The 96,286-nt window shown below is 58.7% G+C and carries 91 protein-coding genes and 2 pseudogenes; 48 read left to right on the top strand and 45 right to left on the bottom strand.

Annotated elements, in window-relative coordinates; genetic code table 11:
• Together L861_RS13485 and tal are read right to left on the bottom strand one after the other, a co-directional pair.
• Positions 1 to 1,037, bottom strand: a 1,037-nt coding sequence (locus tag L861_RS13485) for a thiamine pyrophosphate-binding protein (protein ID WP_016417584.1), incomplete at its 3' end; no start/stop codon positions are given.
• Positions 1,038 to 1,053: 16 nt separating this feature from the next.
• Complete coding sequence (gene tal, locus L861_RS13480) at positions 1,054 to 2,016, bottom strand: transaldolase (protein WP_016417583.1); 963 nt, start codon at positions 2,014 to 2,016, stop codon at positions 1,054 to 1,056.
• A 350-nt stretch (positions 2,017 to 2,366) separates the two neighbouring features.
• Between tal and rpiB the strand changes: the two genes are divergently transcribed.
• Positions 2,367 to 2,846: a ribose 5-phosphate isomerase B gene (gene rpiB, locus L861_RS13475; protein ID WP_016417582.1), complete on the top strand. Its 480-nt coding sequence runs from the start codon at positions 2,367 to 2,369 to the stop codon at positions 2,844 to 2,846.
• Between the two features lie 68 nt (positions 2,847 to 2,914).
• Positions 2,915 to 3,892: a sugar-binding transcriptional regulator gene (locus L861_RS13470; RefSeq protein ID WP_016417581.1), complete on the top strand. Its 978-nt coding sequence runs from the start codon at positions 2,915 to 2,917 to the stop codon at positions 3,890 to 3,892.
• Positions 3,893 to 3,946: 54 nt separating this feature from the next.
• Here L861_RS13470 and ugpC read toward each other — a convergent pair whose 3' ends face one another.
• The 4 genes from ugpC to L861_RS13450 all read right to left on the bottom strand — a co-directional run bounded on the left by ugpC (position 3,947) and on the right by L861_RS13450 (position 10,697).
• Positions 3,947 to 5,062 (bottom strand): sn-glycerol-3-phosphate ABC transporter ATP-binding protein UgpC, encoded by a 1,116-nt coding sequence (gene ugpC / locus L861_RS13465; protein ID WP_016417580.1) that lies wholly within the window; start codon positions 5,060 to 5,062, stop codon positions 3,947 to 3,949.
• Positions 5,050 to 6,735, bottom strand: coding sequence for an alpha-glucosidase (locus tag L861_RS13460; protein ID WP_016417579.1), 1,686 nt, complete (start codon positions 6,733 to 6,735; stop codon positions 5,050 to 5,052). Before L861_RS13460 ends, ugpC begins: the two co-directional genes overlap by 13 nt.
• Positions 6,736 to 6,846: 111 nt before the next feature.
• Positions 6,847 to 9,558, bottom strand: coding sequence for an HTH-type transcriptional regulator MalT (malT, locus tag L861_RS13455; protein WP_016417578.1), 2,712 nt, complete (start codon positions 9,556 to 9,558; stop codon positions 6,847 to 6,849).
• A 104-nt stretch (positions 9,559 to 9,662) separates the two neighbouring features.
• A complete protein-coding gene (locus L861_RS13450; protein ID WP_016417577.1) occupies positions 9,663 to 10,697 on the bottom strand; it encodes a LacI family DNA-binding transcriptional regulator in 1,035 nt (344 codons plus the stop codon).
• Between the two features lie 112 nt (positions 10,698 to 10,809).
• Here L861_RS13450 and ltnD point away from each other — a divergent pair, with 112 nt between their 5' ends.
• The 11 genes from ltnD to L861_RS13395 all read left to right on the top strand — a co-directional run bounded on the left by ltnD (position 10,810) and on the right by L861_RS13395 (position 22,252).
• Positions 10,810 to 11,748, top strand: a complete 939-nt coding sequence (gene ltnD / locus L861_RS13445; RefSeq protein ID WP_016417576.1) for an L-threonate dehydrogenase — start codon at positions 10,810 to 10,812, stop codon at positions 11,746 to 11,748.
• Positions 11,745 to 13,052, top strand: a complete 1,308-nt coding sequence (gene otnK, locus L861_RS13440; protein ID WP_016417575.1) for a 3-oxo-tetronate kinase — start codon at positions 11,745 to 11,747, stop codon at positions 13,050 to 13,052. Before ltnD ends, otnK begins: the two co-directional genes overlap by 4 nt.
• Positions 13,049 to 13,696 carry a 3-oxo-tetronate 4-phosphate decarboxylase gene (otnC, locus tag L861_RS13435; RefSeq protein ID WP_016417574.1) on the top strand — a complete coding sequence of 216 codons (648 nt, stop codon included), beginning with the start codon at positions 13,049 to 13,051 and terminating at the stop codon, positions 13,694 to 13,696. Before otnK ends, otnC begins: the two co-directional genes overlap by 4 nt.
• Before the next feature lie 39 nt (positions 13,697 to 13,735).
• A complete protein-coding gene (otnI, locus tag L861_RS13430; protein WP_016417573.1) occupies positions 13,736 to 14,530 on the top strand; it encodes a 2-oxo-tetronate isomerase in 795 nt (264 codons plus the stop codon).
• A gap of 76 nt (positions 14,531 to 14,606) precedes the next feature.
• The gene (gene denD / locus L861_RS13425) at positions 14,607 to 15,578 is read left to right on the top strand and encodes a D-erythronate dehydrogenase (protein ID WP_016417572.1); all 972 of its coding nucleotides are present in this window, start codon (positions 14,607 to 14,609) and stop codon (positions 15,576 to 15,578) included.
• A gap of 97 nt (positions 15,579 to 15,675) precedes the next feature.
• Entirely contained in the window at positions 15,676 to 16,677 is a 1,002-nt protein-coding gene (locus L861_RS13420) for a TRAP transporter substrate-binding protein (protein WP_016417571.1), read from the top strand.
• Between the two features lie 60 nt (positions 16,678 to 16,737).
• Positions 16,738 to 17,355, top strand: coding sequence for a TRAP transporter small permease (locus L861_RS13415; RefSeq protein ID WP_016417570.1), 618 nt, complete (start codon positions 16,738 to 16,740; stop codon positions 17,353 to 17,355).
• Positions 17,352 to 18,626, top strand: a complete 1,275-nt coding sequence (locus tag L861_RS13410; RefSeq protein ID WP_016417569.1) for a TRAP transporter large permease — start codon at positions 17,352 to 17,354, stop codon at positions 18,624 to 18,626. The genes L861_RS13415 and L861_RS13410 overlap by 4 nt, the downstream gene beginning before the upstream one ends.
• 10 nt (positions 18,627 to 18,636) lie before the next feature.
• Entirely contained in the window at positions 18,637 to 20,097 is a 1,461-nt protein-coding gene (locus L861_RS13405; protein WP_016417568.1) for an aldehyde dehydrogenase family protein, read from the top strand.
• A gap of 114 nt (positions 20,098 to 20,211) precedes the next feature.
• Positions 20,212 to 21,288: a tartrate dehydrogenase gene (locus L861_RS13400; protein WP_016417567.1), complete on the top strand. Its 1,077-nt coding sequence runs from the start codon at positions 20,212 to 20,214 to the stop codon at positions 21,286 to 21,288.
• Between the two features lie 82 nt (positions 21,289 to 21,370).
• The gene (locus tag L861_RS13395) at positions 21,371 to 22,252 is read left to right on the top strand and encodes an NAD(P)-dependent oxidoreductase (protein WP_016417566.1); all 882 of its coding nucleotides are present in this window, start codon (positions 21,371 to 21,373) and stop codon (positions 22,250 to 22,252) included.
• Here the strand turns inward: L861_RS13395 and L861_RS13390 are convergent.
• Genes L861_RS13390 through L861_RS13380 form a run of 3 tightly spaced genes read right to left on the bottom strand, consistent with a single transcriptional unit; the run spans position 22,249 to position 25,688 of the window.
• Positions 22,249 to 23,586 (bottom strand): four-carbon acid sugar kinase family protein, encoded by a 1,338-nt coding sequence (locus tag L861_RS13390; RefSeq protein WP_016417565.1) that lies wholly within the window; start codon positions 23,584 to 23,586, stop codon positions 22,249 to 22,251. The genes L861_RS13395 and L861_RS13390 overlap by 4 nt on opposite strands.
• On the bottom strand, positions 23,586 to 24,851 hold the full coding sequence (locus L861_RS13385; protein WP_016417564.1) for a ribulose-bisphosphate carboxylase large subunit family protein: 1,266 nt from the start codon (positions 24,849 to 24,851) through the stop codon (positions 23,586 to 23,588). Before L861_RS13385 ends, L861_RS13390 begins: the two co-directional genes overlap by 1 nt.
• Before the next feature lie 9 nt (positions 24,852 to 24,860).
• Positions 24,861 to 25,688 (bottom strand): phosphogluconate dehydrogenase C-terminal domain-containing protein, encoded by an 828-nt coding sequence (locus L861_RS13380; RefSeq protein ID WP_016417563.1) that lies wholly within the window; start codon positions 25,686 to 25,688, stop codon positions 24,861 to 24,863.
• Between the two features lie 182 nt (positions 25,689 to 25,870).
• Here L861_RS13380 and nanR point away from each other — a divergent pair, with 182 nt between their 5' ends.
• Positions 25,871 to 26,578: a transcriptional regulator NanR gene (nanR, locus tag L861_RS13375; RefSeq protein ID WP_016417562.1), complete on the top strand. Its 708-nt coding sequence runs from the start codon at positions 25,871 to 25,873 to the stop codon at positions 26,576 to 26,578.
• A 91-nt stretch (positions 26,579 to 26,669) separates the two neighbouring features.
• Positions 26,670 to 28,067: an amidase gene (locus L861_RS13370; protein ID WP_016417561.1), complete on the top strand. Its 1,398-nt coding sequence runs from the start codon at positions 26,670 to 26,672 to the stop codon at positions 28,065 to 28,067.
• A gap of 64 nt (positions 28,068 to 28,131) precedes the next feature.
• On the opposite strand, the gene L861_RS13365 is transcribed toward L861_RS13370, so the two are convergent.
• From L861_RS13365 to L861_RS13350, 4 genes are all read right to left on the bottom strand, one after another.
• Positions 28,132 to 28,881, bottom strand: coding sequence for a PEP-CTERM/exosortase system-associated acyltransferase (locus L861_RS13365; RefSeq protein WP_016417560.1), 750 nt, complete (start codon positions 28,879 to 28,881; stop codon positions 28,132 to 28,134).
• A 107-nt stretch (positions 28,882 to 28,988) separates the two neighbouring features.
• A complete protein-coding gene (locus L861_RS13360) occupies positions 28,989 to 31,811 on the bottom strand; it encodes a bifunctional diguanylate cyclase/phosphodiesterase (protein WP_021029195.1) in 2,823 nt (940 codons plus the stop codon).
• A 32-nt stretch (positions 31,812 to 31,843) separates the two neighbouring features.
• Positions 31,844 to 33,055, bottom strand: coding sequence for a putative porin (locus tag L861_RS13355; protein WP_169513692.1), 1,212 nt, complete (start codon positions 33,053 to 33,055; stop codon positions 31,844 to 31,846).
• A complete protein-coding gene (locus tag L861_RS13350; RefSeq protein ID WP_021029194.1) occupies positions 33,024 to 33,473 on the bottom strand; it encodes a type 2 periplasmic-binding domain-containing protein in 450 nt (149 codons plus the stop codon). The genes L861_RS13355 and L861_RS13350 overlap by 32 nt, the downstream gene beginning before the upstream one ends.
• Positions 33,474 to 33,925: 452 nt before the next feature.
• On the opposite strand from L861_RS13350, the pseudogene L861_RS25060 reads away from it, so the two are divergent.
• Positions 33,926 to 34,978 (top strand): annotated as a pseudogene (locus L861_RS25060) (DUF3541 domain-containing protein); the annotation flags it as partial.
• A 72-nt stretch (positions 34,979 to 35,050) separates the two neighbouring features.
• On the opposite strand, the gene nhaD reads toward L861_RS25060, so the two are convergent.
• The gene (gene nhaD, locus L861_RS13340) at positions 35,051 to 36,508 is read right to left on the bottom strand and encodes a sodium:proton antiporter NhaD (protein WP_021029193.1); all 1,458 of its coding nucleotides are present in this window, start codon (positions 36,506 to 36,508) and stop codon (positions 35,051 to 35,053) included.
• Positions 36,509 to 36,772: 264 nt separating this feature from the next.
• Here nhaD and L861_RS13335 point away from each other — a divergent pair, with 264 nt between their 5' ends.
• Entirely contained in the window at positions 36,773 to 37,486 is a 714-nt protein-coding gene (locus L861_RS13335) for a DUF3581 domain-containing protein (RefSeq protein WP_016417553.1), read from the top strand.
• Between the two features lie 153 nt (positions 37,487 to 37,639).
• On the top strand, positions 37,640 to 39,358 hold the full coding sequence (locus L861_RS13330; protein WP_016417552.1) for a formate--tetrahydrofolate ligase: 1,719 nt from the start codon (positions 37,640 to 37,642) through the stop codon (positions 39,356 to 39,358).
• Positions 39,359 to 39,406: 48 nt separating this feature from the next.
• Here L861_RS13330 and L861_RS13325 read toward each other — a convergent pair whose 3' ends face one another.
• Positions 39,407 to 40,420 carry an acyltransferase family protein gene (locus tag L861_RS13325; RefSeq protein ID WP_016417551.1) on the bottom strand — a complete coding sequence of 338 codons (1,014 nt, stop codon included), beginning with the start codon at positions 40,418 to 40,420 and terminating at the stop codon, positions 39,407 to 39,409.
• Between the two features lie 127 nt (positions 40,421 to 40,547).
• Here L861_RS13325 and L861_RS13320 point away from each other — a divergent pair, with 127 nt between their 5' ends.
• Positions 40,548 to 41,432 carry an alpha/beta hydrolase gene (locus L861_RS13320; protein ID WP_016417550.1) on the top strand — a complete coding sequence of 295 codons (885 nt, stop codon included), beginning with the start codon at positions 40,548 to 40,550 and terminating at the stop codon, positions 41,430 to 41,432.
• Between the two features lie 22 nt (positions 41,433 to 41,454).
• Here the strand turns inward: L861_RS13320 and L861_RS13315 are convergent, their stop codons facing one another.
• Genes L861_RS13315 through L861_RS13305 form a run of 3 tightly spaced genes read right to left on the bottom strand, consistent with a single transcriptional unit; the run spans position 41,455 to position 43,567 of the window.
• On the bottom strand, positions 41,455 to 42,708 hold the full coding sequence (locus tag L861_RS13315) for an RNA polymerase sigma factor (protein WP_016417549.1): 1,254 nt from the start codon (positions 42,706 to 42,708) through the stop codon (positions 41,455 to 41,457).
• A 16-nt stretch (positions 42,709 to 42,724) separates the two neighbouring features.
• Entirely contained in the window at positions 42,725 to 43,105 is a 381-nt protein-coding gene (locus tag L861_RS13310) for a YciI family protein (protein ID WP_016417548.1), read from the bottom strand.
• A 15-nt stretch (positions 43,106 to 43,120) separates the two neighbouring features.
• Positions 43,121 to 43,567 carry a YybH family protein gene (locus tag L861_RS13305; RefSeq protein WP_016417547.1) on the bottom strand — a complete coding sequence of 149 codons (447 nt, stop codon included), beginning with the start codon at positions 43,565 to 43,567 and terminating at the stop codon, positions 43,121 to 43,123.
• Between the two features lie 149 nt (positions 43,568 to 43,716).
• Between L861_RS13305 and dkgB the strand changes: the two genes are divergently transcribed.
• The 5 genes from dkgB (at position 43,717) to L861_RS13285 (ending at position 47,644) form a co-directional block, all read left to right on the top strand.
• Complete coding sequence (gene dkgB, locus L861_RS13300) at positions 43,717 to 44,532, top strand: 2,5-didehydrogluconate reductase DkgB (protein WP_016417546.1); 816 nt, start codon at positions 43,717 to 43,719, stop codon at positions 44,530 to 44,532.
• Positions 44,533 to 44,553: 21 nt separating this feature from the next.
• Complete coding sequence (locus L861_RS13295; protein WP_016417545.1) at positions 44,554 to 45,048, top strand: 2-thiouracil desulfurase family protein; 495 nt, start codon at positions 44,554 to 44,556, stop codon at positions 45,046 to 45,048.
• Between the two features lie 83 nt (positions 45,049 to 45,131).
• Entirely contained in the window at positions 45,132 to 45,287 is a 156-nt protein-coding gene (locus L861_RS24715) for a hypothetical protein (protein WP_016417544.1), read from the top strand.
• A gap of 105 nt (positions 45,288 to 45,392) precedes the next feature.
• Positions 45,393 to 46,625 carry a DUF3422 domain-containing protein gene (locus tag L861_RS13290; RefSeq protein WP_016417543.1) on the top strand — a complete coding sequence of 411 codons (1,233 nt, stop codon included), beginning with the start codon at positions 45,393 to 45,395 and terminating at the stop codon, positions 46,623 to 46,625.
• Positions 46,626 to 46,675: 50 nt separating this feature from the next.
• The gene (locus L861_RS13285; RefSeq protein WP_016417542.1) at positions 46,676 to 47,644 is read left to right on the top strand and encodes a magnesium transporter CorA family protein; all 969 of its coding nucleotides are present in this window, start codon (positions 46,676 to 46,678) and stop codon (positions 47,642 to 47,644) included.
• A 68-nt stretch (positions 47,645 to 47,712) separates the two neighbouring features.
• Here L861_RS13285 and L861_RS13280 read toward each other — a convergent pair whose 3' ends face one another.
• Both L861_RS13280 and L861_RS13275 read right to left on the bottom strand, forming a co-directional pair.
• Complete coding sequence (locus L861_RS13280; RefSeq protein ID WP_016417541.1) at positions 47,713 to 48,405, bottom strand: hypothetical protein; 693 nt, start codon at positions 48,403 to 48,405, stop codon at positions 47,713 to 47,715.
• 91 nt (positions 48,406 to 48,496) lie between these two features.
• Positions 48,497 to 50,086, bottom strand: a complete 1,590-nt coding sequence (locus L861_RS13275; protein ID WP_016417540.1) for an alpha/beta fold hydrolase — start codon at positions 50,084 to 50,086, stop codon at positions 48,497 to 48,499.
• Positions 50,087 to 50,322: 236 nt separating this feature from the next.
• On the opposite strand from L861_RS13275, the gene L861_RS13270 reads away from it, so the two are divergent.
• Both L861_RS13270 and L861_RS13265 read left to right on the top strand, forming a co-directional pair.
• Positions 50,323 to 50,901 (top strand): O-methyltransferase, encoded by a 579-nt coding sequence (locus tag L861_RS13270; protein ID WP_016417538.1) that lies wholly within the window; start codon positions 50,323 to 50,325, stop codon positions 50,899 to 50,901.
• Between the two features lie 73 nt (positions 50,902 to 50,974).
• Positions 50,975 to 51,331, top strand: a complete 357-nt coding sequence (locus L861_RS13265) for a DUF427 domain-containing protein (protein WP_016417537.1) — start codon at positions 50,975 to 50,977, stop codon at positions 51,329 to 51,331.
• Positions 51,332 to 51,353: 22 nt separating this feature from the next.
• Here L861_RS13265 and L861_RS13260 read toward each other — a convergent pair whose 3' ends face one another.
• Positions 51,354 to 52,787, bottom strand: a complete 1,434-nt coding sequence (locus L861_RS13260; protein ID WP_021029192.1) for a DHA2 family efflux MFS transporter permease subunit — start codon at positions 52,785 to 52,787, stop codon at positions 51,354 to 51,356.
• 283 nt (positions 52,788 to 53,070) lie between these two features.
• On the opposite strand from L861_RS13260, the gene L861_RS13255 reads away from it, so the two are divergent.
• Together L861_RS13255 and L861_RS13250 are read left to right on the top strand one after the other, a co-directional pair.
• Positions 53,071 to 53,475 carry a VOC family protein gene (locus tag L861_RS13255; RefSeq protein ID WP_016417535.1) on the top strand — a complete coding sequence of 135 codons (405 nt, stop codon included), beginning with the start codon at positions 53,071 to 53,073 and terminating at the stop codon, positions 53,473 to 53,475.
• A 24-nt stretch (positions 53,476 to 53,499) separates the two neighbouring features.
• Complete coding sequence (locus L861_RS13250; RefSeq protein WP_016417534.1) at positions 53,500 to 53,898, top strand: GFA family protein; 399 nt, start codon at positions 53,500 to 53,502, stop codon at positions 53,896 to 53,898.
• A gap of 33 nt (positions 53,899 to 53,931) precedes the next feature.
• On the opposite strand, the gene L861_RS13245 is transcribed toward L861_RS13250, so the two are convergent.
• Positions 53,932 to 54,627 (bottom strand): ArsR/SmtB family transcription factor, encoded by a 696-nt coding sequence (locus L861_RS13245; RefSeq protein ID WP_016417533.1) that lies wholly within the window; start codon positions 54,625 to 54,627, stop codon positions 53,932 to 53,934.
• Positions 54,628 to 54,744: 117 nt separating this feature from the next.
• Between L861_RS13245 and L861_RS13240 the strand changes: the two genes are divergently transcribed.
• The gene (locus L861_RS13240; protein WP_016417532.1) at positions 54,745 to 55,092 is read left to right on the top strand and encodes an antibiotic biosynthesis monooxygenase family protein; all 348 of its coding nucleotides are present in this window, start codon (positions 54,745 to 54,747) and stop codon (positions 55,090 to 55,092) included.
• A gap of 114 nt (positions 55,093 to 55,206) precedes the next feature.
• Here the strand turns inward: L861_RS13240 and L861_RS13235 are convergent, their stop codons facing one another.
• The 3 genes from L861_RS13235 to L861_RS13225 all read right to left on the bottom strand — a co-directional run bounded on the left by L861_RS13235 (position 55,207) and on the right by L861_RS13225 (position 56,305).
• The gene (locus L861_RS13235) at positions 55,207 to 55,509 is read right to left on the bottom strand and encodes an antibiotic biosynthesis monooxygenase family protein (protein ID WP_016417531.1); all 303 of its coding nucleotides are present in this window, start codon (positions 55,507 to 55,509) and stop codon (positions 55,207 to 55,209) included.
• A gap of 59 nt (positions 55,510 to 55,568) precedes the next feature.
• Positions 55,569 to 55,949, bottom strand: a complete 381-nt coding sequence (locus L861_RS13230; RefSeq protein ID WP_016417530.1) for a DUF952 domain-containing protein — start codon at positions 55,947 to 55,949, stop codon at positions 55,569 to 55,571.
• A 140-nt stretch (positions 55,950 to 56,089) separates the two neighbouring features.
• Positions 56,090 to 56,305, bottom strand: coding sequence for a hypothetical protein (locus L861_RS13225; RefSeq protein ID WP_016417529.1), 216 nt, complete (start codon positions 56,303 to 56,305; stop codon positions 56,090 to 56,092).
• Positions 56,306 to 56,563: 258 nt separating this feature from the next.
• Here L861_RS13225 and L861_RS13220 point away from each other — a divergent pair, with 258 nt between their 5' ends.
• Positions 56,564 to 57,046 (top strand): hypothetical protein, encoded by a 483-nt coding sequence (locus L861_RS13220; protein WP_016417528.1) that lies wholly within the window; start codon positions 56,564 to 56,566, stop codon positions 57,044 to 57,046.
• A 109-nt stretch (positions 57,047 to 57,155) separates the two neighbouring features.
• On the opposite strand, the gene L861_RS13215 is transcribed toward L861_RS13220, so the two are convergent.
• Positions 57,156 to 58,307 (bottom strand): alkene reductase, encoded by a 1,152-nt coding sequence (locus L861_RS13215; protein WP_016417527.1) that lies wholly within the window; start codon positions 58,305 to 58,307, stop codon positions 57,156 to 57,158.
• A gap of 170 nt (positions 58,308 to 58,477) precedes the next feature.
• Positions 58,478 to 59,266, bottom strand: coding sequence for an IclR family transcriptional regulator (locus L861_RS13210; protein ID WP_027947627.1), 789 nt, complete (start codon positions 59,264 to 59,266; stop codon positions 58,478 to 58,480).
• Positions 59,267 to 59,514: 248 nt separating this feature from the next.
• Here L861_RS13210 and L861_RS13205 point away from each other — a divergent pair, with 248 nt between their 5' ends.
• The 7 genes from L861_RS13205 (at position 59,515) to L861_RS13175 (ending at position 68,108) form a co-directional block, all read left to right on the top strand.
• Positions 59,515 to 60,900, top strand: coding sequence for an FAD-dependent oxidoreductase (locus tag L861_RS13205; protein WP_016417525.1), 1,386 nt, complete (start codon positions 59,515 to 59,517; stop codon positions 60,898 to 60,900).
• 199 nt (positions 60,901 to 61,099) lie between these two features.
• Positions 61,100 to 63,007, top strand: coding sequence for a TRAP transporter permease (locus L861_RS13200; RefSeq protein ID WP_016417524.1), 1,908 nt, complete (start codon positions 61,100 to 61,102; stop codon positions 63,005 to 63,007).
• A 35-nt stretch (positions 63,008 to 63,042) separates the two neighbouring features.
• Complete coding sequence (locus tag L861_RS13195) at positions 63,043 to 64,062, top strand: TAXI family TRAP transporter solute-binding subunit (RefSeq protein ID WP_081645858.1); 1,020 nt, start codon at positions 63,043 to 63,045, stop codon at positions 64,060 to 64,062.
• A 206-nt stretch (positions 64,063 to 64,268) separates the two neighbouring features.
• Entirely contained in the window at positions 64,269 to 65,534 is a 1,266-nt protein-coding gene (locus tag L861_RS13190; protein WP_016417522.1) for an MFS transporter, read from the top strand.
• 42 nt (positions 65,535 to 65,576) lie between these two features.
• The gene (locus tag L861_RS13185; protein ID WP_021029190.1) at positions 65,577 to 66,041 is read left to right on the top strand and encodes an erythromycin esterase family protein; all 465 of its coding nucleotides are present in this window, start codon (positions 65,577 to 65,579) and stop codon (positions 66,039 to 66,041) included.
• 44 nt (positions 66,042 to 66,085) lie between these two features.
• Positions 66,086 to 67,174 (top strand): AmmeMemoRadiSam system radical SAM enzyme, encoded by a 1,089-nt coding sequence (gene amrS, locus L861_RS13180; protein ID WP_016417521.1) that lies wholly within the window; start codon positions 66,086 to 66,088, stop codon positions 67,172 to 67,174.
• Between the two features lie 133 nt (positions 67,175 to 67,307).
• Positions 67,308 to 68,108 carry a hypothetical protein gene (locus L861_RS13175; RefSeq protein WP_016417520.1) on the top strand — a complete coding sequence of 267 codons (801 nt, stop codon included), beginning with the start codon at positions 67,308 to 67,310 and terminating at the stop codon, positions 68,106 to 68,108.
• A gap of 31 nt (positions 68,109 to 68,139) precedes the next feature.
• Here L861_RS13175 and L861_RS13170 read toward each other — a convergent pair whose 3' ends face one another.
• From L861_RS13170 to lhpI, 4 genes are all read right to left on the bottom strand, one after another.
• Complete coding sequence (locus tag L861_RS13170; RefSeq protein WP_016417519.1) at positions 68,140 to 69,873, bottom strand: M14 family metallopeptidase; 1,734 nt, start codon at positions 69,871 to 69,873, stop codon at positions 68,140 to 68,142.
• A gap of 81 nt (positions 69,874 to 69,954) precedes the next feature.
• Positions 69,955 to 71,262, bottom strand: a complete 1,308-nt coding sequence (locus L861_RS13165; protein ID WP_016417518.1) for an NAD(P)/FAD-dependent oxidoreductase — start codon at positions 71,260 to 71,262, stop codon at positions 69,955 to 69,957.
• Positions 71,259 to 72,725 carry a Na+/H+ antiporter NhaC gene (gene nhaC, locus L861_RS13160; RefSeq protein WP_016417517.1) on the bottom strand — a complete coding sequence of 489 codons (1,467 nt, stop codon included), beginning with the start codon at positions 72,723 to 72,725 and terminating at the stop codon, positions 71,259 to 71,261. The genes L861_RS13165 and nhaC overlap by 4 nt, the downstream gene beginning before the upstream one ends.
• 77 nt (positions 72,726 to 72,802) lie before the next feature.
• Positions 72,803 to 73,759 (bottom strand): bifunctional Delta(1)-pyrroline-2-carboxylate/Delta(1)-piperideine-2-carboxylate reductase, encoded by a 957-nt coding sequence (lhpI, locus tag L861_RS13155; protein WP_016417516.1) that lies wholly within the window; start codon positions 73,757 to 73,759, stop codon positions 72,803 to 72,805.
• Between the two features lie 124 nt (positions 73,760 to 73,883).
• Between lhpI and L861_RS13150 the strand changes: the two genes are divergently transcribed.
• Complete coding sequence (locus tag L861_RS13150; protein WP_016417515.1) at positions 73,884 to 74,681, top strand: helix-turn-helix transcriptional regulator; 798 nt, start codon at positions 73,884 to 73,886, stop codon at positions 74,679 to 74,681.
• Between the two features lie 56 nt (positions 74,682 to 74,737).
• Here the strand turns inward: L861_RS13150 and arfB are convergent, their stop codons facing one another.
• Together arfB and L861_RS13140 are read right to left on the bottom strand one after the other, a co-directional pair.
• Complete coding sequence (gene arfB / locus L861_RS13145) at positions 74,738 to 75,151, bottom strand: alternative ribosome rescue aminoacyl-tRNA hydrolase ArfB (protein WP_016417514.1); 414 nt, start codon at positions 75,149 to 75,151, stop codon at positions 74,738 to 74,740.
• A gap of 71 nt (positions 75,152 to 75,222) precedes the next feature.
• Positions 75,223 to 75,978 (bottom strand): DUF1499 domain-containing protein, encoded by a 756-nt coding sequence (locus L861_RS13140; RefSeq protein ID WP_016417513.1) that lies wholly within the window; start codon positions 75,976 to 75,978, stop codon positions 75,223 to 75,225.
• A gap of 99 nt (positions 75,979 to 76,077) precedes the next feature.
• Here L861_RS13140 and L861_RS13135 point away from each other — a divergent pair, with 99 nt between their 5' ends.
• The gene (locus tag L861_RS13135) at positions 76,078 to 76,359 is read left to right on the top strand and encodes a DUF503 domain-containing protein (protein WP_021029189.1); all 282 of its coding nucleotides are present in this window, start codon (positions 76,078 to 76,080) and stop codon (positions 76,357 to 76,359) included.
• A gap of 53 nt (positions 76,360 to 76,412) precedes the next feature.
• Here L861_RS13135 and L861_RS13130 read toward each other — a convergent pair whose 3' ends face one another.
• The 5 genes from L861_RS13130 to L861_RS13110 form a co-directional block, all read right to left on the bottom strand.
• Complete coding sequence (locus L861_RS13130; protein ID WP_016417511.1) at positions 76,413 to 77,720, bottom strand: TRAP transporter large permease; 1,308 nt, start codon at positions 77,718 to 77,720, stop codon at positions 76,413 to 76,415.
• Positions 77,720 to 78,262, bottom strand: a complete 543-nt coding sequence (locus L861_RS13125; RefSeq protein ID WP_016417510.1) for a TRAP transporter small permease subunit — start codon at positions 78,260 to 78,262, stop codon at positions 77,720 to 77,722. The genes L861_RS13130 and L861_RS13125 overlap by 1 nt, the downstream gene beginning before the upstream one ends.
• Before the next feature lie 71 nt (positions 78,263 to 78,333).
• Positions 78,334 to 79,314, bottom strand: a complete 981-nt coding sequence (locus L861_RS13120) for a TRAP transporter substrate-binding protein (RefSeq protein ID WP_016417509.1) — start codon at positions 79,312 to 79,314, stop codon at positions 78,334 to 78,336.
• Positions 79,315 to 79,402: 88 nt separating this feature from the next.
• On the bottom strand, positions 79,403 to 80,935 hold the full coding sequence (locus tag L861_RS13115) for a class I adenylate-forming enzyme family protein (protein WP_016417508.1): 1,533 nt from the start codon (positions 80,933 to 80,935) through the stop codon (positions 79,403 to 79,405).
• Positions 80,936 to 80,998: 63 nt separating this feature from the next.
• The gene (locus L861_RS13110; protein WP_016417507.1) at positions 80,999 to 81,760 is read right to left on the bottom strand and encodes an enoyl-CoA hydratase/isomerase family protein; all 762 of its coding nucleotides are present in this window, start codon (positions 81,758 to 81,760) and stop codon (positions 80,999 to 81,001) included.
• A gap of 159 nt (positions 81,761 to 81,919) precedes the next feature.
• On the opposite strand from L861_RS13110, the gene L861_RS13105 reads away from it, so the two are divergent.
• Together L861_RS13105 and L861_RS13100 are read left to right on the top strand one after the other, a co-directional pair.
• Entirely contained in the window at positions 81,920 to 82,690 is a 771-nt protein-coding gene (locus L861_RS13105; protein WP_016417506.1) for an IclR family transcriptional regulator, read from the top strand.
• A 50-nt stretch (positions 82,691 to 82,740) separates the two neighbouring features.
• Positions 82,741 to 83,094, top strand: a complete 354-nt coding sequence (locus tag L861_RS13100) for a hypothetical protein (protein ID WP_016417505.1) — start codon at positions 82,741 to 82,743, stop codon at positions 83,092 to 83,094.
• A gap of 73 nt (positions 83,095 to 83,167) precedes the next feature.
• Here the strand turns inward: L861_RS13100 and L861_RS25055 are convergent, their stop codons facing one another.
• Both L861_RS25055 and L861_RS13095 read right to left on the bottom strand, forming a co-directional pair.
• Positions 83,168 to 83,449, bottom strand: coding sequence for a DUF2798 domain-containing protein (locus tag L861_RS25055; RefSeq protein ID WP_081645854.1), 282 nt, complete (start codon positions 83,447 to 83,449; stop codon positions 83,168 to 83,170).
• A 96-nt stretch (positions 83,450 to 83,545) separates the two neighbouring features.
• The gene (locus L861_RS13095) at positions 83,546 to 84,424 is read right to left on the bottom strand and encodes an NmrA/HSCARG family protein (protein ID WP_016417503.1); all 879 of its coding nucleotides are present in this window, start codon (positions 84,422 to 84,424) and stop codon (positions 83,546 to 83,548) included.
• 115 nt (positions 84,425 to 84,539) lie between these two features.
• Between L861_RS13095 and L861_RS13090 the strand changes: the two genes are divergently transcribed.
• Together L861_RS13090 and L861_RS13085 are read left to right on the top strand one after the other, a co-directional pair.
• Positions 84,540 to 85,436, top strand: a complete 897-nt coding sequence (locus tag L861_RS13090) for a LysR family transcriptional regulator (RefSeq protein ID WP_016417502.1) — start codon at positions 84,540 to 84,542, stop codon at positions 85,434 to 85,436.
• Positions 85,437 to 85,774: 338 nt separating this feature from the next.
• The gene (locus L861_RS13085; protein WP_016417501.1) at positions 85,775 to 86,860 is read left to right on the top strand and encodes a LysR family transcriptional regulator; all 1,086 of its coding nucleotides are present in this window, start codon (positions 85,775 to 85,777) and stop codon (positions 86,858 to 86,860) included.
• 12 nt (positions 86,861 to 86,872) lie between these two features.
• On the opposite strand, the gene L861_RS13080 is transcribed toward L861_RS13085, so the two are convergent.
• Positions 86,873 to 88,144 carry an allantoate amidohydrolase gene (locus L861_RS13080; protein WP_016417500.1) on the bottom strand — a complete coding sequence of 424 codons (1,272 nt, stop codon included), beginning with the start codon at positions 88,142 to 88,144 and terminating at the stop codon, positions 86,873 to 86,875.
• Positions 88,145 to 88,171: 27 nt separating this feature from the next.
• Positions 88,172 to 89,560: a YfcC family protein gene (locus L861_RS13075; protein ID WP_016417499.1), complete on the bottom strand. Its 1,389-nt coding sequence runs from the start codon at positions 89,558 to 89,560 to the stop codon at positions 88,172 to 88,174.
• Positions 89,561 to 89,809: 249 nt separating this feature from the next.
• On the opposite strand from L861_RS13075, the gene L861_RS13070 reads away from it, so the two are divergent.
• Entirely contained in the window at positions 89,810 to 91,057 is a 1,248-nt protein-coding gene (locus L861_RS13070) for a DUF1835 domain-containing protein (RefSeq protein ID WP_016417498.1), read from the top strand.
• Between the two features lie 15 nt (positions 91,058 to 91,072).
• Here the strand turns inward: L861_RS13070 and L861_RS25050 are convergent, their stop codons facing one another.
• Together L861_RS25050 and L861_RS13060 are read right to left on the bottom strand one after the other, a co-directional pair.
• A complete protein-coding gene (locus tag L861_RS25050) occupies positions 91,073 to 91,870 on the bottom strand; it encodes a type II toxin-antitoxin system HipA family toxin (RefSeq protein WP_016417497.1) in 798 nt (265 codons plus the stop codon).
• A 15-nt stretch (positions 91,871 to 91,885) separates the two neighbouring features.
• Positions 91,886 to 92,224: a helix-turn-helix domain-containing protein gene (locus tag L861_RS13060; RefSeq protein WP_016417496.1), complete on the bottom strand. Its 339-nt coding sequence runs from the start codon at positions 92,222 to 92,224 to the stop codon at positions 91,886 to 91,888.
• 288 nt (positions 92,225 to 92,512) lie between these two features.
• Between L861_RS13060 and L861_RS13055 the strand changes: the two genes are divergently transcribed.
• A complete protein-coding gene (locus tag L861_RS13055) occupies positions 92,513 to 93,106 on the top strand; it encodes a TetR/AcrR family transcriptional regulator (protein ID WP_016417494.1) in 594 nt (197 codons plus the stop codon).
• The gene (locus L861_RS13050; RefSeq protein WP_016417493.1) at positions 93,106 to 93,393 is read left to right on the top strand and encodes a YciI family protein; all 288 of its coding nucleotides are present in this window, start codon (positions 93,106 to 93,108) and stop codon (positions 93,391 to 93,393) included. The genes L861_RS13055 and L861_RS13050 overlap by 1 nt, the downstream gene beginning before the upstream one ends.
• A gap of 259 nt (positions 93,394 to 93,652) precedes the next feature.
• Here the strand turns inward: L861_RS13050 and L861_RS13040 are convergent, their stop codons facing one another.
• A complete protein-coding gene (locus L861_RS13040; RefSeq protein ID WP_016417491.1) occupies positions 93,653 to 95,089 on the bottom strand; it encodes an efflux transporter outer membrane subunit in 1,437 nt (478 codons plus the stop codon).
• An 89-nt stretch (positions 95,090 to 95,178) separates the two neighbouring features.
• On the opposite strand from L861_RS13040, the gene L861_RS13035 reads away from it, so the two are divergent.
• Complete coding sequence (locus L861_RS13035) at positions 95,179 to 95,796, top strand: TetR/AcrR family transcriptional regulator (protein ID WP_016417490.1); 618 nt, start codon at positions 95,179 to 95,181, stop codon at positions 95,794 to 95,796.
• A gap of 77 nt (positions 95,797 to 95,873) precedes the next feature.
• Positions 95,874 to 96,286, top strand: a pseudogene (locus L861_RS24915) (hypothetical protein); the annotation flags it as partial.

The raw sequence follows: 96,286 nt of genomic DNA, 5'->3' as shown, positions 1-96,286 counted from the left end.
TCTTGCTCGATCAGCGCCTCGCTGGTGAGATCCACCGGCAACTCGCCCTTCAAGCGGCGCTGCAGCTCCTTGGCCTCGGCCGGATAGGCCTCGGCATAACGCGCCAGGCGCGCCTCCCAGTCGGCCTCCCGCTTCGCGCCCAGTTCGCGCGCGTCCCAGCCCTGGTAGATGGCCTCCGGCACATGGAAGGGCGCATGCGGCCAGTCGAGCTGCCCGCGCGCCGCGGCCACCTCGTCCTCGCCCAAGGCCGCGCCGTGGCACTCCTCCTTGCCCTGCTTGTTGGGCGCGCCGAAGCCGATGATGGTGCGGCACACGATCAGGCTCGGCTTGTCGTCGTGTTGACGCGCCAGCTCGATGGCCGCCTTGACCTCGTCGGGCTGGTGACCGTCGACATTGGGCACCACGTGCCAGCCATAGGCCTCGAAACGCTTGGCGGTATCGTCGGTGAACCAACCCTCGACCTCGCCATCGATGGAGATGCCGTTGTCGTCATAGAACACCACCAGCTTACCCAGCCCCTGCATGCCGGCCAGCGAGCTCACCTCATGCGAGATGCCCTCCATCAGGCAGCCGTCGCCGACGAAGCAATAGGTGTAATGATCGATGATCTCGTGACCGGGGCGGTTGAACTGCGCCGCCAGGGCACGCTCGGCGATGGCCATGCCCACCGCGTTGGCCAGGCCCTGACCCAGCGGGCCGGTGGTGGTCTCGACCCCCGGGGTATAGCCCAGCTCCGGATGGCCGGGAGTGCGCGAATGCAACTGGCGGAAGTGCTGCAGGTCCTCGAGGCCCAGCTCGTAGCCGGTCAGGTGCAGCAGCGAATAGAGCAGCATCGAACCGTGACCGTTGGAGAGCACGAAACGGTCGCGGTTGGCCCAATGGGGATTGGACGGGTTGTGGGACAGGTAATCGTTCCACAGTACCTCGGCGATGTCGGCCATGCCCATGGGGGCACCGGGATGGCCGGAATTGGCCTTCTGCACGGCATCCATGGACAGGGCGCGAATGGCGTTGGCCAGTTCGAAACGGGACGGCATAGCGAATTTCCTGTGGTCAGTGGTCGTCAGCGAGACGGTTGGCGATCAGGTCCTCGAGACGTGCCTGGTCCTCGGCAAAACGGCGGATGCCTTCGGCCAACTTGTCGTTGGCCATGGCATCCTGGTTGTGGCCCCAGCGGAACTCGGGCTCGGTCAGCGGCGCAGGGGGTGGACTGCCGGCGCTGACCATTGCCACCTGGCGTTTCACTTCGCCCTCGCTGGCGGCCAACTCCTCGAGCAGGGCCGGCGAGATGGTCAGCCGTGGGCAGCCGGCCAGCGCCAGCACCTGGCCGGTAGTCCGGAAGCTGGCACCCATCACCACGGTGTCGTAGCCGCCCTGCCTGACGCGTTGGCAGACGCCGCGTACGAACTGTACGCCAGGGTCGGTTTCGGGCGTGAAGTCCTGGCCGGTCGCCTGCTTGTACCAGTCGGTGACCCGGCCGACGAACGGCGAGACCAGAAATACCCCGGCATCGAAGCAGGCCTGGGCTTGTGCCTCGCTGAACAGCAACGTCAGGTTGCACTGAATACCCTCCTTCTCCAGCACCTCGGCGGCGCGAATGCCTTCCCAAGTAGCGGCCAGCTTGATCAGCACCCGCTCCTTTGAGACGCCGCGGTGTTGGTAACGTTCGATCAGTTCCTGGGCCTTGCGGATGCTGGCCTGGGTGTCGAAGGACAATCTGGCGGCGACTTCGGTGGATACCCGACCCGGCACCACACGGGCGATTTCTGTGCCCATGGCCACGGCAAGCTCATCGACGGCCTGCTCGACCTGCAACTGGCGCTCACTTCCCTCCGCCTTGATGGAGGCGAGTACCTCGTCGATCAGGGCTTGATAGCCAGGCAATTCGAAGGCCTTGAGGATCAATGAGGGGTTGGTGGTGGCGTCCTGCGGTTGGTAGCGGCGGATGGCGTTCAGGTTGCCGGTATCGGCAACCACCAGAGAGAGTTGCTTGAGGGCGTCGAGCTGGGTGGGCATGACGTAACTCCTGTCGATATGACGTTCTCTGCCTGTGTTTATTTGATTTCTGTTTGTTCAAATGATCGAGATATTTTCATGAGATGTCAAATTTGAATGGGTAGTGAAGTCGTTGCGCTAATGCTAAGGAATAGAGGTGGGATTATGAATAATGTAGATAATTTGTTGATATGTAGTTGATTTTTTCGATCTGGGAATATCGTGTATGCAGCAGTGACTGACATAAAAGGGAGGTGTTCTTATGATCAGAGGCTTTACAAATGAAATGTCGGTGTTATTTTGATCATAGGATCTGGTCTGAGCGGCTCTTGGCCAGGTCAATGCTCCCTTTACACAGAGAGGTGTCAGTCATGTCCAATCATGCCAAGCCGCTGCGAGTGGCCATCGGTGGAGACGAGGCCGCCTTCCAGCTCAAGGAGGTGTTGATCGAGTACGTGCACTCGCTGGGGCACGAGGTAGAGGATTTCGGTACCTACAATGCGGAGCCGATCCTCTATCCCGATGTGGCGGTGACGGTGGCGCAATCGATTGCCGATGGCCGCTTCGATCGAGGGATTCTGGTCTGCGGAACCGGTATCGGGGTGGCGATCGCCGCCAACAAGGTGCCGGGGATTCGTGCTGCTCAGGCGCACGACACCTATTCCGCCGGCAAGGCCAGGACCAGCAACAATGCGCAAATCGTCACCTTGGGTGCTCGAGTGGTGGGGCTGGAGCTGGCCAAGAGCATCGTGGCGACTTTCCTGGAGAACGACTTTCCGGGCGGAGCATCGGTCGCCAAGGTGGCGCGCATTCAGGAATACGAGCGTGGGTTGACCCATTCACGCGTCTGATCACCACGCGTGGGGTTGTGCTATCGTGTCCCGCTTGTCGAGAATTCGAGTCTTGTGGGACCCATGCCATGAATGAGCGTGTCGATAACGCCGATATCGATCTGATGACTGAAATCTCCACCCTCTACTATGTGGAGGGTGAAACCCAGGAAGTCATCGCCAACCGCCTGGGGATCTCTCGTGTTCGAGTCGGGCGCCTGCTCAAGAGAGCCCAGGCGGAAGGCATCGTCGATGTGCGGGTACGCCAGCATCCAGCGGTCAGTGCCGAGATCGAGCGCGAGTTGAAGCAGCGATTCGGCATCAAGCGCGCTCTGATCGCGCTCGATCAAGGCGACGCCGACGCTCAGCGTTCGGCAGTGGCCAGCCTGGTGGCGGATCATCTGGCGCGCAGCCTGGTGGAGGGCAGTATCGTCACCGTGGGTATGGGACGAAATGTCGGTGCGGTGGCGGACAATGTATTCACGCAGGGCGAACGAAAGTGCTCCTTCGTTTGCGCCATCGGAGGCTCCCAGCGGGCCGGTGAATACATGAACCCCGACCATATCTGCCGCCGCTTGGCGATGAAGTTCGGCGGCGATAGCGAGACACTCTACGCTCCCGCATTGGTGCAGAACACGGCGCTGCGCGACGAACTCTACGAGAACCGTACGGTCAGGCAGACCCTGGACCGTGCCCGTCGCGCTGATTTTGCGCTGGTCGGCGTCGGCGACCTGAGCGAAGACAGCAACATGGTGCGCATGGGCTGGTTCTCACCCCAGGAGATCGCCGAAGCGCGTCTTTCCGGCACGGTAGGGGACATCATGGGTTGTCACTTCATCGACATCCATGGTCGGCCTTCGGCCACCCCCATGCAGGGGCGCGTGATCGGGCTCAGCCTTACCGACCTGTCGCGCATACCCGATGTCATCGCCATCGCCAGCGAGAATACCAAGGCGGCAGGGATCCTCGGTGCCCTGCGCACCGGAGTAGTGGATACTCTGGCCACCAGCGTTACCAATGCGCATACCATCATCCACCTCGATGAGGCAACGGTGGTGGAGCGTTGAGGCTCAGATCGCCCGGCTGAGATCTCCCTGGATTTGCCTTCGAGTGACAGTGGATCAGTGGGCGATACCGGGGATCTCCAACTGCCGGGGACAAGTCCGGCCATCGGGACCGAACAAATGGCAACGCTCGCCGGATAGCCCCAGCGGGACGACTTGATGCTCCTCGAGGGGGGCCAGGCCATCCATACGCTGGGTGACGGTGCCCTCGACACCATCCACTTGCAGGTGGGCCAGGGTCTCGTAGCCGAGTTTTTCCGCCACCGTCAGCCGTGCCTGCAGCGTCGCTTCGGCTTGCTCGGGAGCAACGAAGTCCTCGGCGCGTACACCTAGCGTGGCCTGGTCGCCAGGCGACAAGCTGCGACCGTCCACTGCCACGGCCAGGGTGTCGCCATTGGTCAGTCGCACTGCAGTGCGCTGCGAGCCGGGGTCGATGACCATCACCGGAAGGGTGTTGATACGTGGCGAGCCGATGAATTCGGCGACTTCCAAGCTCTCGGGGAAATGATAGAGCGTCAGCGGTGCGCCAACCTGGGCGATGCTTCCGCCACTGAGCAGCACGATACGGTCGGCAAGTGTCATCGCCTCGACCTGATCGTGAGTCACGTAGACCATTGTTGCGCCCAGACGCTGGTGCAGTTCGGCGATCTGCACCCGCATCTCGACCCGCAGTGACGCGTCGAGGTTGGAGAGCGGCTCGTCGAACAGGAATACCACCGGCTCCTTGACCATGGTACGGCCGATCGCCACTCGCTGGCGCTGGCCACCGGAGAGGTCCTTGGGCCTGCGTTCGAGCAACTCGCTGAGCTGCAGGATGCCGGCGGCATGGGTGACGCGATGGCGGATCTCGTCCTTGTCGGTGCGCGCGAGCTTGAGGCCGAACGCCATGTTCTCGGCCACCGTCATGTGCGGGTAGAGCGCATAGGACTGGAACACCATGCCGATGTCGCGTTCCTGTGGCGGAATCTCGTTGATGCGCTCGCCGTCCAGGCGCATCTCGCCGTGGGTGATGTCCTCGAGCCCGGCGATCATGCGCAGCAGGGTCGATTTGCCACAGCCCGAGGGGCCGACGAAAACCACGAATTCGCCATCCTCGATGGTTAGGTCGATGTCCCGTGAAATCTCGACGCCGTCATAATCCTTGCCAATACCTCTCAATGTCAGACGTCCCATTGGGTGTCCTCCTCGTCGGACTGCGGGCAGCAAGCGATGGCGATGCCGTAGGGTGGCAACTGGAGCTTGCCGTCACTCCAAGTACCGTTGATCAGTGCCGGGGCTTCCTCGATGGCCATTGCCTGTATGGGAGCCGGCAGTTCCCGGGCCTCATGCGAGAAGTTCAGTGCTACCAGCAGGCGCTGGGCGGGAACGTTGGATGGATGACAGCGTTCGAAACACAGCACCTCGTCACGTACCGGGTGGTAGTGCACCGAGCCCTTGACCAGTGCCGGTTGCTGGCGACGGAAGGCCAGGAAGGCACGGTAAGCATTGAGCAGCGAATCCGCAGCGCGATCCTGTTGATCCACCGCCAGGTTCAGATGCGTATCGGGAACCGGCAGCCAGGGTTTCGTCTTGGTGAAACCAGCGTGGCGGGCGTCGGCTTTCCACGGCTGTGGCGTGCGGCAACCATCGCGCCCCTTGTAAGCCGGCCAGAAGGTGATGCCGGCGGGATCGACCAATTGCTCGAAGTTGAGTTCCGCTTCAGGCAGGCCCAGTTCCTCGCCCTGATAGAGGCAAATACTGCCGCGTTGAGTGAGCAGGAAAGCCATGTACAGCCTCAGTGCCGCCGGGTCGTCCTCGGCCTGCCAGCGGGTGGCCAGACGAGTCACATCATGATTACCCAGCGCCCAGCACGGCCAGCCGTCGTCGATGCGCGCCTCCATCTCGGTTAGGGTATCGTGCAGGTATTGCGGGTCGGCATGCTCGGTCAGCAGGTTGAAGGAGTAGCACATGTGCAGGCGATTACCGCCTTGGGTGTACTCGGCCATCACTCCCAGCGAGTCGTCGTCGCCAACTTCACCGACACTGGTGGTGCCGGGGTATTCGTCGAGCAGGGCGCGAAGCCGCTCGAGGAAGGCCAGATTCTCCGGCTGGGTCTTGTCGTAGAGGTGCTGCTGAAAGCCGTAGGGATTGTCCGGTCGCACGCCGATGAAGCCCTCGGCGATCTCCTCGCGGGGCGGATTGTCCTTTAGCTCACCGTGGGTGCAGAAGTTGACCGCATCGAGGCGAAAGCCGTCGACGCCACGCTCGAGCCAGAAGCGCACCTCATCGAGAATCGCCTCGACCACGTCGGGATTGCGGAAGTTGAGGTCGGGCTGCTCCGCCAGGAAATTGTGCAGATAGTACTGGCAGCGTCGGGTGTCCCACTGCCAGGCCGAGCCGCCGAAGATCGCCTGCCAGTTGGTGGGCGGTGAGCCATCCGCTTTGGGATCGGCCCACACATACCAGTCGGCCTTGGGGTTGTCGCGGCTCGAGCGGCTCTCCTGGAACCAGGGATGCTGGTCGGACGTATGCGACAACACTTGGTCGATGGTGACCCTGAGACCCCGGGCATGGGCGGCCTCCACCAAGCGGTCGAAATCCTCCAGGGTGCCGAACATCGGATCGACACCGCGATAATCGCTGACATCGTAACCGAAGTCCTTCATCGGCGAAGTAAAGAAGGGCGAGAGCCAGATGGCATCGACATTCAGCGAAGCGATGTAGTCGAGCTTGTCGATCACCCCCTGCAGGTCGCCGATGCCATCATTGTTGGCATCCATGAAGCTGCGCGGGTAGATCTGATAGATCACCGCTCCGCGCCACCAGTCCTGGCCGTGTTTGCCAATCAAGGTCGAATTGCGAGTCATGTGCCTTGTCCTTACTCGAGCAACGTTTGTCGTCATGGTCGCGCGACACCGCGCAGGAAAAATCCTCCCAGGGGGAGGAGAGGCGGCGTAGGCGGGGGGAGGAGAGACTGCTTACTCACCCTGGATGCGCGAGAGGAGATCCCGCGCCAGGGCGATGGCTTCCTCGCGGCGGCGGATGTTCTGTTTCTGGTAGAGGCTTCTGATATGCGTCTTGATGGTGGTGGGGGCCACCGATAGTTGTTCGGCGATCTGTTCGTTGGAAAGTCCGGCATGGATCAGGCCAAGGATCTGCCATTCGCGGCGGGTCAGCGGCGAGGTGCGGATCAACTCGGGGACATCGGGGCGGGTGACGATATCGGCGATCACCGAGTCGTCGAGCATCAGTCGCACGGCTCGCCCAAAGTCGCGCTGGCGGCCGGCCAGTTCGAGCAACCGCTCGGCGCGGGCTCGGGACAGGTCATCCATCTCGTCGGCTTCCAGCATCGTTTGGAGCATCTCTCCCAATGGCTTGCCCAGGCGCAGGAAACTGCCGATCAGCGCGGTGCGTGAGGCCAGTTCCAGTGCCCGACGCATAGGGTCGAGCGCCGCCTCCCGGTTGCCGGCCTGCCACTCCAGGGCTGCCAGGCAGAGCTGATTGCGGTTGGCGTCGGTAACGAGTCCGAAGCGTGCGGTTTGCCGCTCCAGAACCATGAGCAATTGCCGAGCTTCATCCAAATGGCCGAGCAAAGTCAGGGCGCGAGCATGATTGCGCACGTTGCACTGCGCGAAGTGGTTGCTGGCGGACTCGGGCTCGGCAGTGGGGGCTTCCTGCAACCAGCGCGCCACGGCGTCGCGATCGTCGTTGGCTTGCCACCAGGCGAGCAGGGTGGCGTGGGCATTGGCCAGCCAGTCGATATGGTAGTCGCCGTCGGCGAGAATCTTACGCAAGCGGCGGATATGGTCGGCACATTGCGCCTGGTCGCCGCGCGTCTGGGCGACCTTGGCCAGGCTGATATGGCACTGCAGCGTCCAGCGCTCGCCCTGGTTGTCGAGCACGGCGATGCCATTGAGCGCAGCCTGCTCGGACTCATCCAGGCGATGCCATTCCCACAACAGCTGGCTGCGGATGCGATACAGGAATTCGGTCACCGGCAGATGATCCAAACCGCAGCGTTCGACGTGCGCGAAAGCACGCTCCTGGATATCGAAGGCAGCCTGCAACCGGCCTTGCGCGACTAGCACCTCGGATTGTTGGCAGAAAGTCTGCAACAGCAACTGCTCGTCGCCGATACGGCTTGCCTCGCGCTCGACCTCGTGCACCTGGGCTAGCGACTCCTCGAGCCGGCCCTGGACGAAGCGCGCCTCGGCGAGAATGGCTGCTGCTGACACGGGAGTAGGGGCCAGGTAGCGGGCCGGCAGGGTCAGAGCCCGTTCGGCAAGAGGAGCGGCACGCTCGGCATCGCCTTGATTGATCGCCAGTTGCGCACGCAGCGTCGCGAATTCGGCGGCGAGTTCCTGCCACGCTGGCTCCTCTTGCTGGGCTTCGATCCAGTCGATCGCGCGTGCGGTGCGGGCAAACTGGTACTGGGCATGAGTCACCCAGCCGTGGATCAGGGTCAGGCGTGGTGCGGCGCCTATACGCGGTTCGCCGAGGGCCTCCATGGCACGGGCTAGCAAGGCGAAATGACCGTTGGCCAATAGCTTGGGGCCATGCTCCTCGATCAATGCGACAAGGGCTCCGGGGTCGTCGGCGTCGATGGCTTGGGCCAGTGCCAGGGCCGGGTCGCCGAGTGCCAGCCAGGCCTGACTGGCGCGGCGATGGAGCTGGCGTTGGGAATCCAGGCTCAACTCATGGCGGCGATGACGCAGATACTGGGCGAACAGGGTGTGGAAGCGACACCATTGGTCATGTGGGTCGAGCCGCTGAATGAAAAGACCACCGTGCTGCAATGTCTCAAGGCGTTGGGAAACACGTTCACTTTCCAATAGTCGGGCCACGAGCTGTGGCGAGAAGCGCTCGAGCACGCCAAGCTGCAACAGCAGGAGGCGATCGGTGTCATCGAGCGCTTCGCGCAGCAGGTCGTCGAACCAGGCCACGAAATCCGGGTGGTTGCCGCCCAGACGTTCAACCAGAGCATCGAAGCCGGCACGGGTGGTGGTGCGTTCGACCAGCCAGGTCAGCGCCATCGCCCAGCCTTCGGTTCGCCGCAGGGCGCGTTCCAGGCTGACCCGTGTGGGCGGGAAGCTGAGCTGCTCGGCGCACAGCGTTTGGGCCTCCTCCAGATCGAACGCCAATGCCTCCAGGCCGATCTCCTCCAGCTCGCCGCGTAGGCGCATGGCCGGCAGGCCCAGTGCAGGGCATGTGCGCGAAATCAGCGTCAGGGTCAGCCAGCTGGGCTGATGACGCAACCAGTGGCTCAGGCCTTCGCGGAGTGCTGGATGGCTGATGTGTTCGAACTCGTCGATCACCAGGCGACACGGGGTTGCCTGCGTCGGTAAACCACTCAACCAGTATTCGATGACGGTGTTGAAGGGGCTGGTATCGTCTGTCGACGGAAGGTCGACGTCGAGATGCTCGCGACACAGAGTCTCGAGCGCCGCTTGGAAATATCGACTGAAACGCTCGGGCTCATCGTCGCAAGCGTCCAGGCGTAGCCAGACTGCCGGCTGCTCCAAGGCTGGTAGGCGCTCGGCCAGTAGCGTGGTCTTGCCATAACCGGGCGGCGCCTGCACCACCTGCAATCGCACCCGCTCGTCGAGCACGAAACATTCGTTGAGCCGTTCACGGGCCACGGTGCCCGGTGGCAGGGATGGCGGTGTCAGCTTTTCCTGGATCAGTCGCATACGTTTCTATAGGAGTTTCTGAAACGTTTCAGTTCGCAACTAGTATGCCGGTTCAAAAGAGGCAGCGGGGGTCATTGCGACCAAGGTGGTAGACGCTATGCCACTCAAGCGCTTTCACCGATCGTCAGTTCGAAACCGACATCGATCTGCTCGGCGTCGAGGGGGCGCCCTTCGATACGCGCGATGACCTGTTCGGCTGCGATGCGACCAATGGCCTCACGGGGCGAGGAAATGGTAGTCAGGCGTGGGGTGATGGCCTGGCCGATCGGCAAACCGGTGAAGCCGCACACGGCAATGTCGCCGGGAATACGAATGCCGAGACGGGTAGCATGCAGAATGGCGCCGGTGGCCAGGACGTCGTCGGCAAAGTGGATGGCCTGAGTATCGGGGTGGCGTTCGAGCACGCGTTCCAGAGCGTGGCCGCCAAGCTCGAAATCGCTGGCAGGAGCCCACTCCAGCAACGGCGCTTCGATGCCGGCCTTCGCGAGCCGGTCGCGGTGTCCCTCGTAACGCAGTCGGGCACGGTAGTTGCCGTCCATCTGTGTGCCGGCAAAGACGACGCGCCGATACCCCTGTCCGAGCAGATAGTCCGCCATGCAGTGTCCGGCATCGTAATGCGACAGCCCCACGTTGAGGTCGATCGCGTTCCCCAGCTCCATGATTTCCACCACCGGCTTTTGCCAGCGTTTCAACAAGCTGTTGCAGCCTTCCTCGTGACGTAGCCCGGTGGTCACCAATGCCGATGACGACCAACCGAGGAAGGTGTTAACCAATTCGGTTTCGCGCTGCATGCTGTAGTCGGTATTACCCAGCAGGATCTGATAGCCGTACTTCTCGAAGGTGGATTGCAGCCCTTGGATCACCTCGATGAACACCACGTTGGACAACGAGGGCACGATTACCGCAATGAAGCGAGAACTGGCCGAGGCCAGGCTGCCCGCTACCATGTTGCGCACGTAACCGACCCGTTCGATGGCTGCCTCGACCTTGTGACGGGTCGTGGCGCGGACGCTATCCGGCGAGTTGAGCACACGCGAGACGGTGATCGACGAGACGCCGGCTTCCTTGGCCACGTCGCCAAGGGTGGGGTTATTGGAGCCTTTGCGTCGGCGCCGCTCCGTAGAATTCTTGTTAGACATTGGTCGGACTCCTTTCGACAACCCTTGCATGACACCAGAGTATAACCTAAAAAAATGGTAGCGCTAACATTGGTAGCGGAAATCACAGGCGGTCATGGGAGGACATGGCAGGATGCAGCAGCAAGCACGAGGTAACGCAATCGGTGTGATCGGTCTCGGTGCCATGGGCATGGGTATCGCGACTTCCATGCTCGAGGTCGGCCTTCCGGTGATCGGCTGCGATGTGTCGGAACGGGCACGGGAGGCTTTCGTCGCCCATGGTGGCAGGAGCGTGGCGACGCCGGACGAACTCGCTGCCGAATGTGACGTCGTGGTGCTGGTGGTGATCAATGCTGAGCAAGTCGAGATGGTACTGTTCGGTGAGCGAGGGCTGGCGGGTGAGTTGGCGCCAGGCAGTTTGATCATGCAGTGCGCCACGGTCGCTCCGAGCTATGCCGTGGCACTTGGCGAGCGCTTGAACGCCATGAATCTCGAGATGCTGGATGCACCGATCAGTGGTGGCGCTACCAAGGCCAGGACCGGGGAGTTGTCGGTAATGTCATCCGGCAGCGATGCGGCCTACGCCAAAGGCCAGGCCGCATTGGATGCCATGGCGGCCAAGGTCTACCGTCTCGGTGATTCGCCAGGCGCCGGTTCCAGTGTCAAGTTGGTCAACCAGCATCTTGCTGGTGTGCATATCGCCGCTGCTGCTGAGGCCATGGCCTTGGGTATGCGCATGGGGATCGACCCCGACACGCTGTACGAAGTAATCACCCACTCGGCGGGTAATTCCTGGATGTTCGAGAACCGGGTACCGCACATCCTCAAGGCTGATTACACCCCGCTGTCCGCAGTCGACATCTTCGTCAAGGATCTGAATATCGTCCATCAGACCGGGCGCGAGCTGAGCCTGGCAATGCCGGTCGCTGCCAGTGCCTTGCAGCAGTTCACCGCCGCTAGCGGGGCCGGCTTCGGTCGCGAGGACGATGCCGCGGTGATCAAGGTCTACCAACGGTTGTCGGCTTTCGAGCTTCCGGCAGCCAACGATATTCAGGGGGAGAGCAGCCAATGAGTATCGTACTGGGTGCCATCGCCGACGATTTCACTGGGGCTACCGATTTGGCCAATAACCTGGTGCGTGCCGGAATGCGCACATCACAGGTGATCGGCATCCCCCGTGAGATTCATGCTCTCGATGACGTGGATGCGGTGGTGGTGGCCTTGAAGTCCCGCTCCTGCCCGGTCGCTGATGCTGTCAACGACTCCCTCGAGGCACTGCATTGGCTGAAGGCACAGGGGGCTCGCCAGATCTTCTTCAAGTATTGCTCGACCTTCGACTCCACCGATGAGGGCAATATCGGGCCCGTCGCCGATGCCTTGCTGGAGGCATTGGGAACACACCAGACGGTGATGGTGCCAGCCTTTCCAGCCAACGGTCGCACCGTTTACATGGGCCATTTGTTCGTCGGCGACCGGCTGCTCAACGACAGTGGCATGCAACACCACCCCTTGAACCCGATGACGGATGCCGACCTGGTGAGGGTGCTGTCACGTCAGACATCGCACCGGGTTTCCCTGCTGCCTCGTCCGGTTCTGGACAAGGGGGCCGAGACAGCGAAAACGCATCTTGATGATCAGTTGGCGCAAGGCGTACGTCACGTGATCTGTGACACCCTCGATGAGGCTGATCTCCAGGTACTGGCATCCGCAGTGGCGGAGTTGCCGCTGGTGACCGGAGGTTCCGGCCTCGGCCAGGCACTGCCCGCCGAATATCGCCGCCTCGGCTGGCTGGAAAAAGTCGATAACGCTGGGCGCTTGGCGCCGGCTCACGGCCCCGCACTGGTGCTTTCCGGAAGCTGTTCCCGAGCCACGCTGGGCCAGGTCGAACATTTCCTGGCATCGCATGACGGCTTCGCCTTGGACCCGCTGGCGCTTGCCGAAGGCAATGAGCAAGCCGAGCAAGCGCTGGCCTTTGCCCGCGAGCGCCTGCTCGGTCCCGCTGGTGGAGAGGCGCCGGTACTGATCTACGCCTCGGCGGCACCCGACAGGGTTCGGCTGGCGCAGCAGCGTCTTGGCGTGGCCGCGGCCGGCGAGTTGGTCGAGCGTGCATTGGCCGGGTTGGCGAAGGTGCTGGTGGCAGAGGGTGTCGGCCGGCTGGTAGTGGCGGGTGGCGAGACTTCCGGGGCCGTGGTCTCTGCTCTTGGCATCAGCGAATTGCGCATTGGTGAGCAGATCGACCCTGGCGTGCCTTGGACCCAGACCCATATCGAGGGGCATGAATTGCCACTATCACTAGCACTGAAGTCTGGCAATTTCGGTGGTGTCGATTTCTTCTCTCGAGCGTTCGATGCCCTGCGTGAGGAACGTCTTTCATGAGCATGCATGACGACAACCGCCTGCGCGAACGAATTGCCATGTTCGGCAAGTCGCTGTTCGATCGCGGGCTGACCATGGGCTCGAGCGGCAACATTAGCGTGCGGCTCGATGACGGTGGCTGGCTGATGACCCCGACCAATGCCTGTTTGGGGCGCCTTGACCCGCCGCGTATCTCGCGGCTCGACGGTGAAGGGCGGCTGCTCGACGGCGACAAGCCGACCAAGGAGAGCTTCCTGCACATGGCGATGTATGGCGAGCGTCCGCAGTCGGAAGCCATCGTGCACCTGCACTCCACTCATTCGGTGGCGGTGTCGTGCTTGCCCGGGATCGACCCTTGCGACTGCATCCCGCCGTTGACTGCCTATTACGTGATGCGTGTCGGCAAGTTGCCGCTGGTGCCCTATCACATGCCCGGCGACTCCGCTCTGGGCGATGCGGTCAAGGGGCTGGCGGGCAAGCACAGTGCGGTGTTGCTGGCCAATCATGGCCCAGTGGTGGCCGGCAAGTCGCTGGAAGCCGCGGTGTATGCCACTGAGGAGCTCGAAGAGACCGCCAAGCTGTTTCTGCTGCTGCGTGGGCAGAACCCTCGCTGTCTGAGCGATGAGCAGGTTGCCGAACTCGAAGCACGATTTCCGCGCGATTGATACAAGACCCCGTTGATACGAGACCAAGAAGGAACAGAGATGACACGACTGGCCGCCAACCTGAGCATGCTGTTTCCCGAGCATGACTTCCTTGATCGCTTTGCTGCGGCGGCGGACGCGGGATTCCGTGGCGTCGAGTATCTCTTTCCCTATGCGTTCGAACCGCAAGAGCTACGCACGGCATTGGACGACAACGGCCTGAGCCAAGTGCTGTTCAACCTGCCACCGGGTGACTGGGAGGCAGGCGAACGAGGTCTGGCCAGCCTGCCGGGACGCGAGAGTGAGTTCCGCGATTCTGTGATCGAGGCGATTCGCTATGCCGAAGCACTGGATTGCCCACGCCTGCATGCCATGGCTGGTCTATTGCCACCAGAGGCTGATGCCGCGACTCGCGCAGCGCACCGAGAGACCTATATCGCCAACCTGCGTTTCGCTGCCGGCGAACTGGCCAAAGTTGGCAAGACGTTGTTGATCGAACCCATCAATGGGCGCGACATGCCCGGTTTCTTCCTTCAGCGACAGGATCACGCTCGCGAAGTACTGGGATGGGTCGGAGCCGACAATCTGCGCGTGCAGTTCGACATCTACCACTGCCAGATCACCGAAGGCGACCTGATCCGCAACCTGGAAATACAGTTCCCGCATATCGGCCATGTGCAGATCGCCGGGGTGCCCGAGCGTCATGAGCCGGATAGCGGTGAGGTGAATTATCCGGCACTTATCGAGCGTCTTGAATCGCTCGGCTACGACGGCTGGGTGGGCTGTGAATATCGACCCGCCGGCGAGACCCGTACTGGTCTGGTTTGGGGCCGGGCATATGGACTGACCCCCTGAGAGTATCGAAGTGCTGAAAGTGGGCACCTGGAAAGAGAAAGGGTGCAATCGCTAGACGACAACGAAGGAACACGCCATGCATGTGTTGATCACCGGTGCCGCCGGCTTTCTTGGACAACGCCTGACTCATGCGCTGCTTGCCAGCGGTGATCTCGATGGCCGATCGCTTTCGCGGTTGACGCTGGTCGATCAGACGGCGCCCGAGGTGCCCTCCGGTACGGGTGTCGAGATTCGAGCCCGGGCACAGGACATCACCGCCCCCGGCGCCTGGGACACGGTACTGGACGAGCGCCCGGACGTGATCTTCCACCTCGCGGCCGTGGTCAGCTCGGCAGCCGAAGCAAATCTCGATTTGGGCATGGCAGTCAACTTCGAGGCCACGCGAACGCTGTTGGATGGCTGTCGTGCTCGAAAACTGTCGAGCACGCGGCTGATCATGGCTAGTTCCGTGGCGGTCTACGGTGGCCAACTGCCCGATACGCTGGATGACATGACCGCCCTGACGCCGCAGAGCTCCTATGGCACTCAGAAGGCCATGTGCGAATTGCTGATCAACGACTACAGCCGCCGTGGCTTGGTCGATGGTCGAGTGCTGCGGCTACCGACCATCGTCGTGCGCCCAGGGCGGCCCAATGCCGCGGCATCGAGCTTCGCCTCCAGCATCCTGCGCGAGCCCCTCAATGGTGAGGCTGCGGTGTGCCCGGTGCCCACTGATCTCGAGTTGTTCGTCATGTCGCCCGGTCGTGTGATCGAAGCGTTGATGCATGGTGCCACGGTGCCTGCCGACGCGTTCGGCGACTATCGCGGCCTGATGCTGCCGGGCATAACCGTGAGCGTGGCCGAGATGCTCGACACCCTGCGTGAATTGGGTGGCGAGGAAGCGTTGGCACGCGTTCGCCATGAGCCAGATGCTCGCATCGAGGCCATCGTAGCGAGCTGGCCTGCTCGCTTTGCGACCCGCAAGGCCGAGCGACTCGGCTTTATGGGCGACCAAAATCTGCGCGAGATCGTCGAGGCCTTTCTCGCCGACCCCGCACGGCACGGCTGATATCGGGTTCGCGTTCGCGCGGCTCGACCAGCAAGGGGCCAGTAGCCTTCACCGCTGGCCACCACCACAAGCGTCAATCCGCAAGAGGGATACAACAATGACAGCACGCTTCACACGCAACGTCCTTCACTCCGCTATCGCAGGCGTTTCCACCTTGGCACTGGCATCGGTCAGCCTGAGCGCTGTCGCCCAGCAGGCCATCACTGTGGGGCACACCACCTCCGACAGCTCGCACTACTCGGTGGGCGTCGATGCCTTCAAGGAAAAGCTCGAGGAACTCAGCGGTGGCGAGTTCACTGTCGAAGAGCATCCCTCCGGTGCCTTGGGAGGGGAACGCGACATGATCGAGGGCCTGCAAATCGGGACGCTCGATGCGGTGATCACCTCCACCGGGCCGCTGGGCAATTTCGTGCCGGAAACCTATGTGCTCGATCTACCGTTCCTGTTCCAGAACTACGATCAGGCGCGTTGTGTGCTGGACGGCGAGATCGGTCAGGATCTGTTGGCCAAGGTCGGTGAGCACGATCTGGTCGGTCTAGCCTGGTCCGAGAATGGCTTCCGTCACATGACCAACAGCCAGCGTCAAATCAAGACGCCTGAGGATGCGGCAGGATTGAAGGTTCGCACCATGGAGAATGAGATGCACATGGCGGCGTTCCGAGAGATGGATGTGCACCCCACCCCGATGGCGTTCCCTGAAGTCTTCACCGCCCTGCAGCAGGGGACGGTCGACGGTCAGGAAAACCCGATCCCGGTCATTCTGACCAGCAACCTGTGGGAGGTGCAGGACTACCTGTCGCTGACCGGTCATGTCTACTCGCCGGCGATCATGCTGGCTTCGCCGATACTCTGGGAGGGACTGAGCGAGGAAGAGCAGGGCTGGTTCATCGAAGCGGCCCAGGCCGGCGCCGAGGCGACCCGTGCCGAGGTCTCTCGGCTCGAAACCGAGGGGGTGGAAGAGCTCAAGGAGAAGGGCATGACCGTGGTCGAGGACATCGACAAGTCCATGTTCCAGGAAGCCGTCGAGCCGTCCTACAAGGGCTACACCGACCAGTACGGCAGCGAAATGCTGGATCGTATCCGTAACAGCGACTGCTGATCGTTCCGAGCCGCCCGTCCCGGTGCCTTCACCGGGACGGGCCGACGCAAGGTGAATGTCATGGTGGAACTCTTTCTGCGTGTCGAACGCTTCACGTCCCGCGTGGCGTTGATTGCCGCCGTCCTGATGCTGGTCGTCTCGGTGACCATGGGTTTCTATCAGGTGCTGACGCGCTTCGTCTTCGATGCGCCTTCGACCTGGTCCGAGGTCATGGCACGTTCGACGATGATCTGGTGTGTGTTTCTTGGAGCCGCGGCGAGTTTTCGCGGTGGCTACATGATGGCCGTGGAGGTCATCTACAAGCTGGTGCCGACGCGCCGCTTGATCTTGCTGGAAGGCATGATTGCCCTGTGCTGCATCATCTCGCTGGTGGTGCTGATCTATTTCGGGACGGCCATGACCTGGCGGGTGCACTCGCAGATACTCTCGGGGCTGGGGATCTCCATCTCTTGGGCCTATGCGGCCATCCCTGTCGGTGCCAGCTTCTCGTTGCTGGCGGTGTTGGCACGCTTGTTGGCCCAGGCTACCGGTCGTGAGCCGGTTGGTATCGCCGATGCCGATACGCCCTCTACCCACGATCAGCAGCCGGTGGCGGAACCCTCGATAGTGACACCCTCGAAGCCCGAATCGCCCGCTGTTTCCGATCCGGCTCAAGTCACCAGGAGGGCTCGCTCATGAATGCTGCTATCGGCTTGTCGTTGATCATCCTGTTTGCCCTCGGTGTGCCCATCGCCATCTCGATCCTGCTGGCGTCGATCATCGGCATCGAATTCTTCTCGCGGCTGCCGCTATTGATGGTGCCGCAGCGGATGTTCGTCGGTATCGACAACTTCCCGCTGATGGCGATCCCATTCTTCATCCTGGCCGGCAACCTGATGGCGGCGGGGGGGATCTCGCGGCGCCTGGTGGACCTGGCCAAGTCGATCGTCGGCGGGCTGCAGGGTGGCCTGGCGATGACTTGCGTGTTGACCTGCATGATGTTTGCCGCCGTTTCCGGGTCGAGCGTGGCGACCACCTTTGCCATTGGTTCGATCCTGATTCCGGCGATGGTCAAGCACGATTATCCGAAACCGCTGGCGGCTTCCATCCAGGCCTCCTCCGCGGAACTCGGTGTACTGATTCCGCCATCGATTCCACTGATCCTGTACGGCGTCAGTACCGACACCTCGATCGGCCGGCTGTTCATCGCGGGCATCGGCCCCGGCCTATTGATCGGGGGAGCGCTGCTGCTGTTCCTGTTCCTGTTTTGCAAGATTCGCGGCTACGGCTTGCGGGACCGCGAGGATCGCTCCGACTTCCTCTCGGCTTTCAAGCGCGCCTGGGCGGCGCTGTTGATGCCGGTGGTGGTCATCGGCGGCATCTACGGCGGCGTATTCACCCCCACTGAGGCCTCGGCGGTGGCCGTGGTCTATGCGCTGATCGTCGGTGGCCTGATCTATCGTGAACTGCCCTTCAAAGACCTGTGGCCGATTCTCAAGCAGAGCGTGATCTCTACCGCCACGGTAATGTTGATCATTTCGGCCGCGGCATTGTTCAGCTTCCTGATCAGCCGCTCTGGCCTACCATCCGACGTCGCCGCCTGGGTTACCCAAGTCTTCGATAACCCGGTGTCCTTCCTGCTCGCCGTCAACGTGATGCTGCTGGTGATTGGCATGTTCGTCGAGACCTCTGCCGCGATCCTGGTGCTGGCGCCGATCTTCACGCCAATTGCTATCCAGTACGGTATCGATCCGGTGCACTTCGGACTGATCATCGTCGTCAACCTGGCGCTGGGCATGTTCACTCCACCGCTTGGCGTCAACCTGTTCGCCGCCTGTGCGGTGGCCAAACTGTCCATCGACCAGTTGATCCCCTGGCTGCTGCGTTTCGTGCTGGTGGTACTGGCTTGCTTGATTGCAATCACCTACCTGCCCTGGATCTCGTTGGGGCTGGTCGACTTGTTGTACTGAGGAGAACCCTATGAGTCGCTTACCCGTCACACCCCCCAGTGCGGCCCTGATCGGCGGCGAGTGGGTGCCTACACCTTACTCACTGAGTGTCGAGGCGCCTGCCACTGGCGAGCCGTTGGCTGAAATCGCCCGTTGCGAGGCGGAACATGTCGAGGATGCCGTCATGGCGGCGCGCCAGGCATTCGACGGCCAACTTGGTGACTGGAATCGTTGGTCGGCGCGTCAACGCGGCGAATGGCTGTATACCTTCGCTGCGGCGATCGATGCCGATGCCGAGACGTTGTCCGCCCTGGAATGTGCCGATACTGGCAAACCGATGAGTCAAGCCAAGGGCGATATTGCGGTCTGCGCGCGATACTTCCGCTTCTATGCCGGTGCCGCCGACAAACTGCATGGCGAAACCATTCCCTTCGAGAATGGATACTCGGTGATGACTTTGCGCGAACCGTTCGGCGTTTGTGCGCAGATCATCCCTTGGAATTATCCGTCTCAGATATTCGGCCGTTGTGTCGCCGCGGCACTGGCGGCTGGCAACACAGTAGTGCTCAAGCCAGCCGAGGACGCTTGCCTGAGTGTGCTGCACCTGGCTCGCATTGCGACGCAATGTGGCCTGCCGCCCGGTGTGCTCAACGTCATTCCCGGCCTTGGCAAAGAGGCGGGCGCGGCATTGGCGGCACATCCGTTCATCAATCACCTGTCGTTCACCGGCTCACCGGCGACCGGTACCTTGGTCACCCAGTCGGCGGCAGCCAATCATGTGCCCGTGACCATGGAACTGGGTGGCAAGTCGCCGCAGGTGGTGTTCGCTGATGCCGATCTGGATGCCGCATTGGCAGCCGTGGTGCGCGGCATCATCCAGAACGCCGGCCAGACCTGCTCGGCGGGTAGTCGGTTGCTGGTCGAGTCGTCCTGCTACGACGAAGTGTTGTCGCGCCTCACCCAGCGTTTCTCCGAGCTGCGTTGCGACGCCGGTGAGAACGATCCGGACTGCGGAGCGCTGATCAATGCCCGTCAGCGAGCCAAACTCGAGGATCGATTGGCAGAGGCCCAAGCCGACGGTATTCGTGTGGCGGCTTCGGGGAGCCTCGCCGATAGCGCCCCCTCTGGCGGGCACTTCGTGGTGCCTCAGGTGTTGGTCGACATTCCCGAGGGCCACTATGTGGCCTGCGAAGAGCTGTTCGGCCCCGTGCTGGCGGTACAGCGTTTCGAGGATGAAGCAGACGCCGTGCGCCTGGCGAACTCGACCGACTTCGGTCTGTGTGCCGGCATCTGGACGAACGATGGCGGGCGTCAGTTGCGCTTGGCTAAGCGCATTCGCAGCGGTCAGGTGTTCATCAACAACTACGGTGCGGCAGGGGGTATCGAGTTGCCATTCGGCGGTGTTGGCCGCTCCGGTCACGGTCGCGAGAAAGGTTTCGAGGGACTCAAGAGTTATACCCAGCTGAAAACCGTGGCTATCCGTCACGACTGAAAATAGGCCTCGCTCGCCAACTTTTTCAGTTTCAAGAACGACTTGAATCTTGCAGGAAAAGGCCCTGTGAGCAGGGTGGCTGTGCGCGTGGAAGACGCTTACCGGAGTAAGAATATGACCTACAAGATTGCCGTATTGCCGGGTGATGGAATTGGCCTGGAAGTCGTACCCGAAGGGCTTCGTGTACTGGAGGCGGCAGCGAAACGCTTCGATTTGCCGCTGGAGTTCGAGCATTTCGACTTCGCCAGTTGCGCCTACTACATGGAACACGGCGACATGTTGCCGGATGACTGGTACGAGATTCTGTCGAAATTCGATGCCATCTTCTTTGGCGCGGTGGGCTGGCCCGACACCGTCCCCGATCACGTCTCGGCATGGGGTTCGCTGCTCAAGTTCCGCCGTGCCTTCGATCAGTACGTCAACCTACGCCCGTGTCGGTTGATGCCGGGTATCGAGAGCCCGCTGAAGGGACGAGTTCCGGGAGATATCGACTTCCTGGTGGTGCGTGAAAACACCGAAGGTGAGTACTCCCGCTTGGGCGGGCGAGCGTTCGAGGGCACCGACCGCGAAGTGGTGCTGCAGGAGACCATCATGACGCGGACCGGTGTCGACCGGGTGCTGAAATACGCCTTCGAACTGGCCCAGTCACGCCCCAGAAAGAAGCTGACCTCGGCGACCAAATCCAACGGTTTGTCGATCTCGATGCCGTATTGGAACGAACGGGTCAAGGCGATGAAGGCCAACTACCCTGACATCGAGGTCGATCAGTACCACATCGACATCCTGACCGCGAACTTTGTGCTGCATCCCGACTGGTTCGATGTGGTGGTGGCCAGCAACCTGTTCGGCGATATCCTCTCCGACCTGGGGCCCGCATGTACCGGCACCATCGGCATTGCACCCTCCGGCAACATCAACCCCACGCGGGAATACCCCAGCCTGTTCGAGCCGGTGCATGGTAGTGCCCCGGACATCGCAGGCAAAGGTGTTGCCAATCCCATCGGCCAGATCTGGTGCGGGGCGATGATGTTGGAGCATCTAGGGGAGGTCGAGGCGGGCGAGGCAATCGTCAATGCTATCGAAGCGGTGCTGGAACGCAGCGACATGAGCGTGATCACCCCGGACCTGCAAGGCACCGGCACCACCGAGACCCTGGGGCGGGCCATCGCCGGGGTGTTGGGCGGAGCCTGAGGCAGAAGGGCTGGGTTTGCCCGGTGCCAACCACTGCTGGGTGTTTAGAAAGGAACGCTTACCCATTGGGAGGAGAGACGAGATGAGCAAGACATATCGTGTCGGGATGATCGGTGTGGGGCTGATGGGCCACGGTATTGCTTCGAGCCTGCTGCGCGCAGGTCATGAACTGAGCTTTCTCGATCACCCGGGCAACCAGCCCGTTGACGATCTGCTAGAGGCTGGGGCGGTACGCAAACTGACTGGCCGCGAGGTTGCCGAGGGCTCCGACGTGGTGATTCTGTGCGTGACCGGTACGCCCCAGGTGGAAAGTGTGCTGTTCGAGCCGGATGGTGTACTCGAAGGATTGCGGCCCGGTACCACTGTCGTCGACTGCTCCACGGCGATTCCCAGCTCGACCGAAGCCATTGCCGAGAAGGTCGCCGCCGCTGGCGGACGCTTCATGGATGCCGCGATGACACGTACTCCCAAGGAGGCCGCCGAAGGACGGTTGAACTTGATCGTCGGTGCTTCCGATGAGTTGTTTAGTGATATCCGATCGTTGCTGGAGAGCTTCTCCGAGCACATCACCCATGGTGGCCCAGTGGGCTCCGGTCACAAGCTCAAGCTGCTACACAACTATGTGTCGCTGGGCTTCACGGCGGTGTTGTCCGAGGCCACGGCTGCCTCACGGCGTGCAGGGATTGCCGATGACGTCTTCCTGGAGGTACTGGGTAATGGAGGGGGCGGTGGAGTGGTGCTGGAGCGCCTGCGGCCGTTCATCGTTGCCGAAGACCCCTCGGGTTTCCGCTTTAGCCTTGCCAATACTCTCAAGGACGTTGGCTATTACAACGCCATGGCCCGGGACGTGGGCGCATCGCATCCTGTGGCCGAGTCCATCGAGGCGCTCTATCGCGAGATAAACGAACAAGGGCATAGCGAGCGGCTGGTGCCTGAACTGATCAAGATTCTGGAACATGATTAGCCACTTGAATCGGCGTCACGAATCTTGCCGAAATAGGCGTCCGTGCCGATCTGCCCACCCTTGAAGGCGATTTCGAGCCCATCGAAGACTGGGTTGTCGCTGTGTGCGATGCATAGCGGCGAGCCCGGCGTTTCCAGCAGCGGCAGGCAAGTGGTGAGGGCATGGATGCCCAACTGATGTAGGGCATGGCTTGAGGTGTCGCCGCCGGCGACCACGACCCGGCGCAGCCCTTCTTGAACGACCAGTTCACGCAGGATTTGCCCCAGTCCGCGGCCGATGCCATGCCGGGCCTGTTCCGAGTCGAGTTGCCGGCCGGAGGAGTCGGGGCCGAGCGCCGTATACAGAATGACGCTTTGGCCGTCGCGAAGAGCTGCCAAGGCTTGCTCAGTCGACTCTTTGCGTGCGCTTTCGGCTGTGTCTTCATTGGCCAGGCGGCTTGCCTCGATGCCAATGGTGCGGAAGCCGTTTTCCTGGGCCCAACGGATTTGCTGTGCGGTGGTCTCGGAGCAACTGCCGGAGACCACGGCGATGCGCTCCATGGCCCCGGGATTCTTGAAAACCGGCGGGGCGCCGATCAGCTCCTGACGACGCCATTCCTGGAGCAGGGCGTACTCGACCCCCGAGGAACCGACCACGAAGTTGCCTTCCGGCCGGCGAGTGCGCCAAAGCTGACGTCCCACCGCCGTCTGGCTGGCGTGGTCGAGCACATCATAAAGCAGTGCTTCGTGTTGATGCTGCCAATCGTCGACCCATGCATCGATGTCGTTCGCCGTCAGTGATATCAGGTCCACCAGACCGATATCGAGTGCAGTCTGATGGCTCAGATGACGGCGAAGGTCGGCCTCGTGCATGGGCGTGACCGGGTGACGTGACATGATCGGATGGCGATCGATGCGATGCACTTTGCCTTGGGCGGCGGCGAAAAGATGGCCGAAGGCGGTGTAGCGGCGCAGTTGGGGCGCACCGACCACCAGTGGCACGCAGGGCTGAGCATACAAGTCGCGCCCGATTTCCAATGCGCGGCCAATGCTGCCGACTTCGGGGGCGCTGTCGAAGGTGGAGCAGGTCTTGTAGTGGCAGAAATCGGCATCCAGCGAACGCAGCCACTTAAGGGCGGGCGTCAGGTGATCAATCATCCAGGCGGGCGATTCGCTGCGGCTGGTGCCGGCCAGACCGAAGGCTCGACAGTCGGCGAAGCGTGCCAGTTGGGACGCATCAGGAATGGCGGTGAACAGCACCGTCGGTACGCCATGGCTACTCAGGGCTTCCATGACATCCGTCGAGCCGGTCAGGTCATCACCGTAGTAGGTCATCAGTGGCGTATTGGTTGCCATCAGCGAAAGGCCTCCAGCGCCTGGGCAAGTTCGTGATGTTCGGTGGCGTAATCCTCCAGCCTCACGCCTTGAACGGCCGCGTCCCAAGCTTGACGCAGGCTACGCACTCCCGCGCCAATGCCGCCAGGGTGGGCCATGATGCCGCCACCGGCGCAGAAGATCAGGTCGGTGCTGCCGATGGTTCGGTAGGTATCGACGGCCTGCAGGGCGGTCTGGCCCGAGGAGAATACCGGCATCACCTCACATCCCGGTGCTGGTGGCTCGAACATCGGGGTCAGGCAGCCTCGGGCGCTGGCGATCACACTGTCATCGGGTTCGCTGAACTTGTTGCGCAGACCATTGACGTGGATGTGATCCACGCCTGCCAGGCGCCACAGTTTCTGATAGGCGATGAAGCTCATGCCGATGTACGGCGAGCGGCTGTACAGGCCCCAGCCGGCACGGTGGCCGTGCAATGCCAACCGGCAATGACGGCGTAGATGTGTCACGCCGGAAAGCCCGACGCTGTTGACGGCGACCATCACGCAGCTACCACCGGCTTTGGCCACGTAGTCGTGGTGATCGCGCATTTCGTCGATGTCGCCGGTGATGTTGAAGGCATACATGACCTTGCGCCCAGTGCGTTCGGCATGGGCATTGATGACCGGCATGACCGCGTCGACCCGCGCCTTGAGCGGGTTGTGAGGTCCGTTGGCCTGCAACTCATCGTCCTTGATGAAATCGATACCGCCTTCGACCAGTTGCTCTACCACCTCGGCAGTCTGTTGTGGCGAGAGGCCAACACTGGGTTTGATGATGGTACCGATCAGTGGGCGGTCGGCAATGCCGGTCAACTGTCGGGTACCTTCGATGGCGAACTGGGGGCCCGGATAAGCCTTGGCGAAACTCATCGGCAGCGTCAGGTCGAGGAGCTTGAGCGCTGAAAACTCCTTGAGCTCGAAGAGGTTGCCGGCAATGGTCGACATGAGGTTGGGAAGTGACGGGCCGAGATTGGCAATCGGCCAGGAGAGAGTGACGTTGGCACGCTGATAGCGTGGTGAGTCGCCGCCCCCTTGCAGGGGGCGCATAGGCAGCGAGGGAGCATCGACACTTTCCAGTGGCTCGATACGCTCGACGATGGCACCGTGGTTGGCGCGCAGTTGGTCCGTCTCATTGGCCAGGCGGGTGAAGGTACCCGAGGATTGCTCGCCGGCCATCACCTCGGCGGCTCGATCGACGGGATAGGGCGTCTCGATGAAATAGGTGGCGTAGATGCGCTCGCTCATGGTGCACCTTCAGGTGATGCGGCGGATGCTTTCGGCGATTTCTTCGCGCTCGAACACGCGCTTCCAGTCGTCGCGCATCAGCAGCGGCTTGCCGTTTTCGATCGCCTTGTTGCAGGCATCCGAGAAGGCACCAGGCTGCTCGTCGAAGATCACCGCGCCCAGGATGTTCATATGGCCGAGCAGGAAGTCGCGGGCGCATTGCTGTGACACGCCGCGGCTGACGACCTCGTCCATGGCCTCGCGCATCACCGCCAAAAGGGTGGCGCACACCGTCTCGGACAGCCCGGGTTCGAGTAGTGCCATCTCATCGACGCTGACGCGATGGGAACGGCCCACTGGTGCGTAGATAGTGCGCGCGATTTCCTCGCCGAGCGCGTAGCTCTCCTCAGGGCCTTGCATCAGCGCGCTGACGATATGCTGGGTGGCTTTATAGCCGCCGAAGAAATCTTTCTTGGCCTCCATCTCTGTCTCGTCGTTGAAGATCGACGGGTGGCAAGGATGAGTGACGAAATAGGTCAGGTCATCACGTGCCGGTAGGTGTCCGGCGAAGGGTGCCGCCGCATCCAACGTGATGACCATGGTGCCGGACTCCATCATCGGTGAGAGCTGGTGAGAGATTTTCCCGACCAGAGTGTCCGGTACCGCCAGAATGACGACGTCTGCACCGGGCACGGCTCGCTCGACATCGAGACATTCGATCTCCAACTCCTCCTTGAGACGGGCTCGCCCCTGTTCACTGACTTCGACGTGCTTCACCGAAAAGTTCGAACCCTTGAGGTTGCGGGACAGGCGATAGCCCATCTTGCCGCCGGCACCGATCAACGCAATTGTGATCATTTGTTCATCTCCACCTTCGAAGGAAGTGAGTCGGCTATGGGAAACTTTGTTGTTCAACTGGTATGATGACATGATAACGAGACCATTATGTCAAACACAACTTTGGTCGCAGTGACATCACCTTTTCGTGCTCACCTGGGTATGCTGCGACCCTGTCGATCCTTGTCCCGAGACCCGTTATCATGAGTGATGCCTTGAAAATCCCCCGTCGCAAGCTAGCTGACGAGGTCTTCGATCGGCTTTATGCCAAGCTGCTCAATGGAGAATATGCCCCTGGTGAGAGCTTGCCTTCAGAGCGCGAGTTGATGGAACTCTTTGGGGTCGGTCGTCCGGCCATCCGCGAGGCAACTCAGGCGTTGGAACGGCTTGGCCTGGTGTCGATACAGCATGGGCAACGCCCTAAAGTGATCATGCCTACCGCGTCGGGCGTGCTGTCGCAGATCGAGCTGACCGCCATGCACATGCTTTCCAGCTCGCCACAGTCGCTGGAACATCTGAAGGAGGCTCGGGCTTTCTTCGAAGTGGGAATGGTAGCTCGCGCCGCGCGCATGGCCAGCGATGTGGATATCGCCACATTGGAAGGGTTGCTGGAACAGCAGCGCGCCGAGTTGAACCGTGATGCGCAGGCGTTCATCAAGACTGACATGGCCTTCCATGCCGCGATTGCTGAAATTACCGGCAACCCGATCTTCGCCGCGGTGAGCCGCGCCATGCTCGACTGGCTGGCCAACTTTCATGCCTCATTGCTGCATTGGAAAGGCAATGAGCATCTCACCTTGGAGGAGCACGAGCGAATTCTCTCTGCCATCAGGGTGCATGACGAAGCATTGGCGACTAACGAGATGCGCGCCCACCTTGACCGGGCTCGCCGACTCTACAACCTGACTTGAAGCGTCGTGCTGCAGCAATCGTCATGGCGACTATCTCCAGCAAGTATCATGCTAAAGGTCATGTGCTCCATCATCTGGCTAAAGGTGCTTCATGGACGACTGCCTGACACTCACCGCGACGCAACTGCTCGAGGCCTACCGACGCAAGACACTTTCCCCCTCGGAATATGTTGAGGCGTTGATAGCACATATCGAACGCTGGGAACCTCATCTCAATGCGCTTTACGCGTATCGCCCCGAGGCATTGCGGGAGGCGGCACAGGCGTCTTCTCGGCGTTGGGCTCGCGGCGAACCGGTGGGTATGTTGGACGGAGTACCTGTCACCCTCAAGGAGTTGATTGCCACGCAAGGTTTACCCGTGCCGCATGGCACCCTTGCTGGCGAGCATCCGCCTGCCATGGAGGATGCACCACCAGCCGCACGCCTGAATGAAGATGGTGCGTTGCTGGTGGCCAAGACCACCTGCCCCGATTACGGCATGCTCTCGTCGGGACTCTCTTCCTTTCATGGACTGACCCGAAATCCTTGGAATCTCGACTGCAATCCCGGCGGTTCGAGCTCGGGGGCGGCAGCGGCTGCCGCCGCCGGTTACGGCCCTCTACATGTGGGCACGGATATAGGCGGCTCCATTCGTCTGCCGGCGGCATGGTGTGGCGTCGTTGGCTTCAAACCGACCCTGGGGCGCATCCCCATCGATCCATATTACGTCGGGCGCTGCTCCGGCCCCATGACACGTTGTGTCGATGACGCTGCGCTGATGATGTCGACCTTGTCACGCACCGACCGCCGTGATGCCATGCGCCTGCCCCCAGAGAAGATCGACTGGCAGGATCTCGATTGCGATGTCAGCGGCATGCGCCTTGGCGTGATGATGGAAGCGGGATGTGGCCTGCCGCTGGATGAGGAGATTCGCTCTGGTGTCGAGGCTGCAGCCAGGCAGTTCGAAGCGGCAGGGGCCACCTTGGTGTCTCTGGAGCCGGTCATGACGCGTGAGATGCTCGATGGGTTGGATCGTTTCTGGAGAGTTCGCCAGTGGAACGAGCTTGAGTTATTGGCCCCCGAGGAACGTGCCCGGGTACTGCCGGTGATCTTGGCATGGGCAGATGACGGCGCACGTCTAAGTGGGATAGAAGTGATGCGTGGCTTCCAACAGACCATGAACATACGCCGAGCCACCGAGGCGGTATTCGACGAAGTCGATGCGGTATTGTCGCCGACTACCCCTAATGTCGAGTTCCCGGCCGACTGGGCATCTCCGGTCAACGATCCTCAACGCCCTTTCGAGCATATCGTCTATACCGTGCCGTGGAACATGGGCGAACAGCCAGCGATATCGCTGAATGCGGCCTTCAACGATTCCGGCATGCCGATTGGGGTACAGATCGTCGCCCCACGCTTTGCCGATCGGTTGGTGCTGCAACTGGCCAAGGCATATGAGACCTGGCGTGGTCCGCCATCGTGCTGGCCATTGCCGCCTGCTGAGCACTGATGGACTCTAAAAGGCTTGGCCCGATCAGGTAAGAAAGCAAAGCTCGCCTCAGGTCAGCGCATGCTTAGATACTTGTTTGTCGATACTGACTCACCAACTCACTTTCTATGTGGTGGTAAAGCTCTCTTAAGTGAGGAGATAGGTCGCTGACGGCCTGGCGCTGGTCAATATAATAAGCGGCCCGAGGTCCGTGATAATTCATCATTTCTCCGATCTGTTGAAATCGCAGGCCGGACAATGTCAGCAATCGCGCAAAACGAGGTTCCATCATGGCAAAAACATGAGGGCGTTCCATGAATCCGATCAAGGCAGTAGCGGCGAGGAAAAAACTAACGCCAATCAAGGGAAAGGTGCGTCTCTCCTCAGGTGTGAAAGCGATGTCATCTAGCGCTTCGGAAGCGGTGTCACCGTTTCCTGCTCGCCGTCGAAAACGGCCCGGAACGGCTAGTCTAGAGACCTCACAAATTTGTTGTTTGGGAAATTTGGCAGGATGAAGAACATGGTGGTTCAAACTATGGCCACAGTAGTATTCTATAGGCAACTGTTCCAAAGGGGGAGGAGCACCTTCATGAGGTATTACCACGCGTATGCAGCCAGCAATCGTCTTGCTATGGCGGTGCTCTAGAAGACAAAGCAACGCCTTTTCGTCATAAACATCTTTTTCTTGCTGTGTGACCGGGTCTTCTTTCAGGGTCGTGTAATGAAGCTCGCGCAAAAAGACATCATAACGTACCTTGAAGGCCAAGCTTCTCTCTTTCTCGGATAGTGCAATACGAAATCGGAAGTGGTCGGAAAATAAGTTGAAGATATTCAAAATAGTTCCCTTGCATTATTCTGAAAATATGTGGTTTCAGGGTCACATTTTTCTTTTTGTTGTGCTGTTCCTTGCCCTGATCGTTCAATAAATGGATGAGGCCATTTTCACGTAGAGGTTGGCGTCGAGGAGAGAAGCTCCGTCATAGGTGTGGGAGAACCTAGATAATATCCTTGAGCATAGTTGATTCCAAACTCTTGGAGTACGGCAAGGATTTCCTTTCTCTCGACAAACTCGGCAATGCTCTTTTTGCCGAAGCCGGCTGCAATATCAGCAATGGCCCTGACGATCATTTGATCCTCCTGACTGTCGAGAAGTTTACGAATGAAAGAGCCATCAATCTTGATGAAGTCGGCTGGAAGTTGTGCCAGATAGTGAAAGCTACTGAAACCAGCACCAAAATCATCCAGTGCTACCTGACAGCCCAGCCCACGAATGGTTTTCAGTATCTGTTGTGCGGTGGCAAAATCCGTTACGGCAGCCGTTTCGGTCACCTCGAGAATCAGGTAGTCCGGCCAGGCACCGCTATTGGCAAGCTCTTGCTCGAGAAAGCTCTTCAGGTTCTCGTCATGTAACGAAGGGCCACTCAGATTGACGGCAAGATGAATGCCTCGCTGCTGTAACTGCTTCAATGCCATCAAGCTGTGTTTCAATACCCAACGGTCCAAGGCCACGATCTGACCACTCCGCTCGGCCACGGGGATGAAGTTGCCTGGTGTCACGAGTTGACCATCTTCGCCACGAAGCCGAACGAGAACCTCATAATGGCTGATGCTGTTATCCTCCAGGCATACGATGGGTTGCGCCATGAGCACGAAACTATCGTTGTCGAGCGCATCTCGTAATCGCTCTACCCAATAAACGCGCTGTTTCAGTTCTTCCTTTCGGCTGGCCGTGACCGATAACAAATGCCAGCGTTGACCGCTTTTGCTCTTGGCTTGGTACATGGCAAAATCGGCACTGGCCATGACCTTGGCTGGGGTGTCGCCATGCAGTGGGTACATGGCAATGCCGATACTGGCGATCGCACGATGTCGGCGACCACCGACCGAAAGGCTGATATCTTTCAGGAGATACTCGATACGATCGGCCACTTCGATGGCCTGGGGTTCGGAGTAGCTTTCCAGTAACAACGCGAATTCGTCGCCCCCGAGCCGCGTCACGATGCATCTGTCCGTGAAGGCTGAGTGCAAGACATCGCCGACAAGACGCAATAACTGATCACCTACGTGGTGGCCACTGAGTTCATTGACATCTCGGAACTGGTCCAAGTCCAGGAATAGAATCGCGCCATGAGAATCATTGCTGAGCGATGACCTGACGGCATCTTCAAAGAAGCGTCGATTGTACAGGTTCGTCAAGGGATCGCGATGCGCTAACCAGGCAAGTCGCTCTTCTGCCTGTTTGCGTTCGGTGATATCGAGACCGACCGAGATGAAGGAGGGAGATTGTGTGTCGCGACTGGGCAAGGGAGTGTGGTACCAGATGGTAGTACGCTGCTCTTCGCCGTTGACTTGGAGCGTTCTTTCATCCTGTGACGAAGTGCTATGTGCCAGCGAATCGTATGGAGCTCGTTTGAAGATGTCGTCGAACCGCAGTCCCAGCAAAGAACCCGCCGATCCCATGGCCAATTCCGCATAGCGGTTGAACATGGTGATACGACCATGAGGATCTTGTGTCAGGATGAAGACTTGGGCTGTGTCCAGCAAGCTGCCGATGAAGTCTCGCTCGCTTTTCAATTCCTGAAGACGTGTTGCCAGCTCCTGTTGCCGGGCTTCGACTTCTTCATGCAGGAACTCGAGCTGGTCGGTAAGACCAAGCGTCGTACCATCGAGGATATCGATCTCATCCTGCAAGCGCCTTGTCGGCGGTATGATGGTTTGACGTACCAAACCGTATTTGCCGCTGGCCAATGCCGGGAGGACTTGAGCCAGGCGGCGCAGTCTTGCCATGGGGCCCCACAGAATGCCTAGTAACAATAACTCGGCAGCCAACCAGCCACCCAACGCATACATCAGGATGGTGCGGGTGTTCTCGGCAATGGCCTGAACCTGTTCGGTAATATCAGTCTTCAGCAGGAAAAAGGCATGTTGTGCCTGGTTGCTATCCTGTTCGATATCGATAGCAGCCACTTCATAATAACGATTTTCATATGTGACCTGTTGGGGAGCGCGCACCAAGTGAGATAGTGGCAGACTTGCCGATGCTTCGCGGAAAACAGGCAGGCTTCGTTCTGCCTGTGTGATAGCCACTAGCCAACCACCCCAGTCGGAGATTTGGCGTTCAGGATTGATATTTTCCCTTGGAATATCGCCCGAAATGAACAGTGCCAGATTGCTACCTGAGATATGCTGCACATTGCGCATGACGTCGGCAAGCGAACGAGAGATTAGCACGACACCCACGCTTTCCCCTTCGACGAGTATAGGAACGGCCGCATACTGGTGACATGTCCTGACACAGCGCATGGTGAGTAGTGGTATCTCGTTCTGCAACACTGTCTCGACCCATTCGTCGAGAGGACGTCGATCGTCATTCACGTTGCTTCCCCACCTATGGTAAGTCTGGCGAGTGGCATCGTAGACGATCACCTCATCAAGGCCAGCGTCGAGTTGCAGCGTGGGCCATTGGGTGTCGAGTGCATTGGCGATCCCCCCGCCATTCTGAGCCACGAGCGCTTCGCTGAGCTCCGCTGAGGAGGCCACGACACCTGCCAGCAAGCGCAGGCTATCGGATGAGTCTTGAAGGATCTGCTGGATTTCCCTGAGATGTCGTTCGTAATTCAGGGTTCGGTTACTGTCGAGTTGCTGCGTCAGGTTCTGGTGGCTGAGAAACGTCAGCAACGAGGCGAGCCCCAACAACAGCAAGCTGGTAACAGCAAAAGCTCGCCATTTCAGGCTCAATATGGGCTGTCTCGTCACTGCAGTCATGGCTGGCAAGTCCCCATGCGTATATTGAACACCTAGAAGCGCCAGGACGCTTGGAACAGTAGCATGTTCCAGTACTTCTCAGTGTTCGGATCGGGGTTGTCTTGGCTGGATAGCCATCCTGTACCCTCAACATAGTGATATTCCGCTGCAAGAAGCACGCGCGGATGAACATTCCATTGCAAGCCCAATGTCAGGTCCTTGGCGAAGCGGGCATGTGCCGGTCCTGCTCCTGTTTCTTCGAATTGACGACCGGAGCGGTCATCACGATCAGTGATCAGTACATCGTAGCGTAACAGCCATTGCCAATCGCGGCTGAATCGCCGTGTGTATTGCAGATACCAGCTTTCTCCGGTGACACTGCCATTGGCCTGGGGGATACGGAATTCGTTTAGAGAAGTTCTACGCAGGGCATATTCCGCCGTCAGGCTCCAGTACTCCTCGTTGTATTGAAGCGATAATACCCATGGTTGGAAGCGCATCTGGCCTCCATTCCATAGTGGATCGGAAGATTCGAATGTGGCATTGACCTGTGCTGCACTCAGGGCGGCAATAAATTGCCCATCGCTGTGTTCATAGAGCAGTTGGCCAATATAAGACATATCGCCGTCCAGCGTTCCCGGTTGGGTATCCAGGGAAAGCGTCCTTGCAACATCATCACCGACTTGAGGTTTTCCGGCACCGACTTGTGCACGAAAGGTTCCTATCGGGAGGCGTTTCTCGCCATAAATGGCCACGCCATCGGCAGCCAACCCCAACGAGCGAGTGCGATCGAAATAGATCGACTGGGGAAGCAGGATGCTGGGCCGGGTAAAGGCAATGTCGCGGGTCTGGTTATAGAAGCCGAAAGGGTTCTTGAATCGGCCGATTTGGGTACCGAAACGCGTTGTCGAATCCGAAAACGCTTGGTAGTCGATCACGCCGTGGTCCAACTTGGGCTCCATGTCGTCTCTGTCACCACCGGCACGCCGACTGATCACTTGAGCCGCAAGCAATATATCCTCATGAGGGCGAAGGGAGGCATTGGCCCCTATCTCGGTGAATTGCAGACTGCCGCCATCTTCGCTGCTGGGGCCGAAGAAGTTGTTCTCGTCGGTGATGACCAGGGCTTGGCTGAGAAATCCATGAACCTGCAGCGTATCCATCACCTCGTTCGCACTGGCGGGACGAAGCAGGCCGACCATCAACAGCAACGGTAGCAGGCTCGTGCTGGCCCTATTCCACGGGCAGGACTTGGACACGCTCATCTAGATAACCTCGTTCAATGTATCCAACCGCACCGGGTGTCGTCGCGATATGTTCCAACATGTCACTGGGTGTCGATACTTGGTCAGGAGCCTGGCCGGTACCGGAGAACACCAGACGGTCCCAGGAAAGTTGGAGTTGGTGGGGATAGACGCCCAGCACCTCCTTGGTAAATCGCTCGTGTATAGGGTGTCGGTTGGGTAACACCACGACATGGATGGCCTGGCCGTTGGGCCAGGTTCGCTGGCGCATGGCGAAGATCGCTCTGGCGGTGTCCCGTGTGACCGATTGCGTCTGGACACTGGGGTGGACCACCAAAACGATGTCCGTTTCGCTGGCAATGGTGAGCCGAGACAGCGTGATCAGCCATACCGTGACCAGTATGGTGAAGGATGTCCGAAGATGGCTTCTAGCTATCACGCTGGTCCTCTTCCAGGCAAGGTAACGTCATCTGGCGAGGGCGCGTGCCTGCGTAGCAACCACACTTTCTGCTATGACATGTCATTGTGTCGGCTAGTCCCCATTAATGCTGGATCGCTTGAATTTTTTTGAGCCGAATGTATTAACCATCGCATATTACTCAAGGGCTGCAACCTGCTAGAGTCTACGCATCCGACCTCATCATTCGTTGGGATGACATGCCTCAGCTTATCGCATTCCTCAGCAGAGTGGGCATTGTTAGTAGGCAAGATGGTAACTAGCTAAGTTTAATGTGTTTTTTTCTTTTTTGGCATATCGGGCTTTGGCACTCTTCAGTAGGGCAGCGTTGAATCGTTGCTTGGGTGAGTGGCGAGTTTGGCTGACGGTTGACTGGCTGATACAGAGCCAGGTATTCCTCTGCCACGATATGGCCTTGCCGCAAGGAGGCGCTGATGCCAGGACAACACCGCGATTCGATGTGCCGGCGAGCGGTATGGACCATCATCTTGCTTGGCGTTTCCCTTTGGTTGAATGCTTGTACAACGACAACGTCGCCGGCGTCCCCGCTGGATATCGCGGACGATATCCAGGCACGTTACGAGGCCGAGCTATTTTCCCTCCCTCTGTCCAAACAGCGTCACTATGCCCAGCGGCTCTATCGTATCACTGGTGATACCAAGTATCTGACGCTTAATCAAAACTATGCACGTCACCTGATCCTTGGCTTGCATGATGATATCGAAGGCTTGGCGCAGCCGGGATATGCAACGTCGCGTAGTCGGGAAATGGTGGCTGCCTATCCCACGCGTACCGCCAAGCAACGCGCACGCAAGCGGATGCTCGCGAAGTGGGGAGAGATTACCTTCGCCCGCAACCTGTTGTTTCGCCTGACTCAACTTGAGTACTACCGGTTGCTGGACACTCCAGGCATGACGGCTCATGAGCACGCTCTGGACTATCTGGAAACGGTGGATTTTGCCACTTTCCTGACCGACCCTGGCGTCATGGCAATCTATGCCGCTCAGGTGGCGAATATCGTTCATTTCCTGCATCAATTGGGTATCGAAGACTTGCGCGACGAGGTCAACGCGGCCTTTCGTGCCCAATATCCTCACGAGCGTGATGGCATGCTGTCCGACGAGGAGTATCGTAACAAGATCTATGGCATGACCCACTTCGTGATCGCCGCCAGCCGTTATTATCAACACCCCGTGAATGCGCAGGAATTTGCCTGGATCCTGAAAGGATTCGAGAATGGCCTGACGCGCATTCTCAATGACACCACCGAGGACATCTATACCGAGGTCGGGATCAGTTTCCTATTGGCCGGAAAACGTGATCATCCTGCCATTGCAAGGATCGAGGCTTCTCTTGTGCGTGCCTATGATCCGGCAAGCCGGATGATTCCTTCACCCAACGGAAGCACCGATCTCGTCAAGGGGGAGCATCGCAACGTGCTGGCTATCATGCTGCTGAACTGGCCCGAGCATTTGCACTCTGGACCAGATCTGTCGGTACTCGACATGGTGGCCAACCCATCGGAAAAAGCGTATAGGGCTAGCCACGGGGTTCCGTTCTCAGTTGTAGACGGCGAAGCTTCCGGCATTCAACCACAGATGGACCAGAATGCTGGCGACATAGCCCAGCAGAATCATTGGTGCCCACTTGAGGTGACCCATGAAGGTATAGGAGCCGCGCGCCTGCCCCATCACTGCGACGCCTGCCGCGGAGCCAATCGACAACAAACTGCCGCCGACGCCGGCCGTCAGGGTAATCAGCAGCCAGTGGCCATGTGACATCTCGGGTTGCATGGTCAACACAGCGAACATCACCGGGATATTGTCGATTACCGCCGACATCAGACCCAGGATCACATTGGCGCTGGTGGCGTCCCACTGGGTATAAAGCACCTCCGAGAGCATTGCCAGATAGCCCATGAAACCCAGCCCTCCGACACACATCACCACACCATAGAAGAACAGTAGTGTGTCCCACTCGGCACGGGCGATACGGTTGAAGATATCGAAGGGAACCACGCTGCCTAGCCGCTCCAACGCCTTCTGGTCGCCACGACGTACCGCGATATCGCGTTTGCGTGCAAGGGAGCGGGCCAGGGTGCGGCGCAGATAGTAGCCGAAGAATTGCAGGTAGCCCAGGCCGGTCATCATGCCCAGGACCGGTGGTAGATGCAGCAGGGTGTGGCAGGCAACGGCACTGGCTACGGTGAGCAAGAACAGAACGATGATGCGTCGGGCGCCGCGCTTGAGTTCCACATGCTCATGATGTGCCTGGGGTTTGTGTTTCTTGACGAACAGGCTCATCGCGACGGCCGGCACCAGGAAATTGACCAGTGAAGGCACGAACAGCTCGAAGAACTCATAGAACTCGATCAGCCCGGCCTGCCATACCATCAGGGTGGTAATGTCGCCGAAGGGGCTGAAAGCGCCGCCAGCATTGGCAGCAACGACGATATTTACGCAACTCAGGTTGATGAAGCGGTGATCGCCTTCGGCCACCTTGGTGACCACCGCACACATCAACAGTGCCGTGGTCAGGTTGTCGGCCACTGGGGAAATGACGAAGGCCAGGGAACCGGTGATCCAGAACAGACTGCGATAGCTGAAGCCACGCTCGAGCATCCAGGCACGCAATGCATCGAAGACCCGCCGCTCGTCCATGGCATTGATATACGTCATCGCTACCAGCAGGAATAGCATCAACTCGGTAAATTCCAGCAAGGTTTCGCGAAAGGCATGTTCGGCGTCGTCAGGCATTCCGGCGTTGACATAGACCCAACCTATCAGCGCCCAGATGATACCGGCGGCCACCAGCACTGGCTTGGACTTGCGCATATGCAATTTTTCCTCGCCCATCACCAGCAGGTAAGCGAACGCGAAGATGGCAAGAGCGAACATTCCGACCGTGGAGCCGGTCATGTCGAGTTCACCGGTTACTGCGTGGGCTCCTGGACTGAGGAGGAGTGCGAAGGAGAGCAAGGTAAGGAGGGAGAGCCAGCAAGCGATCCGTTGAGCCATGGTGGTGTTTGTCCGATGTTGCGTCGATTCGAGGTTGCGTCTATTCGATGTCGCCGGGGTAATAATTAAGCACGAGATGATAACATGAGGCGTTTCAGTGCAATATCGGCATTTGGGTATACTCGACTAGTGCAAACGTCGTAGATGGTGCCCGACCTTTCGCCCTTGGTTATTGGGCTTCTTGTGGCATCATCTACGCTTTGAAATATGGCAAGGCAAAAAACATCAACGATAGTCCTTACTCAATGCGCAGGCAGATAACGCATGTTTCTTGATGAATTTCACTCGCTCATCGAAGGGCGGGTTCGAATCTCCGCAGAGCAGGCCAGCCGCTTTGCCAAACGGATTGCCGGTGACTACAACCCGATCCACAACCCGGATGCGCGTCGCTTTTGCGTGCCTGGTGATTTGTTGTTTGCCTTGGTGCTAGCTCGTTTCGGGCTGTCGCAGCGTATGAGCTTTCGCTTTCTGAGCATGGTGGGGGCCGATGTACCTCTCGACTTTCGTGAGCGGGCCGGCGGTGGTGTCCAGGTAGTGGATACGGCGGGGAAGGTCTATCTCGAGGTTGAACGTGACGGTGAGCTCACCCATGACATGGCAGTGGTGGAAGCCTTTACTCGCCGCTATGTCGCGTTTTCAGGCAAGAATTTCCCTCATTATTTGAAACCGCTGATGGAACAGCAGGGCGTCATGTTCAATCCTCAACGGCCGTTGGTGATCTACGATAGCATGGGGTTCGCCCTGGACCGGCTGGATGCTCCAGATCCCGGTCTCGAGCTGGCAAGCTCTTCCTTGACGGTGACCGGCAAGCGTGGTGATGCGCTCCTCGAGTTTCGTCTGACCTCCCGGGGAGAGATCATCGGCAGTGGCTCCAAGAAACTGGTGGTGAGCGGCTTGCGAGACTATGACGCTGTCGCCATGGAGGCTATCGTCGAGGAGTTCTATCGTCTAAAGGCGGCCTTTGAAGCAACGGTATGAAGGAAAGAGGCCTAAACCATTGGCCGAATGCCGGTTTTGGAATGTCCAGTGTCGCCCAAGAATATGCCGGCAGTGTGGGAGAGACGCATGCTGACATCATCTTCTATGTAATGCGCCGATTCCGACACACCGCAGCGCCGTGGATGGTGGACCATGAATACCTCTCTCACACCGCTGGTCGAGGCCTTGGCACCCGGCACTCCGGATATCGAGATCGCACGGGCCACACCGATGCGGCCGATCTTGTCATTGGCCGAGGAACGCCTTGGTGTTCCTGCACACGCCCTGATCCCTTACGGTCATTACAAGGCCAAGCTGTCACTCGATTATCTGGCATCTCTGGCTGAGCGCCCCAAGGGCAAGTTGATACTGGTCACGGCCATCAGCCCCACCCCGGCCGGTGAAGGTAAGACCACCACCAGCGTGGGATTGGGGGATGCCTTCAATCGTCTGGGACTGCAGACGGCTACATGCCTTCGGGAGCCCTCTCTGGGGCCATGTTTCGGCATGAAGGGAGGTGCGGCTGGTGGTGGCCGGGCTCAAGTGGTACCCATGGAAGACATCAACCTGCATTTCAATGGTGACTTCCATGCGATTACCGCGGCACACAATCTGCTCGCCGCTCTGGTCGACAACCACCTGCACTGGAGCAACGCGCTGGATATCGATCCGCATCAGATCGTCTGGAAGCGAGCGATAGATATCAATGATCGCGCACTGCGCCATATCACCATTGGGCTTGGCGGTGCGGCTCATGGTGTGCCGCGCGAAGATGGCTTCGACATTACCGTGGCGTCGGAGATCATGGCGATCCTGTGTCTGGCTCGGGACTTGGAGGATCTGGAAAGCCGCTTGGGGCGGATCATCATCGCCTATCGTCGTGACGGGACACCAGTCACTGCCAACGATCTGGAAGCTGCCGGTGCCATGGCCGTACTGCTCAAGGATGCGCTGCAACCCAACCTGGTACAGAGCCTGGAACATAATCTGGCCTTCATCCATGGCGGCCCATTCGGCAATATTGCCCATGGCTGCAGTTCAGTGATGGCGACACAGGCCGCATTGGCGCTGAACGATATCGTCGTCACCGAAGCCGGCTTCGGTGCGGATCTAGGCGCAGAGAAGTTCATCGATATCAAGTGTCGGCAATCTGGGCTATCTCCCGATGCGGCGGTGCTGGTCTGTACTCTGCGTGCCTTACGTTTTCATGGCGGTGCCGACAAGACGACTTGGGATATACCGGACCCTGAAGCCGTACGACTGGGGTTCGACAACTTACGCCGCCATGTGAGCAACCTGCAGCACTTTGGCCTATCGCCGATCGTGGCCATCAACTCCTTCGCCTCTGACTCACGGGAAGAGATTGATCTGGTGGCATCGCTGTGCGCCGGCCTTGGCGTCCAGGCGGTGGAGACATCGCATTGGGCTCGCGGCGGAGCAGGAGCCATGGCGTTGGCAGAGGCATTGAACGAGCAACTGAATACCACTCCAGCACCTCATATCAGATGTTTGTACCCCGATATGCTGCCATTGGCTGACAAGATCCGCACGGTGGCGACCGAGTTCTATGGTGCTGCCGATATCGCTCTGCATCCAGCTGCCGCCCGCCAGCTCCAGGCCTTCGAGGATATGGGCTACGGCGACCTGCCGGTTTGCATTGCCAAGACCCAGTACAGCTTTTCCTGTGACCCCAATGTGCGGGGAGCTCCCGATGGACACCGCTTGGACGTGCGTGAAGCACGACTCTCGGCCGGGGCTGGTTTCGTGGTGGCTGTCTGCGGCGACATCATGACCATGCCGGGATTGCCACGACAGCCTGCGGCCATGCGCATGGGACTGGATGAGAAAGGGCATGTCGTCGGCCTGACCTAAAACGCCAAGGCTGGGACATTGTCACCCTGAGCAGCGGTCTGGTTCCCACTACCGGATCGCCAGTTGTTTGCCGAAAAGTACTCCACTCCACTGATATTGATTCACTGCGATACTCAATGTGATCGGTCCGCCCAGACCGGCCACAATCATCAGTAGGGCATAGGGCACCGGAGGCAAGTGCATCCATTGGTCACTGAAGTCGACCATGGCAAAGAAAAGAGGATGAGCCAGATAAATCCCGAACGAATATTCGTTGATCTTCTTCACCAGTGGTGGGGCAGGACGGTCATGCAGGTAACGCATGCACACCAGGATGGAGAGAAGGAATAGCGGGACAACCCAGGTTTCCTTTGATGAGTATTCCAGCCAGCCCGGGAGGCTAAGCAGTACGATAAGCCCGAGGCAGGCGGCAAGCCAGCCTGGATGGGAAAGTTTTCGTAGCAACGTGATCTGCGGTGGGTTCGGATAATACCGAGCCATCAACAATGCCAGGAAGAATAGGTAAAGCCAGCCCCATGGGGCGACCCACAGCAGGTAACCTGGTGGCTCGAACTCGAACAGTCGAGTCAGTCCCCAATAGAGCATACCGATCAAACTGCCGAGTACCAGCCAAGGGCCAGGGGGAAGGAAACGCTCCAGGCGATAACGCGTGTAGGCCCAGTAGAAAACATAGAATTGCATGGCGATGATCAGGAAATAACCATGCCAGCCAGCGTATAGGAGGTATTCGACCAGGTTGGAGATAAAATCGATGTTGCCACCGCTAGTCTTGACGTTCACGTACTTGGTCGTCGAATAGATCAAGCCATAGACGACGTAGGGAGCCATGACGTACTTGATGCGGTTGGCCAGGAACCCTTCGGGAATGGCACCAGCATAACGAGTCGAGAACAGGAAAATCGAGATAAAGACGAACGTCGGGGTGCCCAGCACGGTAGGAATGCGTGCCAGGTCGAGATACACATTATCGAAATGCTGATTGAGCCGATCCAGTAGGTGAAAGCAGAAAACGGCAATACAGCCGTAGGACCGCAACCAGTAGATTTCCTCGATTCTCGCCATTGATCCGTTGCACGTTATCCATGTACAGGCACTGAACGGCGCCGCCAAGTGACTGTCAGACTCCTGCCTTGCGAAAGAATTTCCGTGAACAAATTTTTCATTTTGTTTTTCATGGAGGTAATCACGTATGCGTGTGCGGCAACCTTTCGTCGCCATGCTAATGTTCACGCTATTGGGGGCTGGTACGGCCACGGCCGGACAAGTTTCACACCACTCCTTTCATTCCGAGACCTTGGGTAGGGACTACCCTTACACACTCTATTTGCCGGATGGCTACGCGGTCTCGAATCAAAGCTATCCCGTGGTGTACCTGTTGCATGGTTCCTTCGGCAGCGACCGAGACTGGGTCAAGCGCGGGAGGCTCAAGCAGATCGCCGATCGGTTGATTGGCAAGGGGCGTATCCCGCCTGCCGTCATCGTCATGCCCCGCAGCCGGAGCTGGTGGGTGGATGGTCATAACGAACAAGCCCGCACGGCTTTCTTCGAGGACTTGATACCTCATATCGAGAACAATTGGCACGTGGTACCAGAACGAGAGTGGCGGACCATTGGCGGACTATCGGCCGGTGGCTTCGGTGCGATCAACTTTATATTGGAGCGTCCCGACCTTTTCGTTGCCGCTGCAGCCCTTAGTCCTGCCGCCTATGCTCCATTGCCACCCAGGAGCTCTTCGGCATGGCGTCATCCGGCGTTCCAGGCTCCTGAAGGTCGCTTTGATACCGAGCTTTGGCAGCGCGTCAACTATACCGCCCACTTGGATAGCTACAAGGCGCAGGAACGGGTCGTGCCGCTTTATCTCAGTGCCGGTAGCCGAGATGTCCATGATGCTGCTGAATATGCTGATTTTCTTTATCGGATTCTGGAACAGCACCAGCCTGGCCAGGTCTCTCTAGAAGTGCTACGCGGAGGGCATTCCTGGCGTGTATGGCGTGCCAGTCTGCCTTCAGTGCTGGAGTTCCTCTTTCAGTATGCGCAAGGCCCCCGCGCACTCGAACCCGACCATGATAAATAGCGGAAAGAGCCAGCATTGACGGCTATAAGCATAACTTGGCCAGCCGTTGCTCGATGAAGCGCCGTTCGGGGCCTTGTTGTACCAATTCAAGCGCTTGTTGGAAGGCATCGCTTGCCTCGGCAAAGCGACCGAGTCGGCGGTATAACTCGCCCCGCGCCGCATGTGTCGGATGATAATCGCGCAGTTCACCTCTTGAGAGAATGGCCTCGATCAGCTCTAGCCCCGCTTGGGGACCGTCGCGCATCGCTATCGCCACGGCACGGTTCAGGGCAATCACAGGCGAAGGTTCCACCCGTAGCAGGACGTCGTAGAGACCGACGATCTGTTCCCAGTCGGTTGCTTCGGCACTGGGGGCCTCGGCATGCACCGCCGCAATCGCTGCCTGCAAGGTATAAGGGCCGAAACGGCGCGAGCGCAGAGCTCTCTCCACCAAGGACGATCCTTCTTCGATCAGTTCCTGGCGCCACTGTGTGCGATCTTGCTCGTCGAGCAGGATGATGTCGCCTTCCGGGGTGGTGCGTGCCGTGCGTCGTGATTCGTGAAGTAGCATCAGGGCCAGCAGACCGATGGCTTCAGGTTCCGGCAGCAGTTCGTTCATCAAGCGACCCAGCCGGATCGACTCGCTCGACAGATCAGCGCGTGTGACGCTATCCCCGAAGGAGGCCGAATACCCTTCGTTGAAAACCAGATAGATCACACGCAGTACGGCGTCCAATCTCTCCGGCAATTCCTCCGTTGAGGGCAACTGATAGGGGATGCGGGCGTCGCGGATCTTGGCTTTGGCGCGCACGATGCGTTGCGCCAGGGTGGAAGCCCGGGTCAGGAAGGCGCGTGCGATCTCCTCGGTGGTCAAGCCACAGACCTCACGCAGGGTCAGTGCCACCTGGGCGTCCGGGGGGAGTGCCGGATGGCAGCAGGTGAAGATCAGGCGCAAGTGGTCGTCAGCCACGCTCTCCTCGTCCCAGTCCGATACCGTGGTGGATTCGATCTCCAACTGGCGGGCGAGCTCGGTGACGGATGCATCGAAACGGGTTTGGCGGCGCAGGCTATCGATCGCCTTGAAGCGTCCGGCAGAGACCAACCAGGCACGTGGGTTATCGGGTATCCCTTCCCGCGGCCACTGGGTCACGGCCGCGGCGAAGGCATCGTGCAGGGCTTCCTCGGCAAGTTCGAAGTCGCCCAGCAGACGGATCAAGGTAGCGAGAACACGTCGCGATTCATTGCGGTAGATGGCATCCACTCGCGCGTGAAGCTCCAGGCTGTTCATCTCATTCATGGGTGGCCATCGACATTCATGCATGGCTCTCCTGTGCCTGTACCGAAGGCGATTCGACCTGCAGTTCGCGTACTGGTCGAACCTCGACACTACCCACACGGGCTGCCGGGATTCCTTCGGCGATCCGCAGGGCTTCGTTCAGGTCTTCGGCATCGACCAGATAGAAGCCCGCCAACTGTTCCTTGGTTTCAGCGAAAGGACCATCGGTGATCGAGGTCTCGCCATTGCGTACCCGTACCGTGGTGGCGGTGTGCACACTCTGAAGCGCTTCAGCCGCTATCATGCGGCCGCTGGCCTGAACCTTTTCGGCATAGGCCAAGCATTCACTGTCCTCGGGACTATCGGGCAGGGTATGCAAGGTGCTTTCATCACTGTAGACGAGGCAGAGGTATTTCATGACCGACTCTCCTTGTTACGGTTCGAGATTGAACATGGCCTTGCCGCTGGACATATCAAAGGGGGCCGAGAAGTGCTCGTGCACCACCAGCCAGCGGCCATCAATGCGGCGATAGCCAGCGGTCATGCGCGTCCAGCCGGACTCGTGTTCACCCTTGTCGTTGGTACCCCCACAATTGACCAGGGCATGGATGAAGGCAACATGCTCTTCCGCGGTAATCGCCACCTCATGTAGTTCGAAGGTCATTGGACCCTGGCACATGGCCATACAGGTCTCCCAATGCTGGCGATAGGCCTCGATTCCCTTGAACTGTAACGCGGTGATGGCGTCGAAGGCGACGATACCCGGCGCATAATGAGCGGAGATGGCATCGATGTCCTTGTCGCGCACGGCGGCTTGCCAGGATTCGAGCGACTCGAGAATGGCCGCTTCTGCGGATAGGGGGGTGGCTGCGGTGCTCATGGCGGTTTCCTCCGTCGGGGATTCGTCCCCAGATTGGTTTGACGAAAGGGGATATGTGCATGGTAGTCGTTCGCCGTGCACTGAAATCGACAATGCTGGAAAAATTCGTATCCACCGGATGACCCACTTTGATTTCAAGGAGCAATAGGATGGCACAAGCGAATCTCATTCCGCGTATTGGTCTGGGCACCTTCCGTCTCAAGGGACAGGAGGTTATCGATTCCGTGAGTTCCGCGCTGGATCTGGGCTACCGGCATGTCGACACTGCCCAGGCGTATGAGAACGAGGCCGAGGTGGGCAAGGCCATTCGCCAAAGCGGCATTCCACGAGACGAGATATTTCTTACCACCAAGGTTTGGTACGATCGCCTTGAGGGCGACGACCTGATCAGGAGCCTGGAGGAGAGCCTCGATCGACTTGGCACGGACAAGCTCGACCTGGCGTTGATCCACTGGCCGTCACCTGACGATGAAGTGCCTATGGCCGAAACCATTGGAGCGCTCAATCATGCTCGTGAGAAGGGCCTGACCCGACACATTGGTGTTTCCAACTTCACCATCGCCCATATCGATGCGGCATTGAGTGTGTCGGGTGGCGAGCATATCGTCACCAATCAGATCGAGGTGCATCCCTATCTTGCCAACCGCAGGGTAGTCTCGCACTGTGAGGAGAAGGGGTTGCAGGTTACTGGCTATATGCCGCTGGCGGTAGGAAAGGTGATGAAGGATCCTCTGCTGCAGGAAATTGCCGATGCCCATGGCGCGACACCGGCGCAGATAGCCCTTGCGTGGGTTGCCTCACGCGATATCGTGGTGATTCCCTCGTCCACCAAGCCGGAACACCAGCATGCCAACCTGGCAGCCTTGGAACTGGAACTCAGTGACGACGAGATCTCCAGGATTGACGGACTGGATGCCGGCGAGCGCATCGCCGATCCCGAATGGGCACCACAGTGGGATGAATGAATTGACACTGATATAACCGAGATGACGACCAAGATATTGATCAGCGCTTGCCTGCTCGGCAATCCGGTGCGCTACAACGGGTCGAGCAAGGAGATCGACCACCCGCTGCTTGCCCAGTGGCAGCGGGAAGGCCGCTTGGTGCCGATCTGTCCGGAAGTCGTTGGTGGTATGCCCACACCACGTCCACCCGCTGAGATCGAACAGGCAGCCAGCGGGGCAGACGTACTGGAAAGCGAGGTGCGTATCCTCGACGATCAGGGTGATGATGTGACCGCCTCCTTCGTTACCGGAGCCCGGTTGGCGCTGCAACTGGCTCAGCGACATGGTTGTCGCTTCGCTCTGCTCACCGACGGTAGCCCCTCGTGCGGTAGCCGGGAAATCCACGATGGCAGCTTCAGCGGAGTCCGCCATCCCGGTGAAGGTGTCACTACGGCGTTATTGCGTCGCCATGGCATCGAGGTTTTTGCCCACACAGAGGTCGACGTGCTGGCCAAGCATCTCAAGGCTGAAAGTTAGGTGATACTGGCTTAGTGGCTGTCATCGCTCGGCAATACTTCCCCGCTAGCGTCGTAGGCAACGCTAGCTGGGAGGCCTGTGCCATGGCGCGCAACCCGCACCCAATGCTCACCGAAGAAATCGAATTCCTGACGCATCTGGCCAATGGTGATGCACCGGCCAGACAGCGCAAGCGTGAACGCGATCGGAAAGAAAGGCTCAGACTCAAGCATAAGATAAAGCGCATCGACAAACCGTGATGGTGGGTGGCGAAAACCTCCGACTTCCGGGTCTGCCTGAAAGTTGGCTTGACGCCTCGATTCCAGAGGTTACGCTCACAGCTTCACCCTCTTATAGACCCTGCCATGCATCCCCTGAGAGAAATTCTGCACAACGAGCTTCATGCCCGGCCCTCCATTTATTTCAAGGAACCGGCGCATCTGCACCATTTCGCTTTTCTCGATACCGATGGTGTCTGTGACACCATCATTCGCCGTCTTTGTGAGGCAGCCGAGGCCCCATTCGATACGAATGCCGCCCAAGGGATCATCAAGCTAGATGGTCTGACCTTGAAGTGGGAGCGTCACACGGAATTCTTCACTCTTACCATGCTGGCACCCAAGGTCGAAGGCGGTGAATACTGGCCGCAGCCTCCCGTGATGCTGGAGAAAATCGTCGAACAGCATCACGAGGCGTTGATCAATGCCAGCCTGATACTGATCGAATCGGCAACGAGCTGGGCCGGAGACACCAAGGCCTATGGTTTCAAGGACCCGGCCGGCTCACATGTAGGCGGTGGGGACGCGATCGTATGGAGCGACTTTCGACTCACCTCGGAAGGCGTCAATCGCATTCTGGTCGTCAACCATCAGCTCAACGACTATCGGTTGGGCAGGATGACGCGTCGGCTGCTGGAAATCGAGACCTACCGTATGATGGCTTCATTGTCGTTGCCGTTAGCCAAGGAGCTTGGTGCGGAACTCCGGCAGTATGAGAACGAACTCGGCGAACTATCGGATCGCAACGCCGAGAGTCATCTCGAGACTTCGCGGCCACTGCTCGATGCCATTTCCGTGCTTTCGGCGCACCTGGAGCACAGTAGCGCCCGTTCGCGGCAGCGCTTCAGCGCCACTGAGGCCTATGCCAAGATCGTTTTTGCTCGTATCGAGGAACTGCGTGAGACCCGCGTGGAAGATTGCCAGCGCTTGGGCATCTTCATCATGCGGCGTTTCCTACCAACCGTTCGCTACTGTGCAGCGATCAACAAGCGTCAAGTCGGCTTGGCCAAGAGTGTTGCTCAGTTGAATGGCTTGTTGCGAACACGGGCTCAGGTCGAGATCGAGGAGCAGAACTCGGAAATGCTGCAGAGTCTCAACGAGCGCACCAGCAGCCAGCTGAAGCTCCAGAAGACCGTCGAGGGGCTGTCGATCATCGTCATCAGCTACTACATACTAAGCCTCTTCAAGATTTCCCTCGAGGGACTCGAGGCACTTGGCTTGGTGATCGAGCCGCATGTCGCGGCTGCCATCCTGGGGCCGCTTGGCATCTTGATCATTGGCGCGCTGGCTTGGCGCATATGGAAGGTCAAACGCCACTGAGGTGTTCCGTGCCTCATGTATCCTTGGGCTAATGGAATGCGGGAGACATCATGATACGCACCCTACTGGTCACCGCCGATGGTCAATCAGAGACCGGTGGTGAGGAGCTGATCGCACGCTGGAAAGAGGATTCCGATAGCCATATCTGGATCGATCTGCAGGGCGAGCCGATAGCGAGAGAGCGAGCCTTGCTCGAGGATTTTGGCTGTCATCCCCTGGCGATCAGCGATGCGCATCGCGAGCGTCACCCTCCCAAGATCGAGGAATTCGAATCCCACACCCTGATCATCTACCGTGGGATTTCTTCCTTCGATGCCGAGCTGAATTACCAGCCGCAGCAGATCTCCTTTTTTGTCAGCGATCGCTACTTGGTCAGCCTGCATCCTGGCATGGCCATGAGCGTCGACCGCTTGTTAGAAAATGAAGGAAAGTCTCTATTGCGGCGTTCCCCCGAACATGTCGCCTTGAAGATCATGTATACATCCGCAGGTTTCTATCTGGATAGTCTGCTGGAATTCGAGACTCAACTCAGTGATCTGGAAGACGAACTGCAACAAGCCGGCACCGACAAGTTGATGAGGCGGATTACCGGTTATCGGTCGCGGTTGGTGAAGATGCGCCGCATCTTCAATTATCACCAAGGGATCACGCGCGAGTTGATCGCCTACGACTACCGCCACCTGTCGCGTGAGAACGCCGAAACGCTGCATGCCATCAATGACGTCTTCGAGCGTTTTGAACGCCTCTACAGCTTGACCCAGATGTACTATGACATCTGCGGTGACCTAATCGACGGTTACATATCGATCTCAACGCACCAGCTCAATAACACCATGCGTATCCTGACGGTGATCACTGCCATTTTCGTGCCGCTGACCTTTATCGTGGGCATCTATGGCATGAACTTCGAGTACATGCCGGAGCTGGGTTTCAAGTACGCTTATTTCGTCGTAGTGACGTTCATGCTGGGGTTAGGGATTGGGCTGGTGTGGCTATTTCGTCGCAAGGGGTGGATATAGCCGCATCAGCAAACGTGATCGAGTCCATCACTTCATGTCGTGATGGACTCGAGAGGAAGTGTCACTTATTAGCGGTATTCAGGTTTCAGAAAGACCTGACCCTGCTCATAAAGAGCACGACAATCGCTGGCATCGTGGTAGCGGTCTTCCTCGATATTGATGGAATGCACGCTGGGACCCTCGAAGCGTGGATCGTCGCACTCCCCATCGTGACTCCATTCACTGCCGTCGTCGCCCCACTGGATCCCGGAGCTGCTAGAGACAGCAGCGGGGCTGCCGTGCCACTCGGGATCCATTTCGGAGAACTTGACCGTGGCATCCGCCTGCCCACCAGCAAGGGTGCCGACCCAGACGTTGTAGTTGCCCGATGGAGGATTGACCCATTTGATAGCCGGATTGGTACCACTGGATGAGGAGAAATCGTCGTTGCAGTGCCAGTTGCCATCGGCGTCATTGACCACCAGGGTGGTATCGGCCGATGACTCGACATAGACAACGAGCTGGTATTCGCCGGCTTCGAAATTGAAGTCCATGTCGGGGGCCAGACCGTGGACATAGCCAGTACAGTTGGAGCCTGCCTTGGAGGCGGGAGTATTGCCACCCGCGGTGATTTCGAACTGTTGGGGATCCGGTTGGAAACCGGATGACAGGTTGATGGTGTTGTAACGCGGCGCTTCCTGCCAGTCCAAGGCATGAGCAGCAGCAGTACAGTACAGCAATGGAAGGGCCGAAAGGGCGGCCTTGTAGCGAGTCGACATCATTATCTTGGTTCCCTGCGATATAAGTCCGTGTGTCTTGGCACACGACAATTATTATGCTTATAACCAATAATCATGTCAGCATAAGTATAATTTAATTTGACTCTTGGCTTGATTTTCCCTCCGCTTTTTCTAATACCCAGGGTTCCAGTGGCACTTCGTCCTTGCAACTGTCGTCCACTGTCGCTTGAGGATCATCGAGAAAATCCTGAATCATGATCGAGCGGCATTCCGTGACGGGGCTATGCCCCATGGCCTGAAACTCCACGAATTGAAGGTTGGGCATGGTGCGTGCCGCATGTTCGCTCCAGCGTGTCCCGCAACACGGATCCATCTGACCGTGAATCGCCAGTGCTGAAATATCCGAAACCAGTGGGTCGTTATGTTCCTCTGGCACATCTCCGTCGCCGCCCCACCAGGCGCACAACCACGGTGGTTCGAAGCCCAACACAGCGGGTTCACGCTTGACGGCGGCAATCGAATCCTCCGGCGTAGGACGATTGGTGCCCATGTCGTTGCAGACATGGGCCAGGAAGTAACCCAGCGCATAATTGGGGGCGGTAGGCTCAGGGTCATATTGGTCGATCAGGAAGAAATCCCTCAGGCGTGAGTAGTGGCCTTGCTCGATGTCGGAGATCAGGCTTGGCAGCACGGCATAGTCGCTGGCCAGCATCAGGTAGAGGGTGTCGAGAAAGGCCGCTCCGTCGAAGTAGAGCTTCTTCTCACTGCCGTCGATTTCCTGCACGGTGGTGACGAAGGGTTTGGCATCGAGGGCCCGGCGTGCCCTGTCGATTGCCAGGAACCAGGCGGGCAGCATGTCTCGACAGTCCTCGCTCTGCGCTACGCACAAGGCCAGGGTATCGGTGAAGGTCTGCTTGGCGGTGTACAACTCATCCATAGGGGCGCGGTTGCGCAAATTGATGAACCACGGCCAGCCGAGTATCGCGGCGCGCACGCTGTCGGGGTAATACTGGATGTAGGAGAGTACCGTACCGCTACCCGTCGACGAGCCGTAGGCGTCGATCTTGTCGTGATCGAGTAAACGCCGAATCTCATCGACATCCCGACTTACTGAGTAGGAATTGTATTGGGAAACCTCAATCCCCTCTGCTTGTAGCTTTCGATAGCAGTTGGCCACGATACCGGTGATGCTATCCAGGCGTTCCATGGGGTCCAGCGAAGAGGCAATGGCTGGCGTGTGGATGATGTTGTGATAGGGAGATACCGACGCATAGTCGGGGCATTTCAACGCCGGCCTGGCATGAATGAAACCGCGATGATCCATCGTTATCAGCGTGCGGTTGCCGACATCCTTGAGCAGTTGTTCCAGGTACTCGCGGTTGCCTAATGAAGAATAGCCGGGGCCCCCGGGGAAGAAGACGACTGGCACATCGGCGCTGTCTTCCCCTGATGCACCCTTCGTTTCGGGCTCGAACACTGCCACGGGTAACTCGATGATGGTGCCGTTCGGCTCATCCCAATTTTCCTGGCCATAAAAAGTGTAGCACTGCGCTTGTAGCTCGCTGAGTGCCTGCGTTGCGCACTCCGAGGGTTCAAGGCGTGAAACTTGGCCCGATGTCTGGGCGTGGGCGGGCGATGGCCAGAAGACCGCAACGAGCAGGAGTACTGTAAGCGCAAGAGGAACAACGAAGACGTGGTGCTGAGGATATGGAGTGAGTTTCATGGTCAGCCACCGAGGTTTGTTATTGGGCTTGTCCGTGATCGCTGACTTTCAAGCTAGCACTGAGGGGGAGGGGGGCAAGCTGGAGTTTGCAACTACCTCATAAAGAGGCTGAGCCGAATCCTCCCGACATTCGGCTTGCTGTATGAGCCGAATATGGCTAAATGATGGGCGATGCCTTTACTCGTCATGGCCGACGCGGTCATTAAAAGGATGTTGTCATTGAGGGAGGGAGACCTATGTCAATCGATGAATTGCTGGCAGAGTTGGAGCGGAAGGGCGAAGAGAACGATGCCCAAACCACCGAGCGAAGCCGGAAATATCTCAACATTACCCGTGATACCGGCCAATTCCTGGCGGTGCTGCTCAAAGCCATGAAGGCCAGCAAGGTACTGGAAATCGGTACCTCGAATGGCTACTCCACGCTGTGGCTGGCGTCCTCTATCGACGACTCGGGTCGTGTCACCACTGTCGAAGTCTCGTCCGACAAGGTGTGCGAGGCACGCGATAATTTTGCCAGGGCTGGGTTGGCCCACAAGATCCGGCAGATCGAAGGCTCTGCGGCGGGCTATCTGCGGGCACGAGAGACGCGCTTCGATATGGTCTTCCTCGATGCTGAACGTTCGCAATACCTGGACTTCATCGATGATGTGATGGCCGTGCTGAACCCTGGTGGAGTGTTGATATGTGACAATGCCATCTCGCATCAGGCGGAACTGGCCGACTTCATGGCTTATGTCGAAAAACTGGAGGCATTCACGACCTGCCTGGTGCCTGTCGGCAAGGGAGAGTTCGTGGCCTACAAAGAGGCGGAATGAACCTTGATCGCCACGGGTCTGCTACGGTTAAGACTGACGTACCATTGCTGGGTAAAGATGAGGTCTTCACACCATGATCCATGACCCTACTGGACGCATCAGCCTACACCCCAATCCGCAGCGGGTTCGTGTCTGGATCGGTGAGACATTGCTTGCCGATACTCGAGATGCCATCGAGTTGCGCGAGAAAGACTATCCTCCTCGCCAGTACATACCGCGGCAGGATGTCGACATGCAGCACCTGGTCCAGTCAGCGACGGTCACCCACTGCCCATTCAAAGGCGATGCCAGCTATTACTCACTATCGCTGGATGGCGAAACGCTGACCGATGTCGCCTGGAGTTACGAACAGCCATTCGACGCCATGACCGATATTGCCGAGCACTTGGCATTCGATGCTCCTCTTGTGCGTCATTCCTTCGACGATTGACAGCTAACCTCGCCGACAAAACTCACCACGTCTCGTCATCGGTGGCTCGATCGGCACGCGATTCGGGGGCGTACCGGTGAAAGTGTCGTGGGCGCTGCCATAGGAACACGGTCAATATCAGTGGCAGAGAAGAGATGATGGCCAGTGTAGCGAAAGCCCAAGTATAGGCACTGAAATTGTCGCTACTGTCTTGAGTGAGCATGATGACCATGCATACTGCCCCAATGGCACCTCCGATGCGCTGGACGATGTTGACTAGGGTCGTAGCATCACCCATCTCGTTGCTGGTGACTGATGCATAAGCAGCGGCCATGGCGGGCATCTGCGCCAAAGCCACCCCCACGCCTCTGGAGAAAAGGATCAATCCAAGTAGTGCGTCGGAAGGTGCGGTGGGCAATAGGAAGGGAATACTGGTGATGACCAACAACGACGCCCCCATCATGATGACTGGGCCTGCACTGAAGCGATCGGTCAGCATGCCGCTGACGGGAAGGGCCAATGCGGAGCCCAATCCCATGACAAGGAGCATCACCCCGGTCTCCGTCGTGTCCTGGCCCAGCGGAAGCTGAAGATATAACGGCAGAAGCAGGAGTCCACCATACATATTGGCGCCGGTGAGTCCGGCGGTTGCGGTCGCAGCGGCGAAGGTTTTCCGTTTCAGTAACCGTAAGTCGATGAGGGGGGTACTTGTATGCAGCGCATTGAGGACGAAGAGGGCAGCCAGTACGGCTCCAGCGATTACTGAGAGAACCGTGACTGCGGTCGCTCCTGCTGCTCCAATTTCCGTTGCCCCATAGAGCAGCAGAGGAAGTCCGATGGCGAGAAGGGCGAACCCTTTACGATCCAAGGGACGTTCGGTATCCGTCGACCCTGCTGGCACGAGGCCCCGAGAAGCGATGAGCGCGGCAATACCGATAGGAACATTGATCCAGAACAGCCAGCGCCATGAGCCAAGCTCCAGCAACAAGCCACCCATCGCTGGCCCTATGGCGGGGCCCAGGGCAATGACCAGACCGAGCGTGCCCATCAGCCTTCCAAGTTGTTTGGGGTTGGCGGTCGACCCGAGAACGGCTTGCCCGGCCGGAACCATCAAGCCGCCGGCAAGCCCCTGCAAGAACCGGGCGCCGATAAGCGTCAGTGGCCCGGGTGCCAGGGCGCAGAGGATGGATCCGACGACAAAGGCAGCCAGAGCCGATGCCCAGACACGACCATATCCGTATCGGTTGCCGAGCCAGCCTGTCGCGGGGAGAGAGACCGCCAAGGCCAGGAGGTAACCGGTAGCGACCCATTGCACGAGGGAGAGTGTGGAGTCGAAGTCGGCGCGAACGGATTCGAGAGCAAGATTGGCCACCGTGGAGTCGAGCATGGCCATGAACGCGCCTGTTCCACTTACGGCAGCGATCTTCCAGATCTGCACGGGAATGGGGGGAGACGCCGTACCGTGCTGCCTCCTCATGAGAACGAACTTCCATTATTGGTTTTATACACATCGAACTCACTCATGTTTTCTGGACTCCATCCCTAATGAGACAGAATGCACGGTTTCGACTTCCGCTTGAAAAATTTTCCTTTTAATTCAGTTGATTGGTGGCTTTGTGGCAGAACGGGGAGGCGCAAGCTAATTTGAGGTGGCGAGTACGCTTGCATCCTTGGAAGCAACGTCGGATATCGGCATTTCTGATTGTCGATCCGGATTTCTACCATATCCATCATCATCACATGCCCATGAGGATATAGCCATGACGAACCCAGCTCCGGTTCCTCACCTCGCCGTCAATGATGGTGAGGCGGCGATTGCATTTTATGAACGAGCGTTTGGTGCCACATTAGAAGGAAAACATCTTGCTGAGGACGGAAAGAGGTTGATGCATGCCCACCTAAAGCTCGGTGCTGGAGCGATCTATCTACATGACGAATTTCCTGAGATCGGCGATTACGGCAGTGCCAAGGCACCAACTCGGCTTGGTGGCGCGAGCTGCGTCATCCATCTCGACGTACCTGATGCCGATGCTGCCTGGGAGCGGGCAGTCAATGCTGGTGCGGAAGTCGTCATGGAGCTTGACAATCAGTTCTGGGGAATGCGCTATGGCCAGATCAAGGATCCCTTCGGTCATATCTGGTCCATTGGTGGGCCAGTGAAATGAAACATCGCATGATATGAGGTCAAGATGAACAACCTGACGGGTTCGTGTTTGTGTGGAAAAGTCAAAATCCAAGTGCCGGATGAATTCGATTTCATCGGCTACTGTCATTGCTCGGAATGTCGCAAGTGGTCGGGCTCTGCATTCGCGGCTGGTGGTCTCTTCGATGAGAAAGACTTTTCAATCACGGCCGGAGAAGAGTTCGTGTCTCATTACCGAAAGTCCGGGGAGACGGAGCTGGGATTTTGCCGCGACTGTGGGTCGAGCCTGTTTTCCCACAAGCTGAAACGGGGGAAATACATCGTGCGGCTGGGTGTACTCGATGACGTGCCCAGCCAGCGCCCCAATGTCCATATATTCTGTGCATCGAAGGCGCCTTGGTTCGATATCACCGATCAGCTCGCTCACTACGATGAGCTTCCATGAGCGCAACTCCAGCGAGCTCTTCCTGGCCAATGGCTATAGGTGGACATCGAACCGCTTCTGGATCTCCTTGTGTCCTGTGTCCGTCACTGTCAGTGCGCGGCAATCCAGGTCCTTGCGCACCCACTCTCGTTGCTGTGCGGCTTGCAACAGCGCGGCCCCCAAGGCGCCCCCCAAGTGGGGGCGCCGCATGCTCCAGTCCATGCAGGGGTAGGCGAAGCGCCGCCGCCGTTTGCCCGCCGCCTGGGTATCGATCCCCAGCGCAGCCAATTCCCGGTTACCGGTTTCCGTGAGCTGGTAATCCCCTTCCACCTCGGGAGAGCACAACCAGCCCAGCGCGATGAAGCGGTCGTGAAGCAGCACGGCCAGGGTGCCGGCCATATGGTCGTAGCAGGTTCGGGCCAGTTGCAGCCGGTCGGGAGTCGTGGGCGTGAATCGGGGACCATCGGGCGGGGCAATCGCCATCAACGCTTCGAGTGCCCGCGCCACTGTCTGGCTCGCCAGGTGGTAGTAGCGGTGTCTGCCCTGCACGTGCAGACTCACCAGGTGCTGTTCCTTTAGCCGGGCAAGGTGCGCGCTGGCTGTGGAAGGGCTGACCTCGGCGACAATGGCCAGCTCGGTGCTGGTGCGCGCGTGCCCGTCCATCAGGCAACATAGCATGCGTGTCCTGGCGGGTTCAGCGATGGCGGCCGCGATCCGGGAAACCGCGGCATCATGATCGGTGTCATGCATATTTCGATCCCTGGCGAATCGTGACGATTCACCATGTCACATAGTGGTCAGCAGGCAAACCGCCCGGTGAATGGACGTATTCCGTTGTTCACTCATCAATAACGAAGAGGAGATACCATGATCGCCGTCATATTCGAAGCCGTGCCGACACCCACCCAGCGTCAGCGTTACTTCGATATCGCTGCCGAGCTGAAACCGCTACTGGATGACATCGAAGGCTTCATCTCCATCGAACGTTTCCAGAGCCTTAACGACCCTGACAAGTTGCTGTCACTCTCGTTCTGGCGCGATGAGACCGCCATTGAGCAGTGGCGACGCCTGGAGCAACACCGGGCCGCGCAGCGGGCGGGCAGGTCCTCGATATTCGAGAACTACCGACTAAGGATCGCTCATGTCGTGCGTGACTACGGTCGCGACGACCGCGAGCAGGCGCCAATGGATAGCCGCGAGGCTCATGAGCGATAGCGTTGCCATGCTTTCGAGTTAACTGGCAGTTCCAAGGAATCATGAAGCCTCGACCTGGTCTTTGGGAGAGGCTCCGAGACAAGTATATTGCGCTGAATCAGTGCGGGAAGCTTTTTATTCAAGCAAGTCGATATCCACGTCAAGCTTATGCAGTACAGTCACTTTTTCAGACTTCAGTGTCGCTCGCATCCGCTCTCGGCACTTGATTCCTTCTTCTGACCAGTCATGCTCTTTCTTGTAGGTTTCATGATCTGGCCATTGAGCATAAGCGATGAATCTACCGTTTTCATCCCGATGAAGGCGTGAGCCTAAACTGCCAAAATTCGTGTGGATATACTTTGTCGTTTCTTTCCAGGCTTCACGAAACGCGTCTTCTTTTCCTGGGATAACGTCGAATTCCAGAATGATAGCCAGCATCTTCCTGCTCTTTTGAACGTATACATAATTGGAAGCGTTAAACATGTGAGAAACACTGCTTAGGAGTGACGGGCTGTATCTTGAGTCACCTTCCGCAGTTTATAGGTGTTCTTGCCATCGACAAGCCCAGGGTCGAGTTGGTGTATTGCCACCACAGCATGGATCGGTAGATTGGGGATGTCGACTAGAGGTTGCTTCCAGGGGAGTTCATCAGTCGGCTCCAACCACTCGATATTCTCCAAGAAACTGCTTGTGTCGAATTCGATAGCCAATGGCTGCTCATCGGGTACGTAGTATTTCGCCGCTACGTACTCCACGGCTTCGTGAACATTCAAGTGGATGCGGTTTCGTCTCTCGTCGTTTCCGCAGCGTGGGATATGGCCGATTTCTTTGGCTTCTTTCCATGTGTCGGCTTTTACGATCCGATAAAGATTTCTCATCTTGTCCTTCCTTTGACTGAGTTCCCACTTTAGCTCCAATGGGGGCAGCCTGCGAACTCTGGGGACAAGGGGAGTATCGCCAAGACAGGATGGGCTTCGCAAAGCGAAGCCCATTGACTCATGCAGCTACTGGTTGAGGCTTACGAACTGATTTTCCAGATCTGTAACAGTGGTTCCTTGATACCGTTGCGCCTGGCCACATACTCTGCCTCGCGCCTTGCGTTGGCTGCTTGTTCGACACTCATCGGGCCTTCGTCGGGCTCGCGTCGTGCCGTGATGATCGTACGTCCTGTCCAAGAGGCTCTGACGACACCTAGGTGGAAGCGGCCAATTTCAGTGATGTGTTGAGTGTTCATGGGATGCCCTCCGATTTGGGGTGCATGTGCTGGACATTGCTTACCCCCCTGACGCTGCGGCTTTCTTACAACCGGGTCTGTGCCTTTCGACGACAGGCTTACTGAAACGTTAGTACACATTATGTTACATTCAAGGATTATTGAGCGTTCGTATTGACGGGAGGCGTTTCTTGCCGCTATGCGAGCCTGACCCTAGCTTTGGCGAGGGACGGCATTTACCAAGGTACAGGTGGTGGAGGGGGCATGTGTCGAGGAACCATGAAACTCGTCGTCGCCAGTGTCGCCGTGGTGATCGCTGTGCTGCTGCTGGTGAGCTTTGCCATCCCCGTTTCCACCAGGCGAACCGGCGAACTGTCGGCGCCTCCCTTGCCGATCGTGGAGAATGGCCCCGTTGTCCAGATGCCCGAGAGGGTGTGGGTCGACACAGACGCTGCCTGTGGCCACCGCCGCATCACGGATCCGGACGATTGCTTTGCGCTGACGCTACTCGCGCAAGCATCTGACATAGAAATCGTCGGTATCTCGACTGTGTTCTGTAATGCCCCCTGGACGTTACCGATCGCACGACGCGGGATCTGGTGTCCACGCTCAGAGCCGTGGGCACTGAACTCCCGCCCGTCTACCGCGGTGCCAAGGGGCCGGGTGTGGGTGAGCCTGGCGGGACACCGCCGGCTCATGCTGCGCTTCGGCACAGGCATGGGTGAGCACCGACGATCGGCTCCGGAACGTTTGGTTCCATGATCCATTGGCGCTACTTGTCGGATTGCCGGAGGAATCCTCGGCCAACGCGAAAGCTGCTGAGGGTCCGTCGTTTATTGCACCCAACCGGGTTCTCTCATTCACCGACGACTCATGGAGGGGCTTGTTTGACCAGGCCAGCAACTGAACCAGAGTCTGGCAATTCCTCGTAGCGATCTGTTAGCTGTAGCCTAGGGTAGTCGGTGTACCCCTTCGCCCCACCGCCATAGAACGACTCCTCATCCGCCATAGTCCAAGGCACCCCGTGACGGATTCGTTCGACTAAATCTGGATTGGAGATAAAAGGTTTGCCAAAGACGACCCCGTCGGTTGCCCCCGTTCGGATGGCCTGGTTGCCCAAGGCAGCGTCATAGCCGCCAGCGCGGATGACGTGGCCCCGGTAGCGATGGCGTAGCGAAGTCAACAGGGCTTCTGCCTCGTGGTTCTGCCTCGGGTTCGTGAGATGCAGATAGGCCAGATCACGTTCATTGAGCCTGTCGATCATATACGGAAACGTTTCGTGTGGATCGGCGTCATGCATGTCGTTGTAGGTATTCAACGGCGAGAAATGAATGCCTACGCGGCCAGGGTCGCCTATGGCATCTACGACCGCATCCAGCACTTCCAGTGGAAGACGGGCTCGGTTTGCAATTTTCCCGCCGTAAGCGTCATCGCGGTGATTCGTCCCGGAGCTGAGGAACTGGTCCAATAGAAAACCGTTGCCGGCTTGCACCTCGACACCGTCAAAACCTGCATGCATGCAGTTTGCTGCAGCCTGGGCGAAATCTTCCACCAAATGTGGCAGATCGTCGAGTTCCAGTGCGCGGGGCTGGTCGGCCGCTGCGAATCCGGCGTGGCCATTGGCAAACTCCACGTATGCCTTCGCCTCGGCCCTGATCGCCGAGGGTGCGACAGGGGCGGCGGCGTCGGGCTGCAGTAGTCGATGTGATACCCGTCCTACGTGCCATAGCTGCAGGACGATGCGACCGCCCCGGGCATGTACGGCCTCGGTCACCTTTCGCCAGCCATCGATCTGGGCTTTACTGTGAATCCCGGGGGTCCAGGCAAATCCCTGTCCCTGAGCATTGATCTGTGCGCCCTCTGTGATGATGAGGCCAGCACTGGCGCGTTGGGCATAATAGGTGGCATTCAACCCATAGGGCACATTGCCGGGCTGACGAGTTCGCTGTCGGGTCAGGGGAGCCATGATGATGCGATTTGGTAATGACAAACTGCCAAGCTGTATTGGTGCAAGCAAATGCATATAGGGGATTCCATTTTTATTGGATAGGTTCGTTCTGAAGTATGCGCGGGTTAGGCAATCGTCATCACAGTGACGATTCGAGCAAAAAGCAGGTCCAAACCTGCACGCCTGCCCGTCTACTTGTCATCATCTACCTGGCCCCGGCAGGGGTTGGTTTGTGAAGTGGCCCGCTATATATATCCTAGGTGGTGGGAGATATCGGCGGCGGTTTTAAGCACATTGTCCTTCAGCGTGCCGTGAAGATCTTCCATGCAGGGAAGTGATTCATAATCCGAGACATTGATAGCGGCAACAGCGCGCTTGGATGCATCCCGCACCGGTGCTGCAATGCTAATGATGCCGTCACCAATGAATGAACCTGCTATGTATCCCTGTTGCCGTTCTTCTTCGAGACAACGCTTCAATTCGTCCAGGTTGCCAGGTCCACGCTCTGTCAAGGCATGGAAATTGTAATTGTCATCATATAGTTCGGCGAGTTCATCATCCGATAAATCCATTAGCAAGGCTCTGCCGAGAGAAGAAAAATGGGCCGGCAGGCGCGAGCCCACACGGCGGTTACTCGACAGGCGCTGATGGGATGGGGCTCGATATACGTAAAGGACATCGCATCCGTCCAGTAATCCCATATGAGTGCTGGCTCCCACCCTGTCCCTCAGTTCGTCGAGTAAAGGGCCTGCTATTTCGATCAGTTCCTGAGAGTGCAGATAGTCGAAACCCAGTGTCAATACTCGAGGGCCGAGGCTATAGGTTACCGAGTCCTTGCCACGTAGCAGGTAGCCTTCTGTTTCAAGGGTGTAAACCAGCCGAAAGGCGGTCGCACGCGGCAGACCAAGCTCCCGGCCAATTTCGGCAAGACGCATGGTCGGCCGTGATCGGCCAAATAGCCCCAGTACCGCAAGCCCACGGCGAAGCCCCGGCACGATGTAGTTCTGATTGATCCCACCTGTCTTGTCATCCACGTCTGGTCTCTCCATCTGCATCCCGCTCCTGGCGCAAGCACCGACTGGCTCCAAGGGCAAGCATCGGGCAGCCCATCGCCTGAAGCAAGCATCGCTCGGAAATCGGGCCTGTGTATTTGACAACACCAGAATAGTCTACCATAGTTTCGTGTACGAAACATTGTTACGTATATGAATCAATAGTTGAGCCATAGCTGGTTGCTGCGGTGCACCCATATCGCTCGGCTCAGAAACAGGAGAGCTAAGAAATGTCGAACAATTTGCCGAACATCACCGAACCCGCTCGTGAGATTCCTTGCTTGCTTGATGCCGACATCATCGTCGTTGGTGGAGGCACCACGGGGCCGATGGCGGCTTTGGCAGCAGCGCGCCAAGGGCAGCGCGTTGTACTGATCGAGCGTTTCGGGTCGCTCGGGGGCAACATGACGCTGGGCCTGAACACCAAACCGTCAGGAGTCCTGTCGGGCGGCATCCCCCTCGAGCTCTGGAACCTCGCGCGTTCGGTCGGAGGCGTGGGTGCCGACTATGTCGCCACCACCAAGGTGAAAGACGTCAAGATCGCATCGCCCTGCGATCCGGAAATCATGAAAATGCTGCTCACGCGCCTGCTGCATGAAGCGGGGGTGCGGGTGCTCTTCGAGACAGTCGTATCGGCGCCGGTCATGGAGGACAACAAGGTTGCCGGCGTCATCATCGAGGGCAAGGGCGGCCGTCAATATGTGAGTGCCAAGGTAGTCGTCGATTGTTCAGCAGATGCCGACGTCGCGGCCGCTGCTGGTGCACCCTACGTGCTTGGCGATGGCGATGCGCATGCTGTGCAGCCGGTTTCCATGTATTTCACTCTCTCTAACGTGGACGTGAAACGCTTGGCTGAATGGGCCAAGGCCAACCCGGACGAGGTCCCTGCGCGAGCCATACCCGAGAACGATGAGGATCTGGATTACGGCCTGTGGCTGACGGGGTTCAATAATCTGATCAGAGCCTACCAGAAAGAAAAGAACATCAAGCTCCAGCGCGACAACATCACCTTGAAGACGGCCAACGGTGTGCTCTATGTGAACGCCACGCGAGTGCTTGGTGTGGATGGGCTGTCGCCACTGGAGATGAGCGATGCAATGCTCGAGATCTACCGTCAGATAGAGGCCTATACGGCGTTCCTGGTCGAGAAGATCCCCGGGTTCGAGAATGCCCACATCGGACAGATTGCCCCAGTGATCGGTGTGCGTGAAACCCGCCACATACGCGGGGAGTACATGCTGACGGGCAAGGATGTCATCGATTGCGTACCGTTCGAGGACACCATTGCCGCTGATAACTGCGCCATGGACGTGCACGACGTCAAGGGGGCGGATGTGGACTTCCAGGGCCTCGGAGCCTACGAGATCCCCTACCGCTGCCTGGTACCCTTGGACGTGGGTCAACTGCTGGTGGCAGGTCGCTGCATCTCGGCCGACCATGTTGCCCACGGCCGTACCCGTAACATGCCTGCGTGCATGGCCACTGGTCAGGCCGCCGGCGTAGCCGCCGCTGTCGCGGTCGCGTCGGGGACCACCGTCAGGGATGTGGACGTGGCAAAAGTGCAGGAGATACTCCGCAAGATGGACATGCCATTGAAGGCGGAGGAAATCTCTTAAACTTGTGTGGTGACGGCCCCATTGCTCACTGGAAGTTTGTCGAGGTCGTCGCCATCTTATCTCGACAAAACCATACACCGATGCAGCAGCTTTACGTCCACACAGAGGTTGACATGCAGAGACCTGTTGTTTGATAGAAGCGCAGCGAGTGCACAGCAATTGTAGCGTTCGCCAAGTACAACAAGGGGAGGTTAACAAGATGTCGGTTAGCGTACGAAGCGTAACCGCAGTGATGCTGGTCGTTGCCATCTATCACTTCTACATAGCGCTTACGGGCGTTCCCGAGCCCATGATGGTTCGGCCTATCCATGTCAGTGCGCTGATTTTTCTTGGGTTTCTCCTTCTTCCTTTCCGGACCCCTAAAACTGTGGAGGATGGTGCAGAAGAAGCCCCTCATATACCTCACTGGTTTGATTGGGTTCTTGCGATCCTCGGGCTTGTTTCAGCCGTTTATATTCTAAATGATTATGAGCGTATTACCCTGCGCTTGGCCTATCTGGATCCGCTGACCACAGGCGACTGGATTGTGGGCGTGGTTACCATTGGACTTATTATCGAGCTGGCAAGGCGGATAGTGGGCCTGGTGCTTCCGATCATTATCGTGGCATTCGGTGCCTTTACCCTCCTTGGCTCATACTTGCCCGGCGTGCTTCGACATCAAGGGGCAGGCGCCGAGAAATTCCTTGATCATATCTTCCTGACATCGACCGGTGTTTATGGATCGCTTGCTTCACTGTCGCTGTCGATCGTGTTCATGTTCATTGCCTTTGGCGCCTTTCTTCAGGCGGCCGGAGGAGAGCGCCTGCTTTCGCAAATCATCGTGTCCATGACGCGTGGCCGGAAGGGCGGGCCTGGCAAGGCGGCCGTTATTGCCAGCGTGATTTTCGGCGCCTTGACTGGCAGTGGGGCGGCCAATGTCTATGCAACAGGAGCGGTCACGATCCCCTTGATGAAGCGGGCCGGTTATCGTAGAGAGTTCGCGGCGGCTACAGAAGCTTGCGCCTCTCAGCTTGGTCAGCTGCTTCCTCCTGTGATGGGGGCCGCTGCCTTCATCGTTGCCGAGTTCAGCCGTGTCAGCTATGCCTATGTCGCCGTGGCTGCGCTGGTTCCTTCCTTCTTCTATGTCTTTGCACTGTATTTCGCGGTTCATATTGAATCGAATAAAGCGGGAATTGGCGTGTATGAGCCAGAAGGAGAACAGATAAGTCTTGGTGAAGTCCTGTCGCGCTACTGGCACCTGGCCTTGCCTTTGGTGATCCTGATCGTTCTGCTTGTCATGCGATATACGCCATACTTCGCCGCGACGGTAGCGACGCTTTCTGTCATCCCCATCAGCTGGCTACGCCGTGAAACGAGAATGGGGATTCGGGAATTGGTGGATGCGACTGTGTCCACAATGAAGCGTATCGTCTCGATCGGTATCGTATTGGTCTGCGCTGGAATCGGTATCGCGATCCTTGAGATGACGGGCGTTCCTTATCAGATAACAGGGCTTCTTGTAGATCTGAGCGGTGGCTACATGTTTCCGGCACTCTTGATCGTCGGCGCCATGACGATAGTGCTTGGCTTCGGTATGCCAGTAACCGGGGCATTTCTTATCGCATCATTGTTCGGCGCGACTGCACTCATGGAATTCGGTATTGACCCCTTCGTCGCCTACATGATCATTTTCTTGTTCGCCCTGACCGCGAACATTACCCCCCCTGTCTGTGTGGCGACATTCGCGGCAGCGTCGATCGCCGGTTGTAGCTTCACGCGCGCCGGTATGCGTGGTCTCCGCCTCGGTATGCCCGCGTATGTGATTCCGATCGTGATTGCTTATAATCCAACGCTTCTGAATCTTGGAGAACATGGATTCTGGTTCGGTCTCCAGGTCTTCATCAGCACGACTGTCGCAGTCATTGGGCTCGTGGTGTTGATGTCCGATTGGTTCCTTCATCGTCTGAATATGGTGCAGCGAGCACTTCTGGGTGTCTCGCTGTTGGCCATTGTCATGCCAATGCCATGGACGGATGTGCTGGCAGCACTCGCTGTCGGGCTGGTGCTTTCCTGGCAATGGTATGATGCAAGAAAGGTGCATGGTTCGTCCGTGAATGGTTCACCTTGATTTTGTTAAACAATTACAAATCAATTGGAGTTGTTATGAAAAACATTAAATACGCGTCAGCAGCAGCGGGATTGATGGTCGCAGCCGGCATGGCAAGCTCCGACCGGGTAATGGCCCAGGACATTGATATGACAGCCTATGCCGGCTCTGTCGGCGGCCTTTACATGGAGGTCATGTCGGTATGGATATCGGATTGGGAAACGAAAATAGACGGCTTGAACATCTCGGCGGTTTCGGGAGGGGGCACGACCAATCCGTTCCATATATCGAGGGGAGCGCCGAACGAGGCAATAGGTATCACCGATACCATCACCACGGCGGATGCCATGGAGGGCACGGGAGATATCGGTAAACGGGCTCCCGACGGCCTGAAAAACCTGCGGGCCCTGGTGCGCTTCAATGCCCTTAGTCATTCTGCCTTCATGATCCGTGGTAGCGCATTGCCCGATGGGGTAACGACCGTTGGTGAGCTGCTTGATGAAAAGCCTTCACTACGGTGGGCCTTTTTCCAGCGCGGCAATCCCGGTGAACTGACCGCTCGACGTTTCCTGGAAGCGTATGGTGTTAGCATCGAGGACTTGAACGATTGGGGTGGGAGTGTTTCGTATAATCCTCAGGCCGAGCATTCGTCACTGATGATCGATGGGCACGTCGATGTCTCGATGGTGATGACCCGAGCGCCTGCAGCCTTCATGCTGGATATGGACGCTTCGGTCAGGGACCTCGTCTGGCTGAAGATAGAGGAAGATATTGTTGACAAGGTGATCGACAGTTACGGCGGATATATCAAGGTCGACCATCCGGCCGAGTTCTACGATAGCCTGGAAGAACCGTTCGTCACGGCATCGGTAGACCATGTGCTGTTTGTGCATGAGGATATGGATGAAGAGCTTGCCTATCAATTGACAAAGAGTGTATTGGAGAATGCTTCCAATATGCGCAATGCGCTTAAGTCAATGAGCGAATTCTACCCTGAGGAGGTCTGCCATGATACGGGTCGGTTTCCTTTGCATGAGGGGGCCGAGCGTGCCTGTAGCGAGCTCGGTTATTTGTGAAAAAGCAACGTGCGTAGCGAGCGGCGATCGAAGCACGGTCGGTCGCCGCTACCTCTAAACGGACTCTGCCCGGGGAGGAGGATCTCGTCGGTTTATGATAGGTAGCGTCATGAACTGGTGGAATGGCAGTAGCGGTCGGTCGGCACCGTGGCGCTCTTGCCAATATGTGATCCCATTATCGTGGCAACTCGATAGAGGAGACCCAGTTGCGAAATGAAGCCCAGGCAGTCCCAGCCGCGGTGACGAACCGATTTTCTCGGATTTTCCTGCCATTTGCTGCCGGCTATTTCCTCTCCTATCTGTTTCGTAACGTCAACGCCGTGATCGCGAGTGAGTTGGAGACGGATGTTGGCATGAGTGCCGATCAGCTTGGCTTGCTGACGGGGTTCTACTTTCTTGCCTTCGCGTGTTTCCAGTTGCCACTGGGGGTGCTCCTCGACCGTTTTGGTCCGCGTCGTGTGGAGTCGCTTCTGCTGTTGATCGCGGGAGCCGGCTCTCTCACCTTCGCTGCGGGTCAAGAGCTGGCGACGCTGAGCGTTGGTCGGGCTTTGATCGGTGTGGGGGTTTCTGCCTGTTTGATGGCGAGTTTCAAGACCTTCTCGCAATGGTTCGAGCCGCATCGACTCCCCCTCGTCAATGGGTACATGCTGGCTTGTGGTGGGCTTGGCGCGATGAGTGCCACAGCCCCTGTCGAAGCCATACTGGGAGTGACGACTTGGCGAGTACTGTTCGTTGGGCTGGCAATGGCCTGTGTTGTTGTAGCGGCCGTACTGTGGTGGGTAGTACCGGAGAAAACGAACATGACCAAGGCAGAACCGTTGAGACGACAGGTCGCTGCCTTGTTCCACATTCTCCGTAGCTCGGTATTCTGGCGCTTTGCCCCTGCCGCCATGGTGTTTTCCGGTGCGCCTATGGCGATCCAGGGACTCTGGGCGGGACCGTGGCTGCGTGATGTCGCGGAGCTGGACCGTAACGCCGTCGCACAGCATCTGCTGCTGTTGGCACTCGCGACCACCGTTGGCTTTGTCGCTTGGGGAACTTTGGCAGAAAGACTGGGACGGCTCGGTATCAAGCCAATAAAGGTGGCAGGCGCCGGGCTGGTGCTTTTCTTGCTGTCGGTCATGGTGCTGACTTGGCAGCCAACGGGCAATGTACTGCCTGTGTGGTTGATGTTCGGACTATGCGGCACTTCCGGTACGTTGCTGTATACGGTCATTTCTACACAGTTTGAAGTCGCCCTGTTGGGCCGGGTGATCACGGCATTCAACCTAATGGTCTTCCTGGGGGCTTTCTCTCTGCAATGGGGCATCGGCCTCGTCATCGGGTTCTGGGACGCGGGACCCGGGGTGGGATATTTCGCTACGGGATACCAAGTCTGCTTTGGGCTAGTGGTGTGCCTGCAGGGGCTGGCCTTGATTTGGCTGCTCTGGCCACGAGACTCGAGCGTTTCCCGACGCCGACCCGACTACTAGACTTCTAGGGTGTCTGACAATGACGTCTGGGAGGCTAGGCTCATGATCACGCCCCATACCCGTGTATGCCATGAGGAGCGAGGCTTCGAGGCGGTGCTGGTCGAGGCTGACTGGCCCGATGCTCTGCGCCTCAACCGCTTTGTCCGAGGGGAAAGCGATGACTCGCTGATCGGGGCCTTCGACGATTTCCAGCGTTTTCCCCAGTGGATGTGGCGCAACCATGAGGTTCGCGAATTCATCATCTGGTTACGTGATTACAACGCCGGGCGGGCGCACGCCGACAGTGTGGGTTTTCACGGTTTGGATCTCTACAGCCTGCATCGCTCCGACGAGGCGGTCATCGACTACCTGACCCGTGTCGACCCCAGCAGACCGAATTGGCGCGCCGGGGGTACGCCTGTCTCGACCATCGGGGCGACCCCTTCCACTACGGGCGCAAAGAAGAGGCTCACGAGACTTATCCCTTCGGGGTTTGAGCCACACCGTGGTCTCGATTGGGTAGAATGAAATTTGACCAACGGCTTCGACGTGGGTGATGCCCGCCAACCACCATGACAATCGGACTCGACAGCTCGGTGATCTCGACGCATTACTGGCACGCGCTCGATGATGGGCGTATCCAGTGCGATGTTTGTCCGCGTGCTTGCAAACTGCGCGAGGGCCAACGCGGACTATGCTTCGTCCGCGCCCGACAGGGCGATCAGGTGGTGCTCACTTCCTATGGTCGCTCCAGCGGGTTCTGTATCGACCCCATCGAGAAAAAACCGCTCAATCACTTCCTCCCTGGCACCTCGGTACTTTCCTTCGGTACCGCTGGCTGCAATCTTGCCTGCAAGTTCTGCCAGAACTGGGACATGAGTAAGTCGCGGGAGATGGACACCCTAGCCGATGCCGCCAGCCCCGAGACCCTGGCGGAAGCTGCCGTGGCCCAAGGCGCCCATAGCGTTGCCTATACCTACAACGACCCGGTGATCTTCATGGAATACGCCATGGACGTGGCCGACGCCTGCCGCGAGCGTGGTGTGCGTTCGGTGGCCGTTACCGCTGGCTACATCTGTGACGCGCCACGGCGGGAATTCTTTGCCCATATGGACGCGGCCAACGTCGACCTCAAGGCGTTCACCGAGGGCTTCTACCGCAAGATCTGCGGCGGTAGCCTGTCCCCGGTACTGGATACCTTGGAGTATCTGCGTCATGAGACCGATGTCTGGTTCGAGATCACTACGCTGTTGATCCCGGACGAGAATGACTCGCCGCAGGAAATCGAGGCGCTGAGCCGTTGGGTAGTGGAGCGGCTTGGCCCTGACGTGCCGCTACATTTCACCGCCTTTCACCCGGACTGGAAGATGCGCGACAAGCCGCATACCTCTGCCGCCACGCTCAGTCATGCGCGTGAGATTGCCATGTCCAACGGCATCCGCTACGCCTATACGGGAAATGTGCACGATGCAGTCGGTGGCAGCACCTATTGCCACCACTGCCAGGAGCTGCTGATTGGGCGGGACTGGCATGCGCTGTCGAAATGGAATCTCACCGACGATGGCCATTGCCGGTTCTGTGGCACCCGCTGCGCAGGGGTATTTTCCGGCCCGCCCGGACACTGGGGCCGCCGTCGTGTTCCGGTGCACCTTGCACGATAGACGAGATAGAGCCGCCGCGCCTTCCAGGCGCGAAGTTGGAGCGATCAAGAGCGACCGCTGTGCTGTCTCTCTAGGCATTTTGTGCTGCTTATGGCTCGCTTGTCTGTTTCCGCCAGTGGTCGTGGCCCAGGACATGACGCTCCGCGATCAGTGGCTCGAGGAGATCGCTGGCTCACCCTTCGATGAGCCCCTTCAGGTGGCCTCCGAGGAACGACGTTACTCCGTGAGCGGCAGTGTCTATGCCCGCATCCCTCACTCTCTGGAAACGCTAACCCAGGAGCTACGCTCTGCATCGGCGTGGTGCGACATCATGTTTCTGCACCTCAATGTCGAGGCCTGTTTGCATGATGAGAGAAAGGACTCCGACGTGAGCGGCTTGCAAATCCATGTCGGCAGACAGGATTACCAGCCGCTCAGCGAGGCGGAACGTCTCGATCTGAATCTGCGTGTCGTGTCGATGTACGATCAGTATCTCGCCATCGTGGTGGAGGGCGACGAAGGCCCTTACAGCACACGTGCATTCCGTCTGCAATTGCAGGCGATGCCGTATAGTGAACACGAGAGCCTGGTGCACCTGCGCTACTCGCTCGTCTTTGGATGGCCCGCGCGGGTCGCCATGTCGGCCTATTTTGCCTTTGGCGGTCGGGATCGCGTAGGGTTCACTATCGAGGGGTACGGGGCAGATGGAGAACCACGCTATGTGGGGGGTACGCGCGGCATGATCGAACGCAATGTCATGCGCTTCTACCTGGCACTGGCAGTCCATCTCGATACGCGGGCGGTGCCTGAGGCTGAACGACTCGACGAGCGTCTGCGACGTTGGTTTGCGGCAACGGAGCGCTACCCACGTCAACTTCACGAACTGGATGAACAACGCTATCTCGAACAGAAACGACGCGAATATGAACGTCAGGAGGCGTTGCGGAACGAGTGACCCGGCTGGCTCGATCGGTTATGTCACTACGCTACCCGGCCGTGTCTCCCGGTATCGAGATCGTACGCGTCACGTAGCCTAGCCGTGGTCCGCCGATACGCAGCGTGACCTCGCCTTCACCCTCGATGATCCAGCAGACCTTGGCTTGATGTGCGTTGCCGCGTGAGCGCTGAAACCAGGGCATCAGTGACGCATCACCCAGTCCTCGTCCCCAGCCATCCAGGTGGCCCAGCATCTGGCGAGCTTTCTCGGGGGCTTGCAGTCGGCAACCCACGGTACTGGCTTGCACCTCCACGCCCATGTTCCATGGCCGATCCTTGGCGGCATTGAGCCCATGGCTGGGCAAGTAACCGCGATTTTCCACCGTGACCCGTAACTCTCGATAGCCGTCGCCCAGCGGTGTGCAGTGCACGGTCGCGATTGCTAGCCGGGGCAGCAAGGATGCGACACGTAACCAGTAGGCGGTGAGGCTATCGCAAATTTCCGGCAAGACTTCGGGGGGCGGATTCCAGATGCCGATGACTGGCTCCAGTCCCCCGATTTCCAACTCACCCAGTTGTGGATGGTGCAAGGCCCGCCAGGGATGGAACAGACGCTGCTGGTTATGCTCGGCGTCCCACTGTGCCAGCCATTCCATGTCCTCACGCTCGAAGGCGGTGTAGTGCTCCACGAAGCGCTTGGGGCGGGGACGGTCCATACGGTGGAACAGATCCCATAATTCGCACACCTGCGCCAGACAGCCCCGTTGGTGGTAGGCGAATTCAGTGAGGTCGCCATGCAGGGGGGTATCGGGCTGGTAGGTGAATTCCTCGAAGCCACTGACGGTGGGGTAACCGGCAAAGGACCGCCCCCAGGTGGCCAGTTGATGGTAGATGGCCAGATCACTCTGGTCCATGCAGCTATCAGGAGCATCGATCAATGGGCGGATGAACACTCCTCCAAAGGTGTGCAGGTTCAGCCACGCATAGAGGTTCGGGTGGGCAACGGCGAAGTCGATGACGGCGCGTGTCTCGGGTTCGGAGCCGGGGTAGTGGCCGGCACCGGCCTGCTCGGGTTCCGGTTGCCAACTCCAGGGAAAGTTGCGGTTGAAGTCCGGCGTATCTTGTAACCACTGAGGCTCGGGGATCGTCTCGCCATCCCAGTGTTCGATGATCCCTTCGGGGTAAAGCCGCCAATAGGGTGGCGGGTCGTCGACCTCACGCGGCAGCATCAGGCCAGGATACTTGGAAGAGGCGACGAATTCACCGGTCACATCTTCAATACGCAGATAGCGGCAGCGGCCATCGCCATCCAGATCCTGAGCATGCCAATAAGGCTTGTCGGTAGCATCCGGACTCCGCCGCGGTGCAGAACGCACGAAACCGGCTTGCCTGAGTACCTGCTCGGCGCCATCCGGCGAGATGCGTGGGCACACGTAGAACAACACCTCGCGCAGGAAATGGCGAAGGTGCTTGGGCAGGTCGTCGGGCAGGGCAGTTGGCTCGGTGTGCAGGGCCAGCACCGCTTCGGCTATCGCCAGTGCGACGCTGGAACCGGCCAACTCGGTACCATGCATGTTGCCGTCCACCCACACGGCAGGACGGCATCGATCTGGTTCCGGGCCGATGGTCAGTACCCAGACCTCCCGCCCCTCCGGGCTGGTGCCGATACTCTGCAAATGGGCCACATGTGGATAGGCCTGTGCCCACTCCTGAAGTTGCCGGGTCAGCGCCTCGTAACTCAGGTACTGATGCCTGAAACGGCTATTGCGTGCATCCCTTCCCATATCCGTGTCCCAGTTGACTATGTCTGGTGACAGTATGGTTCAGCCTATGGGTTGGGCGTCAGGCTCACGTTCTTGTCTAGATCACTCCGGTGTCGTGACGCTTCCCGCTTCCGGGGCAGGTGCCTCCTGCTGCCCGAAGCGCGTCACATGATAGGGGGTGAGGTCCAGGGCGGGAGACTCACCGTGAATTCGCGCGGTCATCAGCTCCGCTGTGATAGCCGCTTGGGTGAGTCCCAAGTGCTGATGGCCGAAGGCAAAGTGCACCGCTGGATAGGTCGGGTGGCTGTCGATGACTGGAAGGGAGTCCGGGAGGGTTGGACGGAAGCCCATCCACTCCGTCGCGGTGGTATCGAGGCCAGCGGGATCTCGCAGCAACGCACCGGTATGGTGACGCAGGGAATCATAGCGACGTGCCACCGGTGGTATCGATAGCCCGCCAAGCTCAGTGAACCCTACCACACGCAAGCCACATGTCATTGGGGTCATGACACAGCGGCGCTCCGCTGACCCGACCGGCTGTCGCAACGCCTCTCCGCGGTCAGGCAAGGTGAGGTGATAGCCGCGCTCTGTCTCCAACGGCACCGTGAGGCCGAGGCCTGCGGCCAGGTGGTGGCTCCAGGCGCCGGCAGCCACGACTGCCTGGGCTACCGTTAGGGTTCCTGCATTCGTCTTCAATTGCACACCGTCACCGGCAGGCACGAGATGCTCGACCCGCGTTTGGCGAAACTCTCCGCCTCGGGCCTGAAATGCCATGGCCAAGCGGCGGACCAGGGCATAGGGGTCGCGAACCTGGTGGGCGCCAGGGAAGAAGAGGCCATGGCTGATGGCTCCCGACAGGCCGGGCTCTCGAGCACGAACCTCAGCCGCCTCGAGCCATTCCACCTCGTAACCCCAGCGGCGCAGGTGCTCCATCTCAGCCATGGCCGCTGCCCTACCTCGGGAGGATTCCCAGACCTTCAGGTACCCCGAGGCGACCAATTCCTCCTCGGCATCGATATCGGCCAGGCAGCGTTGCCAGGCTGCCACCGAGGCGCCATTGAGGGCCGCCAGTGCCTGGCGGCCCTTCGCTACCTGGGAAGGACGAGCGGCGGCAATGAAGCGTGCTAGCCAAGGTAGCAGTCGGGGTAGGTAGCGAAGCGGCAGGGCGACAGCCCCATGCGGATCCAGCCACAGCCCTGGGGCTTTCCGGAGCATGGCGGGAGTTGACAGTGGATCAATCAGCTCGGTGGCCAGGAAGCCGGCATTGCCATAGGAGGCTCCCTCTCCAGGCGCACGGGGATCAAGCACGGTGACTTGGTAGCCTCGACGCTGGAGTGCCAGAGCGGTGGTCATGCCGACCACACCAGCGCCGACCACCGCGATCCGGGAGCCCAAGGCGCCTTCGCTCATCCCCGTTCCTCCGCCATGCGCATTTCCTCGTCGCTTTCCTCCTCGATAGGCTCGGCTCGCTTGGAGAACCAGCCCATCTGAGCGTAGAGGATGCCGAACAATGGCGACAGCCAACAAGCAAAGGCGAGGGGGATATAGAGCAGGGAGCTGAAATCACCGCCAGTCACGCCCAGGCCCAGGGCGCCGATCACGAAGGCACCGCCCGCGTTCCAGGGCACCAATGGAGACACCAGGGTACCGCCCTCTTCGATGGCACGGGACAGGTTCAACCGCGAGTAGCCCATGCGGTCATAGGCCGGTTTGTACATCCGACCGGGCAAGGCGATGGACAGGTAGACATCCCCTGAGACCACATTGGTGGCGATAGAGGTCAGGATGGCGCTGGTCTGCAGACCCCGAAAGCTTTTCAGCCGCGACATGATGGCAGTGACGATGGACTCCAGACAGCGGGTGCGCTCCAGGGCGCCACCGAAGGCCAAAGCGAACATCATCAGGGTCACGACCCAGGTCATGGAGGTAACCCCACCGCGATTGAGCAGGCTGTCCAGTGTTGCGGTGCCGGTCTCGATGGAAAAACCACTGTGGGCGAAGGTCAGGGCGTCATGATAGGTGGCTCCCTGGGTCAGGATGGCCACGCCACCGCCCAGCATCACCCCGGTGAACAGGGCCGGGATCGGTGCCACCTTGAAGAAGGCAAGGCCGATGACCACCAACAATGGCAGAAGCTGCCACGGGCCCATCTCGAAGCTGTCGGCCAACCCTTGCTTGATGATCTCGATGCGTTCCAGGGAATGGGCCGCCCCAGCATCTGCACCCCCAACGATCCAGTAGACCGTCAGGGCGATCAGCATGGCCGGGATGGTGGTCGGAAGCATGTAACGGATGTGGTCGAAGATGTTGGTCTCGGTCACCGCCGGTGACAGGTTGGTAGTATCGGAAAGCGGTGAGATCTTGTCGCCAAAGAAGGAACCGGAAACCACGGCGCCGGCGGTCCAGTAGATGGGCACGCCGAAGGCATCGCCGATCCCGATTAGCGCCAGCCCCACGGTGCCGACGGTGGTCCAGGAGGATCCGATCGACAGCGAGACCAATGAACACATCAGCATGGCCGCCGCCAGGAACCAGCTTGGATCGATCAATTCCAGCCCCAGGTAGATGAGCATAGGCACGGTGCCGCTGGCAATCCAGGTTCCCACCAGCATGCCGACGATGATCAGGGTGGCAATGGAGGGCATTGCCACGTGGAGAACCCTGAAGGCGCCCGATTCGATGTCCTTCCAGCGATAGCCCTGCAGCCAGCCGACCAAAGCGGTAATACCGAACCCTATGGCTAGCGGGATATGTGGGGTGAAGTCGTCGTAATAGAAGATCTGCACCGCCAGTAGCGCGATGGTCAGCAAGATGGGAAGCATGGCCAGGGGCAGGCCTGGCATGGGGATCGCAGGCGTCGCGTATTCTTTCATCGGAGTATCATTCCTGGGCGAGCGAACTCGCCCTCGTTGTCGTTGTATCGCAGGAGTCCAGAACGCGTGGGGTGGGCTCAGTCTCGGCAGCGCTCGTAGGCCAGGATGGCGGCGGCGAGATCTTCCACGGAAGCGCCCACCGATTTGAAGACCGTGATCGCCTCGTCGGGAGCCTTGAGCTGTGATCGACCGGCGTGGCGCCCCGCGCAGAGGTCGGGGAAGTCGGCCAGGATGCCGTCCACCGAGATGACGCCGCTGGCAATGGGGTCGATCAGGTCACCGGTTTCGCTCAGGGCCCCTTCGCGGGTATCGACGAAGATGTCACCGCGACGCATGACAGTGTCGTCGGCCTCGCGCATGAAGGGCGTGAAGCTGCCGACCAGGTCCAGGTGAGTCCCTGGCGTCAGCCATTCTCCCTGAATAAGGGGATCACGGCTGAGAGTGGCGCAACTGATGATGTCAGCCTGTCCGGCGGCGTCGGCCAGACCATTGGCGGGCACTGCCTCGGCATCCACGCCTTCGGCGCAGAGCTCCTCTGCCAGAGCTTGAGATGAGGCTTCGCGGATGTCCCAGATTCGTACCTTCTCGATGGGGCGGACGGCTTGATGGGCTGGGATCAGTCGGCGTCCCATTCGACCGGCACCCACCATCAGTAGCTCGCGGGCATCCTCTCGCGCCAGGTAGCGTGCAGCAAGGGCCGAGGCGGCGGCAGTGCGACGGGCCGTGAGCTCGTTGCCATCCAACTGGGCCAGGTGGCGGCCGGTACGAGCACAGCTCAGCAGGTAGTGACCGCTGAGGCCGGGTTCGCCACGGGCACTGTTACCCGGAAAGACGTTGACCTGCTTGACCCCAAGGTACTGACCCTCGAGCCAGGCCGGCATCAGCAGTAGGGTGGCGTCCGGGTCGCCCGGCACGCTGATATGGTGGTGATGACGCACCGGTGAGTGCACAGTGCGAGTGAAGATGTCGTCCAGCGCATCCACCAAGGCGCCCCAAGGCAGACTGGTGGTGACTTGTTCGGCGTCGAGATACATGGCAACCTCATTTATAGTTGTACCCACGACCAGTCTATGTGGGGCATGAGGTCGGCTCTTGACCCTGTCTCCGCAAACGTTGTCTCAAGCTATGCAATCGCCCCGTTCCCAGGGGGGAAGCTCCATGTCCCAGACGCAAGCACACTGTAACCGTATTGCCCGAACCTCCGGCGAGCATTGCCACGACTATCCTCAACTGATGCTGGGGTGGCGCGGTGCCATGGACTATGAGTTCAGTCGTGGTGGCGAACGGCTGGTATTGGGCCAGGCGGCGATCCTCCCCAGTCGGGAAACGCATCTTTACCTTGGCCGAGGGGACGACAGTGAGGTGCTGGTGATCGACCTGGACGACGACGATCCTTGCCTGACTTCTTTGGAGCAAAGTTGTGCCCTGGAGCTTCGCGAGTCACTGTTCGCCGAACCTCGTGCTCTCAGACTGCCGCCCAACTTGATACCCATGGTGGAATTCGCCACAGGGCAGTTGAAGGCAGCTCGCTCGCCAGAACAACACGCGCTGATCAACCATCAACTGGCGGTGCTGTTCGTAAGCCAGTTCAGCCAGTTGCTCGCTCAGGGGGATAGGGAAACGCTCAGGCGCAGCCGTTTATCCGCTGCAGCCCTCGATGCCTTCATTGACGAGCGCCTCGCCATGCCACCTGACAACCAGGCGCTAGCGGAGGCCATGTGTCTCGGCCAGAGCCAACTTCATCTGCTCTGCCAGCGTCAATTCGGTGTCACGCCTCAACAATATGTCATGAATCGCCGACTGCGCTGGGCCCAATATTGGCTGGCTCACACTCGTCGTTCGGTGGGTGAGATCGCCCTCGATCTAGGCTTTGCCGATGTCTCCAGCTTTTCGCGGGCCTATCGGCGACGCCTGGGCCATCCGCCTAGCGAGGTGCGAAAAGCCAGCCTTTCCTAGCTCAGACCGCACAGCAGGACGCCGCTGATTTGGCGCCAGGCTGGTGAGGGTATGGCTCAAATCTCGACTTTGCCGCGTAGTGCCTTGGTCTTGCCCTTGCGGGTTTTGCTGTCAACCCGGCGCCGTTGGGAGCCTTTGGTGGGCTTGGTGGGTTTGCGAGCCTTCTGCTGCTTCACGGCGCTCTGAATGAGTTCTTTCAGCCGCTGTAACGCGTCTTCCTTGTTCAGCTCCAATGTGCGGAAGCTCTGCGCCTTGATGACGATAATGCCCTCCTTGCTGATACGCTGATCAGACAAGTGCATCAGGCGCTCCTTGTAGAAGGGCGGTAGGCTGGAGTTGAGGATATCGAAACGCAGATGTACCGCCGAGGAGACCTTGTTGACGTTCTGCCCGCCTGCCCCTTGGGCACGGATCTGGCTGATATCGATTTCCCAGTCAGCCAGTTCTACCTTGTTGGAAATGGTCAGCATGCTTGTCTCGCGATCACGACTCGATGGCTACTCGACAGGCTACCACATTGCTATGACCAACCTTGTCGTTCTCAGTCCATTCGTTGTTCCAGGGCCTCGAGATAATCTCGTATCCGTGCCGCGTTGGTACCCATATCGCCACGGCCGATTCGTGAGGCGGAGCGCATGTCCACTCGCACGCCGTCGCCTGTCTCGCGTAGGCGAATGACCACATCGTCCTTGAAGCCGAACCAAGTGGTGGTGGCGGTGGCTTCGATGGTGTCGGTAGTCACTGCTACTTGTTCCCAGCCACGATCCTGCACAACCGCCTCGGCGGCAGACAGGACGGTAGTGAGTGGTGCTTGAATCACCAACGGCTGGATATTCGGGTAGGCCTCGCGCTGCTGTCGAGCAGTGGCTTGTCCGGGGTAGTCCACTGCATTGGGGGCTTCCTCCCTGGCTGTGGCCAGCGCTTCGAAGGCTGGCGGGTCGTTGGTATCGGTAGTGATATCGTGGATCGGTGGTGCCTCTTGGGCGCGTTGCCAGTGAAGAAACGGGACGGCCATCAGCGCTATGGTACCGACAATTACCAGAGCGCTGATCTGTACTGGCATGGTGCGTCGGTGGTACCAGACTGCAGTTATCAGGGCGATCAATCCCAAGCCGCCAGCCGCGACAGCAGTGTAGGCACCATAGCGCAGCATCTCGAAGGCTTCGCCCAACGCAAGCCATCCTATTCGATAGGTCGGCCCCGCACCGCCCATCAGCAGGGCAGCCAGCACAAGCAGTACAAGGGCGAATACTGCCATCGTGATCGGCAGCCATCCGCCGCGACGTTCCAGACTCATGTTGCCACCTCCCTGTCTCTACACTAGATAGGCCATGCTTGGTGTCAGTATGGTTCAGCTCATGGACGTTAGTGGAAGGCAGCGAAGAGAGGACGGCTCATGCACATCGGTATATTGACACTGAGGTTCTCCCTACCAGGATGCAGCTCGCTCAAAGAGAAGCGTCAACGTATCCGCGGTATGCACGAGCGTTTTGGACGCCACCCCGCGATCGCGGTCTGTGAAAGTGCCGATCATGACAAGCTGGAGTCCAGCGAGTGGACCTTCGTTGTCGTCGCAACATCGCCGAAAAAGGTCGAGTCTCTTTGCAGCGAAATCGAAGACAAGGTACAGCGGACGGTCGATGGTCGGGTACTCGATGTGTCTCGAGAGTTTTTGTGATCAAGTGTCCGCCAATGATGTGGCACGTCGTATCTGTCGTCAGTATTCGTTGATTACATCGTGGCCTCATTCATATAACTGGGCAGGAACGTCGCCAAGAGGGGGAATGCGATCAGCAATAACGCCATAAGCGCCATGATCAAGAACATGGGGGCGGCCGCTTTCGCGATGAAGCCAAGGCTATGGTTAGTCAGGCCTTTCATGACAAAGAGGTTGAAGCCTACGGGAGGCGTAATCTGGGCCATTTCCACCATCACCAGCACGAAAATACCGAACCAGAGCAAATCGATGCCGGCGTCGTTGAGCATGGGAGTGACCACTGCCATGGTCAGCACTACCGCCGAGATGCCATCAAGAAAGCAGCCCAGCACGATGTACACGAGCATCAACGCCACCAGGAGCATGAAGGGCGAGAGCTCCAAAGACCCTACCCACTCGGCCAGGCCGCGTGGCAGGCCGGTAAAACCCATCGCCAGTGTCAGGAACGAGGCACCCGCCAGGATCAAGGCGATCATGCATGAGGTTTTTGCCGTTCCCAACAAGCTTTCCACAAGCGAGGAAAAGGTAAGGCTTCGTTGAACGGCGGCAAGCAGCAAAGCGCCGACAACGCCGAGGGCAGCGGCTTCGGTAGCCGTGGCGAGACCAGAATACATCGAACCGATCACGGTAATGATCAACAGCGCGACAGGAATCAGTAAGCGAGACTCATACAGGCGCTGTTTCAATGACATAGCCGGTTCTTTGGTGATCTCAGGCTTTTTCACGATTCCCCAGGCCACGACATATCCCATGAATAACGTTGCCAGTATCAAGCCAGGGATGATGCCAGCGATAAAAAGCTTGGGAATGGACTGATTGGTGATGACACCATATACGATCATGGTCAGCGACGGAGGAATCATCAGGCCAAGGGTAGAGGCTCCGGCCAGGGTTCCCACGCTCATGAACTCGGAATAACCTCGTTTGCTGAGTTCAGGCAAGGACATCTTGCCGACAGTGGTCAACGTGGCAGCGGAAGAGCCTGACACTGCGGCGAACAGGGTACAGCCGATGACATTGGTATGCATCAGTCGCCCAGGCAACCAACTGAGCCAAGGGCTCAAACCTCGGAACAGGCTTTCGGAAAGTCGTGTGCGATAGAGAATTTCCCCCATCCAAATAAACAGCGGAAGGGCAGTGAGAGTCCAACTTGTCGATGATGTCCATATCGTGCTGTACATCGAGGCCCCGATAGGGCGGTCTGTGAAAAATGCCATGCCCACTACGGCCACACCAACCAGGGATAACGCGACCCAAACACCGGAGCCCAGTAGCAAGAACAGTACGAGCAGAAGTGCAATGGCCAGTTCGGTGAAATCCATCAATGACTCCTCACGGGATGGGGTCCATGGTTATTGGCTTTTGCAGAACGAATCAAGGTGGCCAAAGTGCGAGTGAAATGATCGAGTATCGAAAGCGTGAAGGCCGAGGAGCCAATCGCGAGAAGCGATTGGGGAAGCCACAGAGGCATTGCATCCTGACCTGAGGAGACATCACCAAACTGGTACGACCAATAAGCCGCATCGAAGGCATGCCAGGTAATGAATCCAGCGATGGCACTAGCAACCAGCAAGCACCATAGCTCGCCGATGGGACGAAAACGCCCGAGTCGCTCCACCAAAAGGCCGACACGAATATGTCCGCCTTCATGAAAGGTGTAGGCCAAGGCAAGAAAGGTGCTGGTGCCCATCAGGTAACCGGCATAGTTGGTAGCGCCGGGAAAAGTCATGCCACTCCAGCGCAGTACCACCTGGATGACGATCACGACCAGCATGACGAAAATGCTAAGTGCGGCAAGATACCCGAATGCTCGATAGAGCTTTTCCAGCCATCTGGCTGCTCGAGAGGGGGAAGTGGTATTCATGGGAGCTACCCCTGGTCACATCTAACCAAGCGGAGTCCCCATTCCGTGGAATGGGGACATGAGTCATATTGTCATTGCAATGCGCGGTATTCTTCTACCAGGCGCTGTCCCTGTTCGCCGGCTTTCTCGAGCCACTCCTGCTGCATCTCGTCACCGATACGAGCGAATTCCGCCTGCAATTCTGCATTGGGTTGGTTGATCGCAACGCCTTTGTCACTCAACCGATTCTTGAGGGTATCGGTGAGCTCCTTGGCCTGTTCCACACCACGCTGTTCGGCCTTGTCGGCAATCGCCAGGACCTTCTGTTTCGTTTCCTCATCAAGGGCTTCCCAGCGTTCCTTGTTCACGAAAATATGACTAAGTACCAGCCAGGCTTTGGCATCGTAGAAGTGGGGCAGATAATCCCAAAGCTGATGGTTATAGACAGGGTCCCCAGAGGAAATCAATGATTGCACCATGCCGGTGGCGGCTGCCTGGGAAAGCTCGGCTTCCTCGATCAGGGTAGGAGTCATGCCCATCAGTTCGGCAAAGCGTGCCGTAGCCGTGTTATAGGCCCGGAACTTCAATCCTTCTGCCTCTTCGGCAGTGGTGATCGCGCGGTCAAAGAAGACACCTTGCGGTGGCCATGGAATGTGGTAGAGCAATTGCAGATTTTGCTCTGCCATTATCTCGTCCAATGCTGGCTTGGTGACCTTCCATAACTGCCTGGACTCCTCAAAAGAGTCTGCCAGGAAAGGTACGGAATCGATGCCGTACAGAATGTTCTCGTTCTGGTGAGCAGAGAGAACGTGAACACCGATCTGGGCTTGATCACGCTGCACGGCGCGCTTGATCTGATCACCGGGGAAGAGTGAGCCGCTTGGATGGACACGGATATCCAGTTCGCCATCAGTCGCTTCACGCACCTGGTCGGCGAACCAGCTCACATTCTCGGTAATGTAATTATCCGCTGGCTGGGGAGAGGGCAGGTCCCAAACGTCGGCATGGGCAAAACTACCCAGTCCCAGGGTGAGAGTGGTAACGGCGGCTGTCTTGAGCAATGTTTTGACCATGCTCTTGGTCTCCTCTCTTTTAGTTGTAGGGAATATCGGCTGGTTTTTACTCTTGTGGTTGTTATCCATCTTTTCCTCCAGCTTGCGATCACTGGTGTCGTTGACTATCCCAGGTCTCTTGGATAGTGGTAGGCAAGCGATGCTTGACGATTCGATGACTGGGGGTCCTCTCGAACTCTTCCACGATGGCGAAATAGCGTGGGCACTGGTAGGAAGCCAAGCGCTCCTTCAGCCAGTAGAAAAGCTCCTGAAATTCAATGGCGCGACCGGCTTTCGGTTTCACAAAGAGCTTGATGTCTTGCTCACCGATCTCGGCATCGACACCGATCATCGCGCATTCCTCGACATCTGGATGTTGGTGGGTAACGGATTCCACTTCCCAGGCCGAGACGTTCTCGCCCCGGCAGCGCACGCTGTCGGTGATGCGTCCAAGAAAATAGAGATAACCGTCCGAATCGAGCCAGCCGCGGTCGCCGGTGTGTAACATGCCGCTCGACAGTGTCTTCTGCGTGGCATCGGCGTTGCGGAAGTAGCCATCGAACAGCACCCCAGGCTGTGTTTCACGAACCACGATCTGACCGGGCTTTCCTGTCGGCACAGGGCGACCCTGCTCATCGTGAATGGCGATATCCAGCCAGGGAACGGCACGACCGACCGACCCTGGCTTGCCTTCGGCATTGAAGGTGGTCAGGCTGGAGGCTTCCGTCATGCCATAACATTCGCGGATCTCGAAGCCGAAACGCTCTTGCAATGTCGACCAGATGTCGCTCGGGCAGCCTCCTCCCCATGCGATGCGTACTTTGTGGGTGGTTTCCAGCTCGCCAGGTGGCTGCTTCAGCAGTATCTGGAGTATTCCCCCCAGGTAGTGAATATGAGTCGCACCGCTGGCATTGACCTGCTCCCAGAAGCGACTGGCACTGAAGCGCTCGGTCAGGCTGAGCTGCACATCGAAAAACAGCGGCAGCAGTAGCATCTGGGCGCCGCCGATGTGATAGAAGGGCTCCCACTGAAAGAAGACGTCGCCAGGCTTGATGGAACAAAGCAGCTCGACGCTCTTGAGGGCATAGGCCATCATCGCGTGCGTGACGCGAACTCCCTTCGGTTTACCGGTCGTGCCGGAGGTGTACATCAAGGCATACAGCTCCGACATGGCGGGAGCCGGAGCGTCCAGTCTGTCCCGACTCTGCAGCAGTCCAGAGATCGAGTCTTCTTCACCCCCCAACAGCAGTGTCTTGCCCGTGACTGCTGCACCACTATCGACGATGACCTGCCACAGGTCAGCGTCGGTGAACAGTACGGCAGGGTCGCAATGTTCGAGAATGTACTTCAGCCCGCTGCCGCGCTGACGGGCATTGATTGGCACCCAGACGATACCGGCCTTGGCCAGGGCGAACAGGATGGCAATGGCCTCGGGGCCGTTATGCATCATGACGGCGGCACGCTCACCTGGGCGAATGCCCAATTCCCGATGAAGATGTGCCGCCAGTGCCTCGGCCTGCCGGTCGAGCTGGCCGAACGTCAAGGGCTGTTGGTCGAAGGTTCCGAACAAGCGCTCCGGCTCGCGTGCGGCGATATCGCGCAGGGCGAGAATGAAGCTGGGATCGTTGAGGCTGAATATCATGGCAATCCGATTGTCCTTTGATTCAGACGTGTCACTCCAGTGACGGATGTCAGGTCTTTGTCATCAGCCGCTACGGCGCTGGAGGAAGGCTTCCATCATGCGTGCCGGTTCACCCGATGCGTAAGATTCACCCTGGATGCGAATTCCCGCCTCCAGACAGTCACGAAAGCCGGGTTCGGTGATTTCCTTGAAGCGTTGGCGATCCAGGCGCATTGCAATCGGGGGCTTCGCGGCGAGCTCTTCGCCCAGTGCCAGCGCCTCCGGTAGGACTTGCTCGGCAGCGACCAGACGATTGATCAGGCCCAGGGAATAGGACTCGTCGGCGGTCATCAGGCGACCGCTCAGGGTCAGGTCGATGGTGCGCGCGAGCCCCAGGTGTTCGCGCATGATCCACGGGCCGGTGGTGCTGGCAATGCCCGAGTTGATTTCCGGCTGCCCCATACGTACGTCGCCATGAGCGATTCGAAAATCACACAGCAGGGCCACCTGGAACGCCGAACCGGCAGCCACCCCGTTGAGCGCGGCAATGATAGGCTTGGGACTACTGCGCAGCTTGTCATAGAGCGCTTCCCATTCCCCGACCCAACGCTCGGCTCGTTCAGCGTCGAAGGCACGTGTTTCATTGAGATCCTGGCCGGCGCTAAAGGCCCGTTCGCCTGCGCCAGTCAGTACGATGGCACCGAGAGAATCGTCGCTGGAGAACCCCTCGAGGGCGCCGATCAGTTGCTGGCGCATCTCACTGTGCCAAGCATTGAGTACTTCAGGGCGATTGAGAGTGATGACGCCTACACGGCCTTGCTTGTTAGTGAGGATGTATTCCGACATGATTGCCTCTCGATTGTTTTTACGAATGATTGATTGCAATGCAATCATAGTTGATCTACATTTAATCAATGTAGTTGAATTGCGCTCAGTGTAAAGCACAAAATCGACCCAAGAAGCGACTTTCCTATTGAGAAGACCAAGCTAGGGAGGGGTAAGAGATTGAGCGAAAAGGAAAAAGTGGATCGCTTGCTGGTCAAGAGCGTGGTGAAGGCGTTTCGAATCCTCGAGGTCTTCGATGCCGAACATCCAGCGATGAGCGTCAAGCAGTTGGCAGAACGTTGCGATATGGACCGCAGTGCGGCGCAACGCTTCGTGCATACCTTGATGCAATTAGGCTACTTGCAGCGCAATGAAGAGACCCAACTGATCGAGCCCAGCGTACGTACGTTGGATATTGCGGCGCACTATCTTCATGCACACCCGTTAGTCGACAAGGTTCGCCCCTACCTGCTGAACCTGAGCAAGGAAACGGAAGGCTCGGTAAGCCTGACGATTCTGGATGGGGAGGATGTGGTTTACCTTTCTCGTCTGCTGAGCCGCAACATGCTGGATACGGATATCACCATCGGGTCGCGATTACCGGCATTCTGCACGGCGCCGGGACTGGCGATGCTGTCGCAACTGGAGGAGCGGGAAGCCATGGCGACTCTGGAGAGAACGGATCGGCAGGCTTACACACCGAATACCGTGCATGAGCTGCCCGCTATCAGGGAGCGCCTGATCCAATTCAAGCGTCAGGGTTATGCGTTGTCGGTAGAAGAGTATTTCCTGTCCGATATCTCCATCGCGGCACCGGTATTGGATAGACATAATCGTCCCCAAGCAGCGGTCAGCATCTCGATGTCGCGGCTGCGGAGCATGCCCGAGGAAGTGGAGCAGAACCTTTCGGGGTTGTTGATCGCTACTGCACGGCAGTTATCGAGGTTGTGATCGATAGCCTGGTTTCGTGAACTGAACCGATCAAGGAGTAGAAAGCGCTTATGACAGCTTGTCATCGCAATACCCAGCTTTCTGTACAGATCCGACAGATCCTTGAGACGGTACCTGAGTCAGCGCTGCCTATGACCTACCAGCAGCTCGCTGAGGCGCTGGCGCTGGAGCCACCGCGGACCATCCAGCGTGTTGCCCTGACGCTGGAAGAACTAATGCGAGAAGACGCTGAGCAGGGGCGACCCTTCATCGCCGCGCTGGTCGTCAGTCGCCAGGGTGAGGGCCTGCCTGCCATGGGCTTCTTCGATCTTGCCGTCGAGCTCGAGCGTTTTCCGTCGGATCCAGCACAGTACGCTGAGGCCTATCTAGCCGAATTCCGCCAGGCCATGGCCCAGAGAGGGTGAATTGGCGTTCCCGGCGCGCCGATTGGCTCCAGGAGCAATCGGCACGACGGCTGAGCGAACGTCGCTGTCACTGCTATTGACGTCCCTCTCCAGGCTGTTGGACGAGTGCCGAGACAATGCGACGTACGAGGGGAAGCACGAGAAGCAGGCTGGGAAATGCTACCAGCCAGGATATGAACCAGGCATTCATCCACTCCGCGAAGAAGTGGCTGGAGAGGCCGATGCTGGTCATGGTCGAAATACCCGAGACAATGCAAGACATGAGAACGGAAAGCACCAGGGGCATCACGATGGAGTTATAGCGTGCCGGAAGCTTTCTGCGTGTTTTGGATGGAGAGACTTGAGTGGTTGGCATGGTGGCGATCCTTGAATAATAAAACCCAACATCCTTAGCGGTAGCGATCACTGGGGAAATGAAGTGTGAGAAAGGGTCCTGATCCGATGTAAAGCGTCAGGCGACGAATCGCAGCGCCAGTTCTTCGATATAGATGCGCAGGGAGCGCGGTGGGTGTCCCAGAATCGCACGCAGTGTTAGATCGTTGCCGCCAAGACCGTGAGCAGCGTAATGAGAGTGGACGTTGGCAAGCAGCCGTAATTGTTCCCCCTCATAGGGTAACTGAGCATTTTCCGCCCACGCCTCGAAACTCGGCGCGGCAGCCTCGATGCGACGACCCAGTGCCTCGCTCATGAGGGTGACGATTTCCTCGCGACTCAACCTGTCTGCAGAGCACAATTCGAACGTGCCATAGGTCAGACGGTCCTCGACCAGTGCAATGGCAGCCACATCCGCGACATCCCGATAATCGACGCGGGCAATCCTTACCGTCGTGGGGAAGGGCTCCGCAAAGACGCCGTTGGTGATCACGGAACGCCAGGCAGCTTCGATGTTCTGAAAAAAGTTGGCAGGGTGGAGAATCGTGTATTCCATGCCTGATGCGAACAGTGCCGATTCGACTGGAATCTTGCTGACATGATTCGGCAACTGAGAGTTCGTCGGTTGGATCACCGATGAGAACACGAACTTGCGCACGCCGGCTGCTTTCGCCACGTTCACCAATGTGACTCCTAATTCCGCCTCGTCGGGTTCGAAAGCGGGCCCAATATGAAAGACGCCATCGATACCATGCATGGCACTTGCCAGGCTTTGTTTGTCCCGCAGATCGCCGATCGCGATTTCGCTGGCGCCACGTTCACGCACGGTGTTTGCCTTGGCCGGGTCGCGAATCAATGCTCTCACTCGGGCACCGCGCTCGGCCAATGCTGGTACAACCAAGCCGGCGAAGCGTCCGGTCGCACCTATAACGAGAACCGTAGGATTCGAGTTGCTCATTGTCGATCTCCCGTAGTCATCTATCAGGGGGGCGAAATGGCGATGATAGTCTACCCTTCTTTAGTGATAATCCCTCTGAATTGGGAATTACTTTCTCGAAAAGAAGGATAATAAGGTGGAGCGTTTGGAAGACTTGGAGGCGTTCGTGGCGGTGGTGGAGCAGGGAGGGCTGACAACAGCGGCCCATCAGCTCGGCCGTCGCGTTCAATCGGTGAGTCGCTCCCTGGCCAGTTTGGAGAAGAACGTAGGCGTTGAATTGGTGGAGCGCACGACCAGGCGATCGGTGCCCAGCGAGGCTGGGCTTGCCTTCTATCTTCGCGTCAAGCCGGCACTCGAAGAGATCAAGGAAGCCAGGCTCGAGGCCGTTGACAGCCGTCTTGAGCCGTCGGGTCTGTTGCGCATCGGGGCTCCCGTGTTATTCGCACCTGTTTATCTGGTGCCCATCGTCGCCGAGTTCATGAAGCGTTATCCGCAGGTCAATGTCGAACTCAAGCTTTCCGATCGATTCGTCGACTTCGCCGAGGAAGAACTCGACCTGGCAGTGCGGATCGGTCATTTGCCTGACTCTGACCTGAAAGCCAGGCGGCTGGGAGAGCTGCGTCGCGTGACTTTTGGAGCACCTGGGTATTTCGCACGCCATGGTCGACCGCAACATCCTGCCGACTTGAAAGATCATGCCTGCATTCTCCGAACAGTCGACCGGAACCCCGGGACATGGACGTTTCAGGTTGAGGGCAAGCGGTGTTCGGTCCAGGTATCAGGGCCCTTCAGAGCAGATACGATGACGGCGATCTATTCCGCCGTGACGCATGAACTTGGCATTGGTTTCTCTCCACTCTGGCAAATTCGTGACCTTGTCGAGGAAGGCAAGGTAGAGGTGATCCTCACCTCGTACGAACCGCCACCGGTTCCGGTCCACATCCTCTGGCCGCCAGGCAGGTCGCCGCTGGCCAAAACCCGTATCTTCAAGGATTACCTGTTGAGTCGTTGGCAGGATATGGGGCTGGTATGATGTCGTGTCGCTTGAGCCAGATCGGCAGCTTCCTGGCTGTTGAGTCGTGGTTGGACCGGTAAGTTAGCGTCACTGGTTGCTAGTCTAGCCTGTCATTCAAGAGCTCTCGCAACTGCTTATGTCGAGCTTCATGGGCTATCAACAGGCTGTGCGTTGTTTCAGAATTGTCCGTCCGTCGATTCCGAAAGGGAACGCCAAGTCTCCCGTTCCGTCTTGAGCAGGGCGATCTCGTCGCTCACGAATTTCACGGCGTTCGTACCGGCGGCAAAGTCTTGAGACTCTCGATTGGAAAAGGGAGCTACGCTAATATGGCATGAATTCGTGCAAGGAATTCACTAATGACGAGACCGACTCTAGCTGATCTAGAGGCCTTCGCAGCGGTGGCCGCCGAGCGCAACTTTAGACGCGCTGCCGATCTCTTGGGCATATCGCGCTCAGCGTTGAGCCATCGCATGAGAAAGCTGGAAGAGCAGCTCGGTGTTCGGCTGCTAAACCGCACGACCCGCAGCGTTTCCCTCACCGACTCAGGAAGCAAGCTGCTTGCGCGGATCGCGCCGACCTTGAGAGAACTCGATTCCACACTCGATACGCTCGCGAATGACCGGGGCGAGCCCAGCGGCCTGCTGCGCATCAACGCCAGCAACCTGATGCCAACCAGTGCTGACATGAAAGACGACATGGCGGGTTCTGCATCGCGTCGTCTTCCTTACCACGTCGCGGATACCATCAAGGGCTGGATCGTGGATCGCCAACTGATGCCGGGCGATCGCCTGCCTGGCGAGGCCGAACTGATGAAAACCCTTGGCGTATCCAAGGGCACGATTCGCGAGAGCACACGGGTATTGGAAGCGCAGGGGTTGGTGAAAACGCGCCCCGGCCCAGGGGGAGGGGTATTCGTCTGCCGGATGAGCGAGGCAAAAGCGACCTCGCTACTCAGCCATTACCTATATTTCCAAGACATTTCGATCCGTGACATCTACCAGATCCGCTTGGCATTGGAACCTGAGTTGGCCGCTTCTTTGGCCGGCAAGGTCAGTGCTGACGATCTTGGCCGCCTGCGCGAGAGCTTGCACAGCTATGCCACGCCGGCTCCCGATATGGAGGTCGAGCGTCAGCAGCACATCGATTCGCTCCGCTTTCACGAGATGCTGGCGAAGCTGGTCGGGGGTAATCCGCTGCTGTCGTTCATCATCCGCTTTACCGTACAGGTGCTCTCCGACCTCACTGTCTACCAGCGGCTCTATGAGCCAGGGGATCACCAGATCGGCCCTACCGGATGCCGGTTTCACGCCCAGATCCTGGATGCGATCGAGGAGGGCAATGCCGATTTGGCCCGTAAGTTGATGCGAGAGCACATGCTGTCGGCCCAGGCAGTGATGAACGACAACGAGGCCCAGATGCGGCGTGGGTTCCTGAACGGTTGACGCTAGCCCTCTCTAGGCTTCAAGTCGTGCCGCGGGCTTGCGGTGCTGACGCAGGTCGGTGAGAAAACGCATTAGCACGCGGGTGGCACGCTCGGCATCTTCAACACTGATGGCCTCGTTCGGGTGATGGCTCAGGCCGTCCTTGCAGCGTACGAAAAGCATGCCGATATCGGTCAGGTCATTCATGGCCAGGCCGTCGTGACCGGCGCCACTGAACAGGCGCTCGGCTGGTTCATGACAAGCCTGGCAGGCATTCTCCAGGGCCTCGATCAGCCATTCGGCGCATGCCACCGCTTCGGCCTGGTAGGTGGGCTCGATCAGCAGCTCGAGCCCGCGTGCCTGGGCAAGTCGCTGACAAGTCTCCAGGATCTCCTTTCGTCCCTTCTCCCGCACCTCGGCGCTGGGCGAGCGAAGCTCGAGCGTGAAGGTCACCTCTGCGGGAATGACATTCACGGCATTGGGGCGTACCTCCAGCTTTCCTACGACACCAACGAAGTTCTCGGTGGCGTTCAATATCTTGTCCGCTTCCACCACCATCTCGGCCGCGCCCACCAGGGCGTCGCGGCGGCCCTTCATAGGGGTGGTGCCGGCGTGTCCAGCTTTCCCGATCACGTTCAGGCGGTGCCGTTCGATCCCGGTCAGCGCGGTGACGACGCCCACGGCTTGGTCGCGCTGTTCCAGCACCGGCCCTTGTTCGATATGCACCTCGACGAACCCGATCACTGACTCGGGCTTGCGTGCCAGTTGGGGAATATCCGCTGGACTGCCGCCGAATGCCTCGAGCGCATCTCCAAGGGTCACACCGTCGGCATCACACGCATCGAGGCTGGCACGATCGAAGCTGCCAGCCAAGGCACGGCTGCCGATGAGGGTCGACTGGAAGCGGGTGCCTTCCTCGTCTCCGAAGGCCACCACCTCGACACCATAGGGAAGCTCGGTGCCATCTATCTCAAGGGCCTGCAAGGCTTGCAGTGGCAGAGCAATGCCCAGCATGCCGTCGTACTTGCCCCCTTCGACCACCGTATCCTGGTGGGAGCCCATGATCAGTGTCTTCTCGCCCGCCATGGCGCGTGCATTTCGTCCTACCAGGTTGCCTGACGCGTCGAGTTCCGGCGTCAGGCCGGCCTGGCGCATCCAATCGGCAATGAGCTCCAGTACTCCGCGATGCTCGTCGGAGCAGAACAGGCGTGTGACGCCCGGGCCGGGGCGGGAGTGAAGCGCCGCTTCGTCTAGTCTCGCCATCAGTTGGCGACCCAAGGCCGCCTGAGTCGTGGATTCGGTCATGGTCTCTCCTGGAAATCAGTACACGAATCAGTATCCGGCCATATGGCCGATCACCAGGCCGACCCAGGCCAGGACATACACCAGCGCCATGAAGGGCAGGATCGCCTTGAGCCACTTCACGTAGGAGACCCGCCCCAAGGCCAGCATGGCCAGGGTGCCACCGGAGGTGGGGACGATCAGGTTGGTGAGGCCATCGCCCACCTGGAAGGCCGTGATCATGAGCTGCCGGCTCATACCCACTAGATCGGCCACCGGTATCAGAATCGGCATGGTGACCAGGGCCTGCCCGGAGCCGGAAGGCACGAAGAGGTTGATCGCCCCCTGCACCACGCTGGCCATGATCGCCGACATGGCGCCGGGGATGCCCTGGATAAGGCCACTTAGCGAATAAACGATGGTATCGATGATCTGGGCTTGATTGAGGATTACCTGGATGGAAGCGGCCAGGCCGATCACCAGCGCGCCGGGCGTGACTTTGGAGGCCCCCTCCATCATCTGCCTGACGATCTCGTTGGCGGAGAGTCTATTGACGATGCCGATCACGATGGCGATCAGCAGGAACATGCCGGCAATCTCGTTTATATACCAGCCTTGGGTGAAGACACCCACCAGCATCGCCGCCAGGCCCAGTACGAACACACCCAAGGTCATCTTGTTGCGCTTGGAGAGCCGATACTCGTCCAGGGACTTGCTCATTACCTTGGTGTCATCCGGTTCCTCGAAGTCCATCTTGACCACCCACTTGCAGATGTAGAAAGAGAGCAGGGCCAAGGAAGAGACCACTAACAGGGTGCGCAGCCAGGCACCGGAAAAGGTGGGCAATTCGGCGATACCCTGGGCCACGCCCACGGTGTAGGGGTTGATCGGTGAGAGCGCGAAGCCGATCCCGATGCCGCCCACGGCCATGGCGGTGCCGACCAGGCTGGAACAGCCGATCGCACTGGCGATCAGCACCGCGATAGGGACCAGGGCGATATTGTTCTCGAAGCCCACGGCCACGCCGAAGAAACCGTAGATAAAGGTGCCGGCGGTGATGATGATGTTGCGACGTTCCACGCCGACCCGATTCACCGCTACGCCGATTGCGTTCTCTAGCGCGCCGGTGCGCTGGAGGATATGAAATAGACCACCGGCAATGAACACGATGAACAGGTAGAGCGAGGCCTCGTTGAGGCCGCGCGGTACCGCCACGAAGATATCGAATGGCGAGATAGTACCCACGTCGGAAAGGTATTCGAAGGAACCGGGCACCACACGGGTGCGCCCGTCCTGTTCGACGCGCTCATACTCACCGGCGGGTACCACGAAAGTGAGGACGTAAGTGGCCAGCAGGATCATGAAGATGAGAACCATGGGGTCGGGGACCGTCTGGTACCACTTCTTGCGCTGTGACAACGCCTGATCGTTCGTACGCATGTCATTGTCCTTGTTCGCCGTGCGCCGGCGAAGGGAAAGGCCGACGCTTCTGAAAAATTAATCATGATAATTTGATCGGTCAAGGATGAACGAACCCCCGATTGACACTTCCTTTCGTTCGGGAGAGGCTAAGGACAGCGCCGCATAGGCGTCCCCGTCCGCGGAAAGGGCTGCGCCCATTGCTTCACATCGTTTACCCCATACGACTCCCAGCCTGGCTGGCGGACACAGGCGCATGGAGGGAATCGTATGACGACGCTACCCCGGCCTGACGCCACATCACACGGCCGCTTCAATCTCGAACAGCAGCGCAAGCGCGCCAAGGAACTGCTCAAGGCAGCACGGGCTGACGACCCTGACGCCCTGGCACGACTCCTTCGCCACATCCCGCCGCGCGAGACACCTCTGCGACTCGCCGATGCCCAGTTCGTGATTGCCCGCGAATGTGGATTCCCTAGTTGGCCCAGGCTCAAAGCGCACATCGAATCGCTCGATGCTTCGCGGCGCTTGGTCAGCGGTCGCGGTGACCGTGATATGACCACCCTGCATATTCGCTGCGGTTCGGATATCGAGCACACCTTGCGCACTGCTGGCTTTCAGGGAGACTTCCTGGAATTCTCCGATCCTTTCTGCATCGGTCCGGTGCAGAACTTACCGCCCGCAGAATTGATGCGAACGCGTGCCCACTTCCTGGCGAGTGCCTTCGACATGACCGAGCGCGATTCGCTTGCGCGCCTGCGTAAGAGCTACGAGGCACTGAACGATCTGGAGCAATACGAGCGGGTGGTGCTGTGGTTCGAGCACGATAGCTACGACCAGTTGATCCTTGCCTACCTGCTGCACCGCCTGCACACGAACCTGCCCAAGGCGAAGATCGAGCTGGTGGTGGTGGAAGCGATACCCGGCGTGGAGCGCTTCATTGGCATCGGCCAGCTCGCCCCGGACCTACTGGCCTGGCTCTGGCGGCAGCGCCGGCCGGTGGAAACGTCGCTGCTCGAACTGGGTACTCAAGCCTGGCTGGCGCTCACGGCAGATCGCCCCGAACCGTTGCAAGCGCTGATCGCCACCGGCACGCCAGCCCTACCGATGATGGGGCGAGCGCTCTCGAGACACCTGCAGGAACTGCCTGCACCGGACACCGGCCTCGGCCTGTCGGAAAAGCTCACGCTCGAGATAGTGCGCGATCACGGCCCCCTCACGGTCGGCAAAACCTTCTCGTACCTGATGCGCGAGTACGAGCCCTTGCCCTATCTGGGCGACCTGATGTTCTGGTGGCAGATCCAGCCACTAGTCACGGCACCGCAAGCGGTGCTAGCTATCAGCGATATTCATCGGGAATGGCCTCATCGCCGTCTTGCGTTGACTGATCTGGGCCGAGCTATCCTCGAAGGGAGCCGTAACTGGTTAGAGCATGCATCCAGTGAACGCTGGGTGGGTGGGGTTCGGGTTTTGGCTCCTGGACGAACCAGTCGGCCGGCGACAATAGGAAGGAGGTAGCCTGTGTGGTGAAGATCATGGTGCGGCATACCCTTCCAGCGCGAATGGATTGAGAAACTGCCGGCCCCATAAGAAATCACGGTCAACCGGGCTTAATTCGGCTTCATCGCACACGGATTCCCATTGCTCCCGAATCGTGGCGAGTTGATGGTCGATGATGTCTCTGGCTTGAGCTCGGCTCAGGCCGAGCCGTTCCGCTACCGTCAAGCAGTGGCTGAGTTGGCTACGTCGTTCCTGACCATACAGCAACATGGCTTGGGTGGCTTCACCACCAGTTCTGGCTTGTGGGCAAATGTCATAGGCCGGCGTCAGCCGATAGGTCCTACCATCCCAAAACGCGGCATGATTTCGCGCGTGGTCGTCGGTATTGCCTGACAGCACATTGAAAACGATGCGGGCAAACAGCTCGCGTAGCGTTTGCCCGGGTTGGTCGAATTCCGCCCGTATACGATGTCCCAGGTCTTCGTAACTGGCATAGCGAGCGGTCATTTCATCCAGGCCCTTGGGGCGGGCGCCGCCGATGCTGCTGCCGTGTTGAATGGCCTGATTCAGTGCGGGCGGTAGCGGTTTGCCACTGTCAACGTACTCCGAGGCTTCCTGAAGTTCGGCCAAGGTGGCATCCTGGTGTTCGCGAGGCTGGTACTCGGTGGGGGAGTGCTGGAAATCGAGTGCCCCGATCCGGTCCGAGCCGGATTCCAGCAGATAAACCATCTCATTGAAATCGACACCACCGGCGGAGTCGCCTTTCCTGCCAGTCAGTCGATTGATGATGACGCGACGACTGGGGTCGTCTGGCTGGGCAGCCAGACCCACACATAGGCTTGTTGGCTAGAAATCATCGTCAATTGGCTCGTCATGCTGGCGGCTGGCTCGCTTGGGCAGCAGTGTCAGCCGTTCCCGCTGGGTATCATGCTCGCGCCGCAAGGTGTCGAGATCGTCAGAGAAAAGCGATACGCCAACCAGGGTCGCCGCTTCGAAGTAGGTACCAATGGCAACCCGAGGGGAGCCTTTGGCGACTTGCCGGATCGTGACCACGCCAACGCCAACCCGCTCGGCGAGCTCATCTCGGGTCCACCCCTTGCGCAGGCGCCCCTCTTCAATCAACCCAGCGAACAGGCGTAGCGAGAGGGAGGTTCTGGGGCTTAGGGTGACGTGTCGTGTTTTCATGATCGACAGTATAGTATCTGTTATTGGCATTATCGACATTTTAATGTCGGTCCAATCGACAATCCGATTCCCAAGCCACAGGGGGCTGCCTGCTCAGTTTGACACATCGCATGGCCGCTTCAATCTCGAACAACTGTGCAAGCGCGCCACCTAATCATTGTTAGGGCTCCAAGGCACTTCGACTTAGCCTTCTGTCGCTGCACTTGATCTATTAGGTCGCTTGTCCTAGAGTCAGCGAATAGGACGGTTGTCCTAATGCGGTCTGGCAAGATATTGGGAAATGCTTCTATGGGTAATAAGCTGACAAGAGATCGCATAATCGATGCTGCGGATCAACTATTCTATGAACAGGGGTTCGAACACACCTCTTTCTCGAAAATCTCGGAATCTGTAGGCATTTCCCGTGGAAATTTTTATTACCACTTCAAGACCAAAGACGACATTCTGGATGCCGTCATCAACCATCGTATTGCCCGCACTAACTCAATGCTGGATAACTGGGAGGTGGAGGGAGAATCACCGGATGACCGCATCCGAAGCTTTATCAATATCCTGGTGATGAATCGGACCAAAATTAAACGCTATGGCTGTCCGGTAGGTACACTTTGTACGGAACTCGCCAAGCTGAACCACCCTGCCAAGGGTGATGCAAACGAGCTGTTTACGTTATTCAGAACCTGGTTGCGGCGACAATTTGAGCAACTTGGCCGTCACGATGATGCTGATGCACTAGCAATGCACCTGTTGGCATTCAGTCAGGGGGTGGCAACGCTTGCCAGTGCGTTCCAGGACGAAAAATTTATCAGGAGCGAAGTAGGCCGCATGAATGAGTGGCTGACCTCCTGCACAAGTAAGAATAATCCACAGTCGGAGGTGCTTTGATGTTCATCGTGCTTTTGAGGTTTTCAGAGAATAAGAACCAGGCAAGTGCTTTCATGGAAGGCCACAATCAATGGATTAGACGTGGCTTTGAAGATGGTGTTTTTTTAATGGTCGGCAGCCTTCAACCCGGTCTTGGTGGTTCCATCATTGCTCATGGCGTATCGCTGGAAGCCCTTGAAAATAGGGTTAATGAAGACCCGTTTGTAGCTAAGAATATCGTCACAACGGAAATACTCGAAATAGAACCCAAAAAAGCAGATGAGCGACTGAGCTTTCTCCTTAACTGAGAGTTGGGGTTAGCGATGAACTCTACGGTTCGAGGTCCTGATGGGAGTGGCGTTGTAGTTGGTGTTTAGCAGCTCCTGAATTCTTTGAATACCACGATAAGGAATAGGCTCATCACAAGAACCTGATGTTGGGCGCACCTGCGCTTCTCTTCCATGCCTGCATACCGGTCTCGGAGTTCGGGTCGACCTGGCCGAAGGGGGTTCCGGTGCAGGTGTACGCCATGGATGCCGATCCGATCTTCGTTGGTGATGGTGACATCTACGCCGCCCATCCGCCCCCCAGGGCCCGGAAGGAGGCAATGGCGGCGCGCGCCGCTTCGGTTTGTGCCTGTGCCTTCGCGTCACGCACCTGCAGCAGGTTACTGTCGGCATTGAGCACCTCGATCAGGCTGACGACGCCGCCTTCGTAGGCGGCAAGCGAGTTCTCGCGGGCACGGGTGAGCGATGATTCACCCTGCGTCAAAATGCCGACCTGGGCCTCGCGTTTGACGAGGGCGGAAAAGGCGTTCTCTACCTCCTCGGTCGCCCGCAACACGGCCAGACGGTATGCCGCGAGTGCTTCGGCCTCTTGGCCACGGGCGGCGGCGATCTGCGCCTCGACGCGGCCGAAGTCGAACAGGCGCCAGCGAAGCCCGAGGACGCCCTGGGCTTGACTGGCATCGCTGGAGAAGAGGTTGCCGCTCGATATCGTGGTGGCGCTGCCCAGCAGTGCGCCGAGCGAGAACTTGGGGTAGTACTCCGAAATCGCCACGCCGATGCGCGCGTTAGCGGCGGCGAGGCGCCGCTCGGCCACGATGAGATCCGGTCGGCGCCGAATCATCTCGGCCGGGGTGCCGGTTTCGGACAAACCCGGCGCGACCGGGATCGACGCCGCTGGGCGCAATTCGGCGCGGTAGGTCCCAGGCTGCATGCCGAGAAGCACATCCAGCGCGTTCATCGCTGAGTCGAGGCCCGCCTCCAGGACGGGAATCCGAGCCTCGACCTGAGCGAGCGAACCCTCGGCCTGGTTCATCTGGAGCTCGGCAGCGATCCCCTTCTCGTACTGGAACTTGATCGTGTCGAGCAGTTGGCGACGGGTCTCGGCCTGTTGCCTGGCGATCGCGATGCGCGCCTGCAAGCCACGGATCGTGACGTACACATCCGCCGTTTGCGCGGCGACGGCCAGCCGCGTCGCGACGGCGCTAGCTTCGGATGCCGCGTACTCTGCGCGTGCGGCTTCCCGCCCTCGCCGCAGGCCACCGAACATATCGATCTCCCAGCCCGCCTCGAGGTTAGCCTCGTAAGCGCTGCCACTGCGATCGAAGTCGGGTGTGGCACTGAGCACCTGCCCCAGCGGGGTCTCGAGCGACTGGTATACTTCCGCACCGTGAGCGCGCACATTGGCCGATGGAAGCAGCGCGGCATCAGCCTGGCGCAATGAGGCGCGCGATTGGGCGACACGTGCCGCCGCTTGCGCGATGTCCAGATTCTGCTCGAGGGCGAGGACGACGAAGCGCGCCAGCAAGGGATCGTCGAAAGCTGCCCACCAGGCCTGGAGGTCCGCCTTGCTCTGGACTTCCCGCTGCTCGATGCCCTCCTGGCCGAGGAAGCGAGCCGACAGGGCGGTCTCGGGTGGCCTGTAGTCCGGGCCGACTGCGCAGCCCGTCAGGACGCTGACACTCAACAGAAGGGCGAGAGAGTGGGGGCGGGCGAGCATGAGAGTCTCCAAGGAGTGGAATTGCTGGCGTGACTATAATCCAATATAGTCACTAGTTGTCAAACCAAAATATCGAGGTGTGGTGTCTCATGAGTGAAAACGCGTCTTCCGCCCCGCAGTCGCGCGGCCCCGCCGATCACAATGTTCGCGAGCAGATCGTGGAGGCCGCCGAAGAGCACTTCAGCCACTACGGCTACGAGAAGACCACGGTTTCCGATCTGGCCAAATCAATCGGTTTTTCCAAGGCTTACATCTACAAATTCTTCGATTCCAAGCAGGCTATCGGCGAGGCCATCTGCGCCAAGACCTTGAGCGCCATCATCGTGGCGGTCGAAGAGGCCGTGGCCAACGCGCCCACGGCAACGGAAAAATTCCGCAGAATGTTCAAAAGCTTGGTATCGACTGGCGTGAGCCTGTTCTTCAATGATCGCAAGTTGTACGACATCGCCGCGCACTCTGCCGGCGAGGGGTGGCCGTCTGCCCGGGCCTATGCGCAGCGCATCGAACAGATCCTGATGGAAGTAATCCGCGAAGGTCGCGAGAGCGGCGAGTTCGAACGCAAGACGCCACTGGACGAGACGGTGAATGCGATCTTTCTGGTCATTCAACCCTACGTGAATCCACTCCTGCTCCAGTACAACCTCGATCTCGCCGAGGAGGCGCCGGTGCAGCTGTCGAACTTGGTGCTGCGCAGCCTCGCTCCCTAGCGAACCTAACATGTGACTATTTACAAATTTGGTCACTCGTCATAAGCTGTGAGATATCCGTTTTCCCGGAGATCTCCATGCTCAAGCGCCGTGATATCCCATTCCTTGCCGTCATCGGTCTGTTGCCCCTTGCCTTGGCAGCGTGCAGCGATGCCACGTCTTCAATCGATCCGCGGACGAACGCTCCCCTGGTGCGGGTAGCGGCGGTGGCGCCCTCCGCCCAGGTGGAGCGTTCATTCACCGGCGTTATTGCGGCGCGAGTGCAAAGCGATCTCGGCTTCCGCGTACCCGGCAAGATCCTGGAGCGTCTGGTCGATACCGGGCAGACCGTCGAGCGCGGCCAGCCGCTCATGCGCATCGATTCCACGGATCTGCGGCTCGCCATGCGCGCCCATGAGGAGGCCGTGGCCGCCGCCAGGGCGCGCTTGCGCCAGACGGCGGAGGACGAGGCGCGCTACCGCGCACTCGTTTCCAGGGGCGCGGTCTCGGC

Origin of the sequence: Litchfieldella anticariensis FP35 = DSM 16096, assembly GCF_000409775.1 — a bacterium.
Taxonomy (GTDB): domain Bacteria; phylum Pseudomonadota; class Gammaproteobacteria; order Pseudomonadales; family Halomonadaceae; genus Litchfieldella; species Litchfieldella anticariensis.
Note: the sequence above shows the minus strand (reverse complement) of the source record. Positions and strands in the feature narration are given on the sequence as shown.

Coding starts and splice junctions, on each gene's coding strand:
- ltnD (WP_016417576.1), top strand. CDS start 10,810: ATGCAGCAGCAAGCACGAGGTAACGCAATCGGTGTGATCGGTCTCGGT.
- L861_RS13320 (WP_016417550.1), top strand. CDS start 40,548: ATGCGTGTGCGGCAACCTTTCGTCGCCATGCTAATGTTCACGCTATTG.
- L861_RS13395 (WP_016417566.1), top strand. CDS start 21,371: ATGAGCAAGACATATCGTGTCGGGATGATCGGTGTGGGGCTGATGGGC.
- L861_RS13140 (WP_016417513.1), bottom strand. CDS start 75,978: ATGAGTCTGGAACGTCGCGGCGGATGGCTGCCGATCACGATGGCAGTA.
- dkgB (WP_016417546.1), top strand. CDS start 43,717: ATGGCACAAGCGAATCTCATTCCGCGTATTGGTCTGGGCACCTTCCGT.
- nhaC (WP_016417517.1), bottom strand. CDS start 72,725: ATGAAAGAATACGCGACGCCTGCGATCCCCATGCCAGGCCTGCCCCTG.
- L861_RS13200 (WP_016417524.1), top strand. CDS start 61,100: ATGTCGGTTAGCGTACGAAGCGTAACCGCAGTGATGCTGGTCGTTGCC.
- L861_RS13420 (WP_016417571.1), top strand. CDS start 15,676: ATGACAGCACGCTTCACACGCAACGTCCTTCACTCCGCTATCGCAGGC.
- nhaD (WP_021029193.1), bottom strand. CDS start 36,508: ATGGCTCAACGGATCGCTTGCTGGCTCTCCCTCCTTACCTTGCTCTCC.
- L861_RS13330 (WP_016417552.1), top strand. CDS start 37,640: ATGAATACCTCTCTCACACCGCTGGTCGAGGCCTTGGCACCCGGCACT.
- L861_RS13230 (WP_016417530.1), bottom strand. CDS start 55,949: ATGAGAAATCTTTATCGGATCGTAAAAGCCGACACATGGAAAGAAGCC.
- L861_RS13275 (WP_016417540.1), bottom strand. CDS start 50,086: ATGAAACTCACTCCATATCCTCAGCACCACGTCTTCGTTGTTCCTCTT.
- L861_RS13175 (WP_016417520.1), top strand. CDS start 67,308: ATGACGCTCCGCGATCAGTGGCTCGAGGAGATCGCTGGCTCACCCTTC.
- L861_RS13075 (WP_016417499.1), bottom strand. CDS start 89,560: ATGCGTACGAACGATCAGGCGTTGTCACAGCGCAAGAAGTGGTACCAG.
- L861_RS13035 (WP_016417490.1), top strand. CDS start 95,179: ATGAGTGAAAACGCGTCTTCCGCCCCGCAGTCGCGCGGCCCCGCCGAT.
- L861_RS13060 (WP_016417496.1), bottom strand. CDS start 92,224: ATGAAAACACGACACGTCACCCTAAGCCCCAGAACCTCCCTCTCGCTA.
- L861_RS13170 (WP_016417519.1), bottom strand. CDS start 69,873: ATGGGAAGGGATGCACGCAATAGCCGTTTCAGGCATCAGTACCTGAGT.
- L861_RS13305 (WP_016417547.1), bottom strand. CDS start 43,567: ATGAGCACCGCAGCCACCCCCCTATCCGCAGAAGCGGCCATTCTCGAG.
- otnK (WP_016417575.1), top strand. CDS start 11,745: ATGAGTATCGTACTGGGTGCCATCGCCGACGATTTCACTGGGGCTACC.
- L861_RS13265 (WP_016417537.1), top strand. CDS start 50,975: ATGATCCATGACCCTACTGGACGCATCAGCCTACACCCCAATCCGCAG.
- L861_RS13410 (WP_016417569.1), top strand. CDS start 17,352: ATGAATGCTGCTATCGGCTTGTCGTTGATCATCCTGTTTGCCCTCGGT.
- L861_RS13360 (WP_021029195.1), bottom strand. CDS start 31,811: ATGACTGCAGTGACGAGACAGCCCATATTGAGCCTGAAATGGCGAGCT.
- L861_RS13165 (WP_016417518.1), bottom strand. CDS start 71,262: ATGAGCGAAGGCGCCTTGGGCTCCCGGATCGCGGTGGTCGGCGCTGGT.
- L861_RS13195 (WP_081645858.1), top strand. CDS start 63,043: ATGAAAAACATTAAATACGCGTCAGCAGCAGCGGGATTGATGGTCGCA.
- L861_RS13050 (WP_016417493.1), top strand. CDS start 93,106: ATGTTCATCGTGCTTTTGAGGTTTTCAGAGAATAAGAACCAGGCAAGT.
- rpiB (WP_016417582.1), top strand. CDS start 2,367: ATGTCCAATCATGCCAAGCCGCTGCGAGTGGCCATCGGTGGAGACGAG.
- L861_RS13220 (WP_016417528.1), top strand. CDS start 56,564: ATGAAACTCGTCGTCGCCAGTGTCGCCGTGGTGATCGCTGTGCTGCTG.
- L861_RS13315 (WP_016417549.1), bottom strand. CDS start 42,708: ATGAATGAGATGAACAGCCTGGAGCTTCACGCGCGAGTGGATGCCATC.
- L861_RS13335 (WP_016417553.1), top strand. CDS start 36,773: ATGTTTCTTGATGAATTTCACTCGCTCATCGAAGGGCGGGTTCGAATC.
- L861_RS13400 (WP_016417567.1), top strand. CDS start 20,212: ATGACCTACAAGATTGCCGTATTGCCGGGTGATGGAATTGGCCTGGAA.
- L861_RS13115 (WP_016417508.1), bottom strand. CDS start 80,935: ATGATATTCAGCCTCAACGATCCCAGCTTCATTCTCGCCCTGCGCGAT.
- L861_RS24715 (WP_016417544.1), top strand. CDS start 45,132: ATGGCGCGCAACCCGCACCCAATGCTCACCGAAGAAATCGAATTCCTG.
- L861_RS13285 (WP_016417542.1), top strand. CDS start 46,676: ATGATACGCACCCTACTGGTCACCGCCGATGGTCAATCAGAGACCGGT.
- L861_RS13295 (WP_016417545.1), top strand. CDS start 44,554: ATGACGACCAAGATATTGATCAGCGCTTGCCTGCTCGGCAATCCGGTG.
- L861_RS13100 (WP_016417505.1), top strand. CDS start 82,741: ATGACAGCTTGTCATCGCAATACCCAGCTTTCTGTACAGATCCGACAG.
- L861_RS13270 (WP_016417538.1), top strand. CDS start 50,323: ATGTCAATCGATGAATTGCTGGCAGAGTTGGAGCGGAAGGGCGAAGAG.
- L861_RS13110 (WP_016417507.1), bottom strand. CDS start 81,760: ATGTCGGAATACATCCTCACTAACAAGCAAGGCCGTGTAGGCGTCATC.
- L861_RS25055 (WP_081645854.1), bottom strand. CDS start 83,449: ATGCCAACCACTCAAGTCTCTCCATCCAAAACACGCAGAAAGCTTCCG.
- L861_RS13055 (WP_016417494.1), top strand. CDS start 92,513: ATGGGTAATAAGCTGACAAGAGATCGCATAATCGATGCTGCGGATCAA.
- L861_RS13070 (WP_016417498.1), top strand. CDS start 89,810: ATGACGACGCTACCCCGGCCTGACGCCACATCACACGGCCGCTTCAAT.
- L861_RS13260 (WP_021029192.1), bottom strand. CDS start 52,787: ATGAGGAGGCAGCACGGTACGGCGTCTCCCCCCATTCCCGTGCAGATC.
- ugpC (WP_016417580.1), bottom strand. CDS start 5,062: ATGGGACGTCTGACATTGAGAGGTATTGGCAAGGATTATGACGGCGTC.
- L861_RS13280 (WP_016417541.1), bottom strand. CDS start 48,405: ATGATGTCGACTCGCTACAAGGCCGCCCTTTCGGCCCTTCCATTGCTG.
- malT (WP_016417578.1), bottom strand. CDS start 9,558: ATGCGACTGATCCAGGAAAAGCTGACACCGCCATCCCTGCCACCGGGC.
- L861_RS13460 (WP_016417579.1), bottom strand. CDS start 6,735: ATGACTCGCAATTCGACCTTGATTGGCAAACACGGCCAGGACTGGTGG.
- L861_RS13470 (WP_016417581.1), top strand. CDS start 2,915: ATGAATGAGCGTGTCGATAACGCCGATATCGATCTGATGACTGAAATC.
- L861_RS13095 (WP_016417503.1), bottom strand. CDS start 84,424: ATGAGCAACTCGAATCCTACGGTTCTCGTTATAGGTGCGACCGGACGC.
- lhpI (WP_016417516.1), bottom strand. CDS start 73,759: ATGTATCTCGACGCCGAACAAGTCACCACCAGTCTGCCTTGGGGCGCC.
- L861_RS13250 (WP_016417534.1), top strand. CDS start 53,500: ATGAACAACCTGACGGGTTCGTGTTTGTGTGGAAAAGTCAAAATCCAA.
- nanR (WP_016417562.1), top strand. CDS start 25,871: ATGAGTGATGCCTTGAAAATCCCCCGTCGCAAGCTAGCTGACGAGGTC.
- tal (WP_016417583.1), bottom strand. CDS start 2,016: ATGCCCACCCAGCTCGACGCCCTCAAGCAACTCTCTCTGGTGGTTGCC.
- L861_RS13310 (WP_016417548.1), bottom strand. CDS start 43,105: ATGAAATACCTCTGCCTCGTCTACAGTGATGAAAGCACCTTGCATACC.
- L861_RS13225 (WP_016417529.1), bottom strand. CDS start 56,305: ATGAACACTCAACACATCACTGAAATTGGCCGCTTCCACCTAGGTGTC.
- L861_RS13080 (WP_016417500.1), bottom strand. CDS start 88,144: ATGACCGAATCCACGACTCAGGCGGCCTTGGGTCGCCAACTGATGGCG.
- L861_RS13120 (WP_016417509.1), bottom strand. CDS start 79,314: ATGGTCAAAACATTGCTCAAGACAGCCGCCGTTACCACTCTCACCCTG.
- L861_RS13135 (WP_021029189.1), top strand. CDS start 76,078: ATGCACATCGGTATATTGACACTGAGGTTCTCCCTACCAGGATGCAGC.
- L861_RS13390 (WP_016417565.1), bottom strand. CDS start 23,586: ATGGCAACCAATACGCCACTGATGACCTACTACGGTGATGACCTGACC.
- L861_RS13130 (WP_016417511.1), bottom strand. CDS start 77,720: ATGGATTTCACCGAACTGGCCATTGCACTTCTGCTCGTACTGTTCTTG.
- L861_RS13245 (WP_016417533.1), bottom strand. CDS start 54,627: ATGCATGACACCGATCATGATGCCGCGGTTTCCCGGATCGCGGCCGCC.
- L861_RS13255 (WP_016417535.1), top strand. CDS start 53,071: ATGACGAACCCAGCTCCGGTTCCTCACCTCGCCGTCAATGATGGTGAG.
- L861_RS13125 (WP_016417510.1), bottom strand. CDS start 78,262: ATGAATACCACTTCCCCCTCTCGAGCAGCCAGATGGCTGGAAAAGCTC.
- arfB (WP_016417514.1), bottom strand. CDS start 75,151: ATGCTGACCATTTCCAACAAGGTAGAACTGGCTGACTGGGAAATCGAT.
- L861_RS13415 (WP_016417570.1), top strand. CDS start 16,738: ATGGTGGAACTCTTTCTGCGTGTCGAACGCTTCACGTCCCGCGTGGCG.
- L861_RS13385 (WP_016417564.1), bottom strand. CDS start 24,851: ATGAGCGAGCGCATCTACGCCACCTATTTCATCGAGACGCCCTATCCC.
- denD (WP_016417572.1), top strand. CDS start 14,607: ATGCATGTGTTGATCACCGGTGCCGCCGGCTTTCTTGGACAACGCCTG.
- L861_RS13235 (WP_016417531.1), bottom strand. CDS start 55,509: ATGCTGGCTATCATTCTGGAATTCGACGTTATCCCAGGAAAAGAAGAC.
- L861_RS13215 (WP_016417527.1), bottom strand. CDS start 58,307: ATGCATTTGCTTGCACCAATACAGCTTGGCAGTTTGTCATTACCAAAT.
- L861_RS13240 (WP_016417532.1), top strand. CDS start 54,745: ATGATCGCCGTCATATTCGAAGCCGTGCCGACACCCACCCAGCGTCAG.
- L861_RS13185 (WP_021029190.1), top strand. CDS start 65,577: ATGATCACGCCCCATACCCGTGTATGCCATGAGGAGCGAGGCTTCGAG.
- L861_RS13040 (WP_016417491.1), bottom strand. CDS start 95,089: ATGCTCGCCCGCCCCCACTCTCTCGCCCTTCTGTTGAGTGTCAGCGTC.
- L861_RS13370 (WP_016417561.1), top strand. CDS start 26,670: ATGGACGACTGCCTGACACTCACCGCGACGCAACTGCTCGAGGCCTAC.
- otnI (WP_016417573.1), top strand. CDS start 13,736: ATGACACGACTGGCCGCCAACCTGAGCATGCTGTTTCCCGAGCATGAC.
- L861_RS13355 (WP_169513692.1), bottom strand. CDS start 33,055: ATGAGCGTGTCCAAGTCCTGCCCGTGGAATAGGGCCAGCACGAGCCTG.
- amrS (WP_016417521.1), top strand. CDS start 66,086: ATGACAATCGGACTCGACAGCTCGGTGATCTCGACGCATTACTGGCAC.
- L861_RS13290 (WP_016417543.1), top strand. CDS start 45,393: ATGCATCCCCTGAGAGAAATTCTGCACAACGAGCTTCATGCCCGGCCC.
- L861_RS13325 (WP_016417551.1), bottom strand. CDS start 40,420: ATGGCGAGAATCGAGGAAATCTACTGGTTGCGGTCCTACGGCTGTATT.
- otnC (WP_016417574.1), top strand. CDS start 13,049: ATGAGCATGCATGACGACAACCGCCTGCGCGAACGAATTGCCATGTTC.
- L861_RS13450 (WP_016417577.1), bottom strand. CDS start 10,697: ATGTCTAACAAGAATTCTACGGAGCGGCGCCGACGCAAAGGCTCCAAT.
- L861_RS13380 (WP_016417563.1), bottom strand. CDS start 25,688: ATGATCACAATTGCGTTGATCGGTGCCGGCGGCAAGATGGGCTATCGC.
- L861_RS13205 (WP_016417525.1), top strand. CDS start 59,515: ATGTCGAACAATTTGCCGAACATCACCGAACCCGCTCGTGAGATTCCT.
- L861_RS13150 (WP_016417515.1), top strand. CDS start 73,884: ATGTCCCAGACGCAAGCACACTGTAACCGTATTGCCCGAACCTCCGGC.
- L861_RS13085 (WP_016417501.1), top strand. CDS start 85,775: ATGACGAGACCGACTCTAGCTGATCTAGAGGCCTTCGCAGCGGTGGCC.
- L861_RS13405 (WP_016417568.1), top strand. CDS start 18,637: ATGAGTCGCTTACCCGTCACACCCCCCAGTGCGGCCCTGATCGGCGGC.